We start from the raw sequence: 106,458 nt of genomic DNA, 5'->3' as shown, positions 1-106,458 counted from the left end.
CGGGGATTTCGGGTCTTGACGCCTTTTTGCAACGCGAAATGCTGGGTTAAATGGGGGGCGCCTTTCACGCTGAAAATGCGTTGTCTGCACCCCTCAACCCCGGTCACTTACTGATGTAAGCTCCCGGGGATTTCGGGTCTTGACGCCTTTTTGCAACGCGAAATGCTGGGTTAAATGGGTGGGGGCGCCTTTCCCGCTGCCGATGCGTTGTCTGCGGCCCTCAACCCCGGTCACTTACTGATGTTTCGGGTCTTGACGCCTTTTTGCCACGCGAAATGCTGGGTTAAATGGGCGGGGGCCTTTCACGCCGCAGATGCGTTGTCTGATCCCGGTTGCGCTGCGCTTACCGGGGCTACAATTTCCAGGTAGCCCGGCTAAGCGAAGCGCCGCCGGGTTCTTCCTTGGTCATGCTCCGCATATTGGGGCTACGGCTTAATGCTTTTCCCAACCGGTCTGCTGGGCGCTAAAGCCGAGCGCCTGCATAAATGCGGCCATCACGCCGCGGTCCTCCACCCCTTGGTCGGCGACGCGCCAGCTATTGATGGCCGGGTTATCACGCAACGTCTCTTCCACTAAGTATTGCCCGACGCCGCGGCGGCGGGTCACTTCACGCACGCACAGATCGCTGAGCTCGGCTTCGACGCCGCGCAGGGTGACGCGCACGGCGCCCAGCAGGCGTTCGTTAAAGCGGGCGGCGTAGAGACGATGATTCTCGTCCAGGGTTAGGGTCGACAGATCCTGCGACGGCCAGATTTTCCCCAGGTCGATGCGATCCTGATCGCTGAAGTGCTGTAAACGGATAATGGTCAGTTTCATGGGCGGCAAATCCAGTGCAAAACAGAGGCGCCAGTGTACCCAAAATTGCTGTCTGGCGGAGCGCTGTTTTTTGCGCATACATCAGGGGATTCGTTTTCCGGATGTAGTCAGGGTAGCGCAATCCGTCATGGATCGAAAAATAAGCAGGATTTTAACCTAATGTGCAGCGTTTTATTCCGCCTTATGTATCGTTATTTTATGCTGCAGGATGGACTTTTTTTTGTTTATCTTCACCAAAATACAGAATATTATCTTTGCTTAATCGACTGAAAAATAGAGATTTTAATCTGTTTTTTAGTGAAAAGCTGCGCTAAACCATTAAACTCAATGGTAAAAATGGCGTTGTTTAATAAAAGCACAGAATGCTTTTTAACCATAAAAATACAAAACATTTACACCACATCACGAACGGGGTTCTGCAGCATGAAAAGGAACGCGAAAACCATCGTCGCGGGCATTGTCGCATTAGCGATGTCGCACGCGGCGATGGCCAAGGATATTAAGGTCGCCGTGGTCGGCGCGATGTCGGGTCCGGTGGCCCAGTGGGGCGACATGGAGTTCAATGGCGCGCGTCAGGCGATTAAAGACATCAACACCAGCGGCGGTATTAAGGGTGACAAGCTGGTGGCCGTCGAATATGACGACGCCTGCGATCCGAAGCAAGCGGTCGCGGTGGCCAACAAAATCGTCAACGACGGCATTCAGTACGTTATCGGCCACCTGTGCTCGTCTTCCACCCAGCCGGCTTCCGACATCTATGAGGATGAAGGCATCCTGATGATCTCCCCCGGGGCGACCAACCCGGAGCTGACCCAACGCGGATACCAGTACATCATGCGTACCGCCGGCCTCGACTCCTCGCAGGGGCCGACCGCGGCGAAATATATCGTCGAGAAAGTGAAACCGCAGCGTATCGCCATCATTCATGACAAGCAGCAGTACGGCGAAGGGCTGGCGCGTTCGGTGCAGGACAACCTGAAGAAAGCCGGGGCCAATATCGTCTTCTTCGACGGCATCACCGCGGGGGAAAAAGATTTCTCCGCCCTGCTGGCGCGCCTGAAGAAAGAGAACATTGACTTCGTCTACTACGGCGGCTACTACCCGGAAATGGGCCAGATGCTGCGCCAGGCGCGCTCCGTCGGGCTGAAAACAGTGTTTATGGGGCCGGAAGGGGTCGGCAACGCCTCGCTGTCCAATATCGCGGGCGCCGCGGCGGAAGGCATGCTGGTGACAATGCCAAAACGCTACGATCAGGACCCTGCCAATAGCGCCATCGTCAACGCGCTGAAAGCGGAGAAGAAAGATCCGAGCGGGCCGTATGTCTGGATCACCTATGCCGCCGTTCAGTCGCTGGCGCAGGCGATGGACAGAACCGGCAGCCAGCAGCCGCTGGATTTAATCAAAGATTTGAAAGCGCACGGGGCGAAAACCGTGATTGGGCCGCTGACCTGGGATGAAAAAGGCGATCTGAAGGGATTTGAGTTTGGTGTCTTCCAGTGGCACGCCGACGGCTCTTCGAGCGCGGCGAAATAAGCGCTGAAGACGAGTTATCCCTCCGCCCGCGAACCGCGGGCGGTTTGAAAAAGGTTACCTTATGTCCGAGCAGTTTCTCTATTTTCTGCAGCAGATGTTTAACGGCGTCACGCTGGGCAGTACCTACGCGCTGATCGCCATCGGCTACACGATGGTGTACGGCATTATCGGCATGATCAACTTCGCCCACGGCGAGGTCTACATGATTGGCAGCTATGTCTCCTTCATGATCATCGCCGCGCTGATGATGATGGGCATCGACACCAGTTGGCTGCTGGTCGCCGCCGGATTCGTGGGCGCCATTGTGATTGCCAGCGCCTACGGCTGGAGTATCGAGCGCGTTGCCTATCGGCCGGTGCGTAACTCTAAGCGTCTGATTGCGCTGATCTCCGCTATCGGGATGTCTATCTTCCTGCAGAACTACGTCAGCCTGACCCAGGGGTCGCGCGACGTGGCGCTGCCGAGCCTGTTTAACGGCCAGTGGGTCGTCGGCCACAGCGACAGCTTCTCCGCGACGATCACCACCATGCAACTGGTGATCTGGGTGGTGACCTTTATCGCCATGCTGGCCCTGACGCTGTTTATTCGCTACTCGCGGATGGGGCGCGCCTGCCGCGCCTGTGCCGAAGACCTGAAAATGGCGAGCCTGCTCGGGATTAACACCGACCGCGTCATCGCCCTGACTTTTGTCATCGGCGCAGCGATGGCGGCGGTGGCGGGCGTGCTGCTCGGCCAGTTCTACGGCGTGATTAACCCCTATATCGGCTTTATGGCCGGGATGAAGGCCTTCACCGCCGCCGTGCTCGGCGGTATCGGCAGTATTCCTGGCGCAATGATCGGCGGCTTGATCCTGGGTATTGCCGAGGCGCTCTCTTCTGCCTATCTCAGCACTGAATATAAGGACGTTGTTTCCTTCGCGCTGCTGATTCTGGTGCTGTTAGTGATGCCGACCGGCATTCTGGGCCGCCCGGAGGTGGAAAAAGTATGAAACCGATGCAAATTGCAATGGCGCTGCTGTCTGCCGTGATGTTCTTCATTCTGGCGGGCGTCTTTATGGGCGTGCAGCTGGAGCTGGACGGCACCAAGCTGGTGGTCGATACCGCCGCCGATATTCGCTGGCAGTGGATCTTTATCGGCACCGCGGTGGTCTTTTTCTTCCAGCTGCTGCGGCCGCTGTTCCAGAAAGCGGTTAAGAACGTCTCCGGGCCGAAGTTTATTATGCCGGCGATTGACGGCTCAACGGTGAAGCAGAAGCTGTTCCTGATTGCTCTGCTGGTGATCGCCGTGGCATGGCCGTTTATGGTGTCGCGCGGCACGGTGGATATCGCCACCCTGACGATGATCTATATCATCCTCGGCCTCGGGCTGAACGTGGTGGTCGGCCTTTCCGGCCTGCTGGTGCTGGGCTACGGCGGGTTCTACGCCATCGGCGCGTATACCTTCGCGCTGCTGAACCACTATTACGGTCTCGGCTTCTGGACCTGTCTGCCGCTGGCTGGCCTGGTCTCCGCGGCGGCCGGCTTCCTGCTGGGCTTCCCGGTGCTGCGTCTGCGCGGCGACTATCTGGCGATTGTGACCTTAGGCTTCGGTGAAATTGTGCGTATTCTGCTGCTCAACAATACCGAGATCACCGGCGGGCCGAACGGCATCAGCCAGATCCCGAAACCGACTTTCTTCGGCCTCGAATTTAGCCGTACCGCCCGCGAAGGCGGCTGGGATACCTTCAGCAACTTCTTCGGCGTCAAATACGATCCCTCCGACCGGGTGATTTTCCTCTACCTGGTGGCGCTGCTGCTGGTCGTGCTCAGCCTGTTCGTCATCAACCGCCTGCTGCGAATGCCGCTGGGGCGGGCGTGGGAAGCGCTGCGTGAAGATGAGATCGCCTGTCGTTCGCTGGGCCTGAGCCCGACGCGCATCAAGCTGACCGCCTTTACCATCAGCGCCGCGTTTGCTGGCTTCGCCGGGACGCTGTTCGCCGCGCGCCAGGGCTTCGTCAGCCCGGAATCCTTCACCTTCGCCGAGTCGGCCTTCGTGCTGGCAATCGTTGTGCTGGGCGGGATGGGCTCGCAGTTCGCGGTGATCCTCGCGGCTATTCTGCTGGTGGTCTCGCGCGAGCTGATGCGTGACTTCAACGAATACAGCATGTTAATGCTCGGCGGCCTGATGGTGCTGATGATGATCTGGCGTCCGCAGGGGCTGCTGCCAATGACGCGCGTGCAGTTGAAGCTGAAAAACGGTCAGGCGAAAGGAGAGCAGGCATGAGTCAGCCATTATTATCCGTCAGCGGCCTGATGATGCGTTTCGGCGGCCTGCTGGCCGTCAACAATGTTTCGCTGGAGCTCAGAGAGCGCGAGATTGTCTCGCTGATCGGCCCCAACGGCGCCGGGAAGACCACCGTCTTTAACTGCCTGACCGGTTTCTACAAGCCCACTGGCGGCACCATTATGCTGCGCGACCAGCACCTGGAAGGGCTGCCGGGTCAGCAGATTGCGCGGATGGGCGTGGTGCGGACCTTCCAGCACGTGCGTCTGTTCCGCGAAATGACGGTGATTGAAAACCTGCTGGTGGCGCAGCATCAGCAGCTGAAAACCGGGCTCTTCTCCGGCCTGCTGAAAACGCCGGCCTTCCGTCGGGCGCAGAGCGAAGCGCTGGACCGGGCCGCCACCTGGCTGGAGCGTATCGGCCTGCTGGAGCACGCCAACCGTCAGGCCAGCAACCTGGCCTACGGCGACCAGCGCCGGCTGGAGATTGCCCGCTGCATGGTGACCCAGCCGGAAATTCTGATGCTCGATGAACCGGCGGCGGGGCTGAACCCGAAAGAGACCAAAGAGCTGGACGAGCTTATCGCCGAGCTGCGTAACCATCACAACACCACCATCCTGCTTATCGAACACGATATGAAGCTGGTGATGGGCATTTCCGATCGCATCTACGTCGTGAACCAGGGGACGCCGCTGGCCAACGGGACGCCGGAAGAGATTCGTAATAACCCGGACGTGATCCGCGCATACCTTGGTGAGGCATAAGATGGAAAACGCGATGTTAACTTTTGACAACGTCAGCGCCCACTACGGCAAGATTCAGGCGCTGCACAACGTCAGCCTGCATATCAAACAGGGCGAGATCGTTACGCTGATCGGCGCCAACGGCGCGGGAAAAACCACCCTGCTTGGCACGCTGTGCGGCGATCCGCGCGCCTCCAGCGGGCGCATTGTCTTTGACGGTAAGGATATTACCGACTGGCAGACGGCGAAAATCATGCGTGAAGCGGTGGCGATCGTCCCGGAAGGGCGGCGCGTCTTTTCGCGTATGACGGTGGAAGAGAACCTGGCGATGGGCGGTTTCTTTGCCGACCGCGATCAGTTCCAGACCCGCATCAAATGGGTGTATGAGCTGTTCCCGCGTCTGCATGAACGCCGTATTCAGCGCGCCGGCACCATGTCCGGCGGCGAGCAGCAGATGCTGGCGATCGGTCGTGCTCTGATGAGCCAGCCGCGCCTGCTGCTGCTGGATGAGCCCTCATTAGGGCTGGCGCCGATTATCATTCAGCAGATTTTCGACACCATCGAGCAGCTGCGCGAGCAGGGGATGACGATCTTCCTGGTTGAGCAGAACGCCAACCAGGCGCTAAAGCTGGCCGACCGCGGCTACGTGCTGGAGAACGGCCACGTGGTGCTGGAGGATACCGGCGACGCGCTGCTGGCCAACGAGGCGGTGCGCAGCGCCTATCTCGGCGGTTAATTCATCGCAACCCGGCGTCATTCGCTTCGCCGGTTTGTAGGTTTGTAGCCCGGGCGAGGCGCTTGCGCCGACCCCGGGAGCCGATCGCATAAATACCTTTAAAAGAGCCTGATGGCTCTTTTATTGTACATGTATGTTGTACAATAAAAGAGTACAGCTTTGGAGGTATTTATGAGAACGGTTAACTATAGCGAAGCCCGACAAAATCTGGCCGATGTGCTGGAAAGCGCAGTGACAGGTATACCTGTGACCATTACCCGTCGTGGGCATAAATCTGCGGTCATCATTAGTGCAGAAGAATTTGAACGCTACCAGGCGGCCAGAATGGATGATGAGTTCGCGGCTATTATGGCGGTTCATGGTGATGAGATCAGGGAGCTTGCGGATAAATGACGCTGCAGATTATCTCAGCGGAAGAGATAATACAGTTTCACGACAGGCTGCTCCGCGTCACGCCTGGCGTTGCCGGTATGCCCGACCCGGGGCGTGCCGAAGCGATAATGTATAGGGTGCTAAACAAAATTGAATATGAAGGTGTGACAGACGTGTGGCGACTCGCTGCGATGCACCTGCTGGCGATTTCTCGCGGCCATATTTTCAATGATGGAAATAAGCGTACGGCACTGTTTATTACCCTGCTTTTTTTAAAGCGAAATGGAATTATATTGCCGGCGAACCCGGACTTCGTCGGCATGACCGTCGAGGCGGCAGCGGGGCAACTTACCCTGGAACAGATTGTCGCGCGTTTGCGCGGATGACGGTTAAATCGTTGCAACCCGGCGGCGTTTCGCTTGGCCGGGCTACCCAAGCCGTTGTAGCCCGGGCGAGGCGCTTGCGCCGACCCCGGGAGCCGATCGCGCAACTATTATCCGTGTCTCAGCTCCCACTTTACTTCCCCCGTCCTTTCATCGGCTTGTCATCTCTCTGACCCGTTACTATCTTTTTTTTGTAATAAAAAAGTTATTTTTCTGTAATTCGAACATGTCATGTTACCCCGCGAGCATAAAACGCGTGAAATCGCGCATCCGGCACAACAAGAGAGATAACCGATGATATCGTTACGACATACAGCTTTAGGACTGGCGCTGAGCCTGGCTTTTGCCGGTCAGGCCCTGGCGGTTACCACCATCCCATTCTGGCACTCAATGGAAGGCGAGCTGGGTAAAGAAGTGGATTCTCTGGCGCAACGCTTTAACGCGGCCAATCCTGATTACAAAATCGTTCCGGTATACAAAGGCAACTATGAACAGAGCCTGAGCGCCGGTATCGCCGCTTTCCGTACCGGCAACGCCCCGGCGATCCTGCAGGTGTATGAAGTCGGCACCGCCACCATGATGGCGTCAAAAGCCATTAAGCCGGTGTACCAGGTGTTTAGCGAGGCGGGCATCAAGTTTGATGAATCGCAGTTCGTGCCGACGGTATCCGGGTATTACACCGATTCGAAAACCGGCCATCTGCTCTCCCAGCCATTTAACAGCTCTACGCCGGTGCTGTACTACAACAAAGACGCCTTCAAAAAAGCCGGCTTAGATCCGGAGCAGCCGCCGAAGACCTGGCAGGATCTGGCGGCCTATACCGCGAAGCTGAAAGCCGCCGGGATGAAGTGCGGGTACGCCAGCGGCTGGCAGGGCTGGATCCAGATTGAAAACTTCAGCGCCTGGCATGGTCTGCCGGTGGCCACGAAAAATAACGGCTTCGACGGTACCGATGCGGTACTGGAGTTCAATAAGCCGGAGCAGGTGAAGCATATCGCCCTGCTCGAAGAGATGAACAAGAAGGGCGATTTCAGCTACTTCGGGCGTAAAGACGAGTCCACCGAGAAGTTCTATAACGGCGACTGCGCGATCACTACCGCGTCATCCGGCTCGCTGGCCGATATTCGTCAGTATGCCAAATTCAACTACGGCGTCGGCATGATGCCATACGATGCCGACGTGAAAGGCGCGCCGCAGAACGCCATCATCGGCGGGGCCAGCCTGTGGGTGATGCAGGGTAAAGACAAAGAGACTTACACCGGCGTGGCGAAGTTCCTCGACTTCCTGACCAAACCGGAAATCGCCGCCGAATGGCACCAGAAAACCGGCTATCTGCCGATCACCACTGCGGCCTACGATCTGACGCGCCAGCAGGGCTTCTATGATAAGAACCCGGGCGCCGATATCGCCACCCGCCAGATGCTGAACAAGCCGCCGTTGCCGTTCACCAAAGGCCTGCGTCTGGGCAACATGCCGCAAATCCGCACCATCGTCGATGAAGAGCTGGAGAGCGTGTGGACCGGCAAGAAAACCCCGCAACAGGCGCTGGATTCCGCTGTTCAGCGTGGGAATCAGTTGCTGCGTCGCTTCGAGCAAGCGACCAAATCGTAATCTGTAACTTGCCCGGTGGCGCTGCGCTTACCGGGCCTACGATGTGCCCTATGTAGGCCGGGTAAGGCGTAGCCGCCTCCCGGCATTGTTCAGGAACCCAATCTCAATGTCATCATCCCGTCCGGTATTCCGCTCACGCTGGCTGCCCTATGTGCTGGTCGCGCCGCAGCTGATTATCACGCTGATTTTCTTTATCTGGCCCGCGGGCGAAGCGCTGTGGTACTCGCTGCAGAGCGTCGATCCGTTTGGTCTCTCCAGCCAGTTTGTCGGCCTGGATAACTTCGTTGCGCTGTTCCACGACCCGTACTATCTGGACTCGTTCTGGACCACTATAAAATTCAGCACCCTGGTGACTGTTAGCGGCCTGCTCGTTTCGCTGTTTTTTGCCGCGCTGGTCGACTATGTGGTGCGCGGCAGCCGCTTTTATCAAACGCTGATGCTGCTGCCGTACGCCGTGGCTCCCGCCGTCGCGGCGGTGCTGTGGATCTTCCTTTTTAACCCCGGGCGCGGGCTGATCACCCATTTCCTCGGCGAGCTGGGCTACGACTGGAACCACGCGCAAAACAGCGGCCAGGCGATGTTCCTGGTGGTCTTCGCCTCGGTATGGAAGCAGATAAGCTACAACTTCCTGTTCTTCTTCGCCGCGCTGCAGTCGATCCCGCGTTCGCTGGTTGAGGCCGCCGCCATTGACGGCGCCGGGCCCATTCGTCGCTTCTTTAAGCTGGCGCTGCCATTGATTGCGCCGGTGAGCTTCTTCCTGCTGGTGGTCAACCTGGTTTACGCCTTCTTCGACACCTTCCCGGTGATCGATGCCGCCACCGCCGGCGGCCCGGTGCAGGCCACCACCACCTTGATCTACAAAATCTATCGCGAAGGTTTTGCCGGACTCGATCTTTCCGCTTCCGCCGCGCAGTCGGTGGTGCTGATGTTCCTCGTCATTATCCTGACGGTGGTGCAGTTCCGTTACGTTGAAAGTAAGGTGCGTTACCAATGATTGAGAACCGTCGCGGGCTGACGATTTTCAGCCACACCATGCTGATTCTGGGTATTGCCGTCATTTTATTCCCGCTGTACGTCGCCTTCGTGGCGGCGACGCTGGATAACCAATCGGTGTTTGAAACGCCGATGACCCTGATCCCCGGCGGCCATCTGCTGGAGAACATGAAGACCATCTGGGTGAACGGCGTCGGCGTCAACAGCGCGCCGTTCTGGCTGATGATGCTCAACAGTTTCATCATGGCGTTCGCCATTACGGTCGGCAAAATCGTGGTGTCGATGCTTTCGGCGTTCGCCATCGTCTGGTTCCGCTTTCCGCTGCGTAACCTGTTCTTCTGGATGATCTTTATTACCCTGATGCTGCCGGTCGAGGTGCGGATTTTCCCGACGGTGGAGGTCATCGCCAACCTCGACATGCTCGACAGCTACGCCGGGTTAACGCTGCCGTTGATGGCTTCGGCCACCGCCACCTTCCTGTTCCGCCAGTTCTTTATGACCCTGCCGGACGAACTGATTGAAGCGGCGCGTATTGATGGCGCTTCGCCGATGCGTTTTTTCCGCGACATCGTGCTGCCGCTGTCGAAAACCAATCTTGCGGCGCTGTTCGTCATCACCTTTATCTACGGCTGGAACCAATATCTGTGGCCGCTGCTGATTATTCAGGATGTGAATCTTGGCACCGCCGTCGCCGGTATCAAAGGCATGATCGCCACCGGCGAAGGTACTACCCAGTGGAATCAGGTGATGGCGGCGATGCTGCTGACCCTGATCCCGCCGGTCGTCATCGTTTTAGCCATGCAGCGCGCCTTTGTGCGTGGCCTGGTCGATAGTGAGAAATAAAATGGCTGGTTTAAAACTACAGGCAGTAAGCAAAAGCTGGGATGGCAAAACCCAGGTGATTCAACCGCTGACGCTGGACGTGGCGGACGGGGAATTTATCGTCATGGTCGGCCCGTCGGGCTGCGGGAAATCAACGCTGCTACGGATGGTTGCCGGACTGGAGCGGGTGACCAGCGGCGATATCTGGATCGATCGCAAACGGGTGACTGAGATGGAACCGAAAGATCGCGGCATCGCGATGGTGTTCCAGAACTATGCGCTTTATCCGCATATGAGCGTGGAAGAGAACATGGCGTGGGGGCTGAAGATCCGCGGCATGGGTAAGGGATTGATTGCCGAGCGGGTGCAGGAGGCGGCGCGTATTCTGGAGCTGGATGGTCTGCTCAAGCGTCGCCCGCGGGAGCTCTCCGGCGGTCAGCGCCAGCGCGTGGCGATGGGCCGCGCTATCGTGCGTGACCCGGCGGTATTCCTGTTCGACGAACCGTTGTCAAATCTCGACGCCAAGCTGCGCGTGCAGATGCGTCTGGAACTGCAGCAGCTGCATCGCCGCCTGAAAACGACTTCGCTGTACGTCACCCACGATCAGGTCGAAGCGATGACCCTGGCCCAGCGGGTGATGGTGATGAATAAAGGCGTTGCCGAGCAGATCGGCACCCCGGTGGAAGTGTATGAGAAGCCCGCCAGCCGCTTTGTGGCAAGCTTTATCGGCAGCCCGGCCATGAACCTGCTGGAAGGGCGCATCAGCGATGACGGCGGTCGCTTCGAGCTGGCCGGTGGCATGGCGTTGCCGATGAATCACGAGCATCGGCGCTACGCCGGGCGTAAAATGACGCTCGGTATCCGCCCGGAGCACTTTATTTTAAGCTCGCAGGCGCAAGGCGGCATTCCGCTGCTGATGGATACCCTGGAAATTTTAGGTGCCGATAACCTCGCCCACGGGCGCTGGGGCGAGCAGAAGCTGGTGGTCAGACTGCCGCATCAGCAGCGCCCGGCGGGCGGCAGCACGCTATGGCTGCATCTGCCTTTGGAACATCTGCACCTCTTTGATGGTGAAACAGGACAACGCGCATGAGTAACTGGCCTTATCCCCACATCGTCGCCCATCGCGGCGGCGGTAAACTGGCGCCGGAGAACACCCTGGCGGCTATCGACGTTGGCGCCCGCTACGGGCACACGATGATTGAATTTGACGCCAAGCTGTCGAAGGACGGGCAGATCTTTCTGCTGCATGACGATAATCTCGAACGCACCAGCAACGGCTGGGGCGTGGCGGGCGAGCTGGCGTGGGACGATCTGCTGAAGGTCGATGCCGGCAGCTGGTTCAGCCGTGAATTTAAGGGCGAGCCGCTGCCGTTGCTCTCTCAGGTGGCGGAGCGCTGCCGCCGTCACGGTATGATGGCGAATATCGAAATTAAGCCGACCACCGGGCTGGGGCCGCAGACCGGCAACGTGGTGGCCCTGGCTGCGCGCGATCTGTGGCAAGGCATGGCCGCGCCGCTGCTCTCCTCCTTTGAAATCGATGCTCTGGAGGCGGCGCAGGAAGCCGCGCCCGAGCTGCCGCGCGGGCTGCTGCTGGATGAGTGGCGCGATGACTGGCGCGAATTGACCACCCGGCTGGGCTGCGTGTCGATTCACCTCAATCACAAGCTGTTGGATGCGGCGCGGGTGGCGAGCCTGAAACAGGCCGGCCTGCATATTCTGGTGTACACGGTCAATAAACCCCAGCGCGCCGCCGAGCTGCTGCGCTGGGGTGTAGATTGCATCTGCACCGATGCCATTGACGTCATCGGGCCGAATTTCCACCCTTAAGACGGATTTGCGGCGGCTGACCTTTACGGGTTGGTCTGCCGCAGCATTCCACCGTTGTTGTTCGGTAGCACCTGCTGCGGCGGATTGAGATTGCCGCCCTGGGCCGCGCGCTGCTGATTCGTCTGCAACTGGTTTTGCAAATGCTGCTGCTGCGAGCGGGTCTGATTGTTCAGATCCTGCTTCAGCATGCTCTGCTGCTGCTGTTGCTGCACCTTCATCTCATTTTGCATGCGCTGCTGGCTGGGCACCACGTAACCCGGCTGGTTAGGGTTGTTATTAATATTGATCGGCTGGGCTAATACGCCAAGCGGCATCAGCGCCGCCAGAAACAGAATCGCTTTCATGGTTTTCTCCTCCCGTGCGTGGGATCACTTAAGTGTACCTCGAATCCGCCATAACAATGATTTTTTAGGAGTTATCAACCAGGCTTAAGCGGGGAATGAAACCTACCTTTCAGGAGTAAGACAATGATAAAAACAACAATATGGCGCCAGGTGGTCATCGCTGCGTTGCTGGCGGGCGGTAGTTTCACCGTCGCCGCCAATCCGCCACCGCCGCCGCCGGTCTCTTATGGCGTAGAGGAAGATGTGTTCCACCCGGTACGCGCCCGGCAGGGGATGGTGGCGTCGGTGGACGCGCTGGCGACCCGCGTCGGCGTGGATATTCTGCGCCAGGGCGGCAACGCTGTCGATGCGGCGGTGGCGGTTGGCTACGCGCTGGCGGTCACGCATCCGCAGGCCGGGAATATCGGCGGCGGCGGTTTTATGATGCTGCGGACTAAAGACGGCAAGACCACGGCGATCGATTTCCGCGAAATGGCGCCGGAACAGGCCACCCGCGACATGTTCCTTGACGACCAGGGCAACCCGGACAGTAAAAAATCACTGACTTCGCATCTGGCCTCCGGCACGCCAGGCAGCGTCGCCGGTTTCTCTCTCGCCCTGGAAAAATACGGCACCATGCCGCTGAACAAAGTGATCCGCCCGGCGATTAAGCTGGCAGAAGAGGGCTTTATCGTTAACGATGCGCTGGCGGACGATCTGAAGACCTATGGCAGCGAAGTGATCCCGCAGCATGAAAACAGTAAAGCGATCTTCTGGAAGAACGGCGAGCCGCTGAAAAAGGGCGACCGGCTGGTGCAAAAGAATCTCGGTAAGAGCCTGGAGCTGATTGCCGAGCACGGCCCGGAGGCCTTCTATAAAGGGGCCATCGCCGACCAGATCGCTGACGAGATGAAAAAGCACGGCGGGCTAATCACCAAAGCCGATCTTGCCAGCTATAAGGCCGTGGAGCGTACGCCGGTTAGCGGCGAATATCGCGGGTATGAGGTTTATTCCATGCCGCCGCCGTCTTCCGGCGGGATCCACATCGTGCAGATCCTCAATATCCTCGAAAACTTCGATATGCAGAAATATGGCTTTGGCAGTGCCGATGCTATGCAGGTGATGGCGGAGGCGGAGAAACACGCCTATGCCGACCGTTCTGAATATCTCGGCGACCCTGACTTCGTCAAAGTGCCGTGGCAGGCGCTGACCAGCAAAGCTTACGCCAAAGCAATTGCCGCCGAGATTGATGTCAACAAGGCCAAACCTTCCAGTCAGATCCGCCCGGGCAAGCTGGCGCCGTATGAAAGTAACCAGACCACCCACTTCTCGGTGGTCGATAAAGAGGGTAATGCGGTGGCGGTGACCTATACGCTGAATACCACCTTCGGTACCGGCATTGTGGCCGGCGATTCCGGTATTTTACTCAATAACCAGATGGATGATTTCTCGGCGAAGCCCGGCGTGCCTAACGTCTATGGTCTGGTGGGCGGCGACGCCAATGCGGTGGAGCCGAAAAAACGCCCGCTGTCGTCGATGTCGCCGACCATTGTGGTGAAAGACGGCAAAACCTGGCTGGTGACCGGCAGCCCGGGCGGCAGCCGGATCATCACCACCGTGCTGCAGATGGTGGTCAATACCATCGATTTCGGGATGAACGTCGCGGAAGCCACCAACGCGCCGCGCTTCCACCATCAATGGCTGCCGGATGAGCTGCGGGTGGAGAAAGGCTTTAGCCCGGATACCCTGAAGCTACTCGAGGCGAAGGGGCAGAAAGTGGCGCTGAAAGAGGCGATGGGCAGTACCCAGAGCATTATGGTGGGACCGGATGGTATGCTGTATGGCGCCTCCGATCCGCGTTCGCCGGATGATTTAACGGCGGGGTATTGATGTGTTGCCCGGTGGCGCTGCGCTTACCGGGCCTACAACTGTGCGAACGTAGATACTGTTATCGGTTTGCAACTTTTTTGGTCCGGGAAAAATATGTGCTTTGTGTTAATTCAGAGCACATTGCGCTCCCGATATTTCTTCTGCGTTATGACTCTCATGGCGCAGGGAGCGCACAGAGGGCGGCCAGTCGCCGCCGCCCTCTGTACTCCCGGGCTCTGGCCGCCAAAATCGCCACTTCGTGGTACCTTCGACTTATCCCGGCCTGCCGGGAACGTCTCAGCGATTTTGAGGCCACCAACACCGGTGGTTTCAGCCAGCACGGTGAATAAATTAAAGACAGGCCGCACAGACCGTAGACCGGGTAAGGCGAAGCCGCCACCCGGCAACACGCTACTTCATTCTCGCCATATAATACGCATCCACATACTCACCGTTGCGCAGCGCGTAACGCCTGCCGGTGCCTTCGATCTCAAAGCCGTACTTCTTATACACCGCAATCGCCGGGGCATTATCGGCGAACACCGTCAGCTCAATACGTTCAACCCGCAGCCAGTTGTCGCACATATCAATCATGGTACGCATCAGCGCGCTGGCGACGCCGCGGTTGTGCCAGCGCGAATCCACGCTGACACCAAAATCGGCGACGTGGCTACGGCGGGGACGTTGGACGACGGCAATGCTTAAATGGCCGACGACTTGCTCATCGATACAGGCCACCAGCTGCTTCACGCCGGGCGTATCGGTTAGCCGCTCCCGCCACATATGTTCGGATGGATGAGGGACCTGTAGCGTGTTGTGATACACCTCCGGCTGGGCGTGAATTTGACGAATCGCGTCAATATCTTTCGGTTCAGCATGGCGTATCACGATGTCACTCATTCCTTGTTCCTCATTCAGGTGAAAAGTCCCTTTAAACATCACTGACTACGGCGTTCGAGTCAACACGCATTATTTGCAAAAAAAAGTAGACAAGTGCGAATGAGAATGATTATTATTGTCCTGCATTCAGGGAGACCCTTGCGGAAAGCCTGAAAGCACGACATTGCTCACATTGCTTCCAGTATTACTTTAGCCAGCCGGGTGCTGGCTTTTTTTTTGCCGCTATTTCAGGCGCTCTGCGGCCTGGCGGGCTCCGCGTCGGCTTTGGATGGCGTGTCTGCTACCAGACCGAGAATATGACTTTTGTTCTCCGCTGCGGCCAGCATTTCAGCGCGACCGCTAAAAACCCCGCCTTTCTTGATCGCCAGCGCGCGATAGGCGAGGGTACCATCCAGATGGCCGTGCTCCTCGATGGTGATGCTATCGCCATGACACTGGCCCTGCACCTTGCCGTCAATAATCAGCTCCCGGCAGCTGATGTTGCCCTCCACCTGGCCTTCACGCATTACCTTAATCAGATGCTCTTTGGCCTCAATGTTGCCGGTCAACTGGCCGTGAATATAGACATGGCCGCTGGCGACGATATTGCCGACGAAATGTACCCCGCTGGCGATGATCGTGGTCTCGTGTTTTTTGCTGGCGACCGCTTCGGGTTCTGGGTTTATTGCCGGAAGTGTGGCTGCTTCTGACGCTTGAGGTTCCGTTTTATTTTTCTTAATAAACATCGCGTTAATCTTGTTCCGTTGGCTATGGAGGAGGAAAGCGACAAGCGCGCAGGCGGCCGCCAGGCGCGCCAGCGCGATGGCATCGACAGACCAGGCGATCAGTCCAAGAAGCCAGAAAAAAAGGGTGCCGTTTATGGCGAAATACTGTTTGTCCATTAGCAGCGTCTGGCTACTCCGTTAGTCATCAGCAACGTCCTGGTTTGCCCTCCACTTATCCGTAGTTTCGCCGTTAGGATCAAGTTTTTTAGCTGGAAAATGGCGAATTAATCACTGGTTAATCAATTAGTTATTAATATTTTCGTATAAGTGATGCTTGAGCTATTTTGCTGGCGAATCTTCCAGGAAAGCGGACAGAGAGGATGAAGTGATGGCCCGGCTTGCGCTATGGTTGAAGGTAGCTCATCAACTAAGGACAGCGTTATGACTCTGCACTGTGCATTTATTGGCTTTGGTAAAAGCACCACCCGCTATCACCTTCCTTACGTTTTGCAACGCAAAGACCGCTGGCAGGTGGCGCACATTTACCGCCGCCGGGCGAAGCCCGAGGAGCAGGCGCCGCAGTATTCCCATATCCATTTCACCAGCGATCTTGATGACGTGTTAAACGACCCACAGGTCAAACTGGTGGTGGTCTGCACCCACGCCGACAGTCATTTCGAATATGCGAAAAAGGCGCTGGAGGCGGGGAAAAACGTGCTGGTGGAAAAGCCGTTCACCCCGACGCTTGAGGAGGCCAAAACCCTGTTTTCCCTGGCAAACAGCAAAGGTCTCACGGTGACGCCCTACCAGAATCGCCGTTTCGACTCCTGTTTCCTGACCACCAAAAAGGTGATTGAGAGCGGGAAACTCGGCGAACTGGTGGAGATCGAAAGCCATTTCGATAACTACCGCCCGGTGGCGGAGACCAACCCCGGCGGCCCGCAAAACGGCGAGTTCTATGGTCTCGGCGTGCATACCCTGGATCAGATCATTTCGCTGTTCGGCCGTCCGGACCATGTCTCTTACGATCTGCGCTCGCTGCGCAATAAAGCCAACCCGGATGACACCTTTGAGGCCCAACTGTTCTACGGCGATCTGAAGGCCATCGTCAAAACCAGCCACCTGGTGCAGATCGACTACCCGAAATTCATCGTTCACGGCCATAAAGGTTCGTTTGTGAAATACGGCATTGACCAGCAGGAGACCAGCCTGAAGGCCAATATCATGCCGGGCGAGCCGGGTTTTGGCGCGGACGACAGCGTCGGCGAGCTGGTGTACGTCAACGAGGCGGGGGAGACGGTGCGTGAAGCGGTGCCGCTGGAGACCGGCGACTACGGTCGGGTGTACGACGCGCTGTATGAAACTCTCGTCAACGGCCAGCCGAATTACGTCAAGGAATCTGACGTTCTCACCAATATGGAGATCCTGGAGTGCGGCTTTGAACAGCCTTCTCCGGCCACCATCACCCTGGCAAAATAAGCAAAACGGGCTCCTCGACGCTTGTTCATATTTTTTGAACAGAGGAGTCAATTTTCACCCTCTATGATCGACGGCGAAATGGGTCCACACTGACTCCATCGAAAACATACGGGGGTGCAACATGATCTACTTACGCAAAGCGAACGAACGTGGCCACGCTAACCATGGTTGGCTGGATTCCTGGCATACTTTCTCTTTCGCCAACTATTATGACCCGAATTTTATGGGCTTCTCTGCCCTGCGGGTGATTAACGACGACGTCATCGACGCCGGTCAGGGCTTCGGTACCCATCCACACAAAGACATGGAAATCCTGACTTATGTGCTGGAAGGGGCGGTGGAGCACCAGGACAGTATGGGCAACAAAGAGCAGGTGCCGGCAGGCGAGTTCCAGATCATGAGTGCGGGTACCGGGGTGCGCCACTCTGAGTACAACCCGAGCAAAACCGATCGTCTGCGTCTGTATCAGATCTGGATTATTCCGGAAGAAACCGGCATTACCCCGCGCTACGAGCAGCGCCGCTTCGACGCCGCCCAGGGCAAACAGCTGGTGTTGTCGCCAGATGCGCGAGATGGCTCGCTGAAGGTGTACCAGGATATGGAACTCTATCGCTGGGCGCTGCTGAAAGATGAGCAGTCGGTTCACCAGATTGCCGCGGAACGCCGCGTGTGGATCCAGGTGGTCAAAGGCGAAGTGACCATCAACGGTACCAAAGCCACCACCAGCGACGGTTTGGCCATCTGGGACGAGCAGGCGATTTCGGTTCATGCCGACAGCGATAGCGAGATCCTGCTGTTCGATCTGCCGCCGGTTTGATAGTTATCTGAGCCAGGTTAAATAAATTGCGCAACCTTCTCCAACATCGGCGAAGGTTGCGCTTTGTCCGTGATAAACTGAGAAAATGTTTCCCCGTTGATCACAGTCAGGACGATGAAAAAGAAAAGACCCGTACTTCAGGATGTAGCCGATCTTGTCGGCGTGACCAAAATGACGGTCAGTCGCTATTTACGCAACCCGGAGCAGGTCTCCGAAGCGCTGCGTGGCAAGATTGCCGTTGCCCTCGATGAACTGGGTTATATTCCCAATCGCGCCCCTGACATTCTCTCCAACGCGACCAGCCGCGCCATCGGCGTGCTGCTGCCGTCGTTAACTAACCAGGTCTTCTCGGAAGTGCTGCGCGGTATCGAAAGCGTCACCGACGCCTTCGGCTATCAAACCATGCTGGCGCACTACGGCTATAAGCCGGAAATGGAAGAGAAACGCCTCGAATCGATGCTCTCCTGGAACATTGACGGCCTGATCCTCACCGAACGCACTCATACGCCTCGCACCCTGAAGATGATTGAAGTCGCCGGCATTCCGGTGGTGGAGCTGATGGACAGCCGGTCGCCGTGCCTCGATATCGCCGTCGGGTTTGATAACTTTGAAGCCGCCCGGCAGATGACCGCAGCGATTATCGCCCGCGGCCACCGCCACGTCGCCTATCTGGGGGCGCGTCTCGATGAACGAACTATCATCAAACAGAAGGGGTACGAGCAGGCGATGCTCGACGCCGGGATGACGCCCTATAGCGTGATGGTGGAGCAGTCTTCGTCCTACTCGTCGGGTATTGAGCTGATGCGTCAGGCGCGCCGCGAATATCCGCAGCTTGACGGTATCTTCTGTACCAACGATGACCTTGCGGTCGGCGCGGCGTTTGAATGCCAGCGCCTGGGGCTGAAGATCCCCGATGATATGGCGATCGCCGGGTTCCACGGCCATGATATCGGCCAGGTGATGGAGCCGCGGCTGGCCAGCGTCCTGACCCCGCGCGAGCGGATGGGACGCATCGGCGCCGAACGGCTGCTGGCGCGCATTCGTGGTGAAGCGATTACCCCTAAGATGTTAGATTTAGGTTTCACATTGTCACCGGGCGGATCAATTTAAACTGACAAGTTTGAAGTAGATCACACATATTCACATCTGGCACGAATGGATATTGCTTCTCCACAGGTCCGGCATGACAATGTTACCGATAACAGTTACCCGTAACAATTAACCGATACGCCGCCTTCGCGCTGGATGAGTCAGCCATGGCGCGGCGTACCTGTCCGGTGGGAGGATGCTTTGAGCACGACTAATCATGATCACCACGTCTATGTTCTGATGGGCGTTTCCGGCAGCGGGAAATCCGCTGTCGCCAGCGAAGTGGCGCATCAACTGCATGCCGCGTTTCTCGACGGCGACTTTCTGCATCCGCGCAGCAACATCACTAAGATGGCCTCCGGTGAGCCACTGAACGATGATGACCGCACGCCGTGGCTGCAGGCGCTGAATGACGCCGCGTTTGCTATGCAGCGTACCAACAAGGTGTCGCTGATCGTCTGCTCGGCGCTGAAGAAGAGCTATCGCGACATTCTGCGCAAGGGCAACCCGAACCTCTCCTTCATCTATCTGAAAGGCGATTTCGACGTGATCGAAAACCGTCTGAAGGCACGCAAAGGACACTTCTTCAAAACCCAAATGTTGGTGACGCAGTTTGAAACGCTGCAGGAACCAGGCGCCGACGAGAGCGATGTGCTTATCGTCGATATCGACCAGCCGCTGGAAGGCGTGGTGGCCAGCACCATCGAGGTGATCAACAAAGGCAGTCACTAGTGAGTACTTTAACGCTTGTTTTAACAGCAGTCGGCTCGGTATTGCTGCTGCTGTTTTTAGTCATGAAAGCGCGGATGCACGCCTTCGTGGCTTTGATGGTGGTTTCTATTGGTGCAGGTCTTTTCTCCGGCATGCCGCTGGATAAAATCGCGGCGACGATGGAGAAAGGGATGGGCGGTACGCTGGGCTTCCTGGCGATCGTCGTCGCGCTCGGCGCGATGTTCGGTAAGATCCTGCATGAAACGGGGGCGGTCGATCAGATTGCCGTCAAGATGCTCAAATCCTTCGGCCACAACCGCGCGCACTATGCGATTGGTCTTGCCGGTCTTATCTGCGCGCTGCCGCTGTTCTTCGAAGTGGCCATTGTCCTGCTGATCAGCGTCGCTTTCTCGATGGCGCGCCATACCGGCACTAACCTCGTGAAGCTGGTGATCCCGCTGTTTGCCGGGGTGGCCGCCGCCGCCGCGTTCCTGCTTCCCGGGCCGGCGCCGATGCTGCTGGCGTCGCAAATGCACGCCGACTTTGGCTGGATGATCCTGATTGGCCTGTGCGCCGCGATCCCGGGGATGATTATCGCCGGTCCGTTGTGGGGTAACTTCATTAGCCGCTACGTTGAGCTGCATATTCCTGACGATATCAGCGAACCGCATCTCGGCGAAGGCAAAATGCCCTCCTTCGGCTTTAGCCTGTCGCTGATCCTGCTGCCGCTGGTGCTGGTGGGTCTGAAAACCATCGCCGCGCGCTTTGTGCCGGTGGGTTCCACTGCCTACGAATGGTTCGAGTTTATCGGCCATCCGTTCACCGCGATCCTGGTTGCCTGCCTGGTCGCGATCTACGGCCTGGCGATGCGCCAGGGGATGGCGAAAGACCGCGTGATGGAGATCTGTGGCCACGCGCTGCAGCCGGCGGGGATTATCCTGCTGGTGATCGGCGCCGGCGGCGTCTTCAAGCAGGTGCTGGTTGACTCCGGCGTCGGCCCGGCGCTCGGCGAAGCGCTGACAGGCCTGGGTCTGCCGATTGCGATTACCTGTTTCGTGTTGGCGGCGGCGGTGCGTATCATTCAGGGCTCTGCCACCGTGGCGTGCCTGACGGCGGTCGGCCTGGTGATGCCGGTGATTGAGCAGCTGAACTACAGCGGCGCGCAGATGGCGGCATTGTCTATCTGTATCGCCGGCGGCTCGATTGTGGTGAGCCACGTGAACGATGCCGGCTTCTGGCTGTTCGGTAAATTTACTGGTGCGACGGAAGCCCAGACGCTGAAAACCTGGACCATGATGGAAACCATCCTGGGTACCACCGGGGCGATTGTCGGTATGATCGCTTTCCAGCTGCTGAGCTAAGCCCGCTCACCTCCCGCTCGCGGGGTATAAAAAGCCAGGGTAACGCTGCTTACCCTGGCTTCTTTGTAATAAGCCGCCCTTTTTCCCCCTTTTCCTTGCCTGCTATTCGCCCTTATTAGCGCTACGACGATGCTCGTATCCCTCGTCAGCCCTTGCTGTGCCTGGGTTTGATGCGTTTATTTGGCAAGCGGTAAATCACCTGATTTCGCGCTCAATCCATAATCAGGATCAATAAAATAGCAACGGAAAATATTCCATTGCGCAGGGGATTTCCCCGATAATCGTTGCGTTTTTGACGACGACCAGCGACGGTGGACAATGTGCAGGATAAGTTGCTTTTCTGATTGTTCAGCAATCATTGATTAATTTCACTTGCGACTTTAGCTGCATTTTGTAAGGTGAGGGATAATCCAGTTGGAAACTGGCCAGGCACAAACAGCACACACCTCGCAGGAATACGTTATGAAAAATGTTGGTTTTATCGGCTGGCGCGGAATGGTCGGCTCTGTTCTCATGCAACGCATGGTTGAAGAGCGCGATTTCGACGCCATTCGCCCGGTGTTCTTCTCTACCTCCCAGCTGGGACAGCCAGCGCCGTCATTCGGCGGTAGCACCGGTGGCACGCTTCAGGATGCGTTCGATCTGGACGCGCTGAAGGCACTGGACATTATTGTCACGTGCCAGGGCGGCGATTACACCAACGAGATTTACCCGAAGCTGCGCGAAAGCGGCTGGCAGGGTTACTGGATTGACGCCGCCTCTTCGCTGCGCATGAAGGATGATGCGATCATTATCCTCGACCCGGTTAACCAGGACGTGATCACCGCCGGCCTGAATAACGGCATCAAAACCTTTGTCGGCGGCAACTGTACCGTTAGCCTGATGCTGATGTCCCTCGGCGGCCTGTTTGCCCAGGATCTGGTGGAGTGGGTCAGCGTGGCAACGTACCAGGCGGCTTCCGGCGGCGGCGCGCGTCATATGCGCGAGCTGCTGAGCCAGATGGGTCAGCTGCACAACCATGTTGCGGCAGAGCTGGCGAATCCGGCTTCCGCCATTCTGGATATCGAGCGCAAAGTGACGTCGCTGACCCGCAGCGGCGAGCTGCCGGTGGATAACTTCGGCGTACCGCTGGCGGGCAGCCTGATCCCGTGGATCGACAAACAGCTGGATAACGGCCAGAGCCGCGAAGAGTGGAAAGGCCAGGCGGAGACCAACAAGATCCTCGCCACCTCGTCCGTTATCCCGGTAGACGGCCTGTGCGTCCGCGTTGGCGCGCTGCGCTGCCACAGCCAGGCGTTCACCATCAAGCTGAAGAAAGATGTGTCTATCCCGACCGTTGAGGAGCTGCTGGCCGCGCACAACCCGTGGGCCAAAGTGGTACCGAACGATCGTGATATTACCATGCGCGAGCTGACCCCAGCCGCGGTGACGGGCACCCTGACCACCCCGGTAGGGCGCCTGCGTAAACTGAATATGGGGCCGGAGTATCTGTCGGCCTTTACCGTTGGCGACCAGCTGTTGTGGGGCGCTGCGGAGCCGCTGCGCCGGATGCTTCGCCAGCTGGCGTAAGCGCAGGATGAACATAAAGGGGGTCTTCAAGCCCCCTTTTTTTTTGCGTAATACAAGGAGTAAACGCGGATGTTAGATTTTTCCCCACGGAGGTAACTCAGCCTTGGCTATGCTTTAAGTAAGGAATTCCTTACCTGAAGGTGGGACGGAGCAGGAGGATGCTGAGAGCACTGCGCCGTTCAGGTCAAAAAAAGTCGCCAGTTACAGGAATGAGCGACACTTACAACAGGATGAAAGCATGTCTAATCATATTGATAGAGACGTGATTAATGCGCTAATCGCCGGTCATTTCGCGGATCCCTTTTCCGTGCTCGGCATGCACCGTACTGACGCCGGGCTGGAAGTACGCGCATTATTACCCGATGCCACCGACGTGTGGGTTATTGAACCGAAAACCGGACGCAAAGTCGGCAAGCTCGAATGCCTCGACTCGCGTGGTTTCTTCAGCGGCGTCCTGCCACGTCGCAAAAACGCCTTTCGCTATCAGCTGGCCGTCACCTGGCACGGGCAGCAGAATCTGATTGATGACCCTTATCGCTTTGGTCCGCTGTTGCAGGATCTTGACGTCTGGCTGCTGTCCGAAGGGACCCACCTGCGCCCTTACGAAACGCTGGGCGCGCACGCTGCCACCATGGACGGCGTCACCGGTACCCGTTTCTCGGTGTGGGCGCCGAATGCCCGCCGCGTGTCGGTGGTCGGGCAGTTTAACTACTGGGATGGCAGACGCCACCCGATGCGATTCCGCAAAGAGTCCGGGATCTGGGAGCTGTTCGTTCCCGGCGCGCATAATGGCCAGCTGTATAAATTCGAACTGATTGACGCCCACGGCCATCTGCGGGTCAAAGCCGACCCTTACGCCTTTGAGTCGCAAATGCGTCCGGAAAGCGCCTCGCTTATCTGCGACCTGCCGCCCAAAGTGGAACAGCCGGCGGACCGCAAAGCGGCGAACCAGTTTGATGCCCCGATCTCTATCTATGAAGTGCATCTCGGCTCCTGGCGCCGTCATACCGATAATAATTTCTGGCTGAGCTACCGCGAGCTGGCCGACCAGCTGGTGCCCTACGCGAAATGGATGGGCTTCACCCATCTCGAACTATTGCCGGTTAACGAGCACCCGTTCGACGGCAGCTGGGGCTATCAACCCACCGGGCTCTATGCGCCGACCCGCCGTTTCGGCACCCGCGACGATTTCCGTTACTTTATCAATGCCGCGCACGCCGCCGGGCTGAACGTCATTCTTGACTGGGTGCCCGGCCACTTCCCGGCGGATGATTTTGCCCTTGCCTCGTTTGACGGTACTTCGCTGTATGAGCACAGCGATCCACGCGAGGGGTATCACCAGGACTGGAATACCCTGATCTACAACTATGGTCGCCGCGAAGTCAGCAACTTCCTCGTCGGTAACGCGCTGTACTGGATCGAGCGCTTCGGTATTGATGCCCTGCGGGTCGATGCGGTGGCCTCAATGATCTATCGCGATTACAGCCGCAAGGCAGGTGAGTGGATCCCCAACGAATACGGCGGCCGGGAAAATCTGGAAGCTATTGAGTTTCTGCGCAGCACCAACCGCATCCTCGGCGAACAGACGCCGGGCGCGGTGACGATGGCGGAAGAGTCCACCGATTTTGCCGGGGTGACCCGTCCGCCAGCCGGCGGCGGCCTCGGTTTCTGGTTCAAATGGAACCTCGGCTGGATGCACGACACCCTGGATTACATGAAGCTCGATCCGGTGCATCGCCGCTACCATCATGACAAAATGACCTTCGGCATGCTCTACAACTACACCGAGAATTTTGTGCTGCCGCTCTCCCACGATGAAGTGGTGCACGGCAAAAAATCGATTCTCGACCGCATGCCGGGGGATGCCTGGCAGAAGTTTGCCAACCTGCGCGCCTACTACGGCTGGCTGTTCGCCTTCCCGGGTAAAAAACTGCTGTTTATGGGCAATGAGTTCGCTCAAGGCCGCGAGTGGAACCACGACGGCAGCCTCGACTGGCATCTGCTGGAGGGCGGCGACAACTGGCACCATGGCGTCCAGCGACTGGTGCGTGACCTGAACCATACCTACCGTCACCATAAAGCGCTGCACGAGCTGGATTTTGACCCCTACGGTTTCGAATGGCTGGTGGTCGACGACCATGAGCGTTCGGTGTTTGTCTTTGTGCGCCGCGACCGGGCCGGGAATGAGATTATCGTCGCCAGCAACTTCACGCCGGTGCCTCGCCATGACTACCGCTTCGGCATTAACCAGCCGGGACGCTGGCGCGAGGCGTTGAATACCGACTCCATGCACTATCACGGCAGCAACCAGGGTAACGGCGGTGTGGTGGAGAGCGACGCGATCGCCAGCCATGGCCGCGAACACTCGCTATCGTTGACCCTGCCTCCGCTGGCGACGATCTGGCTGGTCCGGGAGGCGCAATGACCTCACTGGCGGCAGGCAAACCTGCGCCGTTGGGCGCCAGCTATGACGGCAAGGGCGTGAATTTCGCCCTCTTCTCCGCCCATGCGGAGCGGGTGGAGCTGTGCGTATTCGACGAGCAGGGCAACGAGCAACGCGTCGATCTCCCGGCGCGCAGCGGCGACATCTGGCACGGCTGGCTGGACGCTGCCGGGCCGGGCCTGCGCTACGGCTATCGGGTGCATGGTCCCTGGGACCCGGCGCAGGGGCACCGCTTTAACCCGGCGAAGCTGCTGCTCGATCCCTGCGCGTATCGGGTCGAGGGCGATCTGCCGGATGACGAACGCCTGCATGGTGGAATGTGGGAGCCGGATCATCGCGACAGCGCCGCAATCGCGCCAAAATCGCAAGTGGTGGATCTGCATTACGACTGGCGGGGCGATAAGCCGCCGCGTACCCCGTGGGGGGAAACGGTGATTTATGAAGCGCACGTGAAAGGACTCACCCTGCTGCACCCGCAGCTGCCGGAAGCCATTCGCGGAACTTATAAGGCGCTGGGCCACCCGGTGATGATCGCTTACTTCAAATCGCTGGGCATCAGCGCCCTCGAGCTGTTGCCGGTAGCGCAGTTCGCCAGCGAGCCGCGACTGCAGCGGATGGGCTTGAGCAACTACTGGGGCTACAACCCGCTGGCATGGTTCGCGCTGGATCCGCGCTATGCCAGCGATCCCGCGCGTGCCCTCGATGAGTTTCGTGATGCGGTTAAGGCGCTTCATGCCGCCGGCATCGAGGTGATTCTGGATATCGTGCTCAACCATAGCGCGGAAATTGATCTCGAAGGGCCCACCGTCTCCCTGCGCGGAATCGACAACCGTAGCTATTATTGGGTAAGGGAGGATGGCGATTATCACAACTGGACCGGCTGCGGTAATACGCTCAATCTCAGCCACCCCGGGGTGGTGGAATGGGCGCGCCAGTGTTTGCGCTTCTGGGTGGATGAGTGCCATGTCGACGGCTTTCGCTTCGACCTCGCCTCAGTGATGGGGCGGACGCCGGAATTCCGCCAGGATGCGCCGCTGTTCGAGGCTATCCGCCGCGACAGCGTGCTGTCGCAGTTGAAACTGATTGCGGAACCCTGGGATATCGGCCCGGGCGGCTATCAGGTGGCTAATTTCCCACCGCTGTTCGCCGAATGGAATGACCATTTTCGCGATATTTCCCGTCGTTTCTGGCTGCAGCAAAACGTCTCCCTCGGTGACTTTGCGCAACGCTTCGCGGCCTCCAGCGATCTCTTTGCTCGCGATGGCAAACGGCCATCGGCGACGGTGAACCTGGTGACGGCCCACGATGGCTTCACGCTCCGCGACTGCGTCTGTTTCAATCAGAAACACAATGAGGCAAACGGGGAGGAGAATCGCGATGGGACTAACAATAACTACAGCAACAATCATGGTATAGAGGGATTAGACGCCAATCTTGCGGTGATTGAACGGCGGCGCGCCAGCGTGCATGCGCTATTGACGACGCTGCTGCTGGCTCAGGGGACGCCAATGCTGCTGGCGGGCGATGAGCAGGGCCACAGCCAGCACGGCAACAATAATGCCTACTGCCAGGATAACGCGTTGGCCTGGCTGGACTGGCGTCAGGCGAACCCGGGATTAACCGCGTTTACCGCGGCGCTGATCCACCTGCGCCGTCGCATTCCAGCGCTCACCCGCAACCGCTGGTGGCAGGAGGGCGATGGCAATGTCCGCTGGCTTAATCGCAACGCCCAGCCGCTGACTGCCGGGGAGTGGCAGCTGGGCGCAGCGTGTATGCAGATCCAGTTGTCTGATCGCTGGCTGCTCACGCTGAACGCCACCGCAGAGGTGGTCGATATGGTGTTACCTGAGGGGGAATGGCGCGCCGTTCCTCCCTTCGCCGGAGAGGATAATCCGGTCATCATGGCTGTCTGGCATGGGCCCGCGCACGGAGTGTGCGTATTTCAAAGGTCGTAATCCCTGAAGCTTCCGGTTGAACTCGTGGCGGCGGCGCGGCGGGATGAGAAGGAAAGCTGGGGTGTAAAAAGGAGTTAATCATGGTTAGGCTTGAAAAAAACGATCCGCTGATGCTGGCGCGTCAATTACCCATCAAATCCGTGGCGTTGATCCTCGCGGGCGGGCGTGGCACCCGGCTCAAGGATCTCACCATTAAGCGTGCGAAACCTGCCGTTCACTTCGGCGGCAAGTTCCGTATTATCGATTTCGCATTATCTAACTGCATTAACTCAGGGATCCGCCGTATCGGCGTCATCACCCAGTATCAGTCGCACACGCTGGTGCAGCATATCCAGCGCGGCTGGTCGTTCTTCAGCGAAGAGATGAATGAGTTTGTCGATCTGCTGCCAGCCCAGCAGCGCGTGCACGGCGAAAACTGGTATCGCGGCACGGCGGACGCAGTGACGCAGAACCTGGACATCATCCGCCGCTACAAAGCGGAGTACGTGGTGATCCTCGCGGGCGATCATATTTATAAGCAGGATTACTCGCGCATGCTGATTGACCATGTCGAAAAAGGGGCGCGTTGCACCGTGGCCTGCATGCCGGTGCCCATTGAAGAGGCATCCGCCTTCGGCGTCATGGCGGTCGATGAAAACGAAAAAATCATTGAATTCGTCGAGAAACCCGCTAACCCGCCGGCGATGCCAACCGACCCGACCAAATCACTGGCCAGTATGGGCATTTATATCTTTGACGCCGCCTATCTTTATGAGCTGCTGGAAGAAGACGATCGCAACGAAAACTCCAGCCACGATTTCGGCAAAGATATCATTCCGAAGATCACCGAAGCTGGCATGGCTTATGCACATCCTTTCCCGCTCTCCTGCGTGCAGTCTGACCCGAACGCTGAGCCGTACTGGCGCGATGTGGGAACGCTGGAGGCCTACTGGAAGGCCAACCTCGATCTGGCGTCAGTCACGCCGGAACTGGATATGTACGACCAGAACTGGCCGATCCGCACCCATATGGAATCGCTGCCGCCGGCGAAGTTCGTCCAGGACCGCTCCGGTAGCCACGGCATGACCCTGAACTCGCTGGTTTCCGGCGGCTGCATTATCTCCGGGTCGGTGGTGGTGCAGTCGGTGCTGTTCCCGCGCGTGCGGGTGAACTCATTCTGTAACATTGATTCGGCAGTCTTGTTGCCAGATGTCTGGGTGGGGCGCTCATGCCGCCTGCGTCGCTGCGTGATTGACCGCGCCTGCGTCATCCCGGAAGGTATGGTGATTGGTGAGAACGCGGAAGAGGATGCACGCCGCTTCTATCGCTCAGAGGAAGGTATCGTGCTGGTGACCCGCGACATGCTGCGGAAATTGGGGCACAAACAGGAGCGCTAATGCAGGTCTTACATGTATGTTCTGAGATGTTCCCGCTGTTAAAGACGGGCGGTCTGGCGGACGTCATCGGCGCACTGCCGGCGGCGCAAATTGCGGAGGGTATCGACACCCGCGTGCTGTTGCCGGCGTTTCCCGATATCCGCCGCGGCGTGGTGGATGCCCAGGTGGTAACCCGCCGCGATACCTTCGCCGGGCGGATCACGCTGCTGTACGGCCACTTTAACGGCGTGGGGATCTACCTGATAGACGCCCCGCATCTCTATGACCGGCCGGGGAGCCCATACCACGATACCAACCAGCACGCTTATACCGACAACGTCCTGCGCTTTGCGCTGCTGGGCTGGGTGGGAAGCGAAATGGCCAGCGGACTGGATCCGTTCTGGCGCCCGGATGTGGTGCATGCCCATGACTGGCACGCCGGCCTGACGCCGGCCTACCTGGCGGCGCGCGGACGCCCGGCTAAATCGGTCTTTACCGTGCACAACCTGGCCTACCAGGGGATGTTTTACTCCTGGCATATGAATGATATCGAGCTGCCGTGGTCGTTTTACAACATGCATGGCCTCGAGTTTAACGGTCAGATCTCGTTTCTGAAGGCCGGTCTTTACTACGCCGACCATATTACGGCGGTAAGCCCGACCTACGCGCGCGAGATCACCGAACCGCAATACGCCTACGGCATGGAAGGGCTGCTGCGCCAGCGCCATCATGAAGGACGGCTGTCGGGGATCCTCAACGGCGTTGACGACGGTATCTGGAGTCCGCAAAACGATCTGCTGCTGCCGATGCGCTACGATCGCGACACGCTGGAGGAGAAGGCGGAGAACAAGCGTCAGCTGCAGATTGCGATGGGCCTGAAGGTCGATGACAAAGCGCCGCTGTTTGCCGTGGTCAGCCGCCTGACCAGCCAGAAAGGGCTGGATCTGGTGCTCGAAGCGCTGCCGGGTCTGCTTGAGCAGGGCGGCCAGCTGGCGCTGCTGGGCGCCGGCGATCCGGTGCTGCAGGAAGGTTTCCTCGCCGCCGCCGCCGAACATCCGGGCAAAGTGGGGGTGCAGATTGGCTACCATGAGGCCTTCTCCCATCGCATTATGGGCGGCGCCGACGTCATTCTGGTGCCGAGCCGCTTTGAACCGTGCGGCTTAACTCAGCTGTATGGTCTGAAGTACGGCACGCTGCCGCTGGTGCGCCGCACCGGGGGGCTGGCGGACACGGTCTCTGACAGTTCGCTGGAGAACCTTGCCGATGGTCTGGCGACAGGGTTTGTCTTTGAGGACAGCAATGCGCTGTCATTGCTGCGCGCTATCCGTCGCGCCTTTGTTCTCTGGTCGCGCCCGTCGCTCTGGCGCTATGTGCAGCGTCAGGCGATGAATATGGATTTTAGCTGGCAGGTTGCCGCGAACTCCTATCGCGAACTTTATCAACGCTTGATGTAACCACTGGAGTCATTGTTATGAATGTACCCTTTAGCTATGCATCACCGACGCTGAGCGTTGAGGCGTTAAAGCACTCTATTGCCTATAAGCTGATGTTTATCATCGGTAAAGATCCGGCCATCGCCAACAAGCATGAATGGCTTAACGCCACGCTGTTTGCCGTCCGCGATCGCATGGTGGAGCGCTGGCTGCGCTCCAACCGCGCGCAGCTCTCGCAGGAAGTGCGCCAGGTATACTATCTGTCGATGGAGTTCCTGATTGGCCGTACCCTCTCTAACGCGCTGCTGTCGCTGGGCATTTATGACGATGTGAGCAGCGCACTGGCGGAGATGGGGCTCGATCTGGAAGAGCTGATCGATGAAGAGAATGACCCCGGTCTTGGCAACGGCGGTCTGGGCCGTCTGGCGGCCTGCTTCCTGGATTCCCTGGCGGCGCTGGGTCTGCCGGGACGCGGTTACGGGATCCGCTACGACTACGGGATGTTTAAACAGAATATCGTCGATGGCCGACAAAAAGAGTCCCCTGACTACTGGCTGGAGTACGGTAACCCGTGGGAGTTTGAGCGCCACAACACCCGCTACAAAGTGCGTTTCGGCGGCCGCATTCAGCAGGAAGGAAAGAAAACCCGCTGGATTGAGACGGAAGAGATTATTGCGGAAGCCTACGACCAGATCATCCCCGGCTTTGACACCGACGCCACCAACACGCTGCGTCTGTGGAGCGCGCAGGCCAGTAGCGAAATTAACCTTGGTAAATTCAACCAGGGCGACTACTTCGCTGCGGTAGAGGATAAAAACCACTCCGAAAACGTCTCCCGCGTGCTCTATCCGGATGACTCGACCTACTCCGGACGCGAGCTGCGTCTGCGCCAGGAGTATTTCCTCGTGTCGGCGACGGTACAGGATATTTTGAGCCGCCATTACATGTTGCATAAGACCTTTGACAACCTGGCGGACAAGATTGCCATTCACCTCAATGACACCCACCCGGTGCTGTCAATACCGGAGCTGATGCGCCTGCTTATCGACGAACATAAATTCAGCTGGGACGAGGCGTTCGAGGTGACCTGTCAGGTCTTCTCCTATACCAACCATACGCTGATGAGCGAGGCGCTTGAGACCTGGCCGGTGGATATGCTGGGCAAAATTCTGCCGCGCCATCTGCAGATTATCTTCGAGATTAACGATTACTTCCTCAAGACCCTGCAGGAGCAGTATCCCAATGATACCGCGCTGCTCAGCCGAACCTCGATTATCGACGAGTCCAACGGCCGTCGCGTGCGGATGGCCTGGCTGGCGGTGGTGGTCAGCCACAAGGTCAACGGCGTGTCGGAGCTGCATTCGCGGCTGATGGTGGAGTCGCTGTTTGCCGAATTCGCTAAAATCTTCCCGATGCGCTTTACCAACGTCACCAACGGCGTCACGCCGCGCCGCTGGCTGGCGCTGGCCAACCCGCCGTTGTCGAAAGTGTTGGATGAGCATATCGGCCGCACCTGGCGGACCGATCTGAGCCAGCTTGACGAGCTGAAGCAGCATATCGACTATCCGACGGTCAATCAGGCGGTGCGTCAGGCTAAACTGGAAAACAAACAGCGGCTGGCCAGCTATATTGCGCAGCAGCTTAATGTGGTGGTGAATCCGAAGGCGTTGTTTGATGTGCAGATCAAACGCATCCATGAGTACAAACGCCAGCTGATGAATGTGCTGCACGTCATTACCCGCTATAACCGGATCAAAGCCGATCCGCAGGCGGAGTGGGTGCCGCGAGTGAACATTTTCGCCGGTAAGGCGGCCTCGGCTTACTACATGGCCAAGCATATTATTCACCTGATCAACGATGTGGCCGCGGTGATCAATAACGATCCGCAGATTGGCGACAAGCTGAAGGTGGTCTTTATCCCCAACTACAGCGTCAGCCTGGCGCAGCTGATTATTCCGGCGGCAGACCTGTCGGAACAGATCTCCCTCGCAGGCACTGAAGCTTCCGGCACCAGCAATATGAAGTTTGCCCTTAACGGAGCGCTGACTATCGGCACCCTCGACGGGGCGAACGTGGAGATGCAGGAGCACGTGGGCGAAGAGAATATCTTTATCTTCGGCAACACCGCGGAAGAGGTGGAGGAGCTACGTCGCAGCGGCTATAAACCACGCGAATACTACGAGCAGGATGAAGAGCTTCACCAGGCGCTGACGCAGATCGGTACCGGCGTGTTCAGCCCGGCGGAACCGGGGCGCTACCGCGACCTGCTGGATTCGCTGATTAACTTTGGCGACCACTACCAGGTGCTGGCGGACTATCGCAGCTATGTGGACTGTCAGGATCGCGTCGACGAGCTGTATCAACATCCGGAAGAGTGGGCCTATAAGGCGATGCTGAATATTGCCAACATGGGCTACTTCTCCTCTGACCGGACGATCCAGGAGTACGCGAAATATATCTGGCATATCGACCCGGTAAGGCTGTAAGCCAGTCAATGCAACTCAACGGGGCCATTTGGCCCCGTTTCTGTCTGTGCGGAGAACGTTTTATTCGGAAAAGTGCCGGGGAGGATTCAGGCTATTGCGGGAATATACTATTGACGTGAATTCGCCAGCAGTACGATAAATGCTCAATAAGTTTACGTTCATAGCCTAATGGCTATAATATGGATGATAGCCTTTAGGCTATGAGGGATCGCCTATGTGGGATGTAGAAACGACGGATACGTTTGATGCCTGGTTCGAATTACAAAGTAGAGCTTTAAAAGAGGATATGTTGGCCACGATGCTCATCTTGTCTGAGTTTGGTCCGCAGCTTGGGCGCCGTATGTTGATACGGTGAAAGATTCAACGTTTCAGAATATGAAAGAACTCCGGGTTCAGCATCATGGGCTCCCCATCCGCGCCTTTTTTGCTTTTGATCCTCTGCGGAAAGCTATCGTTTTATGTGCGAGCAATAAGGATGGCATGAATGAGAAACGTTTTTACAAAGAGATGATTACTCTGGCTGACAGAGAATTCAGCCAACACCTGACTAAGGAGCGATAATGGCCACGCTAAAAGAACTCATGGCGAAACAGAGTCCTGAAAGCCAGCAGCGTATTGCAGCGAAAGCGGCAGAGATACGCCAGTCTGTCGCTTTAAACTTGCTTCGAGAAGAGTTGCAAATGTCGCAAACAGAGATGGCTGCGGCTATGGGGGTAAAGCAGCCAACGATCGCTAAAATGGAACAGGCTGATAACGATCCGCGGCTTTCGACCCTAAAACGCTACATTGCGGCATTGGGGGGAGAACTCAGTATAAATGTCACGTTGCCGACTGGAAAAAAAGTCTCGTTTAATTTGTGAACAGGTATCCGGGCCAAGCGCAAGCCATAGCCCGGGTATTTCTCTCCTGGCGCCGCGCGATGTCAGGACGCTAACGACAGTTCAGACTTTCCCGCATGCTGCGCCAGCCATTCGCTGATGCGCGCTTGCTGCTCGGCATTCAGCCACATGCCCTGTTTGGTACGACGCCAGATGGCGTCATCCAGGCTGCGCACCCATTCGTGCTCAACCAGATATTTCAGCTCGGCTTCATAAAACTCATGGCCGAAATCTTCCCCCAGATCGCTCAGGGCGCTGGCTTCCTTCAGGATCCACTCGCTATTGCTCCCGTAGGTGCGGGCATAATGGCGGGCCAGTGATTCGCTGATGAACGGGAAGCGACGGCGTAGTTTTGCTGCATAGTCGTCGCGGTCGCCGCCGATATCGCCGCCGGGGAGCACCGCGGTTTTGGTCCATGCCGGGCCGATTCCTTTGTAATAGGGAGTCAGTTTTTCCAGCGCATGCTCGGCCAGCTTGCGATAGGTGGTCAGCTTCCCGCCGAAGACGGAGAGCAGCGGCGCCTGGCCGTTCTCATCGTGAATATCCAGCGTGTAGTCGCGGGTGATCGCCTGCGGCGAATCCGACTCGTCATCACACAGCGGACGGACGCCGGAGTAGGTCCAGACGATATCGTCCCGGCTGAGAGTCTTTTTAAAGTGCGCGTTATAGACGTTCAGCAGGTAATTAATCTCTTTATCATCAATGGCTACCGCTTTCGGATCGCCCTTATACTCGACGTCCGTCGTGCCGATGATGGAGAACTCATCCATCCACGGGATAACAAACACAATACGTTTATCTTCGTTTTGCAGAATATAGGCCTGCTTCTGAGTATGCACTCGCGGCACCACGATGTGGCTGCCCTTGATCAGGCGGATACCGTAAGGCGAGCGCAGATGCATCCCTTCGTCGAAGAACTGTTTGACCCATGGACCGGTGGCATTGACCAGACCGCGCGCCTTCCAGGTAAACTTCTCGCCGCTATCGATATCTTCCGCTTCCACCACCCACAGGCCATTCTCTCGTTTTGCCGAGATGGCGCGAGTGCGGGTCCGCACTTCGCCGCCTTTGCGGACAACCATCTGCGCGTTGGCCAGCACCAGGCGGGCATCGTCGACCCAGCAGTCGGAATATTCGAAACCGCGCACAATTTCCGGCTTAAGTACCGATTCTGCGCCAAAACGCAAGCCGGTGGAGCCCGGCAGGCTGGTGCGTTTGCCCAGATGATCGTACATAAACAAGCCGATACGGATCATCCATGCCGGACGCAGATGCGGACGATGCGGGAGACGAAAGCGCATCGGGAAGGCGATATGCGGAGCCATTTTTAACAGCACTTCACGCTCGGCCAGCGCTTCGCTGACCAGGCGGAACTCATAGTGTTCGAGGTAGCGTAGCCCGCCGTGGATAAGTTTGGAACTGGCGCTGGAGGTAGCGCAGGCGAGATCGCGCGCTTCCAGCATCAGTACGGATAAACCCCGCCCGGCGGCATCTGCCGCGATACCGGCACCGTTGATGCCTCCGCCTATCACAATCAGATCTTTGGTTTCCACGTTCTTACCCTCTCACACTTTCGTTTAAGCTCACAAATGCTCGATATCGCTCACTATAGCAAACAAACGCGCTTTTGGTAACATCAAAAAAACATTTTGGAGTGATGGGTGTAACATATTGGCGTTTCTTTACCGCCTGACGGTACACTACAGGGTAAAATTGGGCCGGCCATCGCCCGTCATGACGAGAAAGAGAAGAGAACCATGGAACAGTTTGAATGTATCAACGTTGAAGAAGCGCACCAGAAGCTGCATCAGCAGACGGCGGTGCTGGTGGATATCCGCGATCCGCAAAGCTATGCGATGGGCCATACGCCGGGCGCGTTTCATCTGACCAACGATACGCTGGGCGCGTTTATGCGTGACCACGACTTTGACACGGCGGTGATGGTGATGTGCTATCACGGCAACAGCAGCAAGGGCGCCGCGCAGTATCTGCTGCAGCAGGGGTTTGATAAGGTCTACAGCGTTGATGGCGGGTTCGACGCCTGGCATCGCCATTTCCCGGCGGAAGTGGCGCACGGGACGTTTTAACGGCTGGCAGGTATACTATCCCCCTTTGTGTGGAATAAGCGATTCGCTGCATGTTAATGATTACCTCTTTTGCCAATCCACGGGTGGCCCAGGCGTTTGTCGATTATATGGCGACGCAGGGGATTATCCTGACCATTCAGCAGCACGCCCAGAGCGACGTCTGGCTGGCTGATGAGAGTCAGGCCGGGCGTGTCAGGGCTGAGCTGGCCCGCTTCCTTGAGAACCCGGCGGACCCGCGTTATCTGGCGGCGAGCTGGCAGTCCGGACAGACCAATAGCGGGTTGCGCTATCAGCGCTTTCCTTTCTTTGCCACGCTGCGGCATAACGCCGGCCCGTTCACCTGGGCGATTCTGCTCATCTGCATCGCGGTGTTTATCCTGCAAAATCTGTTGGGCGATCAGCCGGTGATGATTTGGCTGGCCTGGCCCTACGATCCTTCGCTGCAGTTCGAAGCCTGGCGCTATTTCAGCCATGCTTTCATGCATTTCTCGCTGATGCATATTCTCTTCAACCTGCTATGGTGGTGGTATCTCGGCGGCGCGGTGGAAAAACGCATCGGCAGCGGCAAACTGGTGGTGATCACCGTTATCAGCGCCCTGTTGAGCGGCTTCGTGCAGCATCAGTTTAGCGGCCCGTGGTTTGGCGGCTTATCGGGCGTGGTCTATGCGCTGATGGGCTACGTCTGGCTGCGGGGCGAGCGCGATCCGCAGAGCGGTATTTATCTGCAGCGCGGGTTGATACTCTTTTCTTTAGTGTGGTTAATTGCTGGCTGGTTTGACGTTTTCGGCATGGCGATCGCTAACGGCGCGCATGTGGCTGGTCTGGCGACCGGCCTGGCGATGGCGTTTGTTGATACCTTGCATGGGCGAAAACGCGCATAAAGACTTACCGACAGGGGTCGGGTAGGCGACATTTTTCCAGGGATATTTCATGAAACAAACACAACGTCATGACGCGATTATCGAGCTGGTAAAAAAACAGGGTTACGTCAGCACGGAAGAGCTGGTTGAGCAGTTCGCGGTCAGCCCGCAGACTATCCGCCGCGACCTGAATGATTTAGCCGAACAGAAAATGATCCTCCGCCATCACGGCGGCGCGGCGCTGCCCTCCAGCTCGGTGAACACCTCCTGGCACGATCGCAAAGCGACCCAGACGGCGGAAAAAGAGCGTATCGCCCGGCGGGTAGCCAGCGAGATCCCCGATGGGGCGACGCTGTTTATTGATATCGGCACCACGCCGGAAGCGGTGGCGCACGCCCTGCTCGATCACCACGATTTGCGCATTGTCACCAATAACCTGAACGTGGCCAACACGCTGATGGTTAAAGAGGACTTCCGCATTATTCTCGCCGGTGGTGAACTGCGTAGTCGCGACGGCGGGATCATTGGGGAAGCGACCCTGGATTTTATCTCGCAGTTCCGTCTCGACTTCGGCATTCTTGGCATCAGCGGCGTCGACAGCGATGGCTCGCTGCTGGAGTTTGATTATCATGAAGTGCGCACCAAGCGCGCGATCATTGAGAATTCACGCCACGTGATGCTGGTGGTGGATCATACCAAGTTTGGCCGCAATGCGATGGTCAATATGGGTAGTATCAGTATGGTCGATGCGGTCTATACCGACGTGCTGCCGCCGGCGGGCGTGCTGAAGGTCATCACCGATAACAACCTCCAGCTGGAGTTGTGCTAAACGGCAACGGCGTCGTCAGACGCCGTATCCCATCATTTTGAGTAACTGCTGAGCATGCTGCACCGCGTCTTGCCGGTGGGCGACGCCCAGTTTCTGATACAGGTTGCGAATGTGGGTCTTGATGGTGGTAGCCGCCACGTCAAGCTCGCCGGCAATCTGCTCGTTGCTGTAACCGGAATAGATTAAGCCAAGCACCTGCCATTCGCGCTGGGTCAGCGGGCTGGTGCGGATAAGCTCCGGCACCTCCGGGTGATTCAGCAGCCGCTCGACGAACCCTTCGTCAAAGTGGGCGAATTTGTGGCGATGATGCTGGTTGATGTCGCGCAGAATACGCTGGGCGCGGTGTTGCTCCAGCTCCGGCAGAGTGTTCAGCTGGATCAGCTGGCGCAGCTGCTGAGCCATCGCCTCGCCTTCAATCACAAAGTGGTTGATAAAGCCGGTGCGGTTGGCGAGCGTCAGGGCTTCGAGCAAGGCTTTCTGCGCTTCGCTCTTGCGTCCCGCCTGCCAGTACAGTTGATTGAGCAGCAGCAGGTTGCGGTTGAGATCGCTCATCAAACGCAGCGAACGCGCATTTTCGTTCAGCTCTTCCAGCACCATTTCCGCCGGTTCGAAATCGCCCAGCAGGATCTGCGCCCGGGCAATGTTGCGCCACTGGCTCTGCAGGAAGTGGTTGTTGGCGAATTCCGGCTTCGGCGTCTGGCGCAGCCAGTTGGCCGCCGCGGTTTTATCGCCGGTCATCTGCCAGTAGATCACCCGCACCTTATCGGCGTTGGAGACCCAGTCGCTGTGATAGTGACCGTTACCGAGCAGGTTTTCCAGCCGGTTCAGGTGGCTACGGGCATTATCGAGATCGCCGCGCGCCAGCGAGCACTGGACCATCAGCGCCAGACACTGCAGCTGCTGCTGCGGCTGATAAGTTGAGAGAACGTCCATTCCCTGGCGGGCGCAGGCTTCAGCTTCGTCGAGGCGCGCCCATGCCCACAGCAGCTGAGAACGGATGCGCAGCAGGAACTCATGCATCGGCAACTGCTCAAGGTGCTGTTCACGCACCAGCTGGAAGGCTTTCTCCTGGCTCTCCCAGGCAGCCTGCAGGAAGCCCTGGGCAAAGAGAATTTCACTTTGCTGGATAATGCTCCACAGCGCGTAATGCCACACGTCGTGACGGCGGGCCATCTGTTCGGTCTGCTGCATCACGGCGAGGGATTTGGTCAGTTTCCCCTTGCAATGGAGGACTTCGCCATGCACCGAGGTGGCGACGATGCGGCTGTAATAGTTGGCCAGCGGCAGCTCTTCCAGGGCAACCATCGACAGACGTTCCGCTTCGTCCTGGTCGCCGTCGTTAATCGCTACCTGTGCGCGCAGCGCGTTGAAATCGCCATGCATCGCGGTGTCCATTTCCACACTCATCTCCTGCTCGGCGCGCGCCAGCAGGGTGTTGACTTCGCTGTAACGATGCTGGCTCTGCATCAGCCAGGCCTGCAGCAGGATCAGGCGCGGATTTTCCAGCAGATTTGACCAGGGCAGCGCCGACAGCGACTGCTCCAGCAGCCCTAGTTCGCTATGGTTAAACATGCCCCAGGCGTGGTTGAGTAAGATATCGCGCAGCATTTTGGCATCGCCAGCGGCCAGCGCATGATGAATGGCCTCGCTGGGGAACCCTTGCGCCATCCAGCTTTCCGCCGCAGCGCGGTGGATCTCCGGCAGTTCAACCGCCAGCTCCCACTGACAACGCTGGCGCAGGAAGCTGCCAAACAGCGGGTGATAGCGGAACCATTCACCGGAATCATCCATCCGCTGCAGGAATAGCCCCTGGCGTTCGATCTCCTCCAGCTGCATCTGGCCATTCTCTTCGCCGGTGACGCGCACGATTAACGCGTCGTTCATCGAGCGCAGCAGAGAACTCTTCAGCAAAAAGTTACGCGTGCGGGCGTCGACGTTATCCAGTACTTCATCCACCAGATAATCCGACAGATGGCTGGCGTTAATCCCGGCGAGGCGGCGGGCGGAGTGTTGGGCGGAAGAGTTATTCTGGCGGGCGGAGAGGGCGATGAGCTGCAGCGCGGTGGCCCACCCGGCGACATCGTCGCACAGCCGGCTGCTGTCGTCGGCTTCGATTGGCGACGTCAGACGGCAGTCGAAAAATTGTTTCGCTTCCTGGTGGGTAAAGGCCAGCTGCTGGCTGCCAATCTCCAGAAGCTGATCGCGGACGCGCAGGTTGGCAATGCCCAGCTGCGGCAGGTTACGCGACAGCACCACCAGGGTCATATTCTCCGGCTGATGGCGCAGGAAAAAGCGCATCGCGTCATGGATCACCGGATTATTGATCAGGTGATAATCATCAATGACGAGGTACAGCGGGCGCTGCCAGTCGGCGAGTTCAATAAACAGCTGCGCAAAAAGAGAGGAGAGGCTGGCGTACTGGCGCTTTTGCACCATCGCTTCACTGGCCCCGCAGTGGTTGCCGGTGGCCTGCTGGATCGCCGCGATCAGATAGCTGGCAAAACGCTCCTGCTGATTGTCGCCTTCGTCCAGCGAAAACCACCCGAGATCGTTTTTACCCGCGGCCCACTGAGAAATGAGCGTTGTTTTACCGTACCCGGCAGGGCTGGTGATCAGCACGAGACGATAATTGTTCGCGCCGGAAAGTTTCGCCAGTAAACGCTCACGAACCACAGTGTGTTCAAGGCGGACCGGACGACTTAATTTGGACGGAATCAACATAGTTCTACATTTCGCTGTGCAAGAGAGAGGTTGCGATTTTTTTTGCGCTTCGTAATTAATATCTAATAAGGTCGGTGATTATGAAATTTATTGCAAGTTATGTCCGAACTTTATGCTCTTGAATTTGCTCTATGTCACAAATTTTGACATTGGTTGAGAATGGGGAAAAATCGCAGGCAGAACTCGCCGCCAGCGGTTTTCAGGCGGCGGCTGGCGGAGCGGGGAGAGATTTATTTTATGTGAAGAGTAGTTGTTTGTTTTTATTAAATTATTGTCAGTGATTTCTTAGAAGTAATCTTTTTTGCGGATCAATGTGATGAAATGTGCTTATTTCTCCAGAGCTCTCTATTTATTTTTTTAATAACCTGGCGAGAGGCGGAAAGATTTTTAGCGCGTATTGGCCTGTAACAAATTTTTTCCCTGCGGACGTAACCTCTCGATTGTCATATCGCGGTGATTTTTACAGCATATTTTTGCCTTCTCACCCACACTATAGTGTCCAGGATCACACTTTTCGCTCATCCCCGCCACTCCTCCCTGTCTAATCCCCGTCGGGATGAGGACGATGAATCGGGAGGTCGGCACACTAGCGCCATCGTTTTAGTAAAGGACCCGGATCTCATTATGTCACAGACTTCATTTAACAAAGCTCAGTTTCAGGCTGCACTGACGCGTCAGTGGCAGCATTTTGGTTTACAGTCCGCTTCCGAGATGACACAGCGTCAATGGTGGCGCGCGGTCAGCGGAGCGCTGGCGGAACTTCTGGCGGCGCAGCCGGTAGCGAAACCGGCGCAAGGACAGCGTCACGTTAACTACATCTCGATGGAGTTTCTGATTGGTCGCCTGACCGGCAACAACCTGCTCAACCTGGGCTGGTACGAGGGCGTTAGCGACGCGCTGAAAGGCTACGACGTCAACCTCACCGATCTGCTGGAAGAAGAGACAGACCCGGCGCTGGGTAACGGCGGCCTGGGACGTCTGGCAGCCTGCTTCCTCGACTCCATGGCGACGGTGGGGCAGTCGGCGACCGGTTACGGCCTCAACTATCAGTATGGTCTGTTCCGCCAGTCCTTTGACGATGGCCAGCAGATGGAAGCCCCGGACGACTGGGGGCGTAACAGCTACCCGTGGTTCCGCCATAACGAGGCGCTGGATGTCCAGGTCGGCATCGGCGGGAAAGTCAGCAAAAACGGCGAATGGCAGCCGGCGTTCGTCATTACCGGCGAAGCCTGGGACCTGCCGGTACTTGGCTATCGCAACAACGTCGCCCAGCCACTGCGTCTGTGGCAGGCCAAACACGCTCATCCGTTCAACCTGACCAAATTCAACGATGGCGATTTCCTGCGCGCCGAGCAGCAGGGCATCGACGCGGAAAAACTGACCAAGGTGCTGTACCCGAACGACAACCATCAGGCCGGTAAAAAACTGCGCCTGATGCAGCAGTACTTCCAGTGCGCCTGCTCAGTGGCCGATATCCTGCGTCGTCATCATCTGGCAGGCCGCAAGCTGGCCGAGCTGGCGGATTACGAAGTGATCCAGCTGAACGATACGCACCCGACCATCGCCATTCCGGAGCTGCTGCGCGTGCTGATCGACGAGCACCAGCTGAGCTGGGACGACGCCTGGGCGATCACCAGTAAAACCTTTGCTTACACCAACCACACCCTGATGCCGGAAGCGCTGGAGTGCTGGGATGAGAAGCTGGTGAAAGCGCTGCTGCCGCGCCATATGCAGATCATTAAAGAAATCAACGACCGCTTTAAACAGCTGGTGGACAAAACCTGGCCGGGCGATAAGCAGGTCTGGGCGAAGCTGGCGGTGGTGCATGACAAGCAGGTGCGGATGGCCAACATGTGCGTGGTGGGCGGCTTTGCCGTCAACGGCGTGGCGGCGTTGCACTCGGACCTGGTGGTAAAAGATTTGTTCCCGGAATATAACCAGCTGTGGCCGAACAAATTCCATAACGTGACCAACGGCATCACGCCGCGCCGCTGGATCAAGCAGTGCAACCCGGCGCTGGCCTCGCTGCTGGATGAGACGCTGAAAAAAGAGTGGGCCAATGACCTCGACCAGCTGATCAATCTGGAAAAATACGCTGACGATGCGGCATTCCGTCAGACCTATCGCGATATCAAGCAGGCCAACAAAGTTCATCTGGCCGAGTTTGTGAAGCAGCGTACCGGGATTGAGATCAACCCGCAGGCGATTTTCGATATTCAGATCAAACGCCTGCACGAGTACAAGCGTCAGCACCTTAACCTGCTGCATATTCTTGCGCTGTACAAAGAGATCCGCGAAAACCCGCAGGCGGACCGCGTGCCGCGCGTCTTCCTGTTCGGCGCGAAAGCGGCGCCGGGCTACTATCTGGCGAAAAACATTATTTTTGCCATCAATAAGGTAGCGGAAGCGATCAACAATGACCCGAAAGTCGGCGATAAGCTGAAGGTGGTCTTCCTGCCGGACTATTGTGTATCGGCAGCGGAAAAACTGATCCCGGCGGCGGATATCTCCGAGCAGATCTCCACCGCGGGTAAAGAAGCCTCTGGCACCGGCAACATGAAGCTGGCGCTGAACGGCGCGCTGACCGTCGGGACGCTGGATGGCGCTAACGTGGAAATCGCTGAGCAGGTGGGCGAGGAAAACATCTTTATCTTCGGCCACACGGTTGAAGAGGTGAAAGCCCTGAAAGCGAAAGGCTACGATCCGCTGAAATGGCGTAAAAAAGACAAGCTGCTCGATGCGGTGCTTAAGGAGCTGGAGAACGGCACCTACAGCAACGGCGACAAGCATGCCTTCGATCAGATGCTGCACAGCCTGCTGCAGGGCGGCGATCCGTACCTGGTGCTGGCCGATTTCGAAGCCTACGTAGCGGCGCAAAAACGGGTAGATGAGCTGTATCGCGACCAGGAGGCCTGGACCCGCGCGGCTATCCTCAACACCGCGCGCTGCGGCATGTTCAGCTCCGACCGCTCGATCCGCGATTATCAGCAACGTATCTGGCAGGCGAAACGCTAAAGGAAGGCCTATGGAGAGTAAACGCCTCGATAATGCCGCGCTGGCGGCGGGCATCAGCCCCAGCTATATCAACGCGCACGGTAAGCCGCAGTCTATCGCGGCTGTCACCAAACAGCGCCTGCTGGATGCGATGCATCGCTCTACCGCCGCCACGAAAGTGGCGGTTAACCCGCTGCCGAACGTGAAAATTTTCACCCACGGCAAAAAAATGTCGCTGCCGGTGGCAGGACGCGGTGAGTATCAGTGGATCCTGACCACTGAGGACGGTAAGCAGTATCAAGGGAAAACCCGCGGCGGCGAGACGCTGCCGCTGCCGGCTAAACTGCCGGAGGGGTACCACTCCCTGACGCTCACCCAGGAGGGAGAGCGTTGGCACTGCCGGACCATTGTCGCGCCGGCGCGCTGCTACGAACCGCAGCCGCTGAAAGAGGGGAAAAAGCTGTGGGGCACCTGCGTGCAGCTTTATACCCTGCGCTCGGAGAAAAACTGGGGGATCGGCGATTTTGGCGATCTGCGGGCCATGTTGCCGGAAATCGCCCGCCGCGGCGGGTCGTTTATTGGCCTTAACCCGATACATGCTCTCTATCCGGCGAACCCGGAGAGCGCCAGTCCGTATAGCCCGTCTTCACGTCGCTGGCTGAACGTCATCTACATCGACGTTAATGCGGTTGAAGATTTTCAGCGTAGCGAAGAGGCGCAGGCGTGGTGGCAGTCCGCAGCGACCCAGCAGGCCTTGCAGGCGGCGCGGCAAACGGATGATGTCGACTATACCGCGGTCACCACGCTGAAAATGACCGCGCTGCGTATGGCGTGGAAACGATTCTCTCGTCGTGAAGATGAGCAGATGACAGCGTTCCGCGAGTTTGTTCTGCGCGAAGGGGAAAGCCTCTACTGGCAGGCCGCTTTCGATGCGCTTCACGCCTGGCAGGTACAACAGGACCCGCTGCGCTGGGGCTGGCCGGCCTGGCCGAAGGCCTTTCAGGATATCGACAGCCCGGAGGTGAAAGCCTTCTGCATTGAGCATGAGGACGACGTCAGTTTCTATCTCTGGCTGCAGTGGCTGGCCTGGAGCCAGTTCGCCGCCTGCTGGGAAACCAGCCAGCGCGACGGGATGCCGATTGGCCTCTACCGCGATCTGGCGGTGGGCGTCGCCGAAGGCGGGTCGGAGACCTGGTGCGACCGTGAGCTGTACTGCCTGAAAGCGTCCGTGGGCGCGCCGCCGGATATTCTGGGCCCGCTGGGCCAGAACTGGGGCCTGCCGCCGATGGATCCGCATATTATTGCCGCTCGCGCCTATGAGCCGTTTATCGACCTGCTGCGCGCCAATATGCAGAACTGCGGCGCGCTGCGCATCGATCACGTGATGTCGGTGCTGCGTTTGTGGTGGATCCCCTATGGTGAAACCGCCGACCATGGCGCTTACGTTCAGTATCCCGTCGACGATCTGCTGTCGCTTCTGGCGCTGGAAAGCCAGCGTCATCGCTGCATGGTGATCGGCGAAGACCTGGGCACGGTACCGGTGGAGATTGTCAGCAAGTTACGCAACAGCGGCGTCTATTCTTATAAGGTGCTCTATTTTGAGAGTGATGCAGAGAAAACGTTCCGCGCGCCGGCGCTGTACCCGGAGCAATCAATGGCTGTGGCGACGACGCACGACCTGCCCACCCTCCGCGGCTACTGGGAAAGCGGCGATCTGACGCTAGGTAAAGCGCTGGGGCTCTATCCTGATGAGGTGGTGCTGCGCGGGCTGTACCAGGACCGCGAGCTGGCGAAGCAAGGGCTGCTGGATGCGTTGCATAAGTACGGCTGTCTGCCCAAACGTGCCGGGCATAAGGCCTCGCTGATGAGCATGACCGGGATCCTCAACCGGGGGATGCAGCGTTACATTGCCGACAGTAACAGTGCGCTACTGGGCCTGCAGCCGGAAGACTGGCTGGAGATGGCGTCGCCGGTTAACATTCCGGGCACCAGCACTGAGTACCCGAACTGGCGCCGGAAGCTGTCCGTCACCCTGGAGCAGATGTTTGCCGATGAACAGGTCAATAAGCTGATCAAGGATCTGGATAAACGGCGCAAGGCGGCGAGCAAGAAAGCCGCCGCCAGATGACTTCCCGCCGCGTCGTTTGCTGCGCGGCGATGAGCATGTCCGATAAAAAAGGCCGGTCCGCATTATGCGGACCGGCCTTTTTCTGTGCGGGAGTCTCCTTACACCACCATCCCCAGCAGCAGACAGCCTACCAGGCCGCATACTGAGATAATGGTTTCCAGCACCGACCAGGACCTGATGGTCTCGCCGATGGTCAGGTTAAAGTACTCTTTGAACAGCCAGAAACCCGGATCGTTGACGTGAGAGAAGATAACGCTGCCGGAGCCAACGGCGATAACCATCAGTTCCGGGCTGACGCCGGTGGTGGCGATCAGCGGCGCGGCAATCCCGCCTGCGGTGATGGCGGCAACGGTCGCCGAACCCAGCGCGATACGCAGCACTGCGGCGATTGACCACGCCATAAACAGCGGAGACATGTTCGATTCGTGCATGATAGAGGCGATGTATTTATCCATGCCGCTATCCACCAGCACCTGCTTGAAGGCGCCGCCACCGCCGATGATCAACAGCATCATGGCGATGATTTTAATAGAAGAAGTCAGGGTATCGTTGATCTGCTCCATGGAGCGGCCGCGGTTCAAACCGAAGGTGAACAGGGCGATCAGTACCGCAATCAGGGTGGCCATCACCGGGTCGCCGAAGAACTCAGCAATCGGCAGGAAGGCGTGGCCCTTCGGCAGGATCATCTCGGCCACGGCGCGCATCGCCATCAGGATCACCGGTACCAGCGAGGTCCAGACGCTGACGCCAAAGCCAGGCATCTCTTCTTCAGTGAATACTTTCGGGTTATGCAGGCCTTCCGGGATCGGCTTATCAATGCCTTTCAGGAAGCGCGCAAACACCGGCCCTGCCAGGATAACCGTCGGGATAGCCAGAATGGTGCCGTAGAGCAGCGTTTTGCCCATATCGGCATGGAAGATGGTGGCAATCGCGGTCGGACCCGGATGCGGCGGCAGGAAGCCGTGGGTGACAGAGAGCGCGGCGGCCATCGGTACACCGACGTACAGCAGCGGGATGCGGGCCGAGGCGGCGATGGTAAATACCAGCGGCAGCATCAGCACGAAGCCTACTTCATAGAACAGCGCGAAGCCGACGGTGAAGCCGGTCAGGACCACGGCCCACTGAATATGCTTCTTACCGAACTTATTGATAAGGGTAGTGGCGATACGCTGGGCGCCGCCGCAGTCTGCCAGCAGTTTACCGAGCATAGCGCCGAAGCCCATGATCAGCGCGAGGCTGCCAAGGGTGCCGCCAACGCCGTTCTTGATAGAGACGATCACTTTATCCAGCGGCATACCCTGCATTAATCCGACGGCGAGCGCCACCAGAACCAGCGCAATGAAGCCGTTCATTTTGAAACGGATCATTAACAGCAATAACAGGGCAACCCCGATAGCAACGATGATTAATGGCATGATTTACCTGGCCTTAATTTGTTATGGGTAACATCAAAGATTCAACCTGTAAGACATCTGCCCCATGTGGGAGCAAAATAGTCTGGCACCGTAAATACTTGCATTATCCTTACCCAGAGAAAGGATAGCTGGCTATTTTTTTGCCGGTGGTGCCTGAAGTGGATGATACGGGTAACATGTGAGGGTTGAGAATCACCTGACGGGGGAAAATGTTAAATATGAGACTTAAGTCATACTCTTTCCCCGGTTTTTGCCGGTCATTTAGCGGGAGATGTTGCGCGGTAACACAGAAAGGGCCAGGGAGGACCGGCGGCAGGGTGCCGCCGGAGGAAGGGCTTAGTAGTAGGAGTGCTCGCCGCGCTGATGCTCGGTCAGATCGCGAACCCCTTTCAGCTCCGGAAACTCGTTCAGCAGCTGCTTTTCAATGCCTTCTTTCAGGGTCACGTCAACCATCGAACAGCCGTTGCATCCGCCGCCGAACTGCAGAATAGCCAGACCGTCGTCGGTGATCTCCATCAGCGACACGCGGCCGCCGTGGCCCGCCAGCTGCGGGTTAATCTGCGACTGCAGCAGGTACTCGACGCGCTCCATCAGCGGGGCATCGTCAGAGACTTTGCGCATCTTGGCGTTCGGCGCTTTCAGCGTCAGCTGCGAGCCAAGCTGGTCGGTGACGAAATCAATTTCAGCGTCTTCCAGATAGGGCGCGCTGAGCTCATCGACATAGGCGGTCAGCTGTTCAAATTTCAGCGCCGTGTCGGTGTCTTCCACCGCATCCGGTGGGCAGTAAGATACGCCGCACTCAGCGTTTGGGGTGCCGGGATTAATCACAAATACGCGAATTTGCGTCCCTTCTTCCTGATTTGCCAGCAGTTTGGCAAAGTGCGCTTGTGCAGCATCGGAAATACGGATCATAGCGTTGGCCTAATAGTTGACTATTTTACTGGGTTATAATACGCCCATCAGCGGGGGTCTACAAGGTACGGCACAAACACCATACCTGAACCGTCGCGGCGCCGTTTCGCAAAAGCAGGCGGGATATCTCGGCGACGGTGCTGCCGGTCGTGACGACATCATCCACGATAGCGATATGGAGTCCCTCCACGGCAAATTCAAGCTGAAAGGCATTTTTCAGGTTCTGCCTGCGCTGGCGGGCATTGAGCGAATGTTGGACGGCGCCGGCTCGCTGGCGCGTCAGGCCTTCCCGATGCCAGACGCAACCTCGCCAGCGGGCTAACGGTCGGCACAGTTCGTCACACTGATTATAACCCCGGCGCCAGCGGCGGCGATGCCACAGCGGTACGCCGACCATACCGTCCACCGGCGGCAAATCGTCACACTGCAGAAGACGCAGCAGCAGCAGGCGCGCGAGGGCGGGCCCCAGCTCCGGACGATGGTGAAACTTCAACTGCTGGACCAGACCGCTCAGCGGCGGGCGATAGTCATTGACTGCCACCAGCCAATGCCAGGGAGGTGGTTTTTGCAGGCAGCGGCCGCAGGGGTGATGGGATGTCGCCGCCGGCAGGCCACACTGGGGGCAGAGCGGGGGGCAGGCGAGCAGGGCGCGGCTGCAGCGGGAGCAGATCCCCCAGCAGGCGACCGCCAGCGGCATTTGGCATAGCCAGCATAAGCTGTGTGCTGTTAGCATATTTGGCCTTCTGTCCAGTAAAAAGAGAACGGTAACGGATGAACGACATCTGGTGGCAAACAATCGGCGAAGGAGATTGTCATCTTGTGCTGCTGCACGGCTGGGGGCTGAACGCTCAGGTATGGGATTGCATCACGCCGCACCTGGCTTCGCATTTTACCCTCCACCTGGTGGATCTGCCTGGCTATGGCCGCAGCGGCGGGTATGGGGCGATGTCGCTCGAGGCGATGGCGCAGCGGGTGCTGGAGCTGGCTCCTCCTCAGGCGGTATGGCTGGGCTGGAGTCTGGGTGGGCTGGTGGCAAGCCAGGTGGCGATGATGCACCCGGAACGCGTGCAGGCGCTGGTGACGGTTGCCTCTTCCCCCTGTTTCGCGGCTCGTGACGACTGGCCCGGCATCAAGCCCGAGGTGCTGGCCGGGTTTCAGCAGCAGCTGAGCGACGATTTCCAGCGCACCGTCGAGCGATTCCTCGCCCTGCAAACCATGGGCACAGAGAGCGCGCGTCAGGATGCGCGGGCGTTAAAGCAGGCCGTGCTCTCGCTGCCGATGCCTTCCGCCGAGGCGCTGAACGGCGGACTGGAGATCCTCAGAACCGTCGATCTGCGCCAGGCGCTGGTTGGGTTGCCGATACCGTTTCTGCGGCTGTATGGCCGGCTGGACGGACTGGTGCCGCGCAAGATTGTCCCGCTGCTGGATGAGCTGTGGCCGGAAAGCGAGTCAATCCTCTTCGATAAGGCGGCGCATGCGCCGTTTGTTTCCCATCCCGCGGCCTTCTGCGAGCCGCTGCTGGCGTTGAAAACGCAGCTGGGGTAATTTTTTTTGCCACGCCATGGTAAATGGGCCATTCCTAGCAATACTTAGGTTGTTACGGTGGTTGATTATTTCATTCCGCCACCGTGACCTACAATAACAACCTTATGGAGAGTAGAGGCTATGAAACTTGTTACAGGAATGGTTGCATCTCTGGTGATTGGCACCCTGTCTTTTGGCGCATTTGCCGCGAAAGAGATCCAAAAAGAAGACGTGGCGAAGATGAATTTGACCAAGGTCGGCAGCATCACGACCTCCAGGACGACGTCACCGATGGACGCCCGACGCGATCTGTCGAAAAAAGCCGATGAGCTGGGTGGGAAATACTTTGTGGTGATTGCCGGGCAGAAAAACGAAAAAACCGTACACGCTTACGCTGACGTTTATAAATAATCCAGTCATAAAAAAACGGGCCTGCTGGCCCGTTTTTCACTGCTGTCTTACTCGTTTTACCCGCTGCGCGATCTGGCCTGACTCCTTTCATCGCAGCGCCCACCACTCCTGCTGGCACGCCGCTTTCCCTTCAGGACAGCTTTTACAGCTGCCTGAGAGACAGCCCTCGCTCGTTTCGCTGATCCGTACCACCTTACCCATGGCTTCCATCCGTTCCAGCATCGCGTCAATCAGCGGCTGAGGCGTCCGCAGGCGGGCGCTGAGCTGTTTCGCCTCCATGCGGCCCTGCAGGGCCAGCATATCGCGGACTTCCATTAACGACGCCACAGACCCTCCTTAGTGGCAATCGCCAGCCGGGCTGGAACAGCAGGAGGCCGGCGTTTTTCGGGTGGCCAGCAGCGAGACGTCCACCCGGCTGCGCGCCCGGCGCAGCAGGCCGAAGAGCACCACGTTGAACAACACTACCGCCAGGATACACACCAGGCTGTAGCGCGGATGGTCGCTAAAGCTGACGGTCTGGTAATAGAGCGTCGAGAGCGAATAGGCGATATTCAGCCCCCACAGGATGGAGAAGGTCATCCAGCCGCGGCTCGATTCGCGGGCGATGGCGCCCATCACCGAGATGCAGGGGATATAGAGCAGAACGAAGATCAGGTAGCTGTATGCCGCCGCCGCGCTGCCAAATTTACTGCCCATCACGCCCATGGCGCCGGTGGCCATCTCGCCATCGCCTTTGCTGGCTTCGATGGGGTTGGCCAGGACGCTGAGGCTGAAGGTGTCTTTCAGTCCCTGCCATGTTTCGTCGACGGCGGCGAGCAGTTCTTCGCCGAGGCTGAAGGTCTGCGGATTGAACTCCTCATTCTGGATATCTTCGGCGGTATAGAGGGTGTTCAGCGTACCGACCACCACCTCCTTCGCCATCGCGCCGGTAAACAGGCCGACGGTGGCCTGCCAGTTATCTTCATGCACGCCGATCGGTTTAAACACCGGCGTAATGACCCGGCTCACCGAGGCCAGCGCGGAGTCGTTGATGTTGTCGACGACCTTACCGCTCAGCGAGAAGCTGTTCAGCGCGCTGAGGAAGATGCTGACAATAACGATCACCTTCCCGGCGCGCAGCACAAAGCCTTTCAGGCGCTGCCAGGTCTGGATAATCAGGCTCTTGATGTGCGGGACGTGGTACACCGGCAGCTCCATCACGAACGGCGAGGCTTCGCCACGCATAATGGTGTGCTTCAGCATCAGGCCGGTGAGAATGGCCATCACAATGCCCAGCACGTAGAGCGAGAAGACCGCCAGCGCACCGTTCTGACCAAAGAACGCGGCTGCGAAGACGGCGAAGATCGCCAGCCGCGCGCCGCAGGACATAAACGGCGCCATCATAATGGTCATCAGACGCTCGCGCGGCGCGTCAAGGGTGCGGGCGCCCATCACCGACGGCACGTTGCAGCCGAAACCGACAATCAACGGGACAAAGGATTTCCCCGGCAGGCCGAGGGCTTGCATCAGGCGGTCCATGACAAAGGCGGCGCGCGCCATGTAGCCGGAGTCCTCAAGGAAGGAGAGGAACAGATACATCATGCCGATCTGCGGCACCAGCGGTAGCACGGTGTTGATACCGCCGCCGATCCCCTGGGCGAGGAACACGGTCAGCCAGTCCGGGAAGTGCAGGGTGTAGCCCAGCCATTGAATACCGTGAATAAAGACCGCGACCGAGCCGGCATCAAAAATCGGCTGCAGCGCGCCGCCGATGTTTATCGCCAGCAGGAACATCAGGTACATGACAAAGAGAAAAATCGGCAACCCGAGGAAGCGGTTGAGGATCACTTTGTCCATCGCCGCGGTGAAGCGGCTCGGCTCGGCGGTCAGGGTGTTGCTGACGGCGTCGCAAATGGCGGCGATGGTCTGATAGCGCGCGTCTGCGATATGCAACGCCGGGTCGTCGATCTCGTCGCTGAGATTCGCCAGAGCAATATCCAGTTTATCGGCGGCGTCGCCGGCATAGGCCCGGCTGTAGATATCGCCCTCCAGCATCTGCAGACCCAGCCAACGCCGCTGCCGGGTCGGGATCTGCGCTGACATCTGCTGCGCCAGCAGGTCAGCTTCGCGCAGAAGCGGCTGCGGATAGTGGACCAGCTCAATATCGCTGTTCGCCTGATGACGGTCGAGGGCAATCTTCAGCGCTTCGATCCCGCGTCCGCGGGTCGAGACCAGCGGAATGACCGGGCAGCCGAGACGGGCGGCGAGGGCGTCGATATCGATACGCACCTGCTGCTTTTCGGCGATATCCAGCATGTTCAGCGCGACGACGCAGGGGATCCCCAGCTCGAGCAGCTGCAGCGTCAGATAGAGGTTTCGCTCAAGGTTGGAGGCATCAACCACGTTAATCAGCATGTCGGCATCGCCGCTCAGGATGTAGTGGCAGGCAATCTGCTCGTCCAGCGAGGTCTGCGAAGAGATGGTGGTCAGGGAGTAGGTTCCCGGCAGGTCGACCAGCGTGACCTGATGGTCAGTGGTGGCGAAAACGCCCTCTTTACGCTCAACGGTGACCCCGGCCCAGTTGCCTACGCGCTGGCGGGCGCCGGTCAGCTGATTAAATAAGGTGGTCTTGCCAGAATTAGGATTACCAATTAAACCAACGGTTAATTTTTTCATATTTCAGACTCTTGTGCCGGGCCAGCCGTTATTGTGCAACCGCTTCCAGTTCGATTAAGGCGAGATCTTTTTTGCGTAATACCAGACTGACGCGTCGGGTTTCAATATGAACAGGATCGCCGAGCGGCGCTACGCGAACCACATGAAAAGAGGAACCGGGCAGCATGCCGAGGGAGAGTAATTTCTGACGGTATGCTGGGCTAATATCGCGGGAGAATCCGGTAATTTTCCACGCACTATCAGGTGTGAATTGCATAGGGCCTACTTGTCTATCGCTAACCGAAGAAGAATTTTCCGGACGCCTGGAGGCAGCTGCGCCGGGGACCGTAGCCAACGAAAAAGGAAAAAACGTTCTGAAAGTGATGATAATGAGAATGGTTTTTATCATCAATACATATGATGCGCTTCGCGCTATTTTTATAGCGAAAATCACCTTTTTATTGATATGCCGCAAAATCCAGTCGGTGATCAAATAGGCGCAAAATATTATTTCGGCGATCTAATGTTTAATTAAGGTTTCTTAAGTTAACGAAATGAAAATAATAATTTCGCGACCTTTCCTTAACGGAATTAATGCAGGTTATCAGAAATGACTGAACCCGTTTTGCGCGTAATGGCGGCCGTATCGCCAGGGGATGAAAAATGAAAACTGCCCCTGAAAAGGGGCAGGGAGAGATTAGCGTTTTTTACCCATCGCCGCAGCGAGGGCATCCATCATTGCGCTGTTACCGGCAGGCTGTGCCTCGCGACCGCGGGGTTTGGCGGCCTTCGCGGCCGGGCGGTTGCCCTGGGGGCGATCCTGACCGCCGCCGCGGCGGGCGTTGCTGTCGCCTGGCTGCTCGTCGAGACGCATGGTCAGAGCGATACGTTTACGCGGCAGATCGACTTCCATGACTTTGACCTTCACGATGTCGCCCGCTTTCACCACGGTGTGCGGATCTTCAACAAACCGGTCAGAAAGCGACGAAATGTGTACCAGTCCATCCTGATGGACGCCGATATCGACAAACGCGCCGAAATTGGTGACGTTGGTGACGGCGCCTTCCAGGATCATCCCCGGCAGCAGATCGTTCATGGTCTCTACGCCGTCGGCGAACTTCGCCGTCTTAAACTCCGGACGCGGATCGCGGCCCGGTTTTTCCAGCTCTTTGATAATGTCGGTGACGGTCGGAACGCCGAACTTCTCATCGGTGAAATCCACGGCCTTCAGATGACGCAGTTCGCTGCTGTTGCCCATCAGATCTTTCAGCGCCTGCTGGGTGGCGGCCAGAATGCGCTCGACCACCGGATAGGCTTCCGGGTGCACGGTGGAGGCATCCAGCGGGTTGTCGCCGTGGTTGATACGCAGGAAGCCGGCGCACTGTTCAAAGGCTTTCGGCCCCAGACGGCTGACCTTCAGCAACTGCTGGCGATTCTGGAACTGGCCGTTCTCGTCGCGCCAGGCAACGATGTTCTGCGCCATCATGCGGGTCAGGCCGGCGACGCGGGTCAGCAGCGGAACGGAGGCGGTGTTCAGGTCAACGCCGACGGCGTTCACGCAGTCTTCCACCACCGCGTCCAGCTTACGCGCCAGCTGGGTCTGGCTGACATCGTGCTGATACTGGCCGACGCCAATCGATTTCGGGTCGATTTTCACCAGCTCGGCCAGGGGATCCTGCAGACGGCGGGCGATGGAGACCGCGCCGCGCAGCGACACGTCGAGGTCCGGGAACTCCTGGGCCGCCAGCTCGGAGGCGGAGTAAACGGAAGCCCCGGCTTCGCTGACGATCACCTTCTGGGCGGTGACTTTCGGGAACTGCTTCTGCACGTCGAGGAAGAAACGCTCGGTTTCACGCGAGGCGGTACCATTGCCGATGGCCACCAGCTCAACATTGTACTTTTCACACAGCGCGGCGACGACGACGGCCGCTTTGGCGGCCTGGCCGGTATGGGGATAGATGGTATCGGTGGCGACCAGTTTACCGGTGGCGTCGACGACGGCCACTTTCACCCCGGTGCGCAGGCCCGGATCGAGTCCCATGGTGGCGCGCAGCCCGGCGGGCGCGGCCATCAGGAGGTCGTGCAGGTTACGGGCGAAGACGTTGATGGCTTCGTCCTCCGCGCGCTCGCGCACGGTGCCCATCAGCTCGGTTTCGAGGTGCATCAGTACTTTGATACGCCAGGTCCAGCTGACGACACCTTTACGCCAGCTGTCCGCCGGGGCGTTATTCAGGCGCAGGCCAAGGTGGTGGATAATAATTTGCTCGCCGTGGCTCTCTTTCGGCGGCTCGTCAAACTGCGGATCGGCGTTTAAAGAGAGCTGCAGCACGCCTTCGTTGCGACCGCGGAACATCGCCAGCGCGCGATGCGACGGCACGGTGGCGATCGGTTCATGGTGATCGAAGTAGTCGCGGAATTTGGCGCCTTCCTCTTCTTTGCCGCTGACGACGGTGGAGACCAGGTGGGCGTTTTTCCACAGATAGTCACGGACCTTCGCCAGCAGCGCGGCGTCTTCGGCAAACCGCTCCATCAGAATATAGCGCGCGCCATCCAGCGCCGCTTTGCTGTCGGCCAGGCCTTTATCGGCGTCAATATATTTTGCGGCTTCCGTTTCCGGATCGTGGGACGGTTCGTTCCACAGCAGGTCAGCCAGCGGCTCCAGCCCGGCTTCGATGGCGATCTGCCCGCGGGTACGGCGCTTCGGCTTGTACGGCAGGTAGAGGTCTTCCAGTTCGGTTTTGCTCAGCGTGGAGGTGATGGCTTTTTCCAGCGCGTCGGTCAGTTTGCCCTGTTCAGCGATGGATTTGAGGATCGCCTGACGACGGTCTTCCAGTTCGCGCAGATAGCCAAGGCGGGTTTCCAGATTACGCAGCTGCGTGTCATCCAGACCGCCGGTGACTTCTTTACGATAACGTGCAATAAACGGCACGGTGTTCCCTTCATCAAGCAGGCGAACGGCAGCTTCTACCTGTTCGGCTCTGGCCTGAAGTTCACCCGCAATAATGCGGCAGAGCGAATCATTCATCATGGCTTTTAATTCATCTTTAGGGTCAAAAATCAGGGACTAGTTATACGGACTGACGGCTGAAAATGCCAGTCGCGCTCGGTGTCTCTCGGAAAGTTCTTGTCTATTTTACGTATTCGATCTCGTTGACATACCAGCTGGCTTCGCCCGCCGGCGTGTTAACGATAGCCAGATCGCCGACCTCTTTTTTCAGCAAGGCCCGCGCCATCGGTGAGTCGATGGAGATGTAGTCTTTGCGGCCAAAAATCTCATCGTAGCCGACGATGCGAAAGCGTTTGGTATCGCCCTCGTCGTTTTCGATCTCTACCCAGGCGCCGAAGAAGACTTTGCCTTCCTGCTGCGGGGAATAATCGACGATCTTTAACTGTTCCAGACATTTGGTCAGATAGCGGACCCGGCGATCGATCTCCCGCAGGCGCTTTTTGTTGTACTGGTAGTCCGCGTTCTCGCTGCGGTCGCCAAGGCTGGCGGCCCAGGTGACCTTTTTGGTCACTTCCGGGCGCTCCTGGCGCCACAGGTAGTCCATTTCCTGCTTCAGTTTTTCATATCCCTCGCGGGTGATCAGCGGCGTTTTCATCGTGAGTTCAACCTTCTGACAGTCTGTCGTTGCGCACAATTTGTAGCGCGTAATAATACCGACAGGATAAATACTGTGTCTTATGATTAAATGTATACTTAACCTGCTGTTAAATATGCTTTGTAACAATTTAGCCTGGAATATATACCAGATTTAGCTGGTGAGCGCGCCGGGCTTTTTTGAGAATACGCACTGACTATTGCAGTGAACCTTTGGGAGTACAAACAATGCAAGAGAATTATAAGATTCTGGTTGTGGATGACGACATGCGCCTGCGTGCGCTGCTCGAACGTTATCTGACCGAGCAGGGCTTCCAGGTTCGTAGCGTGGCGAACGCCGAACAGATGGATCGTCTGTTAACCCGTGAATCCTTCCACCTGATGGTGCTGGATCTGATGCTGCCTGGGGAAGATGGTCTCTCGATTTGCCGTCGTCTGCGCAGTCAGAGCAACCCGATGCCGATCATTATGGTGACGGCGAAAGGTGAAGAGGTTGACCGGATCGTTGGCCTGGAAATCGGGGCTGACGACTACATTCCGAAGCCGTTTAACCCGCGTGAACTGCTGGCCCGTATTCGGGCGGTGCTGCGTCGTCAGGCGAATGAACTGCCGGGCGCGCCATCGCAGGAAGAGGCGGTTATCGCCTTTGGTAAATTCAAACTGAACCTGGGCACCCGCGAGATGTTCCGTGAAGACGAGCCGATGCCGTTGACCAGCGGCGAATTTGCGGTCCTGAAGGCGCTGGTGAGTCATCCTCGCGAACCGCTGTCGCGCGATAAGCTGATGAACCTCGCCCGCGGGCGCGAATATTCTGCGATGGAGCGCTCCATCGACGTTCAGATCTCCCGCCTGCGCCGCATGGTGGAAGAGGATCCGGCGCATCCGCGCTATATCCAGACCGTCTGGGGTCTGGGCTACGTCTTCGTCCCGGACGGCTCTAAGGCATGAAACGCGTGCGCTTTTCGCCGCGCAGCTCCTTTGCTCGCACGCTGCTCCTGATCGTCACCTTGCTGTTCGTCAGCCTGGTGACGACCTATCTGGTGGTACTGAATTTCGCGATCCTGCCGAGTCTCCAGCAGTTTAATAAAGTATTGGCCTACGAAGTCCGTATGCTGATGACCGACAAACTGCAACTGGAGGATGGCACCCAGCTGGTGGTGCCCCCGGCGTTTCGTCGTGAAATTTATCGTGAGCTGGGGATTTCGCTCTATTCCAATGAAGCGGCGGAAGACGCAGGGCTGCGCTGGGCGCAGCATTATGAATTCTTAAGCCAGCAGATGGCGCATCAGCTCGGCGGCCCCACTGAGGTGCGGGTGGAGGTCAATAAAAGCTCCCCCGTGGTGTGGCTGAAGACCTGGCTGTCGCCCAATATCTGGGTGCGGGTACCGCTGACCGAAATTCATCAGGGCGACTTCTCGCCGCTGTTCCGCTATACCCTGGCGATCATGCTGTTGGCGATAGGCGGCGCCTGGCTGTTTATCCGTATTCAGAACCGTCCGCTGGTAGATCTCGAACACGCGGCGCTGCAGGTCGGGCGCGGTATTATCCCGCCGCCGCTGCGAGAGTACGGCGCCTCTGAGGTGCGCTCGGTGACCCGCGCCTTTAACCATATGGCCGCGGGCGTGAAGCAGCTGGCTGACGACCGTACGTTGCTGATGGCCGGGGTCAGCCACGATTTACGTACTCCGCTGACGCGCATTCGTCTGGCCACCGAGATGATGGGCGAGCAGGACGGGTATCTCGCTGAGTCGATCAATAAAGATATCGAAGAGTGCAACGCCATCATCGAGCAGTTTATCGACTATCTGCGCACCGGGCAGGAGATGCCGATGGAGCTGGCGGACCTCAATGCTGTACTGGGCGAAGTGATCGCCGCAGAGAGCGGCTATGAACGTGAGATCGCCACCGCCCTGCAGGCCGGTGAAATCCCGGTACGCATGCACCCGCTTTCTATCAAGCGTGCGCTGGCGAATATGGTGGTGAATGCGGCTCGCTATGGCAATGGCTGGATCAAGGTCAGCAGCGGCAGCGAAGCGAGCCGGGCCTGGTTCCAGGTGGAAGATGACGGGCCGGGGATCAAACCTGAGCAGCGCGAACATCTGTTCCAGCCGTTTGTACGCGGCGATAGCGCCCGCAGTACCAGCGGCACCGGGCTGGGGCTGGCGATTGTTCAGCGTATTATCGACAATCACAACGGCCGGCTGGAGATTGGCTCCAGCGAACGCGGCGGATTACTGATCCGCGCCTGGCTGCCGGTGCACCGGATGCTGGCGCCGATGAAACCCACCAAAGAGAGCTGAGTGCGGCCGAGGTTGGCCAATCAGGACGTTGCACAACAAAAAGCCGGGCAAGCCCGGCTTTTTCACCTCTACGCCCGTTAGCGCTGCGGCCCTGCCGCCACCAGCGCGGCGCCCGCTGGCGTATCGGTATACTTCTCAAAGTTCTCGATAAACAGCTTCGCCAGCTGATCGGCTTTTTCCTGCCACTGCTCCGGGGAACCATAGGTGCTGCGCGGATCGAGGATCTGGGTATCCACACCCGGGAGCGCCGTTGGGATCTGCAGGTTAAACATCGGCAGGGTAAAGGTCTCCGCGTTGTCCAGCGAGCCATTGAGGATGGCGTCGATGATGGCGCGGGTATCTTTAATCGAGATACGCTTGCCGGTGCCGTTCCAGCCGGTATTGACCAGATAAGCCTGCGCGCCGGCCGCCTGCATACGTTTAACCAGCACTTCGGCGTACTGTGTCGGATGCAGCGACAGGAAGGCGGCGCCAAAGCAGGCGGAGAAGGTTGGCGTGGGCTCGGTCACGCCGCGTTCGGTGCCGGCCAGTTTGGCGGTAAACCCGGACAGGAAATGGTACTGGGTCTGATCGGCGGTCAGGCGGGAGACCGGCGGCAGGACGCCGAACGCATCGGCCGTCAGGAAGATCACTTTGGTGGCGTGACCCGCTTTGGAAACCGGTTTAACAATGTTGTCGATATGGTCGATGGGGTAGGAGACGCGGGTGTTTTCAGTCTTCGAACCGTCATCGAAATCGATCGTGCCATCGGCGCGCACCACCACGTTTTCCAGCAGAGCATTGCGGCGAATGGCGTGATAGATATCCGGCTCGGCCGCTTCAGAGAGCTTGATGGTCTTGGCGTAGCAGCCCCCTTCGAAGTTAAACACGCCGTCGTCATCCCAGCCATGTTCATCATCGCCAATCAGGCGGCGTTTTGGATCGGTGGAGAGGGTGGTTTTGCCGGTGCCTGAGAGGCCGAAGAAAATGGCGACATCGCCTTTCTCGCCGACGTTAGCAGAACAATGCATAGAGGCGATGCCCTTCAGGGGCAGCAGGTAGTTCATGATCGAGAACATCCCTTTCTTCATTTCGCCACCATACCAGGTGCCGCCGATCAGCTGGATGCGCTCGGTGAGGTTGAAGGCGATGAAGTTTTCTGAGTTCAGACCTTGCTCTTTCCACTGCGGATTGGTGCACTTCGCGCCGTTCATCACGATGAAGTCGGGCTCGAAGTCCGCCAGCTCTTCATCGCTCGGGCGGATGAACATGTTTTTAACGAAGTGCGCCTGCCAGGCCACTTCGGTAATAAAGCGCACGCTGAGACGGGTATCGGCGTTGGCGCCGCAGAAGGCGTCGACGATAAACAGCCGTTTACCGGACAACTGCTGGGTCACCAGCCCTTTCAGATGCTGCCAGGTTTCCTGTGAAAGCGGCTTGTTGTCGTTTTTACCTTTGCCTTTATCGGACCACCAGACGGTATCGCGGGTGGTGTCGTCGCGAACGAGATACTTATCTTTCGGAGAACGGCCGGTAAAAATGCCCGTGTCGACGGCGATAGCACCCAGACTGGTTAATACGCCACGTTCGTAACCTTCCAGGCTGGGGTCGAGCTCTTCCTGAAACAACATATCGTAGCTGGGGTTGTGGACGATATCCTGAACGTCATCGATACCATAAGCCTTGAGATCCTGCGGGGTTAAACCATGATTAACGCGCATGTCACTGCTCCTTAGCCAAGATGTACTGCTGTAAATTGTAGGGTTTCTTACCGGGTATTGACCGCGACCAGGCTCATAGATTTACGTATCTCGACATTCCTCAGAATGACGAAAAAAACGGTGACTCCTGTCACGAAGTGAAGTGGATTATCTCAGGAAATGGACGGATGTTGGGGTAGATGTTTATTAATGGTTAAAAAGTAATTAAAAAAACTACTGAATTGTGAATGTAATCGCTTTCCTGGAATAAAATTACGTAACTCTTTCAGGGAAAATCGATTCAACTCGTGAATAAATAAAAGTCAGGCACAAGGCGACGAACAACATCGCCACCCTGTACCTGTGGAAGACGCGGGGATTAATGGACCTGTGGGTCGGCCGGAGAGGCGTTATTACGGATCTCGGCAATATCCATAGCATTGAAGATATAGTGGTTACCGCAGTAGTCGCAGTGCATATCAATCTCGCCTTCATCGGCGAGGATGCTATCTATCTCTTCATCCGGCAGGGTCTTCAGCGCGCCAGCGCAGCGTTCACGAGAACACGTACATTTGAACTCGACGCTCTGCGGCTCGTAGACCGTGACCTCTTCCTCATGGTACAGGCGCCACAGCACATCGTTCGCCGGCAGGGTGAACAGCTCTTCCGCCTTGATGGTCTCGGTGAGCGTCGCCAGGTGCTCGAAGTCGGTCGTCTGGGTATCCTGCGCCGGCATCACCTGCAGCAGCATCCCACCGGCCATCGGCTGACCTTCATGTTCCCCGGTGCGAATGATGAGGCGCGTCGGCAGCTGCTCTGAACGCTGGAAGTAATCTTCCAGGCAGGCGGCCAGCGTATCGCCTTCCAGACCGACCACACCCTGATAACGTTCACCCTCTTTCGGGGAGATGGTAATGACCAGATAGCCGTTGCCGACCATCGTTTTCAGATCCGCATCGTCCGCAATATCGCCCTGCACGCGCGCGACGCCACGCAACTGCTGCTGGTTATTGCCGTTGATCACCGCCAGCTGTAAAGGGCCATCGCCCTGCAGCTGAACGGTAATATCACCAGCAAACTTCAGCGTCGCGGTCAGCAGGCTGGTGGCGACCAGCAGCTCCGCCAGCACCGTTTTCACCGGCTGTGGATAGGTGTGATTGGCCAGAATCTGTTCCAGGGTTTCCGACACCGTCACCAGCTCGCCGCGTACGGCATAGTTTTCAAACAGATAACGATGTAATTGATCGTGTTGAGTCATAATCATCTCTCTTTCTGGCGCGAGTTACTCACTCTCGCCGTGTTTAAATCTCATCAGGTCGCGGCGCTCTTTCTTGTCCGGACGTCTGTCAGGGTGCGGCATGGTCAGGGCGTTCATTTTGCGCGCCAGGGCCACTTTTTCACGCTTCTCGATACTTTCCGCCGTCTCTTCATACAGGGCGACGGCTTCACTTGCCGGGCGGCGCTGTTCGGTAATACCGACAATCCGTACCGTACGCTCGTCATTGCCCTGGCGCAGCGTCAGCATGGCGTCCAGCTCGACAATTTTCCCGGGTTTGCTGCGTTGTCCGTTGTAATGCACCTTGCCGCCTTCAATCATCTCCCGCGCCAGCGCGCGGGTCTTGTAAAAGCGGGCGGCCCAAAGCCATTTGTCCAGTCTGACGGTTTCGCTGGGCTTCTCTTTCATCGCCTCTCCTTCGGGGTAAGCGAAGGGATCAGTCGCCGGTAATCATTCAATCCTGGGTGGCGCAGATACTGCTTTTCCGCCAGCCCGGAGTCGGGATTGGTAATGCCCAGGCAGTAACGAATGCCAAATTCCCTCGCGGCATCCAGAATCGCCTCGCTGTCGTCGACAAACAGCGTTTTATGGGCCTCAAGGCCAGTCTCCTCCGCCACGGCGCGCCACAGGCGCTGATCCTCTTTCGGATAACCAAATGTGTGGGTGGAAAGTAATAAATCAAGGTGCGCATCCAGGCCGGTGTGTTTGAGCTTCACCGCCAGATTGTGGGGATGGGCATTGGTCAACAGAATGCGTCGCTTACCGCAGGCCTTGAGCGCATCAAGGAACGGCACCGTATCCTCGCGCAGCGTGGCGCGCGGACCCTGTTCGCTGGTCATCGCACAAATATCCAAACCCAGGCGCTCGCTCCAGTAATCCAGACAATACCAGTTTAGCGTATGCTGCACGGCGTGATACTCCTGGCGCATGGCGTCTTTCGCCTCCTGCAGATTGAGGCCGCGGGCGGCTCCCCAGGTTTCAGGCACCAGCGTTTGCCAGAAATAGTTGTCAAAAGCGAGGTCCAGGAGCGTGCCGTCCATATCCAGCAGAACGGTATCAACCTCCTGCCAGGCGATATCAAAATGCATGATGACTCTCCAGCGAGCAGAAAATGGGCGACAGGGTATCATACCCTGTCGCCGGGAAAATTAATCTTGCGGGTCAGACGCGGGGAGCAGTACCGGGTTCAGGCAGCTTTCGTAATATTTCTGAATCTCTTCCATACGCTGGCGATGGCGTTGATAACGACGCAGCGCCTGTACGCCGTGGTAAGCCATGCACCCCAGCATCGACAACAGCAGCAGCGTAATGCCCAGATAGCGCCACAGTCCGCTGCGGTCGGGGATGCGGTGCAGATTGACATGCTGGGTGCCGTTGGCGTCGGTAAACAGATTGGTGACGATCCCTTCGGCGTGGAAAGGGGTATGCATGAGCATACCGGCCAGCCGCCGCAGCTCGCTCCACTGCTCATGTGCCGGATAATCATACAGGCTCACCGCCGGCCACGGCTGATTGACCAGCACGCTGCCTTCATCGCTGGCGATCAAGAAACCGCCGGGCGCCGGGCTGTTTAGCGCCTGCGCGGCTCGCGAAGTTTCACGCATTACAAAGGGGGCGGTGGAAGTGGTCACCAGATTCTCCAGCGACTCCGCGCTGACAGGGCGCAGCAGCACGTTCACGCCGTCCAGTTTTCCGGCGGTGGCGCGCTTGGTTAATGCCTCCCAGTTACGGGTATTCCCGAGATTGACCAGCGCGTTTTTCAGGCGCAGGCAGTCATCCTTTGCCGAGCAGAGATCGTTGGTTTTCAGGACGATATCGCCGAAATCATCCAGCAGCACCATGCCTGATTTCTGAATCGCGGAGCGCAGCGCCGGGCTGACGCGGGAGTCATCGTCGGTTTCCGGGTGCAGCTGGCGCTGGACGGACTGCATCAGGGCGGTCGCTTTGCTGACAATATCAGACTCCGGCAGCGGCAGAGGAGGGGCGTCGTTCCATACAATCTGTGAACAATCGAAAGGCAGGAACGGCGAATCCTCTTTGGCCGACCAGCTACCCGGCGTACGGATATTACACATCCCGGTGCCTGTCAGGCGCAGCGTATCGCCAATGCGCACATGGGCTTTTGCCAGCTGGTCGACGGTTGTCGCTTCAATCGTCTGGGCGCCCTTCAACCACGACAGGGTGAACTTAAACGGCATATTTAGCGGTACGCTGACCCACAGCATGATCACCACTACCAGCGCGCCGGCGGCGATAATCGCGCTGCGCAGCCAGTACTGTAGCGGGAAGTTTTTCACTTCATCATGGAGCGACAGGTAGCGTCCCTGGCGGGCCACGTGACGGTTGAGATAGATATCAATATCGGTCTGCTGTCCCAGGTCCTGGGCGATCCATGGCTGCCAGTGGCGCGGATAGATGAGATCGATAATACCCAGCGAAATGTTATTGATATGTTCCTGATCGTTTTCGCCAAACAGACCCCAGCGTTTGGGAACGCCCCGCAGGCAGTGAATTTCGCGCAACGCGGCGCGGCGCGGCGGGGCATAGATCCCCCCCACGCCAGCGGCGAGAAGCAGTACCCCCGCGGCCACCAGCCAGGGGGTAAAAACGGCTGGCCCAATCAGGCTGAAATAAAAGAACAGGAAGGAGGCGACGATCAGGATCGCTTCGCGCAGCCCATCCGGCCGGTTGAGGGCGTGTTCTTCCCGACTTTCCCGACGGATCTGCCGTAGCTCTACCTGTTCGCTCTCTTCGCCGCGAATGGAGGCCTGGGTGGCCGATGCGCGTTCCAGGGCGTAGCTTTGCGCCTCCTGACGATAGTCGCTCAGGCTATGTCCGTTAAGGGTGATAACCAGCGGCAGGCTGTCGGTGGGGATCAGCTCAACGCTGTTTTCGTCGTTGATATGCTGTTCCCAGAACGGCGGCAGATGGACTTCCACCGAATCGAGAAAGTAGCGCCATTTATTCGGCGCGTCGGTAGTGATCCCGTAGCGAGTGATGGCTCGCGTCACCGCGTAGACCGTATCACTCTGTTCATTCAGCGCCAAAGCGACGGGTGCGGTCGTTGCGCCGGACGCCGGGACCTGCAGGGTGCGACTGAGCTCCGCAAGATACTTTTCGATAGCCTGACGCTCATCGGCAGGAAGCGGCCGCGTAGTGGCGTCGCTAAAGGCGTGCAGTAGAGGAAGGCGTCGGCGTCTGGCGTGAGCGCGGTACCACCATCCGATGAGCAATACGCAGATTAGCAGAGCTGTAAGGAAAATCAGAAAGGTGCCCATGCCCATCCCATCATAGTTATTTTTTCTTACGATATCGTCGGTGAACGTGAAGACTAACGTCAAGCTGCAGTGTTAGTGGCGCACCTGGTTACAGGGTAGTGAATATGTCATGCAGCAACGTATAAGCTTACCAAAAACGTTAATGCGCAGAAATCGGTAAATTCTCAAACAGAATTCAAGCTATTGACTTTTTTATCTTTATTACTTTCCCCTTTGCCGGTAAAAGGTTACAACTCTGTAAATAAGTAGCGATTTGGATTGCCGAAAGCGTGTTGCGTATCGCACAATGACTGCTTAATCACAGCATAGACCGATGACAATGAGCAAATCATTACAAAAACCCACCATTCTCAATGTTGAAACTGTCGCCCGTTCGCGCCTCTTTAATGTCGAAAGCGTCGATCTGGAATTCAGCAACGGTGTGCGTCGCGTTTATGAACGTATGCGGCCATCCACCCGTGAAGCGGTGATGATTGTGCCGATTGTTGATGATCACATTATTTTGATTCGCGAGTATGCCGTCGGCACGGAATCCTACGAGCTGGGTTTCTCCAAAGGGCTGATTGACCCGGGTGAAACCGTGGATGAAGCAGCGAATCGCGAGCTGAAAGAAGAGGTTGGCTTTGGCGCCAATAAGCTGACGTTTCTGAAGAAGCTCAGTATGGCCCCCTCTTACTTCTCCAGCAAAATGAATATCCTGGTGGCGGAAGACCTCTATCCTGAGTCACTGCCGGGCGATGAACCTGAGCCGCTGCCGCAGGTGCGCTGGCCGCTGGCGCAGCTGATGTCGCTGCTGGATGAAGAAGATTTTAACGAAGCCCGTAACGTCAGCGCGCTGTTTTTGGTGCGCGAGTGGCTGCTGGCTCAGGGCCGACTCTGAGAGAAAGCGCGCCGTTAGCAGCAATAAAAAAGCGCCCGCAGGCGCTTTTTTTGTCAGAACAGTTCGTGGGTTTCACCACCGCCGTCAGTCAGGGTGGTGCCCACCTCATGGACCGCCTGCTGCGTGGGCTGGGTTCCTTCAATGAAGTATTCCGCGCGGCTGTTGCCCCCGTTAGCCAACTGACCAGTGCTGCGGTCGATATTCACCGTGACGATCCCCGGCGGCGGGGTTAACGGCTCTTCCGGCACCCCCTCCAGCACGCTCTTCATAAAGCTGTCCCAGGCCGGCTGGGCACTTTTAGCACCCCCCTCATAGCCGGAGATCTGATCTTTAATCGCCCCGGAGGCGGTGGTGCGGCCAAGATCGCGACGATGATCGTCAAAGCCGATCCATACCGAAGTCACTACACCTGGGCCGTAGCCTGAGAACCAGGCATCCTTCGAGCTGTTGGTGGTCCCGGTTTTCCCGCCGATGTCATGCCGCTGCAGATCGCGTCCGGCACGCCAGCCGGTTCCCATCCAGCCCGGTTCGCCAAAGATGTTGCTGTTCAGTGCGCTTTTTATCAGGAACGACAGCGGCGTGTTAATCACATGCGGCGCGTATTCCTGGGCGCCGCTCTGTGCAACCAGCGACTGGTTGGCCTGCTCCAGCTGCGGCTGTGGCGGCACGTTGCCGTTCTGCGGTTCCGTCGAGGTGGCGACATCTTCCACATCTTTATTTTCCAGCACGTTGGATTTTGGCGTATCACCGTAAATGACCGGTAAATCACACTGCGGGCAGGCGATTTTCGGACGTTCTTCGAAGAGAACGCCGCCCTGATCATTCTCAATCTTACTGATAAAGAACGGGTTGACCAGGAAGCCGCCGTTGGCCATCACCGAATATCCGCGGGCAACCTGCAGGGGCGTAAAGGAGGCGGAGCCCAGGGCCAGCGATTCTGTGTGGACAATGTTTTGCGCCGGGAAGCCAAAGCGCTGCAGATACTCGGCGGCATAGTCAACGCCCATGGCGCGCATAGCGCGCACCATCACCACGTTTTTCGACTGTCCAAGCCCCTGGCGTAAACGAATCGGACCGGCATACTGCGGCGGCGAGTTCTTCGGCCGCCAGTCGGATCCTGCGCCTGCGTCCCAGCGCGAGATCGGCACATCGTTGAGCATACTGGCCAGCGTTAAGCCTTTATCCATCGCGGCGGTATAGAGGAACGGCTTAATGTTGGAGCCGACCTGACGCAGCGCCTGAGTGGCGCGGTTGAACTTGCTCTGGTTAAAGTCAAACCCGCCGACGAGAGCAATAATCGCGCCGTTTTGCGGATTAATGGAGACCAGCGCTGAGTTGACGTCCGGGACCTGTGACAGCCACCAGCCGTCAGCCACTTTACGAACCCAGATCTGCTGCCCGGCCTGCAGGACGTCGTTGACTTTACGCGGGGTCGCCCCCTGCTGCGTATCCGAGATAAAGCGCCGGGCCCAGCGCACGCCGTCCATCGTCAGAGAAACCGAGTCGCCGTTAGCCAACAGCGCGACGGCCTCCTGGGCATTCGCGGAAGTGACCACCGCCGGGAAAAGCGGGCCGTAGCCAGACTGACGCTTCAGCGAGTCGATGATTTTTTTCGTCTCCCACGGCGTTTCACCGACTTTCCACAGCACGCTGGCCGGGCCGCGGTAGCCGTGACGCATATCGTAATCCAGCACGTTATTGCGTACCGCCTGCTGGGCTGCCTGCTGATTCTTGCGAGTAATGGTGGTGTAAACCCGGTAGCCATCTTCATAGGCCTGCTCGCCGTAGCGATTCACCATCTCCTGGCGCACCATTTCGCTCAGGTAAGGGGCGGAGAAAGCGATTTTCGGCGCGTGATAGCTGGCGTCGATCGCTTCGCTGCGCGCCTCATCATATTGCGCCTGGGTGATGTACCCCTCGCTCAACATACGCGACAGCACCACGTTGCGACGGGCGGTCGCGCGATCCATGGAATAGAGTGGGTTAAAGGTAGAAGGCGCTTTCGGCAGACCGGCAATCACCGCCATCTCACTCAGGGTCAACTGGTCGATAGGTTTGCCAAAATAGACCTGCGCCGCGGCGCCGACGCCATAGGCGCGGTAGCCGAGGTAGATCTTGTTCAGATACAGCTCAAGGATTTCATCTTTGTTCAGCAACTGCTCGATGCGGATAGCCAGAAAGGCCTCTTTAATCTTACGCATCAACGTCTTCTCGGGGCTGAGGAAGAAGTTACGTGCTAACTGCTGGGTGATGGTGCTGGCGCCCTGGGAGGCGTGGCCTGAAAACATCGCCACGCTGGCGGCGCGGAAAATACCCACCGGATCGACGCCGTGGTGCTCATAGAAACGGCTGTCTTCAGTGGCGATAAACGCTTTCACCAGCTCGGGGGGAATTTGCTGCAGCGTCACAGGGATACGGCGTTTTTCGCCATATTGCGCAATAAGCTCACCGTCGGCGCTATAGACCTGCATCGGGATCTGCAAACGCACATCCTTCAGGGTTGCGACGTCGGGGAGTTGCGGCTCTATGTATTTGTAGAGGCCAAAAATCGAGCCTGCTCCCAGCAGTACGCAACAGACTGCAAGGATCAATAGATACTTTACGAACTTCACCGGTGTTTTCCCATTTAGTTTTATTTGGGCAGTTTATAAACAAACGCGCGGTAGTATAAAGGCAAGCCAGGTGCATTGATATAGCCGGACAGTTTTGCCGGATAAGGAGATCGTAAGCATGGCTTTCAGAAACTGGCGGATCGGGATGCATATCCAGCAGGATAGCATCGCCATTGTCGCGCTATTGCATGAACGCTCACACTGGGCGCTGCGCCGCTGGTGGCGTATTCCGCTGCCGCCAGGCCTGGTACGGCAGGGGATGGTGGTGGACGTCAGCGCCCTTGGCGCACAGCTTAGCGCCTGGCGGCGGGAGCTACCGGTGCAGCATCAGGTCAGTATCGCTTTCCCCGCCGTTCGCACGCTGCAAAAGCGCCTGCCTTATCCCCAGTTCGCCCTGCGGGATCGTGAACAGGCGACGTGGATAGCCAGCGCGATGACCCAGCAACTGGCGATGCCCGCCGCCTCCTTAAGCATTGATTATGCTCCCACCTCGCGGGATGACGGTTGGCAGGTCACGGCGGCGCAGCGGCTGGACATCAATGTCCTGCGGGCGCTGGCAGGACGGCTACGACTGCGGGTAGCGGCCATCGTGCCGGATGCCAGCGCGCTCGGCGCGTTTGTCCCCTTGCTGAACCCGCAGTCGCAGGGCCTCGCGTGGCGGGATGAAAATCACTGGCTATGGGCGACGCAGGAGGCCTGGGGTTGTGTCACCTGCGATGAGGTGAAGTCGTTAAGCCAGCTGGCGGAGCAGCTTCAGGTTCCTTTGCGTCTGTGCGCTGACGCTGGCGACGAGGCCAGCAACTTAGATGTCTGGCAGGTCATTCACCGCCGGCAGCCTCCTCTGCCGGTCGATGGCGATCGCTACGCTATCGCCCTTGGGCTGGCGCTGGGGAGTGAACACCATGACGCATGCCGTTAATCTTCTCCCCTGGCGCGACCTGCGGCGGCGCCAGCGCCTGCGCTTCATCCTGCTGATTGCTACCGGAATTATGCTGCTGGGATTGATGATCCTGCAGGTATGTCGCACGGTCCGTCTGCAGCATCTCGCCCTGGCGACACTCCACGCGACGGCCGACGCGCAGTTGCTCGCCTCGCTTAAACAGCGCGAGCTTCCAATGCGCGAGGCGTGGCAGCAGCACCAGCGTCATCGTCAACAGCAACGGCGTAGAGCGGCGATCGCCGCCTGGCAACCCAGGCTGCTGGCGCTGGCGGCAGATCTGCCCGCGCAGGCGTGGCTGACGCGGCTGGATTACCAGGGCGCGGTTCTGACCGTGAACGGCCTGGCTCTCAACCTTCAGGCGCTGGCCGGACTGGAGCGCATTCTGACCAATGTGGCGGGATTCGCGCCGGCAAAAGCGGGCGGAACGCAGCGCGACGCCGAGGGACGCTGGCAGTTCAGTTTTACCCTTGCAGAAGAGCGTGCCGATGTGGATTAGCAGCCGGCGCAGCCAGGCGGTGCTGCTGACCCTGTTCGCGATGGGGGGGCTGGGCTTCGGCGTTACGCTCTGGTGCGCTGACGGGCCGCCGCTGGCGGCAGTGTCCCGCGACCCCGTCCTGCAGATGCAATGGCGTCGGGTGATGGCATTGCGCATACCCGCCGGTGAAATCCCAGTGGAGGGCATCGACAAGCAGCCGTTTTCGCCGATAGCCATTCCGCTTGCCGGGGTGAAGCTTATCGCCTGGCGACCTCAGGGTAGCGGGGGCGAGATGGAGCTGACCCTGCCCTGGCAGACGCTGCCCGCGTTTTTTTCCTGGCTGGCGCGCTGCGGGATGAACCCGCGATCGTTCTCGCTGGAGCGTGAGGCGCAGGTGCTCCGCCTGCGTTTGCAACTGGAGGCGGAAGATGGGACGTAAACGCTGGGCTTTACTGTGGCTGCCGCTGTCGCTGCTGGCGGCCGAGCGCGATCCTTTTCAGCCGGTAGAGGATCCCTGCCGCACGGTGCAGTTATCACAATGGCGCTATGGCGGCGCGGCCGGGGATGGCGCAGGCTGGACGGGGTTTCTGCAGGACGGGAGCGGCAAATGGCGGCGGGTGCGCATGGATGATCAATTGCCCACGGGCTGGCGGGTGAGCCGGCTGACGACCGGTGAGCTGGAGATCGCCACGCCTGCGGGGTGTGAACCGCCAGCGTGGCGCTGGCAACGTGAAGGGAAACAATATGATGCGATGGATAAGCCTTCTGCTACTGCTGCTGCCGCTGGCGGCGGGCGCCGCCCGAAATGAAAAGACAATTTCGCTGGTGGTCGATGACGCGCCTGTGGCTCATGTGCTGCAAGCGCTGGCCGAAATGAACCACAAGAACCTTGTTGTGGCGCCGGACGTTAGCGGCACGCTCTCCCTGCGTCTGCAAACGGTCCCCTGGACCCAGGCGCTGCGGGCGGTGGCGGATAGCGCAGGCCTCTCTTTGCAACAGCAGGGGACGGTCATCTACGCGCATACCCAGGCCTGGCAAAAGGCGAATCAGGCGCAGCGTGAAGCGGAACAGGAGAAACGCCTGCAGAACCTGCCCCTGCAGGCCGAGAACGTGACCCTGCACTATGCCGATGCCGAGGAGCTGGCTAAAACGGGCGGTAAGTTGCTGAGCGCCAGGGGGCACCTGATGGCGGACAAACGGACCAACCGTCTGCTGATCCGCGATGATGCCCGGCATCTGCCGGCGTTGAAAGCCTGGGCGCAGGAGATGGATTTGCCCGTCGGACAGGTGGAGCTGGCCGCTCATATCGTGTCGATGAGCGAAACCAGCCTTCGCGAGCTGGGGGTGAAGTGGCGGCTGGCGGAGGCCGGAGGCTCACCGGGATCAGGACAAATCACCACCCTGAGCAGCGATATGTCGGTGAACGATGCCAGCACCCGTGCGGGGTTTAACATCGGCAAGATTAACGGTCGCTTACTCGAACTGGAACTTTCCGCGCTGGAGCGCAAGCAGCAGGTCGATATTATCGCCAGCCCTCGTTTGCTGGCCTCGCATATGCAGCCCGCCAGCATCAAGCAGGGGAGCGAGATCCCCTATCAGGTTTCCAGCGGTGAAAGCGGCGCCACGTCGGTGGAGTTTAAAGAGGCCGTGCTGGGCATGGAGGTGACGCCGACGGTGCTGCAGCAGGGGAGAGTGCGGCTGAAGCTGAGGATCAGCGAAAATACGCCGGGTCAGGTGCTGAAGCAGGATAATGGCGAGGCGCTGGCCATCGATAAACAAGAGATAGAGACCCTGGTGGAAGTTCGCAGCGGCGAGACGTTAGCGTTGGGCGGCATCTTTTCGCAGAAAAACAAAACCGCCCGTGACAGCGTCCCGCTGCTTGGCGATATCCCGGTGCTGGGGCGTCTGTTTCGTCGCGACGGGAAAGATAATGAACGCCGTGAACTGGTTGTCTTTATTACGCCACGGATTCTGGCGGTACGTTAAGCAGGTTTTTCATGCTAAACACGTTTCAGGTGTTTGACGTGAGGACGGATTTAGCATACAAGGGGTACCGATTTGAGAGTCGGGTACGACATCAATCCTCCCTTTATTGTCCGGCGATTTTATTCAGTTGCCAAACCAGCCGGAGTATTGAGATAATTTTTAGTCTGACTCTCGCTCTATTGCATATGAGGTTTCAGTTCATGCCCTGCGGCGCTGGGTGTCTGCGAAGCGGGTTTATCATTAACGAATAGTCTTAGTAGTACCGAAAAAATGGCAGAGAAACGCAATATCTTTCTGGTTGGGCCTATGGGTGCCGGCAAAAGCACTATTGGGCGTCAGTTAGCCCAACAGCTCAACATGGAATTTTACGATTCCGATCAAGAAATTGAGAAACGCACTGGCGCTGATGTGGGCTGGGTCTTCGATGTTGAAGGCGAAGAAGGCTTCCGCGACCGTGAAGAAAAAATTATCAATGAGTTGACGGAAAAACAGGGGATTGTGCTGGCGACTGGCGGCGGCTCTGTAAAATCCCGTGAAACGCGTAACCGTCTCTCCGCCCGCGGCGTGGTGGTCTACCTGGAAACGACAATCGAGAAGCAGTTGGCCCGTACGCAGCGCGATAAAAAGCGTCCTTTGCTACAAGTCGATGCGCCGCCTCGTGAAGTGCTGGAAGCGCTGGCTGACGAGCGTAACCCGCTGTATGAAGAGATCGCCGATGTGACTATCCGCACAGACGATCAGAGTGCGAAAGTCGTCGCGAACCAGATTATTCATATGCTGGAAAGCAATTGATTCTGGCTTAATAAAAGTGCGTCAGAGTAAAAGTCACTGAGGTGGACGTCGCGTTATGGAGAGGCTTACTGTTACCCTCGGGGAACGTAGTTACCCGATTACCATCGCGGCTGGTTTGTTTAACGATCCAGCTTCCTTCCTGCCACTCAAGTCGGGCGACCAGGCTATGCTGGTCACCAACGAAACGCTGGCGCCGCTTTATCTGGATACCGTCCGCTCTGTGCTGGAGCAGGCAGGGGTCAACGTTGACAGCGTGATCCTGCCCGATGGCGAGCAGTATAAAAGCCTGGCGGTGATGGATACTGTTTTTACCGCGCTGTTGCAAAAACCGCATGGCCGCGACACCACGCTGGTGGCGCTTGGCGGTGGCGTAATTGGTGATTTAACCGGTTTCGCCGCGGCAAGCTATCAGCGCGGGGTGCGTTTTATCCAGGTCCCTACCACTCTGCTGTCACAGGTCGATTCGTCGGTCGGCGGCAAAACCGCAGTGAACCATCCTCTCGGCAAAAATATGATTGGCGCCTTCTGGCAGCCGGTTTCGGTGGTGGTTGATCTTAACTGTCTGAAGACCCTCCCGGCGCGTGAACTCGCTTCCGGACTGGCTGAGGTCATCAAGTACGGTGTGATCCTCGACGGCGAATTCTTCAGCTGGCTGGAAAACAACATTGATGCGCTGCTGGCGCTGGATGAAAAAGCGATGGCGTACTGTATTCGCCGTTGCTGTGAGCTGAAAGCGGAAGTTGTGGCTGCCGACGAGCGTGAAACCGGGTTACGTGCTTTACTCAATCTTGGACATACCTTCGGCCATGCTATCGAGGCGGAAATGGGCTACGGTAACTGGCTGCACGGCGAAGCGGTGGCGGCAGGTATGGTGATGGCGGCGCATACGTCCGAACGGCTGGGGCAGTTCCGCGCGCAGGATACACAGCGCATTATCGATCTGCTCAAGCGTGCAGGCTTACCGGTACGCGGCCCGCAGGAGATGAGTGCGCAGGCGTATTTGCCCCATATGATGCGCGATAAAAAAGTACTGGCGGGCGACATGCGGCTGGTGCTCCCGCTCGCAATAGGAAGCAGCGAGCTGCGCGGCGGAGTGCCGCATGATGTGGTTCTTGGCGCGATTGCTGATACTCAGCAGGCGCAACAATAAGAAGGTCTGGCCGCGTTCGCGCGGCGTTATCATTTCGGGTGATGTGCAATAATCGTGAGCATAAGCCTTTTAGTGGGGTGTTAAATGGATGATTTCAAACCAGAAGACGATATGAAAGCCGATCGCAACGATCGTCGTGCTGGTCGTTCCCGTCAGTCTTCCGAGCGTGATGCCGATCCGCAGATCAATTTTGACGACGTCGATCTTGATGCCGATGAAGGCCGTCCGACGCGCGCCGGTAAGGCCCGTCGCGAGCGTGAAGAGGAAGAGTTCGAAGAAGAACTGGATGCGGAAGACGAGGAACTGCTCGAAGAGCAGCCTGTAGAGCGTCGTCCGCGCAAGCGTAAAAAAGCGCCGGCCAAACCTGCCTCCCGTCAGTACATCATGATGGGCGTGGGGATTCTGGTGCTGCTGCTGTTAATCGTGGGTATTGGTTCTGCGCTGAAATCGCCATCCTCGTCCAGCCAGCAGACCGCTTCCGGCGAGAAGAGCATTAATTTGTCTGACGATCAGTCCACCAGCACGCCTGCTACCGGTCAGGATCAGACTGCTGCGGCCAACACCACCCCACAGCAGGACGTAACGGTTCCGCCTATTGCCGCGAACCCGACGCAGGGCCAGGCAGTATCAGAGCCGCAGGGCCAGCAGCGTATTGAAGTTCAGGGCGATCTGAACAATGCGCTGACCCAGCAGCAGGGCCAGCTGGACGGCGCCGTGGCTAACTCGACGCTGCCAACTGAACCGGCAACCGTCGCGCCGATCCGTAATGGCGCCAATAGCACTGCGGCGCCGCGCCAGGCGACCGAGCGTCAGACGGCTGCAACGCCGCGTCCGGCAGAGCGTAAGCACACCGTTATCGAAGCGAAGCCGCAGACGAAGCCTCAGGCCGTGGCAAAAGCGCCGGTAGAAACGAAGCCGGTTCAGCCGAAGCATGTTGAAAGCGCGGCGACTACCGTCCCGGCGAAAACCACCGTAACCGAAAGCAAACCGGTGGCAACAGCGCAGAGCAAACCGGTAGCAACAGCGTCCACCACCACTGCCGCGCCAGCCGCAACGGCAGCGCCAGCCGCGAAGAGCGGTAAAACGGCAGGTGACGTGAGCTCAATGAAATCTGCGCCGTCGGGTAACTATACCCTGCAGCTCAGCAGCTCCTCTAACTACGACAACCTGAACAACTGGGCGAAGAAAGAGAAGCTGGATAGATATGTTGTCTATGAAACGTCGCGTAACGGCCAACCGTGGTACGTGCTGGTGAGCGGTATCTATGCTTCGAAAGAAGAAGCGAAACGCGCTGTCACCTCGCTGCCGGCGGACGTGCAGGCGAAAAATCCATGGGCAAAACCACTGCATCAGGTACAGGCTGACCTGAAATAATGCCGTGGGGTAGTCTTAAGCGCAGGATGCTGTCGGAGCTTTCTCCACAGCCGGAGAACGTGTAATTAGTTAGGCAGCATGAAAAAGAATCGCGCTTTTCTGAAGTGGGCAGGGGGGAAGTACCCCCTGCTTGACGATATTAAAAAGCATTTGCCGGAAGGCGAGTGCTTAATCGAGCCCTTTGTGGGCGCCGGGTCGGTATTTCTCAATACCGACTTTTCTCGTTATATCCTCGCGGATATCAACAGTGACTTAATTGGCCTGTACAACATCGTTAAATTGCGTACCGACGAATACGTCGCCGCTGCGCGTGAGATGTTTGTCCCGGAAAACAACGTCGCTGAGCGCTACTACCAGTATCGTGATGAATTCAACCAAAGCCAGGATCCGCTGCGTCGCGCGGTGCTGTTCCTGTATCTGAATCGCCACGGCTACAACGGCCTGTGTCGCTACAATCTGCGCGGCGAGTTTAATGTGCCGTTTGGCCGCTATAAAAAGCCCTATTTCCCCGAGGCAGAGCTCTATCATTTCGCCGAGAAAGCGCAAAACGCCGAGTTTTACTGCGAATCGTATGAAGAGTGCATGCAACGTGCAGATAGCCGCGCGGTGGTATATTGCGATCCACCCTATGCGCCGCTGACGGCGACGGCGAACTTTACCGCCTACCACACCAACAGCTTCAATCTGGAACAACAGGTACTGCTGGCGCAAAAGGCGGAATCGCTGATGAAAAAGCGGATCCCGGTGCTGATTTCCAACCACCGCACACCGTTGACGCAGGAATGGTATAAAAACGCGGCAGAAACACATATTGTGAAGGTTCGGCGCAGCATCAGCAGCAACGGTGGTACGCGTAAAAAGGTGGATGAGCTGTTAGCGCTCTACCGTCCGCCTAAGACCAAATAAATTTCAAGGAGATGCGGATGAAGCAGTATTTGATTGCCCCTTCGATTCTGTCAGCTGATTTTGCCCGTCTGGGTGAGGATACCGCGAAGGCGCTGGCGGCGGGTGCGGATGTCGTGCACTTCGACGTCATGGACAACCACTACGTGCCGAATCTGACGATTGGCCCGATGGTGCTGAAGTCGCTGCGCAATTACGGTATTACCGCGCCAATCGACGTCCACCTGATGGTAAAGCCGGTCGACCGCATCATTCCTGATTTTGCCGAAGCCGGCGCCAGCATCATCACCTTCCATCCTGAAGCCTCCGAACACGTCGATCGCAGCCTGCAGCTGATTAAAGAGCACGGCTGTAAAGCGGGCCTGGTGTTTAACCCGGCGACGTCCCTGAGCTACCTCGATTACGTGATGGATAAGCTGGACGTGATCCTGCTGATGTCGGTTAACCCGGGCTTTGGCGGCCAGTCCTTTATTCCCCAGACGCTGGATAAACTGCGTGAAGTACGCCAGCGCATCGATGCTTCTGGCTACGATATTCGCCTGGAAGTGGATGGCGGCGTGAAAGCCAGCAATATTGGCGAAATCGCCGCGGCGGGTGCGGATATGTTTGTTGCCGGTTCGGCGATCTTCGGTCAGCCGGACTACAAGAAAGTGATTGATCAAATGCGTAGTGAATTAGCGAAGGTGAGTCATGGATAAATTACAGGCGATCCGCGGCATCGCGTTTGATCTCGACGGCACGCTGGTGGACAGTGCGCCGGGTCTAACCTCGGCGGTTGATAACGCCCTCTACGCCCTGGAGTTGCCGGTGGCGGGAGAAGAACGCGTTGTCACCTGGATCGGCAACGGCGCCGATGTCCTGATGGAGCGGGCGCTGACCTGGGCTCGTCAGGAGCGTGCGACGTTACGGGCGGCGATGGGTAAGCCTTCCGTCGACGATCATGATATTCCGCAAGACGAACAGCTGCGCATTTTGCGTAAACTGTTTGACCGCTATTACGCCGAAACGGCGGAAGAGGGTAGCTTCCTGTTCCCGGCGGTGGCCGATACGCTCGGCGCGCTGCATGCCAAAGGCCTGCCGCTGGCACTGGTCACCAATAAGCCGACGCCGTTTGTCGCCCCGCTGCTGGACGCGCTCGATATCGCGAAATATTTTACCGTGGTGATTGGCGGCGATGACGTGCAGAATAAAAAGCCGCATCCGGAACCGCTGCTGCTGGTGGCGGAAAAGCTCTCTCTGGCTCCTGCCGAGCTGCTGTTCGTCGGCGATTCGCGCAATGATATTCAGGCGGCCAAAGCGGCAGGCTGCTGCTCTGTCGGCCTGACCTACGGTTATAACTATGGCGAACCGCTTGCGCTGAGCGAGCCGGACTATCTCTTCGACCAGTTTAATGAACTCTTACCCGCTCTCGGGTTACCGCACAGTGAAACTCAGGAATTGAAACATGACTAAGCCCATCGTTTTTAGTGGCGCACAGCCCTCAGGTGAACTGACCATTGGCAACTACATGGGTGCGCTGCGTCAGTGGGTAAACATGCAGGACGATTACCACTGCATCTATTGCATCGTGGACCAACACGCCATTACCGTGCGCCAGGATCCGCAGCAGCTGCGCAAGGCGACCCTGGATACCCTGGCGCTGTATCTGGCCTGCGGCATCGATCCGCAAAAAAGCACCATCTTCGTTCAGTCGCACGTGCCGGAACACGCCCAGTTAGGCTGGGCGCTGAACTGCTACACCTATTTCGGCGAACTGAGCCGCATGACCCAGTTTAAAGACAAGTCCGCACGCTACGCGGAAAACATCAACGCCGGTCTGTTTGATTACCCGGTACTGATGGCCGCTGACATTCTGCTGTATCAGACCAACCAGGTTCCGGTAGGGGAAGATCAGAAACAGCACCTGGAACTGAGCCGCGATATCGCCCAGCGTTTTAACGCCATCTATGGCGATGTCTTTAAAGTGCCTGAGCCGTTTATTCCGAAGTCCGGCGCACGCGTGATGTCGCTGCTGGAGCCGACCAGGAAGATGTCCAAGTCCGACGACAACCGCAACAACGTCATCGGCCTGCTGGAAGATCCGAAATCGGTGGTCAAGAAGATCAAACGCGCGGTGACCGACTCCGACGAGCCGCCGGTGGTACGCTACGACCTGAAAGAAAAAGCGGGTGTCTCCAACCTGCTGGATATCCTCTCCGCGGTCACCGGGAAAACCATTCCTGAGCTGGAGCAGCATTTTGAAGGCAAAATGTATGGCCACCTGAAAGGCGAAGTCGCTGAAGCGGTGTCGGGCATGCTGACTGAGCTGCAGGAGCGCTATCACCGTTTCCGTAACGACGAAGCGTTTCTCAACCAGGTAATGAAAGACGGCGCAGAGAAAGCCAGCGCGCGCGCTTCTCAGACCCTGAAAGCGGTATACGAAGCGATTGGTTTTGTCGCCAGGCCGTAAGCGACGCAACAGCTAAAAAGGCGGGATATTATCCCGCCTTTTTTATGTCTGTCGTCCACGCGGGGGAGGCGAAGATTAGTGGTTCGAGAACCAGTTCAGTTTATCCCGCAGGCCGACCACGCGGCCGACGATGATCAGCGCCGGACTAGCCATCTGCTGCGCCAGGATATCCAGTTGCCCTAAGGTGCCGCTGACCACTTTTTGCGACACGGCGGTGCCGTTCTCGACGATGGCGGCGGGCATATCTTCCGCCATGCCGTGAGCAATGAGCTTCTCGCGGATCGCCGGCGCCTGGTTCAGGCCCATGTAGAACACCAGGGTTTGCTTCTCCACTGCCAGGTTTGCCCAGTCCAGCTCGCCGCCGGTTTTCAGATGGCCGGTGACCAGGCGGACGCCCTGGGCGAAATCGCGGTGTGTTAACGGGATCCCCGAGTAGGCGGAGCAGCCGGAGGCGGCGGTGATGCCTGGAACAACGGAGAAGGGGATGCCCGCCTCACAGAGGGTTTCCAGCTCTTCCCCTCCGCGGCCAAAGATAAAGGGATCGCCGCCTTTCAGCCGGACCACGCGTTTTCCTTTTTGCGCTTCACGCAGCAGGATCTGGTTGATCTCCTCCTGCGGGACGCAGTGGTAGCCAGAACGTTTGCCGACGAACACCCGGTCGGCATCGCGACGCACCAGATTCATGATGTCGTCGGAAACCAGCCGGTCATAAACCACCACGTCGGCCTGCTGGATCTGCTGCAGGCCTTTGAGCGTGAGCAGCCCGGCGTCGCCGGGGCCGGCGCCAACCAGGACGACCTCGCCGCGATGCTCCAACGGCTCCGTCAGCAGCTGCTCGGTGGTATCCGCCACCGCCTGCCGATCGTCATTGGCCAGCGACTGCGCCAGCCGGTCGTTCACAAACAGCTTCTCCCAAAAGCGGCGGCGTTCGCCCACGCTGGCAAACTGCTGCTTAACGCGCGCGCGCAGATGGCCGGCATAGCGGGCCAGCTGGCCGAGATGCAGGGGTAAGACTGACTCCAGCTTCTCGCGCAGCAGGCGCGCCAGCACCGGCGATGTCCCGCCCGAAGAGACGGCGACCATCAGCGGCGAGCGGTCGATGATGGACGGCATAATAAAGCTGGCCTGGCGCGGGGCATCCACCACGTTACAGAAGATACGCCGCGCTTCGGCTGCATCGCTGACCTGCTGGTTCACCGTCTCATTATCGGTAGCGGCAATGGCCAGCCAGCAGGTGTCCAGCAGCGAGGGGATAAACTCCCCCTGCACCAGGGTTAGCATCTGTGAATCGGCCCACACCTGAAACTGCGGGGTGAAGTCGAGCGCATTGACCGTGACGTTTGCGCCAGCATCCAGTAGCAGACGGGCCTTGCGTTCGGCGACATCCCCGCCGCCAACCAGTAAACAATCCCGCTGGCGCAACTGGCAGAATATGGGTAAGTGATCCACAGAATAACCTCATGAAAATAAGGGGTAGAAAATGCGTGGTCGTAGAATAGCAGCAAAGGTAATACAAAACATGCGACTTATCCCGCACTCATGCGTTGTCGGTCAGAAGTGTTGCTTATGTCTCCCCCCGTAGCCGGGGGGAGGAAGAGGACTTACGCTTTAAGCTGCACCTGGCCGTCTTTCACCCGGGCGTCGAAGCGGGCGATGGAGTGGCTGGCATCTTCCATGCACAGGCCGTCGCTCAGGCGGAAGCGCTGCTTTTTCAGCGGGCTGGCAACCCATAGCGCGCCGTCATGTTCGGCGATAATCCCGCGAGACAGCACGCTGGCGTTGAAGAACGGGTCAATGTTGCTGATGGCGAATACCCTGTCGTCCTGGTAGGGACGGAAGACTGCCACCTGCTGCTGGCCGAGCAGCGCGCAGACGCCGGTGGCCGGCAGGATGTCGTCAATTTTGCAGATGTTTACCCACTGGCTCATACGTTTTCCTCCACCAGCGTGACCGGGATGCGCTCATAGGGCGTGGCCGGGCGGTGCTGGTCACGTTCCGGCACCACCTGTACGTTCGGGTCGCGCTGGTCGCTGTTGATAAAGTGTTTGAAGCGGGTCTGCGCCGCCGGGTTGTTGACGGTTTCGGTCCACTCGCAGGCGAAGGCGGCGCGCAGGCGAGCCAGCTCCTCTTCCAGATGGTCGTTCAGGCCCAGCTTGTCATCGATGATGACGCTGCGCAGATAGTCGATGCCGCCTTCCATGTTGTCCAGCCACGGCGCGGTGCGGGTCAGCTTATCGGCGGTGCGGATGTAGAACATCATAAAGCGGTCGAGATACTTAATCAGCGTCTCGCGATCAAGGTCCGCGGCCAGCAGATCGGCGTGGCGCGGCTTCATCCCGCCATTACCGCACACGTACAGGTTCCAGCCTTTCTCGGTGGCGATGATCCCCACGTCTTTGCCCTGGGCCTCCGCACATTCGCGGGTGCAGCCGGAGACGCCGAACTTCATTTTGTGCGGGGTGCGGATGCCTTTGTAGCGGTTTTCCAGTTCCACGCCGAAGCCGACGCTGTCGCCGACCCCGTAGCGGCACCAGGTGCTACCGACGCAGGTTTTCGCCATCCGCAGCGCTTTGGCGTAGGCGTGGCCGGTTTCGAAGCCCGCTTCAATCAGCTGACGCCAGATCTCCGGCAGGTCGTCTTTCTGCGCGCCAAACAGGCCGATGCGCTGGGAGCCGGTGATTTTGGTGTACAGATTGAATTCACGCGCGATACGGCCCACGGCGACCAGCCCTTCCGGCGTGATTTCGCCGCCAGCGGAGCGCGGGATCACCGAGTAGGTGCCATCTTTCTGAATGTTGGCAAGGAAGTTGTCGTTGGTGTCCTGCAGCGGCGTGTGCTGCGGTTTGAGGATGTACTCATTCCAGCAGGAGGCCAGCAGAGAGCCGACGGTCGGCTTACAGATCTCGCAGCCATAACCCTGACCGTGTTTTTCCAGCAGTTCGTCGAAGGTTTTAATGCCTTCCACGCGGATCAGGTGGAACAGCTCCTGGCGGGAGTAAGCGAAGTGTTCGCACAGGTTGTTGTTGACCTCGATGCCCTGTTTCGCCAGTTCGGCATTGAGCACCTGCGTCACCAGAGGGATACAACCCCCGCAGCCGGTTCCGGCTTTGGTTTCCGCTTTCAGCGCCGCGACGGTGTGGCAGCCTTTGTTGATGGCGGCGATCAGGTCGCCTTTACTGACGTCAAAGCAGGAGCAGATCTGCGCGCTGTCCGGCAGTTTATCGACGCCGATCGACGGCTTGCCGCTGCCGGCGTGGGCCGGAAGGATCAGCGAATCCGGATTTTCCGGCAGCTCGATAGCGTTGAGCACCAGTTGCAGCAGATTGCCATAGTCGCTGGTGTCACCGACCAGCACCGCGCCGAGCAGCGTTTTATTGTCGGCGCTGACGATCAGGCGCTTATAAACTTCTTTGCTTTCGTCGAGATAGACGTAGCTGCGGGCGCCCGGCGTACGGCCGTGGGCATCGCCGATCCCGCCCACGTCCACACCCAGCAGCTTCAGCTTGGCGCTGAGGTCGGCGCCGGTGAAGCTGTTTTCACTGCCGAGGAGATGGTCGACGGCCACCTGGGCCATTTTATAACCCGGGGCGACGAGGCCATACACGCGGTTGTTCCAGCTGGCGCATTCCCCGATGGCGTAGATGTCCGGGTCGGAGGTCTGGCAGCTATCGTTGACCATGATGCCGCCGCGCTGGGCGACCGCCAGCCCGCACTGGGTGGCCAGCTTATCGCGCGGGCGGATCCCGGTTGAGAAGACGATGAAATCGACCTGCAGCTCGCTACCGTCGGCGAAGTGCATGGTTTTACGCGCCTCGGTGCCCTGCTGGACGATCTCTTTGGTATTTTTACTGGTGTGAACTTTCACGCCCATGCTTTCAATTTTGCGCCGCAGCTGCTCGCCGCCCATCTGGTCGAGCTGCTCGGCCATCAGCATCGGCGCGAACTCGATCACGTGGGTTTCCACGCCGAGGTTTTTCAGGGCGCCTGCGGCTTCCAGGCCTAGCAGGCCACCGCCGACCACCGCGCCGCGTTTGCTGCGACGGGCGCAGGATTCAATCGCGTTAAGATCTTCGATGGTGCGATAAACGAAGCAATCCTGAGTTTCCGCGCCTTTAATCGGCGGGATCCAGGGGTATGAGCCGGTCGCCATAATCAGCTTGTCGTAGAACACGGTGCGCCCGGCGCTGGAGTGGATCACCTTCTCCTGGCGGTTGATGGTGATCGCCCGTTCGCCGACCAGCACCTTGACGCCGTGTTTCTCATAGAAACCTTCGCGCACCAGCGACAGCTCTTCTGCGGTATGGTGGGAGAAATAAGACGACAGGTGGACACGGTCGTAGGCGATACGCGGTTCTTCACAGAACACGGTAATGTCGAACTGTCCGGCAGGCGCCTTATCGAGAAGCTCTTCGATAAAGCGATGGCCAACCATGCCGTTACCGATGATAGCGATTCTGACTTTGCTCATTTTTGCCTCGATTTCTTTTCTATTACCGCCTACCTTAACGATTCAGCCATCAGGCTTATTGATGCAAATCAATGACAACTTCACCTACCACTTAATGGGTATATAATTGATTTGTCTGTATTTTTCTAAGTTATGGAAAACGCTGGCTTTTCCTTTTTGCTGATTTTGTGTACAAGAATTGGATGGGCCGCGATTGGGGTTGGGCAGAAAACTAGCCATATTGAATGGAGAAGGTGATATGACAGCAGCGCCGCTTTGGTTAATTCAGAACGTACGCCTGGCAGACCGCGACGGCCTGTGGCAAATAGCGATTGATAAGGGCCGCTTTGGCGAGATCACGCCGATGGGCGAGGCGCGCGACGAAAGCTACGAGGTGTTGAACGCTCGCGGCGGGCTAGCGATCCCGCCTTTTATTGAGCCGCATATCCACCTGGATACCACCCAGACGGCCGGCGAGCCGCACTGGAACCAGTCCGGCACCCTGTTCGAGGGGATTGAGCGCTGGGCGGAGCGAAAAGCGCTGCTCAGCCATGAGGACGTCAAAGCCCGGGCGTGGAAAACCCTGAAGTGGCAGATCGCCAATGGCGTGCAGTTTGTCCGCACTCATGTCGACGTCTCCGATCCCACATTAACGGCGCTGAAGGCGATGCTGGAGGTCAAACGGGAGGTCGCGCCATGGGTCGAGTTGCAGATAGTTGCTTTTCCACAGGAGGGGATCCTCTCTTACCCCAATGGCGAAGCGCTGCTGGAGGAGGCCCTCAAGCTGGGGGCGGATGTTGTTGGGGCCATCCCGCATTTTGAGTTCACCCGTGAATATGGTGTGGAGTCGCTGCATATCGCCTTCCGGCTGGCGCAAAAATATGATCGCCCGCTGGATATTCACTGCGATGAAATTGACGATGAACAGTCGCGCTTTGTTGAAACCGTTGCCGCGCTGGCGTTAAAGGCGGGGATAGGGGCGCGGGTGACGGCCAGCCATACCACCGCCATGCACTCCTATAATGGCGCTTATACCTCGCGCCTGTTCCGCCTGCTTAAGCTCTCCGGTATCAACTTTGTCGCCAATCCGCTGGTGAATATTCATCTGCAGGGCCGGTTTGATGACTATCCGAAGCGACGGGGGATTACCCGAGTGAAGGAGCTGATGGCGGCGGGGATCAATGTGTGCTTTGGTCATGATGACGTCTTTGACCCGTGGTATCCGCTGGGGACCGGCAATATGCTGCAGGTCCTGCATATGGGGCTGCACGTCTGCCAGCTGATGGGCTACCAGCAGATCAACGACGGCCTGAAGCTTATCACCGACAACAGCGCCCGCACATTTGGCCTGGAGGATTACGGCATAGTCAGCGGCAACCCGGCTAACCTGATCATTCTCCCGGCGGAGAATGGCTTTGAGGCCGTCCGCTGCCAGGTGCCTGTGCGCTGGTCAATTCGCCAGGGAAGGGTGATCGCGACCACCCAGCTGGCGCAAACCTGGATCCAGACCGACCGCGGTGGCGAGGAGCTCTCTTTTATGAGGAACAGCCCCCTTGCGGACGCAAAGGGGCCGAAGGCTTAGTGAGACGCCGCCTGAGCGTTGTTCTGGCGGTGACGGGAGACGAAGCCGAGGATAAAGCACATCACGAATACCACGGCATAGAGGCCGTTAGCGGTGTGCAGCGCTGCCAGTGGACCGCTGGCAGCCACAATCGGGCCGGTGACCACGAAAGTGAGCATGGTGCCGATGGTGCCGCAGGTGAGGATAAAGTTCACCAGCTTCGGCGAAGCGACCCGCGTCTGCTGCGAGCCGAGCGTAATGATCGAGGTGTAGATGGCGCTGGAGAAGAAGCCCAGGGTCAGAATAAACCACGGCATATGCTCCGGGGAACCATTGATAAACAGGTACATCAGCACCGTCGCGAGCCCGGCGAGGACGGTTAAGATACGCTGCAGGTCGAAGAAGCGCAGGATGAAGCTGAATGACCACATGCCGATCATGTAGGACATCCAGAAATCGCTCACCAGTTTACCGGCATCCCCGAGGCTCATGCCCAGGCTCTTCGCATATTCCGGTACCCAGGAGATAAAGCCCAGCTGACCGAGGATGTAGCACAGCGCCGCAACGGAGAGGAACAGCACGCCGATGCCCCACTTCTCTTTCACTACCGGCTGGCTGTTTTCGCTCTGCGCTTTTTTGCCCAACACCGGAAAATCACAGCCGAAAGTCAGGACGAAAATGGCGACATACACCAGACCAATACAGGCGTAGACCCAGTACCACTCGATGCTGCGCGCCAGCAGGACGGCGGCGACCATCGGGAAAATCATTCCCGCCATGCTAAAGAAGGAGTCGGTAAACAGCAGACGCGCTCCGCGCTGACGGCCTTCATACATATGGGTGATCAGGAAGGTCCCGATCGACATGGTGATCCCGCTCACCAGCCCGAGAACGAACATCGACGCGGAAAACAGCGCCAGGCTGTGGCTGAGCATCAGGCCGGCCACCGCCAGCACCATCAGAATAAAGCCAAAGCGCAGCTGAGTTTTCAGCGGCACGATTTCCATCAGCCAGGCATTGAGGAAGATAGAGATCAGAATACCGGCGTTCAGAAAGGTAAAGGTGTTGCTCATACTGGAAACGGGCAGATGGAAATAATCCGCAATGTTACCCATCACCATCCCGGTGACGATCACCAACGCGCCGGTCAGGGCGTAGGAGAAGAAGCTGATCCATGTGAGCTTAATACGGTTGCTGTTAGTCATGACTGGCCTGTGAATAGAAAGGTAAAGCGCGTTGACGCTGCGCCGGGCGGACAGATTTTATTCGTTCAGGTGATGTAATCAAATGTTTATTGTGAAAGTGGTTATCTTTTGCATGGTTTAATGTGACATGTATCACACTTTATTCGCCGCACAGGAGAACGTTTGCGCGGTTACAATTATTACAGCTAAGTAAAATTTGGTAAAAGGCTGGCCCAGGATGCAAAGGCTCTTTAGAATCAAGGCACTCGCTTTTATTCTGCTCCGTTAAGGAATTTCCATGCTCAAATCAACACTGGCGGCGATGGCTGCCGTTTTCGCCATTTCAGCGTTCTCCCCGGCCATGGCGGCAAAGGGCGATCCGCATGTGCTGCTGACCACCTCGGCAGGGAACATTGAGCTTGAGTTAAACAGTCAGAAAGCCCCGATTTCCGTGGATAACTTCCTGAAGTACGTCAACAGCGGCTTCTACAACAACACCACCTTCCACCGCGTGATCCCGGGTTTCATGGTGCAGGGCGGCGGCTTTAACGAGCAGATGCAGCAGAAACAGCCTAACCCGCCGATCAAGAATGAAGCAGACAACGGCCTGCGCAACACCCGCGGGACCATCGCGATGGCGCGTACCGCCGACCAGGATAGCGCCACCAGCCAGTTCTTCATCAACGTGGCGGATAACGCCTTCCTTGACCATGGTCAGCGCGACTTTGGCTATGCGGTGTTTGGCAAGGTAGTGAAAGGTATGGACGTCGCGGATAAGATCTCCCAGGTCCAGACCCATAACGTCGGCCCATACCAGAATGTGCCGACCAAACCGGTCGTTATCCTCTCTGCGAAAGTGCTGCCCTAATCCTTCCACGGCGCGGTGTGCTATCGCCGCGCCCGGTTGCCTCCCGGCATAACCTGAAATTGCTGCTTATACTTGTGGCACACAGGGGACGATAAGGGGGGCGACGATGCGTCCACTCACCGAAAAGCAAAAATCCCGACTCTGGGAACAGACACGCAATACCAATTTTCAGGCCAGTCGTCGCCTTGAAGGCGTGACGGTGCCGCTGGTTACGTTGACTGCCGAAGAGGCGCTGGCGCGTCTGGCGACGCTGCGGAGGGAGTATGAGCGATAAATTCGGCGATGAACGCGATCCTTACCTCTACCCGGCGCTGAATGTCCTGCGCAACCGCCTCGGCATCCGGCAGGCTAAAAATCTGCAACAGGCCGCCTTTGAGATGACGGCGTTGCGGGCGGCAACCTTGCCGCTGGGGCCGCGGGTGCGCGGCTTACCCTATCTGTGCGCGATTCATCATCAGCTGTATCAGGATCTGTTTGACTGGGCCGGCCGGTTACGTGAAGTGAACCTCTACCTGGGCGATACGCCGTTCTGCCACTTTGCCCGGATCGAGGAGGAGGGGAACGCCCTGATGCAGGCCCTTGAGCAGGAGGATTATCTCAATGGCCTGCCGCGCGAGACCTTTATTGAACGCCTGAGCTGGTTCTATGGCGAAATTAATGTGCTGCATCCTTTTCGTCTTGGCAATGGCCTGACCCAGCGCATTTTCTTTGAACAGCTGGCGATACATGCCGGCTACCTGCTTGACTGGCGTGACGTCGACCCCGCCGGCTGGAGCGCGGCCTGCCAGCAGAGCGCGATGGGCGATCCGGCTCCGCTGGTGGCGATCTTTCGCAAAGTGGTAAGCGAAGCGCGGGAATCTGAGTAGAATAGCCCGGTTTTGATTGTTCCGGAGCCGCTATGATCCTGCTTATCGATAACTATGACTCTTTCACCTGGAATCTGTATCAGTACTTCTGCGAACTGGGTGCGGAAGTACTGGTCAGGCGCAATGATGCGTTGACGCTGGAGGAGATAGCGGCGCTGGCGCCGGAGAAAATCGTGATCTCGCCAGGCCCCTGCACGCCGAATGAGGCGGGGATTTCCCTCGCGGTTATCCGCCACTATGCGGGGAAAACGCCGCTACTGGGCGTCTGTCTCGGGCACCAGGCGATAGCCCAGGCGTTTGGCGCGACCATCGTACGGGCGGCACAGGTGATGCATGGTAAAACCTCGCTTATTGAGCATAACGGCGAAGGGGTGTTTCAGGGGCTGAATAATCCCCTGACGGTGACCCGTTATCACTCGCTGGTGATTGACCCGCCGACGCTCCCGCCCGAGTTTATCGTCACCGCCCGCAGCGCCAGCGCTGAGATTATGGGGATCCGCCACCGCGACTGGGATCTTGAGGGCGTGCAGTTTCATCCGGAAAGCATCCTCAGCGAGCAGGGCCATCAATTGCTGGAAAACTTTCTGAAGCGGTGATTTTCAGTTGCCATTGACTGATTTTTTATGCATATTTTGTGATTATATTTTCATGATTACATCTGCATAACGAAGAGGGATGGGCAAGACATGGCAACTGAACAACCGGCAATCACCCGCGCCACATTCGATGAAGTTATTTTGCCGATTTATGCACCAGCAGAATTCATCCCGGTGAAAGGGAAAGGCAGCCGCGTCTGGGATCAGCAGGGCAAAGAGTATGTTGATTTTGCCGGCGGTATCGCGGTGACGGCGCTCGGCCATTGCCATCCGGCGCTGGTGGCGGCGCTCCACGAGCAGGGCGAAACGCTGTGGCACACCAGCAACGTCTTTACCAATGAGCCAGCGCTGCGTCTGGGACGTAAACTTGTCGAGGCCACCTTCGCCGAGCGCGTGGTGTTTATGAACTCCGGTACGGAAGCCAATGAAACGGCCTTTAAGCTGGCGCGTCACTATGCGGTGACCCGCCATAGCCCGTATAAAACCAAAATCATTGCCTTCCATAATGCCTTCCATGGCCGCTCCCTGTTTACCGTTTCCGTCGGTGGGCAGCCGAAGTACTCCGATGGTTTCGGCCCGAAACCGGCGGATATTGTCCATGTTCCCTTCAACGACCTGCAGGCGGTAAAAGCGGTGATGGATGATCACACTTGCGCAGTGGTGGTGGAGCCGATTCAGGGCGAAGGCGGCGTGACGGCAGCGACGCCGGCCTTCCTGCAGGGGCTGCGTGAGCTGTGCGATCAGCACCAGTCGCTGTTAGTCTTTGATGAAGTGCAGTGCGGTATGGGGCGTACCGGATCGCTGTTCGCCTATATGCATTACGGTGTGACGCCGGATATTCTGACCAGCGCCAAAGCGCTCGGCGGCGGCTTCCCGGTCAGCGCCATGCTGACCACCCATGAGATCGCCAGCGCCTTCCATGCGGGTTCCCATGGCTCAACCTACGGCGGCAACCCGCTGGCCTGCGCGGTCGCCAACGCCGCCTTCGATCTAATCAATACCCCGGCGGTGCTGGATGGCGTGAGCGCGAAGCGCGAACTGTTCGTCAAACACCTGCAGCAGTTGGATGCTGAATTTGATCTGTTCAGTGATATTCGCGGGATGGGCCTGCTGATTGGCGCCGAACTCAAGCCGCAGCACAAGGGCCGCGCGCGTGATTTCCTCTATGCCGCTGCGCAAGCCGGCGTCATGGTGCTCAACGCCGGGCCGGACGTGATGCGTTTTGTTCCCTCGCTGATCATCGACGAGCAGGATATCGCCGAGGGGATGGCGCGTTTTGCCCAGGCAGTGGCAAAGGTGATTAACGGCTGATTTTCCGCAGCCAGATGCCATGATGCGGCCGCTGACGCCATGCTACTGACGATATGGTATGCATGGTGTTCAGATGGCCCAGAATGCGTTGCAGGTGCTGCTCCAGGGTACTTAACGGACCGTTCGGCACCTCTGTTTCCGGCGACTCCAGAATATTGGCATCCCCTGCGCTGCCGGGACCATCGCTGTCCAGGCGCTGCTGGCAGCGTTGCAAGGCAATCTCACAAGATTCGAGATAGCGCTGGGCAAGATCCGGGGTGAGCATCGTATGCTCCCGGGCCAGGGTGGTCATAGCGTTGATGTGTTCGACGATAAACTGACTGTGCGTCACCCACAGCTTCATATCTTCCAGGTAGTGGGTATTAAAACCGGGCTCCTGCATCGCCTGATTCAGGGAGTTGTAGAGCGCGTTATGCGCCTGGTTGACGCGCATGCGTTGATAGGCCAGCGCGGGGGCTTTTGGATCGGCGCTGAGGATCAGGCGAATCGCCTGCTGGTCGGCCTCCAGCGCATCGTGGGCGTTTTTTTTCAGCAGGCCGCTCTGCCACTGCGGCCACAGCCAGACCATCCCGCCGAAGGCGATCAGGCAGCCGATAAGCGTGTCGATAAGCCGGGCGACAATAAACTGTTCGCCGTTGAGCGTCAGCAGTTGCAGGGTATACACCGCCGTCACCGTAAAGCCTACCATCGCCCAGCCATAGTGTTTACGGATGATCAGATAGCTGAGCAGGGTAATCAGCAGCATCCCGCTCAGGGTATAGCTCTCCGGAACGTGAAAGTGCAAGGTTAGCCCGGCGATGACCAGGCCGGCGAGCGTTCCCGCCGCCCGGTGAACAATTCGCACCCGCGTGGCGCCATAGCCATTTTGCGTGACGAAGAGCACCGTCATCAGGATCCAGTAGGGCTTCGGCAAATGCAGGGCGTTGCCCATCAGGCTGGCGACGCTCAGCATGACGCTGATGCGCGCGGCATTGCGCAGTGCGGGTGATTTCAGCGACAGATAGTTCTTTAGCGCGGGAAACAGCGGTAAACGACGCTCTTTGTCGGCCATCAGATCCCGGGCATACAGGGGGCGCTGGGTATGCAGCACCCGGGCGATACGGCTAAAGTGCCAGGCGCAGAACTGACCGACCGGGTTGTCCGGATGCTGGCGGGCGATCTTTTCCAGAGCCTCAATCTGTTTATCCATCTGAAAACGCTGCGGAAAGCGATGATAGAGAATATCATCCGCCAGCACGCGCAGGCGGGCAGCGACGGTTTGCGCATTCCAGCGGATCACCGCTTCGGCATGGCTGCGTTCCACCAGCTTTTGTACCTCTTCTGGCTGATGCAGGCTAACCGAAATATGTTCCTGTAGATCCAGCCCAACCTGGAACGCCCGCAGCAGACGCTTGTGGTCGTTGCGTTGGTTGGCGGCCAGCATATGCATCTGCTGATAGCACTGGGTAATCAGGTCGACTACCTTCTGCTGGCGGGTGAGCAGCGGCGGCAGGGCGGTCGACGGATCGGTATGCTGGGTCAACAGACTGTATTTGGCTTCACAATAGTCAGCCAGTTCCCGGTAAAGCAGGCTGAGCGACTCCCGCAGCGGCTGTTCGCGCCACAGCCAGAACCAGAGCCAGTTAAACACGCCGTACCACAGCGTACCGAAAGCGTAGATCAGCAGTGGTTCCCAGATGGGCATATTGCCCGCCAGGCTCAGGGTAAAGATAGCGGCGATCAGCGACGCGGGCAGCAGGCGCGCGTGCAGCGAACTGATCTCCGCGGTGACGCCGAGCAATAGCGCCAGGCCGCTGAGAATAAGCGGCAGGGGAATGGCCTGAGCGAGCAGCAACTGCACCACCAGACTGCATCCGGCAAACAGACAGCCGCCGATAATCAGACGTTTGAAAAAGCGCTTATGTGGGGTATCAAGACCGGCAATGTTGCAGCAGGCGGGCACTAAGGAAAACAACAGCCCCTGCTGGAGATGGCCGAGCAGAAGACCGATGGCCACAGGCAGACATAGCACCAGCGTTTGCCGCAGTGCATAGTTGACTTCCGGGTGGTAAATCAGCCTGCGCCACATGAGGGAAAAACAAAAACGGCGTACTGCAGGAGCAATACGCCGCTTAGCAACTTAACGGGTGCCGTAGACGACGATAGTTTTACCGTGTGCGGAAATCAGGTTCTGATCTTCCAGCATTTTCAAAATACGGCCAACCGTTTCACGAGAGCAGCCGACGATCTGACCAATTTCCTGACGGGTAATTTTAATTTGCATACCGTCCGGGTGGGTCATGGCATCAGGTTGCTTCGCCAGGTTCAGCAGCGTCTGGGCGATACGGCCCGTCACGTCGAGGAAGGCGAGGTTGCCCACTTTCTCAGACGTGACCTGCAGACGGCGAGCCATTTGCGAAGAGAGGCGCATCAGAATGTCCGGGTTAACCTGGATCAACTGACGGAATTTCTTATAAGAGATTTCGGCCACTTCACATGCGGTTTTCGCCCGTACCCAAGCGCTACGCTCCTGACCCTCTTCAAACAGGCCTAATTCACCGATGAAATCGCCCTGGTTGAGGTAGGAGAGGATCATCTCTTTACCTTCTTCATCCTTGATGAGTACAGCCACGGAGCCTTTAACGATGTAGTACAGCGTTTCTGCTTTTTCACCCTGGTGGATCAGCGTGCTCTTTGATGGGTACTTATGAATGTGGCAATGAGACAAGAACCATTCAAGGGTAGGGTCTGTTTGCGGTTTGCCAAGCACCATGCGCGGTTATCCTCTGTTATAAGCTATCTCCGGGCGCCGACACTACACGGCGTCCGGGCATGCAATCGTATTGTTTCCCTATACCTGGGAAGCTGGCTGATGATTTTTCGACAGCCCGTAATGTGAACTCCTCTGCATACATGCAGTACATCAATGTAATACTGTAGCATCCAGACTGTTTTAGCATAGCTTTCGCCGCATGTCTCCTGGTGTCTCGCTTCAGCATGACGCAGGTCGCCTTCCGTTGCGAGAATTGTTATGTGCGCGTAATCTGACAGGAAAATTGCGATACTGGAGTTAAATTTTATGCAAGCGCGTGTGAAATGGGTTGAAGGGTTAACCTTTATCGGGGAGTCCGCGTCAGGACACCAGATTCTGATGGATGGCAACTCCGGGGATAAGGCACCCAGCCCGATGGAGATGGTGCTGATGGCGGCGGGCGGTTGCAGTGCGATCGATGTGGTTTCTATTCTGCAAAAAGGTCGCCATGAGGTGACCAACTGCGAAGTGAAGCTGACGTCGGAGCGCCGCGAAGAGGCGCCGCGTCTGTTTACGCATATTAATCTGCACTTTATCGTCACCGGTAAGGCGCTGAAAGATGCCGCGGTCTCCCGGGCGGTGGATCTGTCGGCAGAGAAATACTGCTCGGTGGCGCTGATGCTGGAAAAAGCAGTGAAGATCACCCACTCCTATGAAGTGATCGAGGCGTAGTCTTCGCCTGCCGTTGTGAAGCATCTCAACCCCGGCCTGGCCGGGGTTTTTTCTGTTAGCCGATCTTGCGGCCTTCCATCAGGCGCTCGACCAGCGGCGTCATGATAAGCTCCATCGCCAGCCCCATTTTACCGCCCGGCACCACCAGCGTGTTCATGTGCGAGATAAACGACCCCTGCAGCATCGCCAGCAGCCAGGGGAAGTCGATATTCTGCAGGTTACGGAAATGGATCACCACAAAGCTCTCGTCCAGCGAGGGAATAGTTTTCGCGGCAAACGGGTTGGAAGTGTCTACCGTCGGCACGCGCTGAAAGTTGATATGGGTGCGGGAAAATTGCGGGGTAATGAAGTTGATGTAGTCTTCCATCGAGCGGACGACTGAGTCCATCACCGCCTCCCGGGAGTGGCCGCGCTCGCTGGTGTCGCGAATAAGCTTTTGGATCCACTCGAGGTTAACGATAGGCACTACGCCGACCAGCAGGTCGACATGGCTGGCGACATCATGATGCGGCGTGACAACCCCGCCGTGCAGCCCCTCATAGAACAGTACGTCTGTCGGCTCCGGCAGCGGCTGCCAGGGGGTGAAAGTCCCTGGCACCTGATTCCACGGTACGGCTTCGTCATAGGTATGCAGGTATTTCCGCGACTGGCCTTTTCCGTGGCGGCCATAGTCGACAAAGGTCTGCTCCAGCAGGCCAAAGTCGTTCGCCTCCGGGCCAAAGTAGCTGATATGTTTGCCCTGATCCCGCGCCTTGCGGATCGCCATGTCCATTTCCGGGCGGGTGTAGCGATGAAAGCTATCGCCTTCCACCTCCGCGGCGTGCAGGTTTAGCTGCGCGAAGATTTTGCGAAAGGCAAGGCTGGTGGTGGTAGTGCCCGCGCCGCTGGAGCCCGTGACGGCGATCACCGGATGTTTGGCAGACATAACAACTCCCTGGTTAAACGATGTAGTGGCGTCGCCTTAGCCGTTAAACAGCGCGCGCGGCATAATATTGACCGTCTCATGCAGTTCCGACCACACAAGAACCGCCTCTCCGCGTTTCAACTGCTGTTTTACATCGGCGACTTTATCGGCAAGTGAACGTTCATGTTCACCATAATCGGTGCCTTCACGTAACACAAAGCTTTCAATCAGGTTATCCAGCGTTTCGGGATCCAGATCCTGCCAGGGAATAATCATACGGGGGCCTCCAGCCAACGGTTTAACCAGTCCGGGATGCGTCTTTCCAGCCACATCTCCGGCTTACGCAGGGTGCCGCCGACGAAACCAACGTGGCCGCCTTGCTCAGTTAATTGATACTCAACGTTCGCCGGCAGTTGCTCCTGCGGTGGTATGGAGTGGTGATCCATAAATGGATCGTCTTTCGCGTGAATGATGAGCGTTGGCTTAGTGATATCGCTGAGCCGCGGCATGGCGCTGCATTGCCGGTAATAATCCAGCGCATCGGCGAAACCATGGATTTTGGCGGTGATCATATCGTCAAATTCCCGGATGCGGCGCATCCCTTTAAGCTGGCGTAAATCGACAGGCAGTGAGCCAGGATACGCTTTCAGCTTGCGTGAGGCATTGGCTTTTAACAGATTGAGCAGATAGCGCTGATAAACCCGCGAGAAGCCCTTATCCATATGATAGCTGCAGGCTTCGAGCATGAAAGGCGCGGAGACGATCACCGCCGCATCCAGCGGGCAGCGGTCGCCTTCTTCTGCCAGCAGGCAGCCCAGCATATTGCCGCCCAGTGAATAGCCGACGGCTGCGGTCGGCACGGGGCCAAACTCGCGCTGTAGCCAATGCAGAAACCAGGTGCCATCTTCTGTTTCGCCGGAGTGATAGATGCGGTTATTGCGGTTAGGTTCGCCGCTGCAGCCGCGGAAATGCATAACCACGCCCAGCCAGCCGCGCTGCATCGCCGCGTGGATCAGACCATGGGCGTACGGGCTGTGCAGGCTTCCTTCGAGACCATGAAAGACGACGAGGCGCGGCTTATGGCGCGCCTGATGCGGGTCTTCGCTCCAGGCCAGATCGACAAAATCGCCGTCCGGCAGCTCAAGGCGCTGCCAGTGCGGGGTAAAGCGCAATTTACGGCGGATCAGCCGCGGCAGCATGGTTTGCAGATGACGATTGCCCACGCCGCGCATCGGATGGAACTCACGCGAATCGTTTTCGGGGGGCGTCATGTCTGTGGGGATGATTTCAACCATAGCACCAGAACAATTAATAAACGTGATGATGACTATACCGCGCAGGGCGCACAGGGGTTAGCCAATATGTGGTCTTGTGGCCAGCGACGCCAGGTTACAGCAAAAACAAATCATTGATGTCACTGATGGCAGGCCATGGAGAGGGCAGAAACCCACCCTGCCAGCGGCATCGTACGCGCAGGCAGGATGAGGAAGTCAATATTAGCCTTCCTGAAGCATCTGCTCCAGCTGCTCCTGGGCCTCCAGCCAGGCCATTTCACACTCCTCCAGCCCGGACTTCGCGCTGGCCTGCTGCTGCAGGCATTCGGTTAGTTCGGCTTTACGTGAGGCGTCATAAAGCTCACTGTCGCCAAGTTTTTCTTCCGCACTGGCCAACTGCGCGTTGAGCTTGTCCATCTCTTTTTCCAGACGGGCGATCTCTTTGCGCAGCGGTTGGGTCTGGCTGCGCAGTTCCGCTTCCCGACGCTTCTGGTCCTTGCGCGCCTGCGCGCTGTTGCCGCTCTCTTTTGGCGCGTCGCTGCTCTGTGATTCCTGTTTTTGCGAGTCGCTGAGCCACTGCTGATAATCTTCCAGATCGCCGTCGAACGGCTCGACTTTACCGTCATGGACGAGGTACAGATCGTCGGTGGTGGAGCGGATCAGGTGACGATCGTGCGACACGACAACCAGCGCCCCTTCAAAGTCGATCAGCGCTTCGGTTAAGGCCTGACGCATATCGAGGTCAAGGTGGTTGGTCGGTTCATCGAGCAGCAGCAGGTTAGGGCGCTGCCAGACGATCAGGGCCAGTACCAGGCGCGCTTTTTCTCCACCAGAGAAGCGGCGGGTCTCTTCGCTGACCTTATCGCCCTGGAAACCAAAGCCGCCCAGATAATCACGCAGCTTTTGTTCCAGCTCCTGCGGCGCCAGGCGAGCCAGATGCTGTATCGGTGATTCATCGGCACGCAGGAACTCAAGCTGATGCTGGGCGAAGTAGCCGAGCTTGATACCTTTTGCGAGACCGATCTCGCCGCTCACCGGCTGGAGTTCACCCGCCAGCAGCTTAATCAGCGTCGACTTCCCGGCGCCGTTGCGGCCCAGCAGGCCGATGCGCGAGCCCGGCACCAGATTGAGCTTGATGGAGTCGAGGATAATACGCTCGCCGTAGCCGGCGCTGACTTTCTCCATCTTCAGCAGCGGGTTAGGCAGACTCTCTGGCTGGCGGAAACTGAAGTGGAATGGGTTATCTACGTGCGCCGGGGCGATAAGCTCCATCCGCTCCAGCATTTTGATACGGCTTTGCGCCTGCTTGGCCTTGGTGGCCTTCGCGCGGAAGCGGTCGATATAGCTTTGTAGATGCGCAACGCGCTGCTGCTGGCTTTCGTACATCGCCTGCTGCTGAGAGAGACGGGTAGCGCGCTGCACTTCGAACGAGCTGTAGTTACCGGTGTACTCAAACATCGTCTGCTGTTCGATATGGATAATTTTGTCGACGATAGGATCGAGAAAATCGCGATCGTGGGAGATCAGGATCAGCGTACCTGTGTAACCCTTAAGCCATTTTTCGAGCCAGATGACGGCATCGAGGTCGAGGTGGTTAGTCGGTTCATCGAGCAGCAGCAGATCGGAGCGGCAAATCAGCGCCTGGGCGAGGTTAAGGCGCATACGCCAGCCGCCGGAAAAATCGCTGACTGGCCGCTCCAGCTGTTCGTTGCTGAATCCCAGACCGTGCAGCAGGCTGGCAGCGCGCGAACGGATGGTCCAGGCGTCGATGGCGTCCAGCTTGCCGTGGACCGTGGCGATGGCATGGCCGTCGTTGCGCTCATTTGCCTGCTGGAGCGCGGCTTCCAGCTGGCGGTATTCACGATCGCCATCAATAACATAATCGATAGCCGGCTGAGGCAGCGCCGGGGTTTCCTGATTCACCCATGCCAGCTGCCAGCTGCCTGGAAAGGTCATACTGCCGCCGTCAGCGCTTATCTCGTTTTTCAAAAGCGATAGCAGCGTCGATTTCCCGCAGCCGTTTTTGCCCACCAGACCGACCTTTTGGCCAGGGTTGATGGTAGCGGTGGCGTTGTCCAGCAGGACGCGTACGCCGCGACGAATTTGTAACGAGGAGAAAACAATCATAAGGCGCCGTATGTTCAGACTATGTTAATTTGTCATTATGATAATGTAGTGTGGAAGCGAATCGCTTCACCGGGCCGCCATGGTAGCCCAAAACGAAGACGATACACAAAGTCATTCTGGCGGTGTCAGAACACCGGGGCTGCGCAGGCCGCCAGAAGACCTACGGGAGGGGAATGATGTCTCAGACAGCGAAAGTGTTGCTGCTGTATGCCCACCCAGAATCTCATGATTCCGTGGCCAACCGGGTTTTATTAGAGCCGGCCTTACAGTTGCCGAACGTCACCGTGCACGATCTTTACGCGCACTATCCGGATTTTTTTATCGATATCGCTTATGAACAGGACCTGCTGCGCCAGCATGAGGTGATTGTTTTCCAGCATCCTTTATATACCTGGAGCTGTCCGGCGCTGCTCAAGGAGTGGCTGGATCGTGTGTTAAGCCGCGGCTTCGCCAGCGGTGCCGGAGGAAACGAACTGGCGGGAAAGTACTGGCGTAGTGTGATCACCACCGGCGAACCTGAGAGCGCCTACCGTCGCGATGCCAATCGCTATCCGATGAACGATATTTTACGTCCTTTTGAACTGACCGCCGGCATGTGCCGTATGCACTGGATGAGCCCCATTATTGTCTACTGGGCCCGGCGGCAACAGCCAGAGGAATTGCGTAGCCGCGCTCGGGCCTACCGGGACTGGCTGGCCAATCCCCTTACCGCCGGAGGTATACATGGCGGGATCTGATTTGCTGCTGGCGGGCGTTCTTTTTTTGTTCGCCGCCGTTATTGCCGTACCTCTGGCCTCAAGATTGGGTATTGGCGCGGTGCTGGGCTATCTGCTGGCCGGGATTGCGATTGGCCCGTGGGGACTTGGGTTTATCAGCGATGTGGATGAAATTCTCCATTTCTCTGAGCTCGGTGTAGTGTTTCTGATGTTTATCATTGGCCTGGAGCTTAATCCGGCCAAGCTATGGCGGCTGCGAAGCTCCATTTTCGGCGTCGGCGCGGCGCAGGTGATGCTCAGCGCGGCGATCCTCGGTGGATTGCTGATGACGACCGGGTTTTCATGGCAGGCGGCGGTGGTCGGCGGGATCGGCCTGGCGATGTCTTCCACCGCCATGGCGCTGCAGCTGATGCGTGAGAAGGGAATGAGCCGCAGCGAATCGGGGCAGTTAGGCTTTTCGGTCCTGCTGTTTCAGGATCTGGCGGTGATCCCGGCGCTGGCGCTGGTTCCCCTGCTGGCCGGTTCCGCGGATGAGCATGTTAACTGGCTGACGGTCGGTATGAAGGTCCTGGCCTTTGCCGGGATGCTGATTGGCGGACGCTATCTGCTGCGGCCGGTGTTCCGCTTTATCGCCAGCTCGGGGGTCAGGGAAGTGTTTACTGCCGCCACGCTACTGCTGGTCCTTGGGTCGGCGCTGTTTATGGAGGCGCTGGGGTTGTCGATGGCGCTGGGTACCTTTATCGCCGGCGTGCTGCTGGCGGAAAGCGAGTATCGCCACGAACTGGAAATCGCTATCGATCCGTTCAAGGGGCTGCTGCTCGGGCTGTTCTTTATCTCCGTCGGCATGGCGCTGAACCTTGGCGTGCTGTATACCCATCTGCTGTGGGTGGCGGTGAGCGTGGCGGTGCTGGTGGCGGTAAAAATGCTGGTGCTCTATCTCCTGGCCCGCTTCTATGGCCTGCGAAGTTCAGAGCGGATGCAGTTTGCGGGCGTATTAAGCCAGGGCGGTGAGTTCGCGTTTGTCCTCTTTTCGCTGCCCGCCTCTCAGCGGTTGTTCCAGCATGACCAGATGGCGCTGCTGCTGGTGGCGGTGACGTTGTCGATGATGACGACGCCGCTGCTGATGAAGGGGATAGATAAGCTATTGTCGCGACGGCTGAATCCGGCAGATGATACCGATGAGGCGCCGTGGGTGGAGGATGACAAGCCGCAGGTGATTATTGTCGGGTTTGGTCGCTTTGGTCAGGTTATCGGTCGCCTGCTGATGGCCAATAAGATGCGTATTACGGTGCTGGAGCGGGACATCAGCGCGGTGAATCTGATGCGTAACTATGGCTATAAAGTCTATTTTGGCGATGCCACCCAGCTGGAGCTGCTGCGCTCGGCGGGAGCGGAAGAGGCGCAGTCGATCGTCATCACCTGTAATGAGCCAGAAGACACCATGCGGCTGGTGGAAATGTGTCAACAACACTTTCCACATCTGCATATTCTGGCCCGCGCTCGCGGTCGCGTTGAGGCGCATGAGCTGCTGCAGGCCGGTGTGACGCAGTTTTCTCGTGAAACCTTTTCCAGTGCACTGGAACTGGGGCGCAAAGCGCTCATCACCCTGGGGATGCATCCTCACCAGGCCCAGCGCGCGCAACTGCACTTCCGACGGCTCGATATGCGAATGCTGCGCGAGTTAATGCCAGTGCATACTGATACGGTACAGGTATCTCGCGTGCGGGAAGCCCGACGCGAACTGGAAGAGATTTTTCAGCGTGAAATGCAGAAAGAAAGCCGGCAGCTGGACGGCTGGGACGAGTTTGAATAAAGGTAAATCATATGGCAGTGCGTAAACGTTTTATTGCCGGGGCGAAATGTCCGGCGTGCCAGGCGCAGGATTCGCTGGCGATGTGGCGTGAGAATAATGTCGATGTCGTTGAATGCGTTAAGTGCGGTCATCAGATGCGTGAGGCGGATAAAGAGGCCCGTGAGCATGTACGCAAAGAGGAGCAGGTGATTGGCATTTTTCATCCCGACTAGCGTTATCCGTCGGCTTTTTTTAAGCTAGAGGGTACACGGCTGCAGAATTCCGCTACAATCTGCGCCACTATTCTTCCCATCTCAGGAGATATCATGAAAGTAGCAAAAGACCTGGTGGTCAGCCTGGCCTATCAGGTACGTACAGAAGACGGTGTGTTGGTTGATGAGTCTCCGGTAAGCGCGCCGCTGGATTACCTGCACGGTCACGGCTCCCTGATTTCCGGCCTGGAAAACGCGCTGGATGGCCACGAAGTGGGCGACAAATTTGACGTAGCTGTCGGCGCTAACGACGCTTACGGCCAGTATGACGAAAACCTGGTGCAGCGTGTACCGAAAGACGTCTTTATGGGCGTTGATGAACTGCAGGTTGGCATGCGCTTCCTGGCGGAAACCGATCAGGGTCCAGTACCGGTAGAAATCACTGAAGTTGAAGACGACCACGTTGTGGTTGATGGCAACCACATGCTGGCTGGCCAGAACCTGAAGTTCAATGTGGAAGTTGTCGCTATTCGTGAAGCAACGGCTGAAGAGCTGGAGCATGGTCACGTGCATGGCGCGCATGGCCACGATCACGATCATGACCATGGTCATGACGGTTGCTGCGGCGGCCACGGCCACGATCATGGTCACGACCATGAACACGGCAAAGGTGGTTGCGGTAACGGCGGTTGCGGTTGCCACTAATGGCGTCGCGTTCGCGCGGATAGCCAAAAAAAGCGGGGAAACCCGCTTTTTTTACGTCTCAATAATGGGGGGGCGGCGTCTCTTCTGCCTGAGAGGCGATATGGGACGGTTGGGTCGCCTTCAGTTTCTCGATCATCAGACGCATATGCTCCCGCATCTTCGCCATCTCTATCTCGTGGGCGGTCACGGTTTTATTGAGGTCTTCGATGGTGATTTCCTGAAACGCCAGCCGGCTTTCCAGCTCTGCAAGGCGCGTTTCTAATGTGCTATCGTGCATGGGTAACCTCTTTAGTCTGATCCTGCGAGCGGATTCTACTTAAGTTTCTCTTTTCGCGCAGCATCGCTGCGTCTGACAGGAAACTTATTCATACAAAAATAGTCCTAAAAGAGGCGATATTCAGGAACGTCCGTATGTAGATTTTAACGGCAACGTTCTATAGTACGTTTTTTGCTTTTTACGATAACCCTGGGGTGAGAGGCCCCGGCCCTGGAGAAATGGATGAAATCACTGTTTAAAGTAACGCTGCTGGCGACCACAATGGCCGTCGCCCTGAATGCACCGCTGACCTTTGCTGCAGATGCGGCGGCGAAGGCAGCCCCAGCGGCTGAGAGTAAATCGGCATTTAAAAATGACGATCAGAAATCCGCCTATGCACTGGGCGCGTCTCTCGGGCGTTACATGGAAAACTCCCTGAAAGAACAAGAAAAGCTGGGCATTAAGCTGGACAAAGCCCAGCTGATCGCCGGCGTACAGGACGCGTTTGCCGATAAGAGCAAGCTGTCCGACCAGGAGATCGAACAGACTCTGCAGGCCTTTGAAACGCGCGTGAAGACCGCGGCTCAGCAGAAAATGGAAAAAGACGCGACTGAGAACGAAGCCAAAGGCAAAACCTTCCGCGATAGCTTTGCTAAAGAGAAGGGCGTGAAAACCTCGAAAACTGGCCTGCTGTATAAAGTCGAGAAAGAAGGCACTGGTGATGCGCCGAAAGACAGCGACACCGTGGTGGTTAACTACAAAGGCACCCTGATCGACGGTAAAGAGTTTGATAACTCTTATACCCGCGGTGAGCCGCTCTCTTTCCGCCTGGACGGCGTGATCCCGGGCTGGACGGAAGGCCTGAAGAACATCAAGAAAGGCGGTAAAATCAAGCTGGTCATTCCACCGGATCTGGCTTACGGCAAAACCGGCGTTCCGGGGATCCCGGCCAACTCTACGCTGGTCTTTGACGTAGAACTGCTGGATATCAAACCGGCGCCGAAGGCGGATGCACAGCCGGAAGCCGCTGGCGACGCGAAAGCCGCAGACGCGAACGCTGACGCTAAGAAGTAATCGGGTTCAGGCCGCCGTCTCGTCAGAGGCGGCGGCTTTTTTATTGAGCGCAGATATAATTAAAACTGGAAAGATCCTCAGGCGCTGTATTACTTTAGATAGCTTAATAATGATGATGAGCCTGCCCTGACAATAACGACAGGCTCCTGAAAAGGAGTGCTTTTTTTCATGTCCAGGTCGCTTTTAACCAACGAAACCAGCGAGCTTGACCTGCTGGATCAACGTCCCTTTGACCAGACCGATTTCGATATTCTTAAATCTTATGAAGCGGTGGTGGACGGGTTGGCGATGCTCATCGGTTCGCACTGTGAAATCGTGCTGCATTCTTTGCAGGATCTTAAATGCTCTGCCATCCGTATCGCCAATGGTGAACATACCGGCCGCCAAATCGGTTCACCGATTACCGATCTTGCGCTGCGCATGCTGCACGATATGACGGGCGCCGATAGCAGCGTTTCCAAATGCTACTTCACCCGTGCCAAAAGCGGCGTACTGATGAAGTCGGTGACGATAGCCATTCGCAATCGCGATCATCGGGTGATCGGTCTGCTGTGCATCAACATGAATCTGGATGTGCCTTTTTCCCAGATCATGAGCACCTTTATTCCGCCAGAAACGCCGGAGGTCAACTCACCGGTGAACTTTGCTTCCTCGGTTGACGATCTGGTCGCGCAGACGCTGGAATTCACCATTGAAGAGGTGAACGCCGATCGCAGCGTGTCTAATAATGCGAAAAACCGCCAAATCGTGCTGAATCTCTACGAAAAAGGGATCTTCGATATCAAAGACGCCATTAACCAGGTGGCCGATCGTCTGAATATCTCCAAGCATACCGTCTACCTCTATATCCGCCAGTTCAAGAGCGGCGATTTCCAGGGGCTGGATAAGTAATGCGTTTTGCCCTCACGGTGACTGGCCCTGCCTATGGGACCCAGCAGGCGAGCAGCGCCTGGCAGTTTGCCCAGGCCGTATTGCAGGAAGGTCATGAACTGGCATGCGTTTTTTTCTATCGCGAAGGCGTACTCAACGCTAATCAGCTGACGGCGCCCGCCAGCGATGAGTTCGATCTGGTGCGCGCATGGCAGTCACTGCACGATGAACAAGGTGTGGCACTACACATCTGCGTGGCGGCAGCCTTACGTCGAGGCGTAACGGACGAACGTGAAGCGCAACAGCTCGCGCTGGCCAGCCACAATTTGCAACCCGGCTTCACGTTGAGCGGGCTCGGCGCGCTGGCGGAAGCCGCGCTCACTTGCGATCGGATGGTGCAGTTCTGATGAAACGTGTGGCTTTTATTTTTTCCTCCGCGCCGCACGGCAGCGCCGCCGGCAGGGAAGGGCTCGATGCCTTATTAGCAACCTCCGCGCTCACCGACGAGATTGGCGTGTTCTTTGTAGGCGACGGCGTTTTTCAACTGCTGCCCGATCAACGGCCGGGTGCAGTGCTGGCTCGCGACTACATAGCCACCTTTAAACTGCTGTCACTGTATGACATCGATCAGTGCTGGCTGTGTGCCGACTCCGCGCGGGAGCGCGGTCTGGACCCCGCTACTCCGTGGGCGGTGGATGTCGAATGCCTGGCGCCGGATGCCCTGCGCGCCCGTCTGCATGAATTTGATGTGATTTTGCGTTTCTGAGGTCCCCATGCTCCATACGCTCAGTGTTTCTCCCTGGCATGCCGATATCGCAGCAATGCTTCGCGTGATGGATCACGGCGACGATCTGTTATTGCTGTCTGATGGCGTCACGGCGGCCATCGCCGGCGGTCGCTTCCTTGAGATCCTGCAATCCGCCCCCATAACCCTCTATGTGCTGCAAGACGACGTTGACGCCCGCGGGCTGGCTGGTCAAATTGCGGACAGTGTCGGTAGGGTTAGCTATACTGATTTCGTCAGACTCACGGTAAAACATGCCGGTCAGCTGGCCTGGTGATGGCGGGATCGTTGTATATTTCTTGACACCTTTTCGGCACCGCCCTAAAATTCTGCGTCCTCATATTATATGAGGCGATTTATTACGTGTTTACGAAGCAAAAGCTAAAACCAGGAGCTATTTAATGGCAACAATTAACCAGCTGGTACGCAAACCACGCGCACGCAAAGTTGCAAAGAGCAACGTGCCTGCGCTGGAAGCCTGCCCGCAGAAACGTGGCGTATGTACTCGCGTATATACCACCACTCCTAAGAAACCGAACTCCGCACTGCGTAAAGTTTGCCGTGTGCGTCTGACTAACGGTTTCGAAGTCACCTCCTACATCGGTGGTGAAGGTCACAACCTGCAGGAGCACTCCGTGATCCTGATCCGTGGCGGTCGTGTTAAAGACCTTCCGGGTGTTCGTTACCACACCGTTCGTGGTGCGCTTGACTGCTCCGGCGTTAAAGACCGTAAGCAGGCTCGCTCCAAGTACGGCGTGAAGCGTCCTAAGGCTTAATGGTTCTCCGTTAAGTAAGGCCAAACTGATTTACCTTAATGTCATACTAAACTCTTAGAGTTTTGGACAATCCTGAATTAACAACGGAGTATTTCCATGCCACGTCGTCGCGTCATTGGTCAGCGTAAAATTCTGCCGGATCCGAAGTTCGGATCAGAACTGCTGGCTAAATTTGTCAATATCCTGATGGTAGATGGTAAAAAATCTACTGCAGAAGCAATCGTATACAGCGCGCTGGAGACCCTGGCTCAGCGCTCTGGTAAAAATGAACTGGAAGCTTTCGAAGTCGCTCTCGACAACGTGCGCCCGACTGTAGAAGTTAAGTCTCGCCGCGTTGGTGGTTCTACTTATCAGGTTCCAGTTGAAGTTCGTCCGGTTCGTCGTAATGCTCTGGCAATGCGTTGGATCGTTGAAGCTGCTCGTAAACGCGGTGATAAATCCATGGCTCTGCGCCTGGCGAACGAACTCACTGATGCTGCAGACAACAAAGGTACTGCAGTTAAGAAACGTGAAGACGTTCACCGTATGGCCGAAGCCAACAAGGCGTTCGCACACTACCGTTGGTAATCCCTTCGGAGTCATAGTCACCAGGCGGGCGCTTCAGATGAGTCGCCCGCTCTGGATAACTTAACTGAACGCCTAAAGAAATAAACGAGGAATCAAATGGCTCGTACAACACCCATCGCACGCTACCGTAACATCGGTATCAGTGCGCACATCGACGCCGGTAAAACCACTACTACCGAACGTATTCTGTTCTACACCGGTGTAAACCACAAAATCGGTGAAGTTCATGACGGCGCCGCTACCATGGACTGGATGGAGCAGGAGCAGGAACGTGGTATCACCATCACTTCCGCTGCGACTACTGCATTCTGGTCTGGTATGGCTAAGCAGTATGAACCGCACCGTGTAAACATCATCGACACCCCGGGGCACGTTGACTTCACTATCGAAGTAGAACGTTCCATGCGTGTTCTTGATGGTGCGGTAATGGTTTACTGCGCAGTTGGTGGTGTTCAGCCACAGTCTGAAACCGTATGGCGTCAGGCAAACAAATATAAAGTTCCGCGCATTGCGTTCGTTAACAAAATGGACCGCATGGGTGCGAACTTCCTGAAAGTTGTTGGTCAGATCAAAACCCGTCTGGGCGCGAACCCGGTTCCGCTGCAGCTGGCGATTGGTGCTGAAGAAGGTTTCACCGGTGTTGTTGACCTGGTGAAAATGAAAGCCATCAACTGGAACGATGCAGACCAGGGCGTTACCTTCGAATACGAAGATATCCCGGCTGACATGCAGGACCTGGCTGACGAATGGCACCAGAACCTGATCGAGTCCGCTGCGGAAGCTTCCGAAGAGCTGATGGAGAAATACCTGGGTGGTGAAGAACTGACTGAAGAAGAGATCAAAAAAGCTCTGCGTCAGCGTGTTCTGAACAACGAAATCATCCTGGTAACCTGCGGTTCTGCGTTCAAGAACAAAGGTGTTCAGGCGATGCTGGATGCGGTAATTGATTACCTGCCATCCCCGGTTGATGTTCCGGCAATCAACGGTATTCTGGACGACGGTAAAGATACCCCGGCTGAGCGTCACGCAAGCGACGAAGAGCCGTTCTCTGCACTGGCGTTCAAAATCGCTACCGACCCGTTTGTTGGTAACCTGACCTTCTTCCGTGTGTACTCCGGTGTGGTTAACTCTGGTGATACCGTACTGAACTCCGTGAAAGCTGCACGTGAGCGTTTCGGTCGTATCGTACAGATGCACGCTAACAAACGTGAAGAGATCAAAGAAGTTCGCGCGGGCGACATCGCTGCTGCTATCGGTCTGAAAGACGTAACCACTGGTGACACCCTGTGTGACCCGGATGCGCCGATCATTCTGGAGCGTATGGAATTCCCTGAGCCGGTAATCTCCATCGCCGTTGAGCCGAAAACCAAAGCTGACCAGGAAAAAATGGGTCTGGCTTTGGGTCGTCTGGCTAAAGAAGACCCGTCATTCCGCGTATGGACTGACGAAGAGTCTAACCAGACCATCATCGCCGGTATGGGTGAGCTGCACCTCGACATCATCGTTGACCGTATGAAGCGTGAATTCAACGTTGAAGCGAACGTCGGTAAACCTCAGGTTGCTTACCGTGAAGCGATTCGCGCGAAAGTTACCGATATCGAAGGTAAACACGCCAAGCAGTCTGGTGGTCGTGGTCAGTACGGTCACGTTGTGATCGACATGTACCCGCTGGAGCCGGGCTCTAACCCGAAAGGTTACGAGTTCATCAACGACATCAAAGGTGGTGTAATTCCTGGCGAATACATCCCGGCCGTTGATAAAGGCATCCAGGAACAGCTGAAAGCTGGTCCGCTGGCAGGTTACCCGGTAGTTGATATGGGTATCCGTCTGCACTTCGGTTCTTACCACGACGTTGACTCCTCTGAGCTGGCGTTTAAACTGGCTGCGTCTATTGCCTTTAAAGAAGGCTTTAAGAAAGCAAAACCAGTTCTGCTTGAGCCGATCATGAAGGTTGAAGTAGAAACTCCGGAAGAGAACACGGGTGATGTTATCGGTGACTTGAGCCGTCGTCGCGGTATGCTGCGCGGTCAGGAATCCGAAGTAACCGGCGTTAAGATCCACGCTGAAGTACCGCTGTCCGAAATGTTCGGTTATGCAACTCAGCTGCGTTCTCTGACCAAAGGTCGTGCATCATACACCATGGAATTCCTGAAGTATGATGATGCGCCGAACAACGTTGCTCAGGCCGTTATTGAAGCCCGTGGTAAATAATCCACAGGATTAAAACCTAAGTCCCGTGCTCTCTCCGAAGGGGAGAGCACTATAGTAAGGAATATAGCCGTGTCTAAAGAAAAATTTGAACGTACAAAACCGCACGTCAACGTTGGTACTATCGGCCACGTTGACCATGGTAAAACTACCCTGACTGCTGCCATCACTACCGTTCTGGCTAAAACCTACGGTGGTTCTGCTCGTGCATTCG

Annotated in this window: 99 protein-coding genes and 2 pseudogenes; 69 read left to right on the top strand and 32 right to left on the bottom strand. The window is 57.5% G+C overall.

The window, feature by feature from the left end; all coding sequences use genetic code 11:
• Positions 1-432: 432 nt before the first annotated feature.
• Positions 433-816, bottom strand: a complete 384-nt coding sequence (panM, locus tag NKJ21_RS09680) for an aspartate 1-decarboxylase autocleavage activator PanM (RefSeq protein WP_012540387.1) — start codon at positions 814-816, stop codon at positions 433-435.
• 423 nt (positions 817-1,239) lie between these two features.
• On the opposite strand from panM, the gene livK reads away from it, so the two are divergent.
• The 12 genes from livK to ugpQ all read left to right on the top strand — a co-directional run bounded on the left by livK (position 1,240) and on the right by ugpQ (position 12,101).
• A complete protein-coding gene (gene livK / locus NKJ21_RS09675; RefSeq protein ID WP_239270590.1) occupies positions 1,240-2,349 on the top strand; it encodes a high-affinity branched-chain amino acid ABC transporter substrate-binding protein LivK in 1,110 nt (369 codons plus the stop codon).
• Positions 2,350-2,410: 61 nt separating this feature from the next.
• Positions 2,411-3,337, top strand: coding sequence for a high-affinity branched-chain amino acid ABC transporter permease LivH (gene livH, locus NKJ21_RS09670; RefSeq protein ID WP_002920807.1), 927 nt, complete (start codon positions 2,411-2,413; stop codon positions 3,335-3,337).
• Complete coding sequence (livM, locus tag NKJ21_RS09665; protein WP_008806971.1) at positions 3,334-4,611, top strand: branched chain amino acid ABC transporter permease LivM; 1,278 nt, start codon at positions 3,334-3,336, stop codon at positions 4,609-4,611. The genes livH and livM overlap by 4 nt, the downstream gene beginning before the upstream one ends.
• Positions 4,608-5,375 carry a high-affinity branched-chain amino acid ABC transporter ATP-binding protein LivG gene (gene livG, locus NKJ21_RS09660; RefSeq protein WP_008806972.1) on the top strand — a complete coding sequence of 256 codons (768 nt, stop codon included), beginning with the start codon at positions 4,608-4,610 and terminating at the stop codon, positions 5,373-5,375. The genes livM and livG overlap by 4 nt, the downstream gene beginning before the upstream one ends.
• A gap of 1 nt (position 5,376) precedes the next feature.
• Positions 5,377-6,090, top strand: a complete 714-nt coding sequence (livF, locus tag NKJ21_RS09655) for a high-affinity branched-chain amino acid ABC transporter ATP-binding protein LivF (protein WP_004145133.1) — start codon at positions 5,377-5,379, stop codon at positions 6,088-6,090.
• A gap of 171 nt (positions 6,091-6,261) precedes the next feature.
• Entirely contained in the window at positions 6,262-6,483 is a 222-nt protein-coding gene (locus tag NKJ21_RS09650; protein ID WP_032731361.1) for a type II toxin-antitoxin system Phd/YefM family antitoxin, read from the top strand.
• Positions 6,480-6,848 carry a type II toxin-antitoxin system death-on-curing family toxin gene (locus tag NKJ21_RS09645; protein WP_002920800.1) on the top strand — a complete coding sequence of 123 codons (369 nt, stop codon included), beginning with the start codon at positions 6,480-6,482 and terminating at the stop codon, positions 6,846-6,848. Before NKJ21_RS09650 ends, NKJ21_RS09645 begins: the two co-directional genes overlap by 4 nt.
• Before the next feature lie 291 nt (positions 6,849-7,139).
• The gene (gene ugpB, locus NKJ21_RS09640; RefSeq protein ID WP_008806974.1) at positions 7,140-8,456 is read left to right on the top strand and encodes a sn-glycerol-3-phosphate ABC transporter substrate-binding protein UgpB; all 1,317 of its coding nucleotides are present in this window, start codon (positions 7,140-7,142) and stop codon (positions 8,454-8,456) included.
• Positions 8,457-8,562: 106 nt separating this feature from the next.
• Complete coding sequence (gene ugpA / locus NKJ21_RS09635) at positions 8,563-9,450, top strand: sn-glycerol-3-phosphate ABC transporter permease UgpA (protein ID WP_012967120.1); 888 nt, start codon at positions 8,563-8,565, stop codon at positions 9,448-9,450.
• On the top strand, positions 9,447-10,292 hold the full coding sequence (gene ugpE / locus NKJ21_RS09630; protein ID WP_032740290.1) for a sn-glycerol-3-phosphate ABC transporter permease UgpE: 846 nt from the start codon (positions 9,447-9,449) through the stop codon (positions 10,290-10,292). The genes ugpA and ugpE overlap by 4 nt, the downstream gene beginning before the upstream one ends.
• A gap of 1 nt (position 10,293) precedes the next feature.
• Complete coding sequence (locus NKJ21_RS09625; protein WP_023323353.1) at positions 10,294-11,364, top strand: sn-glycerol-3-phosphate import ATP-binding protein UgpC; 1,071 nt, start codon at positions 10,294-10,296, stop codon at positions 11,362-11,364.
• A complete protein-coding gene (gene ugpQ, locus NKJ21_RS09620) occupies positions 11,361-12,101 on the top strand; it encodes a glycerophosphodiester phosphodiesterase (RefSeq protein WP_016161912.1) in 741 nt (246 codons plus the stop codon). Before NKJ21_RS09625 ends, ugpQ begins: the two co-directional genes overlap by 4 nt.
• Before the next feature lie 23 nt (positions 12,102-12,124).
• Here ugpQ and NKJ21_RS09615 read toward each other — a convergent pair whose 3' ends face one another.
• Positions 12,125-12,445: a DUF2756 family protein gene (locus NKJ21_RS09615; protein WP_008806979.1), complete on the bottom strand. Its 321-nt coding sequence runs from the start codon at positions 12,443-12,445 to the stop codon at positions 12,125-12,127.
• Between the two features lie 123 nt (positions 12,446-12,568).
• Here NKJ21_RS09615 and ggt point away from each other — a divergent pair, with 123 nt between their 5' ends.
• Positions 12,569-14,314: a gamma-glutamyltransferase gene (gene ggt / locus NKJ21_RS09610; RefSeq protein ID WP_023340785.1), complete on the top strand. Its 1,746-nt coding sequence runs from the start codon at positions 12,569-12,571 to the stop codon at positions 14,312-14,314.
• A 390-nt stretch (positions 14,315-14,704) separates the two neighbouring features.
• On the opposite strand, the gene yhhY is transcribed toward ggt, so the two are convergent.
• Positions 14,705-15,193 (bottom strand): N-acetyltransferase, encoded by a 489-nt coding sequence (gene yhhY, locus NKJ21_RS09605; protein WP_004181470.1) that lies wholly within the window; start codon positions 15,191-15,193, stop codon positions 14,705-14,707.
• A gap of 227 nt (positions 15,194-15,420) precedes the next feature.
• Positions 15,421-16,074, bottom strand: a complete 654-nt coding sequence (locus NKJ21_RS09600; protein ID WP_008806981.1) for a polymer-forming cytoskeletal protein — start codon at positions 16,072-16,074, stop codon at positions 15,421-15,423.
• A 264-nt stretch (positions 16,075-16,338) separates the two neighbouring features.
• Here NKJ21_RS09600 and NKJ21_RS09595 point away from each other — a divergent pair, with 264 nt between their 5' ends.
• From NKJ21_RS09595 to gntU, 5 genes are all read left to right on the top strand, one after another.
• Entirely contained in the window at positions 16,339-17,376 is a 1,038-nt protein-coding gene (locus NKJ21_RS09595) for an oxidoreductase (protein WP_254732870.1), read from the top strand.
• Between the two features lie 121 nt (positions 17,377-17,497).
• Entirely contained in the window at positions 17,498-18,193 is a 696-nt protein-coding gene (locus tag NKJ21_RS09590; protein ID WP_002920779.1) for a pirin family protein, read from the top strand.
• Between the two features lie 114 nt (positions 18,194-18,307).
• Positions 18,308-19,303 carry a gluconate operon transcriptional repressor GntR gene (gene gntR / locus NKJ21_RS09585; RefSeq protein ID WP_002920777.1) on the top strand — a complete coding sequence of 332 codons (996 nt, stop codon included), beginning with the start codon at positions 18,308-18,310 and terminating at the stop codon, positions 19,301-19,303.
• 180 nt (positions 19,304-19,483) lie between these two features.
• Positions 19,484-20,014 carry a gluconokinase gene (gene gntK, locus NKJ21_RS09580; RefSeq protein ID WP_012540395.1) on the top strand — a complete coding sequence of 177 codons (531 nt, stop codon included), beginning with the start codon at positions 19,484-19,486 and terminating at the stop codon, positions 20,012-20,014.
• Positions 20,014-21,354: a gluconate transporter gene (gene gntU / locus NKJ21_RS09575; RefSeq protein WP_008806984.1), complete on the top strand. Its 1,341-nt coding sequence runs from the start codon at positions 20,014-20,016 to the stop codon at positions 21,352-21,354. Before gntK ends, gntU begins: the two co-directional genes overlap by 1 nt.
• Here gntU and NKJ21_RS09570 read toward each other — a convergent pair.
• Positions 21,351-21,713 (bottom strand): annotated as a pseudogene (locus tag NKJ21_RS09570) (hypothetical protein). The gene gntU and the pseudogene NKJ21_RS09570 overlap by 4 nt on opposite strands.
• Positions 21,714-21,816: 103 nt before the next feature.
• Here NKJ21_RS09570 and asd point away from each other — a divergent pair.
• From asd to NKJ21_RS09530, 8 genes and pseudogenes are all read left to right on the top strand, one after another.
• On the top strand, positions 21,817-22,923 hold the full coding sequence (asd, locus tag NKJ21_RS09565; RefSeq protein ID WP_022066277.1) for an aspartate-semialdehyde dehydrogenase: 1,107 nt from the start codon (positions 21,817-21,819) through the stop codon (positions 22,921-22,923).
• Positions 22,924-23,161: 238 nt separating this feature from the next.
• Positions 23,162-25,348 (top strand): 1,4-alpha-glucan branching enzyme, encoded by a 2,187-nt coding sequence (glgB, locus tag NKJ21_RS09560; RefSeq protein ID WP_008806987.1) that lies wholly within the window; start codon positions 23,162-23,164, stop codon positions 25,346-25,348.
• On the top strand, positions 25,345-27,321 hold the full coding sequence (gene glgX / locus NKJ21_RS09555) for a glycogen debranching protein GlgX (protein WP_254732868.1): 1,977 nt from the start codon (positions 25,345-25,347) through the stop codon (positions 27,319-27,321). Before glgB ends, glgX begins: the two co-directional genes overlap by 4 nt.
• An 80-nt stretch (positions 27,322-27,401) precedes the next feature.
• A complete protein-coding gene (gene glgC, locus NKJ21_RS09550) occupies positions 27,402-28,697 on the top strand; it encodes a glucose-1-phosphate adenylyltransferase (protein WP_008806989.1) in 1,296 nt (431 codons plus the stop codon).
• Positions 28,697-30,130, top strand: coding sequence for a glycogen synthase GlgA (glgA, locus tag NKJ21_RS09545; RefSeq protein ID WP_004202133.1), 1,434 nt, complete (start codon positions 28,697-28,699; stop codon positions 30,128-30,130). Before glgC ends, glgA begins: the two co-directional genes overlap by 1 nt.
• A 17-nt stretch (positions 30,131-30,147) precedes the next feature.
• Positions 30,148-32,595, top strand: a complete 2,448-nt coding sequence (gene glgP, locus NKJ21_RS09540; RefSeq protein WP_008806990.1) for a glycogen phosphorylase — start codon at positions 30,148-30,150, stop codon at positions 32,593-32,595.
• A gap of 214 nt (positions 32,596-32,809) precedes the next feature.
• Positions 32,810-33,156, top strand: a pseudogene (locus NKJ21_RS09535) (type II toxin-antitoxin system RelE/ParE family toxin).
• The gene (locus NKJ21_RS09530) at positions 33,156-33,455 is read left to right on the top strand and encodes a helix-turn-helix domain-containing protein (RefSeq protein WP_008806992.1); all 300 of its coding nucleotides are present in this window, start codon (positions 33,156-33,158) and stop codon (positions 33,453-33,455) included. The pseudogene NKJ21_RS09535 and the gene NKJ21_RS09530 overlap by 1 nt, the downstream one beginning before the upstream one ends.
• A gap of 62 nt (positions 33,456-33,517) precedes the next feature.
• On the opposite strand, the gene glpD is transcribed toward NKJ21_RS09530, so the two are convergent.
• Complete coding sequence (glpD, locus tag NKJ21_RS09525; protein WP_008806993.1) at positions 33,518-35,026, bottom strand: glycerol-3-phosphate dehydrogenase; 1,509 nt, start codon at positions 35,024-35,026, stop codon at positions 33,518-33,520.
• Between the two features lie 204 nt (positions 35,027-35,230).
• Between glpD and glpE the strand changes: the two genes are divergently transcribed.
• From glpE to NKJ21_RS09510, 3 genes are read left to right on the top strand one after another with little or no spacing between them, the layout of a single operon-like run.
• Positions 35,231-35,560, top strand: coding sequence for a thiosulfate sulfurtransferase GlpE (glpE, locus tag NKJ21_RS09520; protein ID WP_004202138.1), 330 nt, complete (start codon positions 35,231-35,233; stop codon positions 35,558-35,560).
• Positions 35,561-35,610: 50 nt separating this feature from the next.
• Positions 35,611-36,441 carry a rhomboid family intramembrane serine protease GlpG gene (gene glpG, locus NKJ21_RS09515; RefSeq protein WP_008806994.1) on the top strand — a complete coding sequence of 277 codons (831 nt, stop codon included), beginning with the start codon at positions 35,611-35,613 and terminating at the stop codon, positions 36,439-36,441.
• A 49-nt stretch (positions 36,442-36,490) separates the two neighbouring features.
• Positions 36,491-37,249 (top strand): DeoR/GlpR family transcriptional regulator, encoded by a 759-nt coding sequence (locus NKJ21_RS09510; RefSeq protein ID WP_008806995.1) that lies wholly within the window; start codon positions 36,491-36,493, stop codon positions 37,247-37,249.
• 15 nt (positions 37,250-37,264) lie between these two features.
• Here the strand turns inward: NKJ21_RS09510 and malT are convergent, their stop codons facing one another.
• Positions 37,265-39,970, bottom strand: a complete 2,706-nt coding sequence (malT, locus tag NKJ21_RS09505) for an HTH-type transcriptional regulator MalT (RefSeq protein WP_012967130.1) — start codon at positions 39,968-39,970, stop codon at positions 37,265-37,267.
• A 131-nt stretch (positions 39,971-40,101) separates the two neighbouring features.
• On the opposite strand from malT, the gene NKJ21_RS09500 reads away from it, so the two are divergent.
• The 3 genes from NKJ21_RS09500 to malQ all read left to right on the top strand — a co-directional run bounded on the left by NKJ21_RS09500 (position 40,102) and on the right by malQ (position 45,092).
• Positions 40,102-40,251, top strand: coding sequence for a hypothetical protein (locus NKJ21_RS09500; RefSeq protein ID WP_012540400.1), 150 nt, complete (start codon positions 40,102-40,104; stop codon positions 40,249-40,251).
• Positions 40,252-40,594: 343 nt separating this feature from the next.
• The gene (gene malP, locus NKJ21_RS09495; RefSeq protein ID WP_012540401.1) at positions 40,595-42,985 is read left to right on the top strand and encodes a maltodextrin phosphorylase; all 2,391 of its coding nucleotides are present in this window, start codon (positions 40,595-40,597) and stop codon (positions 42,983-42,985) included.
• Positions 42,986-42,995: 10 nt separating this feature from the next.
• Positions 42,996-45,092, top strand: coding sequence for a 4-alpha-glucanotransferase (malQ, locus tag NKJ21_RS09490; protein ID WP_008806998.1), 2,097 nt, complete (start codon positions 42,996-42,998; stop codon positions 45,090-45,092).
• Between the two features lie 98 nt (positions 45,093-45,190).
• Here the strand turns inward: malQ and gntT are convergent, their stop codons facing one another.
• The 3 genes from gntT to gntX form a co-directional block, all read right to left on the bottom strand.
• Positions 45,191-46,507: a gluconate transporter gene (gene gntT, locus NKJ21_RS09485; RefSeq protein ID WP_008806999.1), complete on the bottom strand. Its 1,317-nt coding sequence runs from the start codon at positions 46,505-46,507 to the stop codon at positions 45,191-45,193.
• Positions 46,508-46,843: 336 nt separating this feature from the next.
• Positions 46,844-47,419: a Fe-S biogenesis protein NfuA gene (gene nfuA / locus NKJ21_RS09480; protein ID WP_002920540.1), complete on the bottom strand. Its 576-nt coding sequence runs from the start codon at positions 47,417-47,419 to the stop codon at positions 46,844-46,846.
• Between the two features lie 58 nt (positions 47,420-47,477).
• The gene (gene gntX, locus NKJ21_RS09475) at positions 47,478-48,152 is read right to left on the bottom strand and encodes a DNA utilization protein GntX (protein WP_022065517.1); all 675 of its coding nucleotides are present in this window, start codon (positions 48,150-48,152) and stop codon (positions 47,478-47,480) included.
• A 38-nt stretch (positions 48,153-48,190) separates the two neighbouring features.
• Between gntX and bioH the strand changes: the two genes are divergently transcribed.
• Both bioH and NKJ21_RS09465 read left to right on the top strand, forming a co-directional pair.
• The gene (gene bioH / locus NKJ21_RS09470) at positions 48,191-48,964 is read left to right on the top strand and encodes a pimeloyl-ACP methyl ester esterase BioH (protein ID WP_080929126.1); all 774 of its coding nucleotides are present in this window, start codon (positions 48,191-48,193) and stop codon (positions 48,962-48,964) included.
• A 120-nt stretch (positions 48,965-49,084) separates the two neighbouring features.
• A complete protein-coding gene (locus tag NKJ21_RS09465; protein ID WP_254732866.1) occupies positions 49,085-49,354 on the top strand; it encodes a YdgH/BhsA/McbA-like domain containing protein in 270 nt (89 codons plus the stop codon).
• Between the two features lie 87 nt (positions 49,355-49,441).
• Here NKJ21_RS09465 and feoC read toward each other — a convergent pair whose 3' ends face one another.
• The 5 genes from feoC to greB all read right to left on the bottom strand — a co-directional run bounded on the left by feoC (position 49,442) and on the right by greB (position 55,590).
• Complete coding sequence (gene feoC / locus NKJ21_RS09460) at positions 49,442-49,681, bottom strand: [Fe-S]-dependent transcriptional repressor FeoC (protein WP_004202151.1); 240 nt, start codon at positions 49,679-49,681, stop codon at positions 49,442-49,444.
• A 9-nt stretch (positions 49,682-49,690) separates the two neighbouring features.
• On the bottom strand, positions 49,691-52,009 hold the full coding sequence (feoB, locus tag NKJ21_RS09455; RefSeq protein WP_008807002.1) for a Fe(2+) transporter permease subunit FeoB: 2,319 nt from the start codon (positions 52,007-52,009) through the stop codon (positions 49,691-49,693).
• Positions 52,010-52,037: 28 nt separating this feature from the next.
• Positions 52,038-52,265, bottom strand: coding sequence for a ferrous iron transporter A (feoA, locus tag NKJ21_RS09450; protein WP_002920506.1), 228 nt, complete (start codon positions 52,263-52,265; stop codon positions 52,038-52,040).
• Positions 52,266-52,685: 420 nt separating this feature from the next.
• Positions 52,686-55,016, bottom strand: a complete 2,331-nt coding sequence (locus NKJ21_RS09445) for a Tex family protein (RefSeq protein ID WP_023323342.1) — start codon at positions 55,014-55,016, stop codon at positions 52,686-52,688.
• 100 nt (positions 55,017-55,116) lie between these two features.
• Entirely contained in the window at positions 55,117-55,590 is a 474-nt protein-coding gene (gene greB, locus NKJ21_RS09440; protein WP_008807004.1) for a transcription elongation factor GreB, read from the bottom strand.
• Between the two features lie 227 nt (positions 55,591-55,817).
• On the opposite strand from greB, the gene ompR reads away from it, so the two are divergent.
• Together ompR and envZ are read left to right on the top strand one after the other, a co-directional pair.
• Positions 55,818-56,537 carry a two-component system response regulator OmpR gene (gene ompR, locus NKJ21_RS09435; RefSeq protein WP_001157751.1) on the top strand — a complete coding sequence of 240 codons (720 nt, stop codon included), beginning with the start codon at positions 55,818-55,820 and terminating at the stop codon, positions 56,535-56,537.
• Entirely contained in the window at positions 56,534-57,889 is a 1,356-nt protein-coding gene (envZ, locus tag NKJ21_RS09430) for a two-component system sensor histidine kinase EnvZ (RefSeq protein ID WP_008807005.1), read from the top strand. The genes ompR and envZ overlap by 4 nt, the downstream gene beginning before the upstream one ends.
• Before the next feature lie 77 nt (positions 57,890-57,966).
• Here envZ and pckA read toward each other — a convergent pair whose 3' ends face one another.
• The 5 genes from pckA to NKJ21_RS09405 form a co-directional block, all read right to left on the bottom strand.
• Entirely contained in the window at positions 57,967-59,589 is a 1,623-nt protein-coding gene (gene pckA, locus NKJ21_RS09425; RefSeq protein WP_080929127.1) for a phosphoenolpyruvate carboxykinase (ATP), read from the bottom strand.
• Between the two features lie 358 nt (positions 59,590-59,947).
• On the bottom strand, positions 59,948-60,832 hold the full coding sequence (gene hslO / locus NKJ21_RS09420) for an Hsp33 family molecular chaperone HslO (RefSeq protein WP_008807007.1): 885 nt from the start codon (positions 60,830-60,832) through the stop codon (positions 59,948-59,950).
• Between the two features lie 18 nt (positions 60,833-60,850).
• A complete protein-coding gene (gene hslR, locus NKJ21_RS09415; RefSeq protein WP_008807008.1) occupies positions 60,851-61,252 on the bottom strand; it encodes a ribosome-associated heat shock protein Hsp15 in 402 nt (133 codons plus the stop codon).
• A complete protein-coding gene (gene yrfG, locus NKJ21_RS09410; protein ID WP_004181456.1) occupies positions 61,249-61,932 on the bottom strand; it encodes a GMP/IMP nucleotidase in 684 nt (227 codons plus the stop codon). Before yrfG ends, hslR begins: the two co-directional genes overlap by 4 nt.
• Positions 61,933-61,992: 60 nt before the next feature.
• Positions 61,993-64,122, bottom strand: a complete 2,130-nt coding sequence (locus tag NKJ21_RS09405; protein ID WP_049009486.1) for an intracellular growth attenuator family protein — start codon at positions 64,120-64,122, stop codon at positions 61,993-61,995.
• Positions 64,123-64,441: 319 nt separating this feature from the next.
• Between NKJ21_RS09405 and nudE the strand changes: the two genes are divergently transcribed.
• A complete protein-coding gene (nudE, locus tag NKJ21_RS09400; protein WP_012967138.1) occupies positions 64,442-65,002 on the top strand; it encodes an ADP compounds hydrolase NudE in 561 nt (186 codons plus the stop codon).
• Between the two features lie 53 nt (positions 65,003-65,055).
• On the opposite strand, the gene mrcA is transcribed toward nudE, so the two are convergent.
• A complete protein-coding gene (gene mrcA / locus NKJ21_RS09395; RefSeq protein ID WP_008807011.1) occupies positions 65,056-67,614 on the bottom strand; it encodes a peptidoglycan glycosyltransferase/peptidoglycan DD-transpeptidase MrcA in 2,559 nt (852 codons plus the stop codon).
• A 118-nt stretch (positions 67,615-67,732) separates the two neighbouring features.
• On the opposite strand from mrcA, the gene NKJ21_RS09390 reads away from it, so the two are divergent.
• The 12 genes from NKJ21_RS09390 to trpS all read left to right on the top strand — a co-directional run bounded on the left by NKJ21_RS09390 (position 67,733) and on the right by trpS (position 77,683).
• Positions 67,733-68,533, top strand: coding sequence for a hypothetical protein (locus NKJ21_RS09390; protein ID WP_012967139.1), 801 nt, complete (start codon positions 67,733-67,735; stop codon positions 68,531-68,533).
• The gene (locus NKJ21_RS09385; protein ID WP_012540413.1) at positions 68,517-69,050 is read left to right on the top strand and encodes a PilN domain-containing protein; all 534 of its coding nucleotides are present in this window, start codon (positions 68,517-68,519) and stop codon (positions 69,048-69,050) included. The genes NKJ21_RS09390 and NKJ21_RS09385 overlap by 17 nt, the downstream gene beginning before the upstream one ends.
• On the top strand, positions 69,040-69,468 hold the full coding sequence (locus NKJ21_RS09380; RefSeq protein ID WP_023323339.1) for a hypothetical protein: 429 nt from the start codon (positions 69,040-69,042) through the stop codon (positions 69,466-69,468). The genes NKJ21_RS09385 and NKJ21_RS09380 overlap by 11 nt, the downstream gene beginning before the upstream one ends.
• Complete coding sequence (locus NKJ21_RS09375; RefSeq protein ID WP_080929128.1) at positions 69,458-69,838, top strand: HofP DNA utilization family protein; 381 nt, start codon at positions 69,458-69,460, stop codon at positions 69,836-69,838. The genes NKJ21_RS09380 and NKJ21_RS09375 overlap by 11 nt, the downstream gene beginning before the upstream one ends.
• Entirely contained in the window at positions 69,774-71,015 is a 1,242-nt protein-coding gene (hofQ, locus tag NKJ21_RS09370; RefSeq protein WP_080929129.1) for a DNA uptake porin HofQ, read from the top strand. Before NKJ21_RS09375 ends, hofQ begins: the two co-directional genes overlap by 65 nt.
• Before the next feature lie 270 nt (positions 71,016-71,285).
• On the top strand, positions 71,286-71,807 hold the full coding sequence (gene aroK, locus NKJ21_RS09365; protein WP_002920267.1) for a shikimate kinase AroK: 522 nt from the start codon (positions 71,286-71,288) through the stop codon (positions 71,805-71,807).
• Positions 71,808-71,862: 55 nt separating this feature from the next.
• Entirely contained in the window at positions 71,863-72,957 is a 1,095-nt protein-coding gene (gene aroB, locus NKJ21_RS09360) for a 3-dehydroquinate synthase (protein ID WP_008807017.1), read from the top strand.
• Between the two features lie 84 nt (positions 72,958-73,041).
• Positions 73,042-74,331 carry a cell division protein DamX gene (gene damX / locus NKJ21_RS09355; protein ID WP_032733878.1) on the top strand — a complete coding sequence of 430 codons (1,290 nt, stop codon included), beginning with the start codon at positions 73,042-73,044 and terminating at the stop codon, positions 74,329-74,331.
• A 78-nt stretch (positions 74,332-74,409) separates the two neighbouring features.
• The gene (dam, locus tag NKJ21_RS09350; RefSeq protein WP_008807019.1) at positions 74,410-75,237 is read left to right on the top strand and encodes an adenine-specific DNA-methyltransferase; all 828 of its coding nucleotides are present in this window, start codon (positions 74,410-74,412) and stop codon (positions 75,235-75,237) included.
• 17 nt (positions 75,238-75,254) lie between these two features.
• Positions 75,255-75,932 carry a ribulose-phosphate 3-epimerase gene (gene rpe, locus NKJ21_RS09345; protein ID WP_008807020.1) on the top strand — a complete coding sequence of 226 codons (678 nt, stop codon included), beginning with the start codon at positions 75,255-75,257 and terminating at the stop codon, positions 75,930-75,932.
• Positions 75,925-76,686 carry a phosphoglycolate phosphatase gene (gene gph, locus NKJ21_RS09340; RefSeq protein ID WP_012540418.1) on the top strand — a complete coding sequence of 254 codons (762 nt, stop codon included), beginning with the start codon at positions 75,925-75,927 and terminating at the stop codon, positions 76,684-76,686. The genes rpe and gph overlap by 8 nt, the downstream gene beginning before the upstream one ends.
• Complete coding sequence (trpS, locus tag NKJ21_RS09335; protein WP_008807022.1) at positions 76,679-77,683, top strand: tryptophan--tRNA ligase; 1,005 nt, start codon at positions 76,679-76,681, stop codon at positions 77,681-77,683. Before gph ends, trpS begins: the two co-directional genes overlap by 8 nt.
• 75 nt (positions 77,684-77,758) lie before the next feature.
• Here trpS and cysG read toward each other — a convergent pair whose 3' ends face one another.
• The 3 genes from cysG to nirB all read right to left on the bottom strand — a co-directional run bounded on the left by cysG (position 77,759) and on the right by nirB (position 82,151).
• On the bottom strand, positions 77,759-79,132 hold the full coding sequence (gene cysG, locus NKJ21_RS09330; protein ID WP_012967144.1) for a siroheme synthase CysG: 1,374 nt from the start codon (positions 79,130-79,132) through the stop codon (positions 77,759-77,761).
• A 152-nt stretch (positions 79,133-79,284) separates the two neighbouring features.
• Positions 79,285-79,611 carry a nitrite reductase small subunit NirD gene (gene nirD, locus NKJ21_RS09325; RefSeq protein ID WP_012540420.1) on the bottom strand — a complete coding sequence of 109 codons (327 nt, stop codon included), beginning with the start codon at positions 79,609-79,611 and terminating at the stop codon, positions 79,285-79,287.
• Positions 79,608-82,151 (bottom strand): nitrite reductase large subunit NirB, encoded by a 2,544-nt coding sequence (nirB, locus tag NKJ21_RS09320; RefSeq protein WP_008807025.1) that lies wholly within the window; start codon positions 82,149-82,151, stop codon positions 79,608-79,610. Before nirB ends, nirD begins: the two co-directional genes overlap by 4 nt.
• A gap of 238 nt (positions 82,152-82,389) precedes the next feature.
• Here nirB and NKJ21_RS09315 point away from each other — a divergent pair, with 238 nt between their 5' ends.
• Entirely contained in the window at positions 82,390-83,712 is a 1,323-nt protein-coding gene (locus NKJ21_RS09315) for a cytosine deaminase (RefSeq protein WP_008807026.1), read from the top strand.
• On the opposite strand, the gene tsgA is transcribed toward NKJ21_RS09315, so the two are convergent.
• Complete coding sequence (gene tsgA / locus NKJ21_RS09310) at positions 83,709-84,896, bottom strand: MFS transporter TsgA (protein ID WP_002920240.1); 1,188 nt, start codon at positions 84,894-84,896, stop codon at positions 83,709-83,711. The two genes, NKJ21_RS09315 and tsgA, sit on opposite strands and share 4 nt — an antisense overlap.
• Positions 84,897-85,173: 277 nt before the next feature.
• Between tsgA and ppiA the strand changes: the two genes are divergently transcribed.
• The 5 genes from ppiA (at position 85,174) to NKJ21_RS09285 (ending at position 88,516) form a co-directional block, all read left to right on the top strand.
• Positions 85,174-85,743, top strand: a complete 570-nt coding sequence (ppiA, locus tag NKJ21_RS09305; RefSeq protein ID WP_002920238.1) for a peptidylprolyl isomerase A — start codon at positions 85,174-85,176, stop codon at positions 85,741-85,743.
• A gap of 106 nt (positions 85,744-85,849) precedes the next feature.
• Entirely contained in the window at positions 85,850-86,017 is a 168-nt protein-coding gene (locus NKJ21_RS09300) for a YhfG family protein (protein ID WP_012540423.1), read from the top strand.
• Positions 86,007-86,609 (top strand): putative adenosine monophosphate-protein transferase Fic, encoded by a 603-nt coding sequence (locus NKJ21_RS09295; RefSeq protein ID WP_008807028.1) that lies wholly within the window; start codon positions 86,007-86,009, stop codon positions 86,607-86,609. The genes NKJ21_RS09300 and NKJ21_RS09295 overlap by 11 nt, the downstream gene beginning before the upstream one ends.
• Before the next feature lie 32 nt (positions 86,610-86,641).
• Positions 86,642-87,205 carry an aminodeoxychorismate synthase component 2 gene (gene pabA / locus NKJ21_RS09290; protein WP_008807029.1) on the top strand — a complete coding sequence of 188 codons (564 nt, stop codon included), beginning with the start codon at positions 86,642-86,644 and terminating at the stop codon, positions 87,203-87,205.
• Between the two features lie 90 nt (positions 87,206-87,295).
• Positions 87,296-88,516 (top strand): aspartate aminotransferase family protein, encoded by a 1,221-nt coding sequence (locus tag NKJ21_RS09285; protein WP_046881975.1) that lies wholly within the window; start codon positions 87,296-87,298, stop codon positions 88,514-88,516.
• On the opposite strand, the gene NKJ21_RS09280 is transcribed toward NKJ21_RS09285, so the two are convergent.
• Both NKJ21_RS09280 and crp read right to left on the bottom strand, forming a co-directional pair.
• Entirely contained in the window at positions 88,506-90,584 is a 2,079-nt protein-coding gene (locus NKJ21_RS09280; protein ID WP_012540426.1) for a YccS/YhfK family putative transporter, read from the bottom strand. The two genes, NKJ21_RS09285 and NKJ21_RS09280, sit on opposite strands and share 11 nt — an antisense overlap.
• A gap of 51 nt (positions 90,585-90,635) precedes the next feature.
• Positions 90,636-91,268, bottom strand: coding sequence for a cAMP-activated global transcriptional regulator CRP (crp, locus tag NKJ21_RS09275; RefSeq protein ID WP_000242758.1), 633 nt, complete (start codon positions 91,266-91,268; stop codon positions 90,636-90,638).
• A 306-nt stretch (positions 91,269-91,574) separates the two neighbouring features.
• Between crp and NKJ21_RS09270 the strand changes: the two genes are divergently transcribed.
• Positions 91,575-91,979 carry an OsmC family protein gene (locus tag NKJ21_RS09270; RefSeq protein WP_004202200.1) on the top strand — a complete coding sequence of 135 codons (405 nt, stop codon included), beginning with the start codon at positions 91,575-91,577 and terminating at the stop codon, positions 91,977-91,979.
• A gap of 55 nt (positions 91,980-92,034) precedes the next feature.
• On the opposite strand, the gene NKJ21_RS09265 is transcribed toward NKJ21_RS09270, so the two are convergent.
• The 4 genes from NKJ21_RS09265 to NKJ21_RS09250 form a co-directional block, all read right to left on the bottom strand.
• Entirely contained in the window at positions 92,035-92,904 is an 870-nt protein-coding gene (locus NKJ21_RS09265; protein ID WP_008807033.1) for a phosphoribulokinase, read from the bottom strand.
• A gap of 36 nt (positions 92,905-92,940) precedes the next feature.
• Positions 92,941-93,159: a YheU family protein gene (locus NKJ21_RS09260; protein ID WP_002920151.1), complete on the bottom strand. Its 219-nt coding sequence runs from the start codon at positions 93,157-93,159 to the stop codon at positions 92,941-92,943.
• On the bottom strand, positions 93,156-94,154 hold the full coding sequence (locus NKJ21_RS09255) for a hydrolase (RefSeq protein WP_167341093.1): 999 nt from the start codon (positions 94,152-94,154) through the stop codon (positions 93,156-93,158). The genes NKJ21_RS09260 and NKJ21_RS09255 overlap by 4 nt, the downstream gene beginning before the upstream one ends.
• Positions 94,155-94,379: 225 nt before the next feature.
• Positions 94,380-96,284 carry an ABC transporter ATP-binding protein gene (locus NKJ21_RS09250; protein ID WP_032740262.1) on the bottom strand — a complete coding sequence of 635 codons (1,905 nt, stop codon included), beginning with the start codon at positions 96,282-96,284 and terminating at the stop codon, positions 94,380-94,382.
• A 173-nt stretch (positions 96,285-96,457) separates the two neighbouring features.
• Here NKJ21_RS09250 and kefG point away from each other — a divergent pair, with 173 nt between their 5' ends.
• The 4 genes from kefG to slyD all read left to right on the top strand — a co-directional run bounded on the left by kefG (position 96,458) and on the right by slyD (position 99,709).
• Positions 96,458-97,021 (top strand): glutathione-regulated potassium-efflux system ancillary protein KefG, encoded by a 564-nt coding sequence (kefG, locus tag NKJ21_RS09245; protein WP_239270588.1) that lies wholly within the window; start codon positions 96,458-96,460, stop codon positions 97,019-97,021.
• Positions 97,008-98,813: a glutathione-regulated potassium-efflux system protein KefB gene (gene kefB / locus NKJ21_RS09240; RefSeq protein WP_023323333.1), complete on the top strand. Its 1,806-nt coding sequence runs from the start codon at positions 97,008-97,010 to the stop codon at positions 98,811-98,813. The genes kefG and kefB overlap by 14 nt, the downstream gene beginning before the upstream one ends.
• A gap of 11 nt (positions 98,814-98,824) precedes the next feature.
• Positions 98,825-99,025, top strand: a complete 201-nt coding sequence (locus NKJ21_RS09235) for a YheV family putative zinc ribbon protein (protein WP_002920143.1) — start codon at positions 98,825-98,827, stop codon at positions 99,023-99,025.
• 93 nt (positions 99,026-99,118) lie between these two features.
• Positions 99,119-99,709, top strand: a complete 591-nt coding sequence (slyD, locus tag NKJ21_RS09230; protein ID WP_008807039.1) for a peptidylprolyl isomerase — start codon at positions 99,119-99,121, stop codon at positions 99,707-99,709.
• Between the two features lie 58 nt (positions 99,710-99,767).
• Here slyD and NKJ21_RS09225 read toward each other — a convergent pair whose 3' ends face one another.
• Complete coding sequence (locus NKJ21_RS09225) at positions 99,768-99,986, bottom strand: protein SlyX (RefSeq protein ID WP_002920136.1); 219 nt, start codon at positions 99,984-99,986, stop codon at positions 99,768-99,770.
• 222 nt (positions 99,987-100,208) lie between these two features.
• Here NKJ21_RS09225 and fkpA point away from each other — a divergent pair, with 222 nt between their 5' ends.
• From fkpA to NKJ21_RS09180, 9 genes are all read left to right on the top strand, one after another.
• Positions 100,209-101,039: an FKBP-type peptidyl-prolyl cis-trans isomerase gene (fkpA, locus tag NKJ21_RS09220; protein ID WP_012540430.1), complete on the top strand. Its 831-nt coding sequence runs from the start codon at positions 100,209-100,211 to the stop codon at positions 101,037-101,039.
• Between the two features lie 168 nt (positions 101,040-101,207).
• Entirely contained in the window at positions 101,208-101,930 is a 723-nt protein-coding gene (locus tag NKJ21_RS09215; protein ID WP_002920130.1) for a transcriptional regulator, read from the top strand.
• Positions 101,930-102,316 carry a sulfurtransferase complex subunit TusD gene (tusD, locus tag NKJ21_RS09210; protein ID WP_008807041.1) on the top strand — a complete coding sequence of 129 codons (387 nt, stop codon included), beginning with the start codon at positions 101,930-101,932 and terminating at the stop codon, positions 102,314-102,316. The genes NKJ21_RS09215 and tusD overlap by 1 nt, the downstream gene beginning before the upstream one ends.
• Positions 102,316-102,675 (top strand): sulfurtransferase complex subunit TusC, encoded by a 360-nt coding sequence (tusC, locus tag NKJ21_RS09205; RefSeq protein WP_008807042.1) that lies wholly within the window; start codon positions 102,316-102,318, stop codon positions 102,673-102,675. The genes tusD and tusC overlap by 1 nt, the downstream gene beginning before the upstream one ends.
• Before the next feature lie 7 nt (positions 102,676-102,682).
• Complete coding sequence (gene tusB, locus NKJ21_RS09200) at positions 102,683-102,970, top strand: sulfurtransferase complex subunit TusB (protein ID WP_008807043.1); 288 nt, start codon at positions 102,683-102,685, stop codon at positions 102,968-102,970.
• A gap of 124 nt (positions 102,971-103,094) precedes the next feature.
• Positions 103,095-103,469: a 30S ribosomal protein S12 gene (gene rpsL, locus NKJ21_RS09195; RefSeq protein WP_002920115.1), complete on the top strand. Its 375-nt coding sequence runs from the start codon at positions 103,095-103,097 to the stop codon at positions 103,467-103,469.
• Between the two features lie 96 nt (positions 103,470-103,565).
• Positions 103,566-104,036, top strand: coding sequence for a 30S ribosomal protein S7 (rpsG, locus tag NKJ21_RS09190; RefSeq protein ID WP_008807044.1), 471 nt, complete (start codon positions 103,566-103,568; stop codon positions 104,034-104,036).
• A 96-nt stretch (positions 104,037-104,132) separates the two neighbouring features.
• Positions 104,133-106,247 carry an elongation factor G gene (gene fusA, locus NKJ21_RS09185; RefSeq protein WP_008807045.1) on the top strand — a complete coding sequence of 705 codons (2,115 nt, stop codon included), beginning with the start codon at positions 104,133-104,135 and terminating at the stop codon, positions 106,245-106,247.
• A gap of 69 nt (positions 106,248-106,316) precedes the next feature.
• The coding region (locus NKJ21_RS09180) for a GTP-binding protein (RefSeq protein WP_074437493.1) at positions 106,317-106,458 on the top strand (142 nt) is incomplete at its 3' end.

This window comes from Klebsiella sp. SWET4 (genome assembly GCF_024296565.1).
GTDB lineage: Bacteria > Pseudomonadota > Gammaproteobacteria > Enterobacterales > Enterobacteriaceae > Klebsiella > Klebsiella variicola.
Note: the sequence above shows the minus strand (reverse complement) of the source record. Positions and strands in the feature narration are given on the sequence as shown.

Excerpts from the sequence above, each read along its gene's own strand:
- panM (WP_012540387.1), bottom strand. The coding sequence starts at position 816 with ATGAAACTGACCATTATCCGTTTACAGCACTTCAGCGATCAGGATCGC.
- livK (WP_239270590.1), top strand. The coding sequence starts at position 1,240 with ATGAAAAGGAACGCGAAAACCATCGTCGCGGGCATTGTCGCATTAGCG.
- livH (WP_002920807.1), top strand. The coding sequence starts at position 2,411 with ATGTCCGAGCAGTTTCTCTATTTTCTGCAGCAGATGTTTAACGGCGTC.
- livM (WP_008806971.1), top strand. The coding sequence starts at position 3,334 with ATGAAACCGATGCAAATTGCAATGGCGCTGCTGTCTGCCGTGATGTTC.
- livG (WP_008806972.1), top strand. The coding sequence starts at position 4,608 with ATGAGTCAGCCATTATTATCCGTCAGCGGCCTGATGATGCGTTTCGGC.
- livF (WP_004145133.1), top strand. The coding sequence starts at position 5,377 with ATGGAAAACGCGATGTTAACTTTTGACAACGTCAGCGCCCACTACGGC.
- NKJ21_RS09650 (WP_032731361.1), top strand. The coding sequence starts at position 6,262 with ATGAGAACGGTTAACTATAGCGAAGCCCGACAAAATCTGGCCGATGTG.
- NKJ21_RS09645 (WP_002920800.1), top strand. The coding sequence starts at position 6,480 with ATGACGCTGCAGATTATCTCAGCGGAAGAGATAATACAGTTTCACGAC.
- ugpB (WP_008806974.1), top strand. The coding sequence starts at position 7,140 with ATGATATCGTTACGACATACAGCTTTAGGACTGGCGCTGAGCCTGGCT.
- ugpA (WP_012967120.1), top strand. The coding sequence starts at position 8,563 with ATGTCATCATCCCGTCCGGTATTCCGCTCACGCTGGCTGCCCTATGTG.
- ugpE (WP_032740290.1), top strand. The coding sequence starts at position 9,447 with ATGATTGAGAACCGTCGCGGGCTGACGATTTTCAGCCACACCATGCTG.
- NKJ21_RS09625 (WP_023323353.1), top strand. The coding sequence starts at position 10,294 with ATGGCTGGTTTAAAACTACAGGCAGTAAGCAAAAGCTGGGATGGCAAA.
- ugpQ (WP_016161912.1), top strand. The coding sequence starts at position 11,361 with ATGAGTAACTGGCCTTATCCCCACATCGTCGCCCATCGCGGCGGCGGT.
- NKJ21_RS09615 (WP_008806979.1), bottom strand. The coding sequence starts at position 12,445 with ATGAAAGCGATTCTGTTTCTGGCGGCGCTGATGCCGCTTGGCGTATTA.
- ggt (WP_023340785.1), top strand. The coding sequence starts at position 12,569 with ATGATAAAAACAACAATATGGCGCCAGGTGGTCATCGCTGCGTTGCTG.
- yhhY (WP_004181470.1), bottom strand. The coding sequence starts at position 15,193 with ATGAGTGACATCGTGATACGCCATGCTGAACCGAAAGATATTGACGCG.
- NKJ21_RS09600 (WP_008806981.1), bottom strand. The coding sequence starts at position 16,074 with ATGGACAAACAGTATTTCGCCATAAACGGCACCCTTTTTTTCTGGCTT.
- NKJ21_RS09595 (WP_254732870.1), top strand. The coding sequence starts at position 16,339 with ATGACTCTGCACTGTGCATTTATTGGCTTTGGTAAAAGCACCACCCGC.
- NKJ21_RS09590 (WP_002920779.1), top strand. The coding sequence starts at position 17,498 with ATGATCTACTTACGCAAAGCGAACGAACGTGGCCACGCTAACCATGGT.
- gntR (WP_002920777.1), top strand. The coding sequence starts at position 18,308 with ATGAAAAAGAAAAGACCCGTACTTCAGGATGTAGCCGATCTTGTCGGC.
- asd (WP_022066277.1), top strand. The coding sequence starts at position 21,817 with ATGAAAAATGTTGGTTTTATCGGCTGGCGCGGAATGGTCGGCTCTGTT.
- glgB (WP_008806987.1), top strand. The coding sequence starts at position 23,162 with ATGTCTAATCATATTGATAGAGACGTGATTAATGCGCTAATCGCCGGT.
- glgX (WP_254732868.1), top strand. The coding sequence starts at position 25,345 with ATGACCTCACTGGCGGCAGGCAAACCTGCGCCGTTGGGCGCCAGCTAT.
- glgC (WP_008806989.1), top strand. The coding sequence starts at position 27,402 with ATGGTTAGGCTTGAAAAAAACGATCCGCTGATGCTGGCGCGTCAATTA.
- glgA (WP_004202133.1), top strand. The coding sequence starts at position 28,697 with ATGCAGGTCTTACATGTATGTTCTGAGATGTTCCCGCTGTTAAAGACG.
- glgP (WP_008806990.1), top strand. The coding sequence starts at position 30,148 with ATGAATGTACCCTTTAGCTATGCATCACCGACGCTGAGCGTTGAGGCG.
- NKJ21_RS09530 (WP_008806992.1), top strand. The coding sequence starts at position 33,156 with ATGGCCACGCTAAAAGAACTCATGGCGAAACAGAGTCCTGAAAGCCAG.
- glpE (WP_004202138.1), top strand. The coding sequence starts at position 35,231 with ATGGAACAGTTTGAATGTATCAACGTTGAAGAAGCGCACCAGAAGCTG.
- glpG (WP_008806994.1), top strand. The coding sequence starts at position 35,611 with ATGTTAATGATTACCTCTTTTGCCAATCCACGGGTGGCCCAGGCGTTT.
- NKJ21_RS09510 (WP_008806995.1), top strand. The coding sequence starts at position 36,491 with ATGAAACAAACACAACGTCATGACGCGATTATCGAGCTGGTAAAAAAA.
- malT (WP_012967130.1), bottom strand. The coding sequence starts at position 39,970 with ATGTTGATTCCGTCCAAATTAAGTCGTCCGGTCCGCCTTGAACACACT.
- NKJ21_RS09500 (WP_012540400.1), top strand. The coding sequence starts at position 40,102 with ATGTCACAAATTTTGACATTGGTTGAGAATGGGGAAAAATCGCAGGCA.
- malP (WP_012540401.1), top strand. The coding sequence starts at position 40,595 with ATGTCACAGACTTCATTTAACAAAGCTCAGTTTCAGGCTGCACTGACG.
- malQ (WP_008806998.1), top strand. The coding sequence starts at position 42,996 with ATGGAGAGTAAACGCCTCGATAATGCCGCGCTGGCGGCGGGCATCAGC.
- gntT (WP_008806999.1), bottom strand. The coding sequence starts at position 46,507 with ATGCCATTAATCATCGTTGCTATCGGGGTTGCCCTGTTATTGCTGTTA.
- nfuA (WP_002920540.1), bottom strand. The coding sequence starts at position 47,419 with ATGATCCGTATTTCCGATGCTGCACAAGCGCACTTTGCCAAACTGCTG.
- gntX (WP_022065517.1), bottom strand. The coding sequence starts at position 48,152 with ATGCTAACAGCACACAGCTTATGCTGGCTATGCCAAATGCCGCTGGCG.
- bioH (WP_080929126.1), top strand. The coding sequence starts at position 48,191 with ATGAACGACATCTGGTGGCAAACAATCGGCGAAGGAGATTGTCATCTT.
- NKJ21_RS09465 (WP_254732866.1), top strand. The coding sequence starts at position 49,085 with ATGAAACTTGTTACAGGAATGGTTGCATCTCTGGTGATTGGCACCCTG.
- feoB (WP_008807002.1), bottom strand. The coding sequence starts at position 52,009 with ATGAAAAAATTAACCGTTGGTTTAATTGGTAATCCTAATTCTGGCAAG.
- feoA (WP_002920506.1), bottom strand. The coding sequence starts at position 52,265 with ATGCAATTCACACCTGATAGTGCGTGGAAAATTACCGGATTCTCCCGC.
- NKJ21_RS09445 (WP_023323342.1), bottom strand. The coding sequence starts at position 55,016 with ATGATGAATGATTCGCTCTGCCGCATTATTGCGGGTGAACTTCAGGCC.
- greB (WP_008807004.1), bottom strand. The coding sequence starts at position 55,590 with ATGAAAACGCCGCTGATCACCCGCGAGGGATATGAAAAACTGAAGCAG.
- ompR (WP_001157751.1), top strand. The coding sequence starts at position 55,818 with ATGCAAGAGAATTATAAGATTCTGGTTGTGGATGACGACATGCGCCTG.
- envZ (WP_008807005.1), top strand. The coding sequence starts at position 56,534 with ATGAAACGCGTGCGCTTTTCGCCGCGCAGCTCCTTTGCTCGCACGCTG.
- pckA (WP_080929127.1), bottom strand. The coding sequence starts at position 59,589 with ATGCGCGTTAATCATGGTTTAACCCCGCAGGATCTCAAGGCTTATGGT.
- hslO (WP_008807007.1), bottom strand. The coding sequence starts at position 60,832 with ATGATTATGACTCAACACGATCAATTACATCGTTATCTGTTTGAAAAC.
- hslR (WP_008807008.1), bottom strand. The coding sequence starts at position 61,252 with ATGAAAGAGAAGCCCAGCGAAACCGTCAGACTGGACAAATGGCTTTGG.
- yrfG (WP_004181456.1), bottom strand. The coding sequence starts at position 61,932 with ATGCATTTTGATATCGCCTGGCAGGAGGTTGATACCGTTCTGCTGGAT.
- NKJ21_RS09405 (WP_049009486.1), bottom strand. The coding sequence starts at position 64,122 with ATGGGCACCTTTCTGATTTTCCTTACAGCTCTGCTAATCTGCGTATTG.
- nudE (WP_012967138.1), top strand. The coding sequence starts at position 64,442 with ATGAGCAAATCATTACAAAAACCCACCATTCTCAATGTTGAAACTGTC.
- NKJ21_RS09390 (WP_012967139.1), top strand. The coding sequence starts at position 67,733 with ATGGCTTTCAGAAACTGGCGGATCGGGATGCATATCCAGCAGGATAGC.
- NKJ21_RS09385 (WP_012540413.1), top strand. The coding sequence starts at position 68,517 with ATGACGCATGCCGTTAATCTTCTCCCCTGGCGCGACCTGCGGCGGCGC.
- NKJ21_RS09380 (WP_023323339.1), top strand. The coding sequence starts at position 69,040 with ATGTGGATTAGCAGCCGGCGCAGCCAGGCGGTGCTGCTGACCCTGTTC.
- NKJ21_RS09375 (WP_080929128.1), top strand. The coding sequence starts at position 69,458 with ATGGGACGTAAACGCTGGGCTTTACTGTGGCTGCCGCTGTCGCTGCTG.
- hofQ (WP_080929129.1), top strand. The coding sequence starts at position 69,774 with ATGATGCGATGGATAAGCCTTCTGCTACTGCTGCTGCCGCTGGCGGCG.
- aroK (WP_002920267.1), top strand. The coding sequence starts at position 71,286 with ATGGCAGAGAAACGCAATATCTTTCTGGTTGGGCCTATGGGTGCCGGC.
- aroB (WP_008807017.1), top strand. The coding sequence starts at position 71,863 with ATGGAGAGGCTTACTGTTACCCTCGGGGAACGTAGTTACCCGATTACC.
- damX (WP_032733878.1), top strand. The coding sequence starts at position 73,042 with ATGGATGATTTCAAACCAGAAGACGATATGAAAGCCGATCGCAACGAT.
- dam (WP_008807019.1), top strand. The coding sequence starts at position 74,410 with ATGAAAAAGAATCGCGCTTTTCTGAAGTGGGCAGGGGGGAAGTACCCC.
- rpe (WP_008807020.1), top strand. The coding sequence starts at position 75,255 with ATGAAGCAGTATTTGATTGCCCCTTCGATTCTGTCAGCTGATTTTGCC.
- gph (WP_012540418.1), top strand. The coding sequence starts at position 75,925 with ATGGATAAATTACAGGCGATCCGCGGCATCGCGTTTGATCTCGACGGC.
- trpS (WP_008807022.1), top strand. The coding sequence starts at position 76,679 with ATGACTAAGCCCATCGTTTTTAGTGGCGCACAGCCCTCAGGTGAACTG.
- nirD (WP_012540420.1), bottom strand. The coding sequence starts at position 79,611 with ATGAGCCAGTGGGTAAACATCTGCAAAATTGACGACATCCTGCCGGCC.
- nirB (WP_008807025.1), bottom strand. The coding sequence starts at position 82,151 with ATGAGCAAAGTCAGAATCGCTATCATCGGTAACGGCATGGTTGGCCAT.
- NKJ21_RS09315 (WP_008807026.1), top strand. The coding sequence starts at position 82,390 with ATGACAGCAGCGCCGCTTTGGTTAATTCAGAACGTACGCCTGGCAGAC.
- tsgA (WP_002920240.1), bottom strand. The coding sequence starts at position 84,896 with ATGACTAACAGCAACCGTATTAAGCTCACATGGATCAGCTTCTTCTCC.
- ppiA (WP_002920238.1), top strand. The coding sequence starts at position 85,174 with ATGCTCAAATCAACACTGGCGGCGATGGCTGCCGTTTTCGCCATTTCA.
- NKJ21_RS09300 (WP_012540423.1), top strand. The coding sequence starts at position 85,850 with ATGCGTCCACTCACCGAAAAGCAAAAATCCCGACTCTGGGAACAGACA.
- NKJ21_RS09295 (WP_008807028.1), top strand. The coding sequence starts at position 86,007 with ATGAGCGATAAATTCGGCGATGAACGCGATCCTTACCTCTACCCGGCG.
- pabA (WP_008807029.1), top strand. The coding sequence starts at position 86,642 with ATGATCCTGCTTATCGATAACTATGACTCTTTCACCTGGAATCTGTAT.
- NKJ21_RS09285 (WP_046881975.1), top strand. The coding sequence starts at position 87,296 with ATGGCAACTGAACAACCGGCAATCACCCGCGCCACATTCGATGAAGTT.
- NKJ21_RS09280 (WP_012540426.1), bottom strand. The coding sequence starts at position 90,584 with ATGTGGCGCAGGCTGATTTACCACCCGGAAGTCAACTATGCACTGCGG.
- crp (WP_000242758.1), bottom strand. The coding sequence starts at position 91,268 with ATGGTGCTTGGCAAACCGCAAACAGACCCTACCCTTGAATGGTTCTTG.
- NKJ21_RS09270 (WP_004202200.1), top strand. The coding sequence starts at position 91,575 with ATGCAAGCGCGTGTGAAATGGGTTGAAGGGTTAACCTTTATCGGGGAG.
- NKJ21_RS09265 (WP_008807033.1), bottom strand. The coding sequence starts at position 92,904 with ATGTCTGCCAAACATCCGGTGATCGCCGTCACGGGCTCCAGCGGCGCG.
- NKJ21_RS09260 (WP_002920151.1), bottom strand. The coding sequence starts at position 93,159 with ATGATTATTCCCTGGCAGGATCTGGATCCCGAAACGCTGGATAACCTG.
- NKJ21_RS09255 (WP_167341093.1), bottom strand. The coding sequence starts at position 94,154 with ATGACGCCCCCCGAAAACGATTCGCGTGAGTTCCATCCGATGCGCGGC.
- NKJ21_RS09250 (WP_032740262.1), bottom strand. The coding sequence starts at position 96,284 with ATGATTGTTTTCTCCTCGTTACAAATTCGTCGCGGCGTACGCGTCCTG.
- kefG (WP_239270588.1), top strand. The coding sequence starts at position 96,458 with ATGATGTCTCAGACAGCGAAAGTGTTGCTGCTGTATGCCCACCCAGAA.
- kefB (WP_023323333.1), top strand. The coding sequence starts at position 97,008 with ATGGCGGGATCTGATTTGCTGCTGGCGGGCGTTCTTTTTTTGTTCGCC.
- NKJ21_RS09235 (WP_002920143.1), top strand. The coding sequence starts at position 98,825 with ATGGCAGTGCGTAAACGTTTTATTGCCGGGGCGAAATGTCCGGCGTGC.
- slyD (WP_008807039.1), top strand. The coding sequence starts at position 99,119 with ATGAAAGTAGCAAAAGACCTGGTGGTCAGCCTGGCCTATCAGGTACGT.
- NKJ21_RS09225 (WP_002920136.1), bottom strand. The coding sequence starts at position 99,986 with ATGCACGATAGCACATTAGAAACGCGCCTTGCAGAGCTGGAAAGCCGG.
- fkpA (WP_012540430.1), top strand. The coding sequence starts at position 100,209 with ATGAAATCACTGTTTAAAGTAACGCTGCTGGCGACCACAATGGCCGTC.
- NKJ21_RS09215 (WP_002920130.1), top strand. The coding sequence starts at position 101,208 with ATGTCCAGGTCGCTTTTAACCAACGAAACCAGCGAGCTTGACCTGCTG.
- tusD (WP_008807041.1), top strand. The coding sequence starts at position 101,930 with ATGCGTTTTGCCCTCACGGTGACTGGCCCTGCCTATGGGACCCAGCAG.
- tusC (WP_008807042.1), top strand. The coding sequence starts at position 102,316 with ATGAAACGTGTGGCTTTTATTTTTTCCTCCGCGCCGCACGGCAGCGCC.
- tusB (WP_008807043.1), top strand. The coding sequence starts at position 102,683 with ATGCTCCATACGCTCAGTGTTTCTCCCTGGCATGCCGATATCGCAGCA.
- rpsL (WP_002920115.1), top strand. The coding sequence starts at position 103,095 with ATGGCAACAATTAACCAGCTGGTACGCAAACCACGCGCACGCAAAGTT.
- rpsG (WP_008807044.1), top strand. The coding sequence starts at position 103,566 with ATGCCACGTCGTCGCGTCATTGGTCAGCGTAAAATTCTGCCGGATCCG.
- fusA (WP_008807045.1), top strand. The coding sequence starts at position 104,133 with ATGGCTCGTACAACACCCATCGCACGCTACCGTAACATCGGTATCAGT.